This is a genomic window from Streptomyces sp. NPDC015130, assembly GCF_043080005.1.
GTDB lineage: Bacteria > Actinomycetota > Actinomycetes > Streptomycetales > Streptomycetaceae > Streptomyces.
Window position 1 is genome coordinate 168,414 of sequence record NZ_JBIBVC010000012.1, and the last position, 102,234, is coordinate 270,647.

The 102,234-nt window shown below is 73.4% G+C and carries 61 protein-coding genes and 2 pseudogenes (1 of these 63 cut by a window edge); 26 read left to right on the plus strand and 37 right to left on the minus strand.

Annotation, left to right across the window (positions count from 1 at the left end; all coding sequences use genetic code 11):
- Positions 1 to 102 carry the beginning of a uridine kinase gene (locus ACF08F_RS24960; protein WP_392300763.1) on the minus strand. Its footprint begins 594 nt before the window's first position, so 102 of the gene's 696 nt are visible here — the first part of the coding sequence; its start codon is at positions 100 to 102; its stop codon lies off the left edge, out of view.
- A 52-nt stretch (positions 103 to 154) separates the two neighbouring features.
- Here ACF08F_RS24960 and ACF08F_RS24965 point away from each other — a divergent pair, with 52 nt between their 5' ends.
- Positions 155 to 553, plus strand: coding sequence for a hypothetical protein (locus tag ACF08F_RS24965; RefSeq protein WP_392300764.1), 399 nt, complete (start codon positions 155 to 157; stop codon positions 551 to 553).
- 7 nt (positions 554 to 560) lie between these two features.
- Here ACF08F_RS24965 and ACF08F_RS24970 read toward each other — a convergent pair whose 3' ends face one another.
- The 4 genes from ACF08F_RS24970 to deoC form a co-directional block, all read right to left on the minus strand.
- A complete protein-coding gene (locus tag ACF08F_RS24970) occupies positions 561 to 1,853 on the minus strand; it encodes a TerD family protein (protein ID WP_392300765.1) in 1,293 nt (430 codons plus the stop codon).
- Positions 1,854 to 2,000: 147 nt separating this feature from the next.
- Complete coding sequence (locus ACF08F_RS24975; RefSeq protein WP_392300766.1) at positions 2,001 to 2,897, minus strand: aldehyde dehydrogenase family protein; 897 nt, start codon at positions 2,895 to 2,897, stop codon at positions 2,001 to 2,003.
- Positions 2,890 to 4,326 carry an aldehyde dehydrogenase family protein gene (locus ACF08F_RS24980; RefSeq protein ID WP_392300767.1) on the minus strand — a complete coding sequence of 479 codons (1,437 nt, stop codon included), beginning with the start codon at positions 4,324 to 4,326 and terminating at the stop codon, positions 2,890 to 2,892. Before ACF08F_RS24980 ends, ACF08F_RS24975 begins: the two co-directional genes overlap by 8 nt.
- A 5-nt stretch (positions 4,327 to 4,331) precedes the next feature.
- Positions 4,332 to 5,291, minus strand: a complete 960-nt coding sequence (gene deoC / locus ACF08F_RS24985; protein WP_024755353.1) for a deoxyribose-phosphate aldolase — start codon at positions 5,289 to 5,291, stop codon at positions 4,332 to 4,334.
- Positions 5,292 to 5,565: 274 nt separating this feature from the next.
- Between deoC and ACF08F_RS24990 the strand changes: the two genes are divergently transcribed.
- The 3 genes and pseudogenes from ACF08F_RS24990 to ACF08F_RS25000 all read left to right on the plus strand — a co-directional run.
- Positions 5,566 to 7,341, plus strand: coding sequence for a hypothetical protein (locus ACF08F_RS24990; protein WP_392300768.1), 1,776 nt, complete (start codon positions 5,566 to 5,568; stop codon positions 7,339 to 7,341).
- Positions 7,342 to 7,666: 325 nt separating this feature from the next.
- On the plus strand, positions 7,667 to 8,314 hold the full coding sequence (locus ACF08F_RS24995; RefSeq protein WP_392300769.1) for a class F sortase: 648 nt from the start codon (positions 7,667 to 7,669) through the stop codon (positions 8,312 to 8,314).
- Between the two features lie 238 nt (positions 8,315 to 8,552).
- Positions 8,553 to 9,182 (plus strand): annotated as a pseudogene (locus ACF08F_RS25000) (PH domain-containing protein); the annotation flags it as partial.
- Between the two features lie 126 nt (positions 9,183 to 9,308).
- Here the strand turns inward: ACF08F_RS25000 and ACF08F_RS25005 are convergent.
- From ACF08F_RS25005 to ACF08F_RS25015, 3 genes are all read right to left on the minus strand, one after another.
- Positions 9,309 to 10,961 carry a phospho-sugar mutase gene (locus tag ACF08F_RS25005; RefSeq protein WP_392300770.1) on the minus strand — a complete coding sequence of 551 codons (1,653 nt, stop codon included), beginning with the start codon at positions 10,959 to 10,961 and terminating at the stop codon, positions 9,309 to 9,311.
- Between the two features lie 325 nt (positions 10,962 to 11,286).
- Complete coding sequence (locus ACF08F_RS25010; RefSeq protein WP_392300771.1) at positions 11,287 to 12,090, minus strand: purine-nucleoside phosphorylase; 804 nt, start codon at positions 12,088 to 12,090, stop codon at positions 11,287 to 11,289.
- Positions 12,091 to 12,291: 201 nt separating this feature from the next.
- Positions 12,292 to 12,729: a gamma-glutamylcyclotransferase gene (locus ACF08F_RS25015; RefSeq protein WP_056641657.1), complete on the minus strand. Its 438-nt coding sequence runs from the start codon at positions 12,727 to 12,729 to the stop codon at positions 12,292 to 12,294.
- A gap of 203 nt (positions 12,730 to 12,932) precedes the next feature.
- Between ACF08F_RS25015 and ACF08F_RS25020 the strand changes: the two genes are divergently transcribed.
- A complete protein-coding gene (locus tag ACF08F_RS25020) occupies positions 12,933 to 14,372 on the plus strand; it encodes an NAD(P)H-quinone dehydrogenase (RefSeq protein ID WP_141300264.1) in 1,440 nt (479 codons plus the stop codon).
- Positions 14,373 to 14,609: 237 nt separating this feature from the next.
- Complete coding sequence (locus tag ACF08F_RS25025) at positions 14,610 to 15,539, plus strand: DeoR/GlpR family DNA-binding transcription regulator (protein WP_150274435.1); 930 nt, start codon at positions 14,610 to 14,612, stop codon at positions 15,537 to 15,539.
- A gap of 76 nt (positions 15,540 to 15,615) precedes the next feature.
- Here ACF08F_RS25025 and ACF08F_RS25030 read toward each other — a convergent pair whose 3' ends face one another.
- Both ACF08F_RS25030 and ACF08F_RS25035 read right to left on the minus strand, forming a co-directional pair.
- Positions 15,616 to 16,161, minus strand: coding sequence for a TetR/AcrR family transcriptional regulator (locus tag ACF08F_RS25030; protein ID WP_392300772.1), 546 nt, complete (start codon positions 16,159 to 16,161; stop codon positions 15,616 to 15,618).
- Between the two features lie 77 nt (positions 16,162 to 16,238).
- The gene (locus ACF08F_RS25035; RefSeq protein WP_392300773.1) at positions 16,239 to 17,993 is read right to left on the minus strand and encodes an acetyl/propionyl/methylcrotonyl-CoA carboxylase subunit alpha; all 1,755 of its coding nucleotides are present in this window, start codon (positions 17,991 to 17,993) and stop codon (positions 16,239 to 16,241) included.
- A 375-nt stretch (positions 17,994 to 18,368) separates the two neighbouring features.
- Between ACF08F_RS25035 and ACF08F_RS25040 the strand changes: the two genes are divergently transcribed.
- A complete protein-coding gene (locus ACF08F_RS25040) occupies positions 18,369 to 18,803 on the plus strand; it encodes a hypothetical protein (protein WP_392300774.1) in 435 nt (144 codons plus the stop codon).
- Between the two features lie 190 nt (positions 18,804 to 18,993).
- Here ACF08F_RS25040 and ACF08F_RS25045 read toward each other — a convergent pair whose 3' ends face one another.
- The 3 genes from ACF08F_RS25045 to ACF08F_RS25055 form a co-directional block, all read right to left on the minus strand.
- Positions 18,994 to 19,599 (minus strand): Maf family protein, encoded by a 606-nt coding sequence (locus ACF08F_RS25045; RefSeq protein ID WP_392300775.1) that lies wholly within the window; start codon positions 19,597 to 19,599, stop codon positions 18,994 to 18,996.
- A 59-nt stretch (positions 19,600 to 19,658) separates the two neighbouring features.
- Entirely contained in the window at positions 19,659 to 19,787 is a 129-nt protein-coding gene (gene mmpB / locus ACF08F_RS25050; RefSeq protein ID WP_392300776.1) for a morphogenic membrane protein MmpB, read from the minus strand.
- Between the two features lie 138 nt (positions 19,788 to 19,925).
- Positions 19,926 to 20,561, minus strand: coding sequence for a TetR/AcrR family transcriptional regulator (locus tag ACF08F_RS25055; protein ID WP_392300777.1), 636 nt, complete (start codon positions 20,559 to 20,561; stop codon positions 19,926 to 19,928).
- Between the two features lie 70 nt (positions 20,562 to 20,631).
- On the opposite strand from ACF08F_RS25055, the gene ACF08F_RS25060 reads away from it, so the two are divergent.
- A complete protein-coding gene (locus ACF08F_RS25060) occupies positions 20,632 to 22,026 on the plus strand; it encodes an MFS transporter (RefSeq protein ID WP_392300778.1) in 1,395 nt (464 codons plus the stop codon).
- A 122-nt stretch (positions 22,027 to 22,148) separates the two neighbouring features.
- Here ACF08F_RS25060 and ACF08F_RS25065 read toward each other — a convergent pair whose 3' ends face one another.
- The gene (locus tag ACF08F_RS25065; protein WP_189513575.1) at positions 22,149 to 22,361 is read right to left on the minus strand and encodes an acyl-CoA carboxylase subunit epsilon; all 213 of its coding nucleotides are present in this window, start codon (positions 22,359 to 22,361) and stop codon (positions 22,149 to 22,151) included.
- Positions 22,362 to 22,388: 27 nt separating this feature from the next.
- On the minus strand, positions 22,389 to 23,981 hold the full coding sequence (locus ACF08F_RS25070; RefSeq protein ID WP_392300779.1) for an acyl-CoA carboxylase subunit beta: 1,593 nt from the start codon (positions 23,979 to 23,981) through the stop codon (positions 22,389 to 22,391).
- A gap of 134 nt (positions 23,982 to 24,115) precedes the next feature.
- On the opposite strand from ACF08F_RS25070, the gene ACF08F_RS25075 reads away from it, so the two are divergent.
- From ACF08F_RS25075 to ACF08F_RS25090, 4 genes are all read left to right on the plus strand, one after another.
- Complete coding sequence (locus ACF08F_RS25075; RefSeq protein ID WP_392300780.1) at positions 24,116 to 24,967, plus strand: biotin--[acetyl-CoA-carboxylase] ligase; 852 nt, start codon at positions 24,116 to 24,118, stop codon at positions 24,965 to 24,967.
- 157 nt (positions 24,968 to 25,124) lie between these two features.
- On the plus strand, positions 25,125 to 26,291 hold the full coding sequence (locus ACF08F_RS25080; RefSeq protein WP_392300781.1) for an adenylate/guanylate cyclase domain-containing protein: 1,167 nt from the start codon (positions 25,125 to 25,127) through the stop codon (positions 26,289 to 26,291).
- A gap of 64 nt (positions 26,292 to 26,355) precedes the next feature.
- Positions 26,356 to 27,144, plus strand: coding sequence for an enoyl-CoA hydratase/isomerase family protein (locus tag ACF08F_RS25085; RefSeq protein WP_392300782.1), 789 nt, complete (start codon positions 26,356 to 26,358; stop codon positions 27,142 to 27,144).
- Positions 27,145 to 27,233: 89 nt separating this feature from the next.
- Positions 27,234 to 28,361: a diguanylate cyclase domain-containing protein gene (locus ACF08F_RS25090; protein WP_392300783.1), complete on the plus strand. Its 1,128-nt coding sequence runs from the start codon at positions 27,234 to 27,236 to the stop codon at positions 28,359 to 28,361.
- On the opposite strand, the gene ACF08F_RS25095 is transcribed toward ACF08F_RS25090, so the two are convergent.
- From ACF08F_RS25095 to ACF08F_RS25115, 5 genes are all read right to left on the minus strand, one after another.
- Entirely contained in the window at positions 28,349 to 29,302 is a 954-nt protein-coding gene (locus ACF08F_RS25095; RefSeq protein ID WP_392300784.1) for a hypothetical protein, read from the minus strand. The genes ACF08F_RS25090 and ACF08F_RS25095 overlap by 13 nt on opposite strands.
- 193 nt (positions 29,303 to 29,495) lie before the next feature.
- Entirely contained in the window at positions 29,496 to 30,758 is a 1,263-nt protein-coding gene (locus tag ACF08F_RS25100; RefSeq protein WP_392300785.1) for an esterase/lipase family protein, read from the minus strand.
- Positions 30,759 to 31,026: 268 nt separating this feature from the next.
- Positions 31,027 to 32,082: an SGNH/GDSL hydrolase family protein gene (locus tag ACF08F_RS25105; protein WP_392300786.1), complete on the minus strand. Its 1,056-nt coding sequence runs from the start codon at positions 32,080 to 32,082 to the stop codon at positions 31,027 to 31,029.
- Between the two features lie 477 nt (positions 32,083 to 32,559).
- Positions 32,560 to 32,790 carry a hypothetical protein gene (locus ACF08F_RS25110; protein WP_392300787.1) on the minus strand — a complete coding sequence of 77 codons (231 nt, stop codon included), beginning with the start codon at positions 32,788 to 32,790 and terminating at the stop codon, positions 32,560 to 32,562.
- Positions 32,787 to 33,044, minus strand: a complete 258-nt coding sequence (locus ACF08F_RS25115) for a hypothetical protein (RefSeq protein WP_392300788.1) — start codon at positions 33,042 to 33,044, stop codon at positions 32,787 to 32,789. The genes ACF08F_RS25110 and ACF08F_RS25115 overlap by 4 nt, the downstream gene beginning before the upstream one ends.
- A 109-nt stretch (positions 33,045 to 33,153) precedes the next feature.
- Between ACF08F_RS25115 and ACF08F_RS25120 the strand changes: the two genes are divergently transcribed.
- Positions 33,154 to 33,975: a Scr1 family TA system antitoxin-like transcriptional regulator gene (locus ACF08F_RS25120; protein WP_392300789.1), complete on the plus strand. Its 822-nt coding sequence runs from the start codon at positions 33,154 to 33,156 to the stop codon at positions 33,973 to 33,975.
- Positions 33,968 to 34,162: a DUF397 domain-containing protein gene (locus ACF08F_RS25125; RefSeq protein ID WP_392300790.1), complete on the plus strand. Its 195-nt coding sequence runs from the start codon at positions 33,968 to 33,970 to the stop codon at positions 34,160 to 34,162. The genes ACF08F_RS25120 and ACF08F_RS25125 overlap by 8 nt, the downstream gene beginning before the upstream one ends.
- A 6-nt stretch (positions 34,163 to 34,168) precedes the next feature.
- Here ACF08F_RS25125 and ACF08F_RS25130 read toward each other — a convergent pair whose 3' ends face one another.
- Positions 34,169 to 35,197, minus strand: coding sequence for a hypothetical protein (locus ACF08F_RS25130; protein ID WP_392300791.1), 1,029 nt, complete (start codon positions 35,195 to 35,197; stop codon positions 34,169 to 34,171).
- Between the two features lie 225 nt (positions 35,198 to 35,422).
- On the opposite strand from ACF08F_RS25130, the gene hutH reads away from it, so the two are divergent.
- Entirely contained in the window at positions 35,423 to 36,964 is a 1,542-nt protein-coding gene (hutH, locus tag ACF08F_RS25135) for a histidine ammonia-lyase (RefSeq protein ID WP_392300823.1), read from the plus strand.
- 87 nt (positions 36,965 to 37,051) lie between these two features.
- Here the strand turns inward: hutH and ACF08F_RS25140 are convergent, their stop codons facing one another.
- The gene (locus ACF08F_RS25140) at positions 37,052 to 37,327 is read right to left on the minus strand and encodes a hypothetical protein (RefSeq protein ID WP_392300792.1); all 276 of its coding nucleotides are present in this window, start codon (positions 37,325 to 37,327) and stop codon (positions 37,052 to 37,054) included.
- Positions 37,328 to 37,438: 111 nt separating this feature from the next.
- On the opposite strand from ACF08F_RS25140, the gene ACF08F_RS25145 reads away from it, so the two are divergent.
- Entirely contained in the window at positions 37,439 to 37,765 is a 327-nt protein-coding gene (locus tag ACF08F_RS25145) for a hypothetical protein (protein WP_392300793.1), read from the plus strand.
- Positions 37,766 to 37,962: 197 nt separating this feature from the next.
- Entirely contained in the window at positions 37,963 to 39,231 is a 1,269-nt protein-coding gene (locus ACF08F_RS25150; protein ID WP_392300794.1) for an Ig-like domain-containing protein, read from the plus strand.
- A gap of 71 nt (positions 39,232 to 39,302) precedes the next feature.
- Here the strand turns inward: ACF08F_RS25150 and ACF08F_RS25155 are convergent, their stop codons facing one another.
- On the minus strand, positions 39,303 to 40,169 hold the full coding sequence (locus ACF08F_RS25155) for a helix-turn-helix domain-containing protein (RefSeq protein ID WP_392300795.1): 867 nt from the start codon (positions 40,167 to 40,169) through the stop codon (positions 39,303 to 39,305).
- Positions 40,170 to 40,321: 152 nt separating this feature from the next.
- Between ACF08F_RS25155 and ACF08F_RS25160 the strand changes: the two genes are divergently transcribed.
- Positions 40,322 to 41,362, plus strand: a complete 1,041-nt coding sequence (locus ACF08F_RS25160) for an NAD(P)-dependent alcohol dehydrogenase (RefSeq protein ID WP_392300824.1) — start codon at positions 40,322 to 40,324, stop codon at positions 41,360 to 41,362.
- Positions 41,363 to 41,445: 83 nt separating this feature from the next.
- On the opposite strand, the gene ACF08F_RS25165 is transcribed toward ACF08F_RS25160, so the two are convergent.
- Positions 41,446 to 43,869 carry a beta-N-acetylglucosaminidase domain-containing protein gene (locus tag ACF08F_RS25165; protein ID WP_392300796.1) on the minus strand — a complete coding sequence of 808 codons (2,424 nt, stop codon included), beginning with the start codon at positions 43,867 to 43,869 and terminating at the stop codon, positions 41,446 to 41,448.
- Between the two features lie 428 nt (positions 43,870 to 44,297).
- Between ACF08F_RS25165 and metK the strand changes: the two genes are divergently transcribed.
- Both metK and ACF08F_RS25175 read left to right on the plus strand, forming a co-directional pair.
- Positions 44,298 to 45,521, plus strand: coding sequence for a methionine adenosyltransferase (metK, locus tag ACF08F_RS25170; RefSeq protein ID WP_392300797.1), 1,224 nt, complete (start codon positions 44,298 to 44,300; stop codon positions 45,519 to 45,521).
- 1 nt (position 45,522) lies between these two features.
- Positions 45,523 to 46,506, plus strand: coding sequence for a carbohydrate kinase family protein (locus ACF08F_RS25175; protein ID WP_392300798.1), 984 nt, complete (start codon positions 45,523 to 45,525; stop codon positions 46,504 to 46,506).
- A gap of 444 nt (positions 46,507 to 46,950) precedes the next feature.
- Here the strand turns inward: ACF08F_RS25175 and ACF08F_RS25180 are convergent, their stop codons facing one another.
- Complete coding sequence (locus ACF08F_RS25180; RefSeq protein ID WP_392300799.1) at positions 46,951 to 49,737, minus strand: ATP-binding protein; 2,787 nt, start codon at positions 49,735 to 49,737, stop codon at positions 46,951 to 46,953.
- A gap of 133 nt (positions 49,738 to 49,870) precedes the next feature.
- Complete coding sequence (locus tag ACF08F_RS25185) at positions 49,871 to 51,121, minus strand: cytochrome P450 (protein ID WP_392300800.1); 1,251 nt, start codon at positions 51,119 to 51,121, stop codon at positions 49,871 to 49,873.
- A 359-nt stretch (positions 51,122 to 51,480) separates the two neighbouring features.
- Between ACF08F_RS25185 and ACF08F_RS25190 the strand changes: the two genes are divergently transcribed.
- From ACF08F_RS25190 to ACF08F_RS25210, 5 genes are all read left to right on the plus strand, one after another.
- On the plus strand, positions 51,481 to 52,731 hold the full coding sequence (locus tag ACF08F_RS25190) for a dTDP-4-dehydro-6-deoxyglucose aminotransferase (RefSeq protein ID WP_392300801.1): 1,251 nt from the start codon (positions 51,481 to 51,483) through the stop codon (positions 52,729 to 52,731).
- Positions 52,731 to 54,188, plus strand: a complete 1,458-nt coding sequence (gene desII / locus ACF08F_RS25195) for a dTDP-4-amino-4,6-dideoxy-D-glucose ammonia-lyase (protein ID WP_392300802.1) — start codon at positions 52,731 to 52,733, stop codon at positions 54,186 to 54,188. Before ACF08F_RS25190 ends, desII begins: the two co-directional genes overlap by 1 nt.
- Before the next feature lie 193 nt (positions 54,189 to 54,381).
- Positions 54,382 to 55,260, plus strand: a complete 879-nt coding sequence (gene rfbA / locus ACF08F_RS25200) for a glucose-1-phosphate thymidylyltransferase RfbA (protein ID WP_392300803.1) — start codon at positions 54,382 to 54,384, stop codon at positions 55,258 to 55,260.
- Between the two features lie 59 nt (positions 55,261 to 55,319).
- Positions 55,320 to 56,333 carry a dTDP-glucose 4,6-dehydratase gene (gene rfbB / locus ACF08F_RS25205; RefSeq protein WP_392300804.1) on the plus strand — a complete coding sequence of 338 codons (1,014 nt, stop codon included), beginning with the start codon at positions 55,320 to 55,322 and terminating at the stop codon, positions 56,331 to 56,333.
- Positions 56,330 to 57,469 carry a DegT/DnrJ/EryC1/StrS family aminotransferase gene (locus ACF08F_RS25210; protein ID WP_392300805.1) on the plus strand — a complete coding sequence of 380 codons (1,140 nt, stop codon included), beginning with the start codon at positions 56,330 to 56,332 and terminating at the stop codon, positions 57,467 to 57,469. Before rfbB ends, ACF08F_RS25210 begins: the two co-directional genes overlap by 4 nt.
- A gap of 89 nt (positions 57,470 to 57,558) precedes the next feature.
- Here the strand turns inward: ACF08F_RS25210 and ACF08F_RS25215 are convergent, their stop codons facing one another.
- From ACF08F_RS25215 to ACF08F_RS25255, 9 genes are all read right to left on the minus strand, one after another.
- The gene (locus ACF08F_RS25215) at positions 57,559 to 60,045 is read right to left on the minus strand and encodes a beta-glucosidase (protein WP_392300806.1); all 2,487 of its coding nucleotides are present in this window, start codon (positions 60,043 to 60,045) and stop codon (positions 57,559 to 57,561) included.
- 64 nt (positions 60,046 to 60,109) lie between these two features.
- Positions 60,110 to 60,823, minus strand: coding sequence for a class I SAM-dependent DNA methyltransferase (locus tag ACF08F_RS25220; protein WP_392300807.1), 714 nt, complete (start codon positions 60,821 to 60,823; stop codon positions 60,110 to 60,112).
- Positions 60,824 to 60,941: 118 nt separating this feature from the next.
- Positions 60,942 to 62,222, minus strand: a complete 1,281-nt coding sequence (locus ACF08F_RS25225; RefSeq protein ID WP_392300808.1) for an activator-dependent family glycosyltransferase — start codon at positions 62,220 to 62,222, stop codon at positions 60,942 to 60,944.
- A 73-nt stretch (positions 62,223 to 62,295) separates the two neighbouring features.
- Complete coding sequence (locus ACF08F_RS25230) at positions 62,296 to 63,540, minus strand: P450-derived glycosyltransferase activator (protein WP_392300809.1); 1,245 nt, start codon at positions 63,538 to 63,540, stop codon at positions 62,296 to 62,298.
- Positions 63,522 to 64,367, minus strand: coding sequence for a thioesterase II family protein (locus tag ACF08F_RS25235; protein WP_392300810.1), 846 nt, complete (start codon positions 64,365 to 64,367; stop codon positions 63,522 to 63,524). Before ACF08F_RS25235 ends, ACF08F_RS25230 begins: the two co-directional genes overlap by 19 nt.
- Positions 64,364 to 68,374 carry a type I polyketide synthase gene (locus ACF08F_RS25240; protein WP_392300811.1) on the minus strand — a complete coding sequence of 1,337 codons (4,011 nt, stop codon included), beginning with the start codon at positions 68,372 to 68,374 and terminating at the stop codon, positions 64,364 to 64,366. Before ACF08F_RS25240 ends, ACF08F_RS25235 begins: the two co-directional genes overlap by 4 nt.
- Before the next feature lie 171 nt (positions 68,375 to 68,545).
- Complete coding sequence (locus ACF08F_RS25245; protein WP_392300812.1) at positions 68,546 to 73,234, minus strand: SDR family NAD(P)-dependent oxidoreductase; 4,689 nt, start codon at positions 73,232 to 73,234, stop codon at positions 68,546 to 68,548.
- 96 nt (positions 73,235 to 73,330) lie between these two features.
- Positions 73,331 to 84,565 (minus strand): SDR family NAD(P)-dependent oxidoreductase, encoded by an 11,235-nt coding sequence (locus ACF08F_RS25250; protein WP_392300813.1) that lies wholly within the window; start codon positions 84,563 to 84,565, stop codon positions 73,331 to 73,333.
- A gap of 107 nt (positions 84,566 to 84,672) precedes the next feature.
- Positions 84,673 to 98,178: an SDR family NAD(P)-dependent oxidoreductase gene (locus ACF08F_RS25255; protein WP_392300814.1), complete on the minus strand. Its 13,506-nt coding sequence runs from the start codon at positions 98,176 to 98,178 to the stop codon at positions 84,673 to 84,675.
- Positions 98,179 to 99,024: 846 nt separating this feature from the next.
- On the opposite strand from ACF08F_RS25255, the gene erm (ACF08F_RS25260) reads away from it, so the two are divergent.
- The gene (gene erm / locus ACF08F_RS25260) at positions 99,025 to 100,035 is read left to right on the plus strand and encodes a 23S ribosomal RNA methyltransferase Erm (RefSeq protein ID WP_392300815.1); all 1,011 of its coding nucleotides are present in this window, start codon (positions 99,025 to 99,027) and stop codon (positions 100,033 to 100,035) included.
- A 278-nt stretch (positions 100,036 to 100,313) separates the two neighbouring features.
- On the opposite strand, the pseudogene erm (ACF08F_RS25265) reads toward erm (ACF08F_RS25260), so the two are convergent.
- Both erm (ACF08F_RS25265) and msrA read right to left on the minus strand, forming a co-directional pair.
- A pseudogene (gene erm, locus ACF08F_RS25265) lies at positions 100,314 to 101,081 on the minus strand (23S ribosomal RNA methyltransferase Erm); the annotation flags it as partial.
- 309 nt (positions 101,082 to 101,390) lie between these two features.
- On the minus strand, positions 101,391 to 102,059 hold the full coding sequence (gene msrA / locus ACF08F_RS25270; protein ID WP_392300816.1) for a peptide-methionine (S)-S-oxide reductase MsrA: 669 nt from the start codon (positions 102,057 to 102,059) through the stop codon (positions 101,391 to 101,393).
- Between the last annotated feature and the right edge of the window lie 175 nt (positions 102,060 to 102,234).

Below are 102,234 nucleotides of genomic sequence, written 5' to 3' on the forward strand. Positions count from 1 at the left end.
CAGGACCACGCGGGTCGGGATCGGTAGGGAACTCACGGAACACCAGTGTGAGGCATTCCCCCGTCCAGGGGACCACCGAGGAAGGCCGTTGGTATCGAGCATCACACCTCAACTACTGTCGGTGGCCTTCCCCTCACCCCCTGGAAGGATCCTCATGGCGCGTCACGCAGAACCCCGGACCCCCCGTCGCAGCGCCCTGCTCAAGGCCGGGCTCACCGTCACGGCGGCGGGCGCCGCGGTGCTCGGCGCGGGCGCGGCGGCCCAGGCGGTCGCCCCGGTGCCGCTGCCCGTCGACTCGCTGACCCGGACGGACGCCGCCGCGGCCGGGGCGGGCGCGCTGAGCGGCGTCACCCACGGGCTGGGCCCGCTGACCCGGCTCCAGCTGGACCCGCTGGCCAAGACGGGCGTCGACCCGCTCGACAACGGTCTCGGCACCCAGGTCGCCGACTTCAAGCCGATCGGCACCGACCTGGTGACCGACCATCTGACGCAGGGCGGCGCGGTGGCCGATCTGCCGGTGGCCGGTCCGCTGACGCAGCGGCTGCTCCCGTAGGTCCGATTCAGCGCCTGGCGCGGCGCAGCCAGGCCGTCGCCGCGCTCGGCTGCTTCAGGCGGGCGCGCCAGGGGCCGTCCGCCCGCCTCAGATGGACGAGGACCGGGCCCTCGGGCAGCGTGAGGCTCTCCCGCCGCCTGCCGATCTCGTTGATGTACGGATACCTGCTGTCCGGGAGCGTGGTGGGGTCCTCGTGCCCCGCCAGGTCGTAGGAGTCGACGATGAAGTTGCTGTTGCCGCGGTAGTGGAAGGCGACGTCGATCGCCACTCCCGTGTGCAGCAGGACGTTCGGGCCCCAGGAGTCCAGCGTGTCCTCCGTGAGGAGCTGGGCCTCCGCCAGCGGCAGGACCCGCGCCTGCCAGAGGCCGTCGGTGCCCAGCTTCAGCCGCAGTCGCCCGTTCTCCGGCACGACGCAGAGCAGCCGGCCCCGGAAGTTCCGCTCCGTGGTGTTGACGAGGAGGTCCACCTCCTTGTTCGCCGGGCTGAGGGTCCACACGCTGGTGTGACCGTCGGTCTCGCCGGCGAACTCGAACACGACCGGGCCCGGCGGGAGGTCCGCGACGTCGATGACCTCGTTGTCCCGGCCGGTGAGCACGCGCGGCTCGAAGACCCCTCCGAACGTCCACGCCCCCGGGCCCTGTGCGAGGGGCGGGTAGGCGTGCGTGGCCGGGGCGGCCGGGGCCGGGGCCTGCGCGGGGGCGGGGGCCTGCGCGGGGGCCGGGACGGCGACCGGAGCCTGCGGTGCTTCCGGGACCTCCGCAGGCGTCTCCTCCGCCTCCGTGTCCTCCGGCCGGGTCTCCTCCGTCACGTCCACGCCGTGGTCCGCCGCCAGGCCGACGAGGCCGTCCAGGTAACCCTGGCCCACCGCGCGGAACTTCCAGCCGCCCGCCCGCCGGTACAGCTCCGCGAGGACCATCGCCGTCTCGCCGCCCGCCCCGGTCACCTCGTACCCGACGACCTGCGTGCCGTCCGGTGAGAGGACCCGTACGGACAGGCCGTCCACGTCCCGCAGCGCGCCGTCCTCCGTGGACGCGACCAGGAGCACGCGGTCGATCTCCGCCTCGACGCCCGCCAGATCGGTGTCCAGCCAGGTCGTGCCGTCCTCGTCGCCGCCCTCGGAGAACCGTACGGCGCCCGACGGGTGGACCGGGGCGCCGTCGAAGACGATGTCCGCGTCCCCCCGGACCCTGCCCCGCTCCGTCACGAGCAGCGCCGCGACGTCGATGCCGTTCCGGACGGCGACGCGCAGCGAGACCGTCGGGACGAAGGCGTTGTCTCCCTTGATCAATCCCCTCATCATGACCGGATCTTGCGGTCAAAGGGGGCCGCGGGGCAAGAGACGGCGGCCCCCGGGTGCGTATACCCGGGGGCCGTCGGTCGCGCTTCGGCGGGAGCCAGGGCGTGTTGCGAAAGTCCCGCCTGCCCGACGGCGCCTGGCACGCACGCCCTAGTACGAGGAGCCGCTCGCGCCCAGGGAGCCCGTCGGGTGCCAGACCGTCTTGGTCTCCAGGAAGGCGGTCATGCGGTCCGTCCCGGGGGACTCGGCGAAGTCCTCCGGGCGCGGGCGCAGGACGCGCTTGAGGTTGTCCGCCGCCGCGATCTCCAGCTCGCGGGCGAGGTCTCCCTCGGTGGCGCCCGTGAGGTCGATCGCGTTGACGTCCTGGTGGGCCGCGAGGTGCGGGCCCATCTCGGCGGCCTTGCCGGAGAGGATGTTGACCACGCCGCCCGGGAGGTCGGAGGTGGCCAGCACCTCGCCCAGGGAGAGGGCGGGCAGCGGGGACTTCTCCGAGGCGACGACCACGACCGTGTTGCCCGTCGCGATCGCCGGGGCGATCACCGAGACCAGGCCCAGGAAGGACGACTCCTGGGGGGCGATCACCGTGACGACGCCGGTCGGCTCGGGGGAGGAGAGGTTGAAGTACGGGCCGGCCACCGGGTTGGCGCCGCCGACGACCTGGGCGATCTTGTCCGTCCAGCCCGCGTACCAGACCCAGCGGTCGATCGCCGCGTCGACGACCGCGGCCGCCTTCGACTTCGACAGGCCCTCCGCGTCCGCGACCTCGCGGACGAACTGCTCGCGGCGGCCCTCCAGCATCTCGGCGACGCGGTAGAGGATCTGGCCGCGGTTGTACGCGGTCGCGCCCGCCCAGCCGCCGAAGGCCTTGCGGGCGGCGACGACCGCGTCACGCGCGTCCTTGCGGGAGGAGAGCGGCACGTTCGCCAGCCACTTGCCCTTCGAGTCCGTCACCTCGTACACCCGGCCGCTCTCGGAGCGGGGGAACTTGCCCCCGACGTACAGCTTGTAGGTCTTGAAGACGCTCAGCCGCGTCGCCGACTCAGACATCGAGGTAGGCCTCCAGACCGTGACGGCCGCCCTCGCGGCCGAAGCCCGACTCCTTGTAGCCGCCGAAGGGCGAGGTCGGGTCGAACTTGTTGAACGTGTTGGCCCAGACGACACCGGCGCGGAGCTTGGAGGCGACCGCCAGGATGCGGGAGCCCTTCTCCGTCCAGATGCCGGCGGACAGGCCGTACTGGCTGTTGTTGGCCTTCGCGACGGCCTCGTCCGGCGTACGGAAGGACAGCACCGAGAGGACCGGGCCGAAGATCTCGTCGCGGGCGATCCGGTGCGCCTGCGTGACGTTCGTGAAGAGCGTCGGGGCGAACCAGTAGCCGGCCGTCGGGATCTCGCAGGAGGCGGTCCAGCGCTCGGCGCCCTCCGCCTCGCCCTGGTCCACCAGCGACGTGATGCGGGCCAGCTGCTCCGAGGAGTTGATGGCGCCGATGTCGGTGTTCTTGTCGAGCGGGTCGCCCAGGCGCAGGGTGTTCAGGCGGCGCTTGAGCGAGTCGAGCAGCTCGTCCTGGATCGACTCCTGGACCAGCAGGCGCGAGCCCGCGCAGCAGACCTGGCCCTGGTTGAAGAAGATGCCGTTGACGATGCCCTCGACGGCCTGGTCGATGGGGGCGTCGTCGAAGACGATGTTGGCGCCCTTGCCGCCCAGCTCCAGGGTGACCTTCTTGTGCGTGCCGGCGACGGAGCGCGCGATCGACTTGCCGACCGCGGTCGAGCCGGTGAAGGCGACCTTGTTCACGTCCGGGTGCTCGACCAGTGCGGCGCCCGTGTCCCCGTAACCGGGAAGGATGTTGACGACGCCCTTCGGCAGCCCGGCCTGGCGGCAGATGTCCGCGAAGAACAGGGCGGAGAGCGGGGTCGTCTCGGCCGGCTTCAGGACGACGGTGTTGCCCGTCGCGAGGGCCGGGGCGATCTTCCACGCCAGCATGAGCAGCGGGAAGTTCCACGGGATGACCTGGCCGGCCACGCCCAGCGGGCGCGGGTTCGCGCCGTAGCCCGCGTGGTCGAGCTTGTCGGCCCAGCCCGCGTAGTAGAAGAAGTGTGCGGCGACCAGGGGGAGGTCGGCGTCGCGGGTCTCCTTGATCGGCTTGCCGTTGTCCAGGGTCTCCAGGACGGCCAGCTCGCGGCTGCGCTCCTGGATGATCCGGGCGATCCGGAAGAGGTACTTGGCGCGCTCGGAGCCGGGCAGCGCCGACCACTTCTCGAAGGCCTTCCGCGCCGCCTTCACCGCGCGGTCCACGTCCTCGGCGCCCGCCTGGGCGATCTCGGACAGGACCTCCTCGGAGGAGGGGGAGACGGTCTTGAAGACCTTGCCGTCGGCCGCGTCGACGAACTCGCCGTCGATGAACAGGCCGTAGGAGGGGGCGATGTCGACGACGGACCGGGACTCGGGCGCCGGCGCGTACTCGAATGCAGATGCCATGTTGATCAGTCCACCGTCACGTAATCGGGGCCGGAGTAACGGCCGGTCGCCAGCTTCTGGCGCTGCATCAGCAGGTCGTTGAGCAGGCTGGAGGCGCCGAAGCGGAACCAGTGGTTATCCAGCCAGTCCTCACCGACGGTCTCGTTGACGAGGACGAGGAACTTGATCGCTTCCTTGGTGTTGCGGATGCCGCCGGCGGGCTTCACGCCGATCTGCACGCCGGTCTGCGCGCGGAAGTCCCGCACGGCCTCCAGCATGAGGAGCGTGTTCGCCGGGGTGGCGTTGACCGCGACCTTGCCGGTCGAGGTCTTGATGAAGTCCGCGCCGGCCATCATGCCGAGCCAGGAGGCACGGCGGATGTTGTCGTACGTGGACAGCTCGCCGGTCTCGAAGATCACCTTGAGGCGGGCGCGGTCGCCGCACTCCGCCTTGATCGCGGCGATCTGCTCGTAGACCTTCAGGTAGTGGCCGGCGAGGAAGGCGCCACGGTCGATGACCATGTCGATCTCGTCGGCGCCCGCGGCGATGGCGTCGGCCGTGTCGGCCAGCTTCACGGGGAGCGCGGCGCGCCCGGCCGGGAAGGCGGTGGCGACCGAGGCGACCTTGACGCCGGAGCCCGCGACGGCGGCCTTGGCGGTGGCCACCATGTCGGGGTAGACGCAGACGGCGGCGGTCGTCGGGGTCGTGCGGTCGGTCGGATCGGGGTTGACGGCCTTGGCGGCGAGCGCCCGGACCTTGCCCGGGGTGTCCGCGCCTTCGAGCGTCGTCAGGTCGATCATGGAAATGGCCAGGTCGATGGCGTACGCCTTGGCCGTGGTCTTGATCGAGCGGGTGCCGAGGGACGCGGCGCGCGCCTCCAGGCCGACGGCGTCGACGCCGGGCAGCCCGTGGAGGAAGCGGCGCAGCGCACTGTCGGACGCGGTCACGTCGGCGAATGCGGATGCTGCGGATGCAGTGGTGGGCATGGTCACCAGTCGAGCATATCTACGCGCGTAGCGACCTGTACAGGGGAGGGTCTTCGCGGAGCACGAGGTCAAGGGCGCCGGTCGGCGTGGTGGCCCAGGGGTGACAGGGCCCGTGACTCCTGTCACACGGCCGTGACATGGAGCGGACAAGTCCTGAATACAAGATCAATAGATTTTCATCAGCAGCCAGCCGGACCTCACCGGAACCAGTCGGACCGAGAAAAAGCGGCATGCGGCTCTCCCATCGACCATCACCTGAATCACAGGAGTCGTTATGCGCACCGCCCTTCGCACCGCCGTCGCCACCGCCCTCGTCGCGGGTGTCGCGATCACCACCCCGGCCCTCGCGGCCGGTGCCGCTTTCGCCGCCGACGGCCCGGCGGCCGTGAAGCCCGCCGCGCCCGCCGCGCCTTCCGCTCCGACTGCTGCCGCCCAGACCGAACAGGCTGCCGACCCGGCCAAGACGCCGGCCAAGACTCCGGCCGGGACCCAGACCAAGACCCCGGCCACCGCCCCGACCAAGACCCCGGCCGGGACGGTCCAGGACGAGGCCACGACCACGACCGCCCCGGTCCGCACGGTCCAGCTCGCGGGCGGGCTGTCGGCCAAGGTGTACGCGAAGGGTGACCAGCACCCGTACTACACCGCCACCGTCATCCGGGGCGGCGTGACGCTCGGCGAGCTGAAGGCCGGCGCCGGCTACGGCGGGAAGGACACCAAGGTCTTCGTCGGGTACGCGGTGACCCTCGACTTCGAGGGCAAGGTGACCGCGGTCGCCGTCGACGCCGCGAACGGCACCCTCGTCCGCACGGTCCAGCTCGCGGGCGGGCTGTCGGCCAAGGTGTACGCGAAGGGTGACCAGCACCCGTACTACACCGCCACCGTGATCAAGGGCGGCGTGACGCTCGGCGAGCTGAAGGCCGGTGCCGGTTACGGCGGGGAGGACACCAAGGTCTTCGCCGGATACTCCGTGACCCTGACCTTCGAGGGCCAGGTGACCGCGAGCGCCGCCACGGGCGAGACCCCGCAGGGCACCCTCGTCCGCACCAAGACCCTCGCCGGCGGCACGGTCGCCAAGATCTACAAGGTCGCCGACGGCCACCACCGCGCCGAGCTCTTCCAGCAGGGCAAGCGCGTCGGCACGCTCGACGCCGACCACTGGTCGGTCGCCGCCAACAACAACGGCGCCTTCTTCGTCCTCAACTCCGACGGCTCCAGCTACGACTGGGTCGGCAACTACCTCCCGGGCGCCAAGCCCGGCCAGTACAAGCTGGCCAACGGCGTCCACGTGGAGCTCGTGAAGAAGGACGGCCGCTACGGCCTCCAGGAGATGCGCTGGGGCATCGGCACCGGCGTCTCCTACCTGAAGGGAGACCGCCAGGTCTACCAGTTCACCGGCGGCGGCCTCGTCGTCCTGGAGCGGGACGGCGGCCTCGCCGCCTACATCCCCGGCGCCGCGAAGCAGTCCGCCCCGATGCCGTACACCCGTGACGACGCCTGCACCAGCTACACCGAGGTCGGCATCGGCGCGGGCACCAAGGCCGAGCTCACCATGAGCCCGAACGGCCCGACCGCCACCCTCCGCGACATCGGCAGCGACGAGCAGGTCTACACGACGCTCGACCGCAAGCACCCCTCGCTGCCGAAGAGCGCCGGCATCGTCGCGCGCATCGACAACCCCTTCAGCGCCAAGCCGACCCTCTACACCAAGGTCGAGGGCGGCACGGCCAAGGGCGGTACGCACGCCTTCCCGACGATGCCGAAGGGCTGCAAGCTCAACCCGGTCAAGGGCACCAGCACCCCCGTCACCGGCACCACCGGCACCACCGGCACCACTGGCAACACCGGCACCACTGGCAACACCGGCACCACGGTCAACACCGGTGGTCAGACCTCCGTCGTCCCGCGCGGCGGTGTCGCGGCCGGCGCCGAACTCGGCACCGAGGGCGACTCCACGGCCCTGCTCGCCGCGGGCGCCGGGGCCTCGCTCGCCGCCGCCGGTCTGGGCTTCGTCGTCCTGCGCCGCCGGAACGCCGCGTCCCGCGCCTGATCCGTCCGGTCCGATCCGTCCGGTCCGATCCGTCCGGCGTGATCCGCCGGCCCGGTCCGCCGGCCCGGTCCGGCGGCCCGGCCCCTCGGCCCGGTCCGTCGGCCCGTCCGACAGGTGCCTCGCTCCACCGGCACCTGGCTCCACCGGTACCTCACCCCACCCCACCGGTACCTCGTCCCACCGGTTCCCGGCCCTTTGACCCGAGCGGGAACAACACCCCACCCCCGGCCGGTCGCCGCGTTCCCGCGCGGCGGCCGGCCGGACCCTTCGCCTCCCTGGCCGTCCGCCCCGCCCCGTCCGCCTGTCCGCCTGTCCGGAGTCCGCCGTGAACCGCCGCCCCCGCCGTGCCCGTACCGCACCCCTCCTCCTCGTGGCCGCCCTCACCGCCCTCGCCGGCTGCTCGGCCGGGCCGACGACGCCGCCCGCCACCCCGCCCGCGCGGATCTCCGAGGCCACGGCCGCGCCCGCGCCCACCGAGAGCGCCGCACCCGTCCGTGCGCTCGGCCGCTCCCTGCCCGTCCGGGTCCAGCTCCCCGCCGCCGGGGTCGACACCGGCGCCGACGGCGCCGTCCTGGAGCTGGGGCTCGCCGCCGACGGAACCGTCGAGGTGCCCTCGGTCGAGGACGCCGACCGCATCGGCTGGTACGACAAGGGCGTCACGCCCGGCGAGACCGGCCCCGCCGTCCTCATCGGCCACTTCGACACGGCCCGCGGCCCCGCCGTCCTGAAGAACGTCTCGCGGGTCCGCGTCGGCGACGAGATCGCCGTGACCCGGGCGGACGGCCGGGTCGCCGTCTTCCGCGTCCGGGAGCTGGAACAGGTCGACAAGAAGGCCTTCCCCACGGCCAAGGTCTACGGCGACACCACGCGCCCCGAGCTGCGCATCGTCACGTGCGGCGGCGAGCTGGTCGACGGCCACCGGCCCGACAACATCATTCTGTACGCGGATCTCGTGGCCACGCGGGCCGCCTGAGCCCCCACGGGCCCGCTGAGGCACAATCGGCGGCATGACGACCCCGGAGCCGACCCCCGAGCCGACCCCTGAGCCGACCCCCGGGTCGACGCCCGAGCCGACCCCCGAGGCGAGCGGCGAGCCGACCCCCGGGCCGACCCCTGAGCCGACCCCCGAGGCCGGTGACAGGCCGAAGCGCGCGGCGAGCGGGAAGCCGAGGCCCGAGGCGGGCCGGAAGCCGAAGCCCGCCGCACCCGCCTCCGCCGACCCGGCCGCCGAGCCGCAGTACGCCGACCGCGTCTTCCGCTCGCCCCTCGGCATCGCCAGCGGTGTGTTCCTCACGCTGCTCGCGTGCCTCTTCGCCGGCGACGCGCTGATCCGCGGCGAGGGCCGGACCCCCTGGATCGCGCTCGCCGGGATCGTCCTCGCCGTCCCGATGATCGTGGCCTTCACGATCCGGCCCGCCGTGTACGCCAACGACAACCGGCTCCGGATCCGCAACCCGTTCCGGTCGATCGTCCTGCCCTGGGCCTCGGTCGCCGACATCCGCGCCGGGTACTCCAGCGAGGTCTTCACCCAGGACGGCACCAAGTACCAGCTGTGGGCCGTCCCCGTCTCGCTGCGGCAGCGGAAGAAGGCGGCCCGGCGCGCCGCCCGCTCCTCGCAGGACGACCCCCACGGCCGTACCTCCGTCACCGCCGACGTACGGGACAGCGCGTCCCGGACCGCGCCCAGCGACCAGACCGTCGCCGATCTGCGCGAGCTCGCCGAGCGCCGGGCCGGAGCCCCCGGCTCGCAGGGCGAGCCGCAGGTGCGCTGGGCGTACGAGATCATCGCCCCCGCGGTCGCCGGGCTGCTGCTCCTCGTGATCCTGCTCGCGACGGGCTGACGGGTCGACGGGCCGACGGGCTGACGGGCCACGGGCCCGGTCAAGGTCCCGGGATCGACGAGAGGGCCGGTGCGGAATCGCTTCCGCACCGGCCCTCTCCCGTCTGCCGGACCGACGGCCCCGGGGTCAGAGCCCCGCGGCCGCGCTCAGGTCCCGCTTGATCGCGACCAGCACCTCGTGGGCCGTGGTCCGCGCCGGGGCCAGGTCGACCGCCGCGGCGACCGGGACGACGACCTCCAGGTAGCACTTGAGCTTGGGCTCGGTGCCGCTCGGACGGACGATCACCCGGGCCTTGTAGGCGCCCTCCAGGTGGTAGCGCAGCCCGTCCGTCGGCGGGAGGGACTCCGTGCCCTTCGTCAGGTCCTCCGCCGAGACGACGGTCAGACCGGCGAGGGAGACCGGCGGGCGCTCGCGCAGCGCCGTCATCGCGTTCGCGATGACGCTCAGGTCCTCGACCCGCACCGACAGCTGGTCGGTGGCGTGCAGCCCGTGGGCCACGGCCAGGTCGTCGAGCAGGTCCAGGAGGGTCCGGTCCTGCTCCTTGAGGACCGAGGCCAGCTCGGCGACGAGCAGCGCGGCCGTGATGCCGTCCTTGTCGCGGACGCCCTCCGGGTCGACGCAGTAGCCGAGGGCCTCCTCGTAGCCGTACCGCAGGCCGTCGACACGGGCGATCCACTTGAAGCCGGTCAGCGTCTCCTCGTAGCCCACCCCGGCGGCCTCGGCGATCCGGCCGAGCAGCGAGGACGACACGATCGACTCGGCGAACACGCCCGTCGCGCCCTTGTGCACCAGGTGCGCGGCGAGCAGCGCGCCCACCTCGTCGCCGCGGAGCATCCGCCAGCCGCCCTCGACGGCGGCGTCCGGCACGGCGACCGCGCAGCGGTCCGCGTCGGGGTCGTTGGCGATGACGATGTCGGGGTCCACGGCACGCGCCGCCTCGAAGGCGAGGTCCATGGCACCCGGCTCCTCCGGGTTCGGGAAGGCGACCGTCGGGAACGCCGGGTCGGGCTCCGCCTGGGCGGCGACGAGCGCGGGCGGCGGGAAGCCGGCGCGGGCGAAGGCCGCCGTCAGGACGTCCTTGCCGACGCCGTGCATGGCCGTGTAGACGGTCCGTACGCCCCGGGGGGAGCCGGGGGTCAGGACGGCGTCCGTACGGGCCAGGTAGGCCTCCAGGACCTCGTCGCCGAGGGTCTCCCAGCCGGACTCCGGGCGGGGCACGTCGTGCAGCGAGCGGACCGCGTCGATCTCGGCGGCGATCTCCGCGTCGGCTGGCGGCACGATCTGCGAGCCGTCGCCCAGGTAGACCTTGTAGCCGTTGTCGCGGGGCGGGTTGTGGCTCGCGGTCACCTCGACGCCGGCGACGGCGCCCAGATGCCTTATGGCGTACGCGAGGACGGGCGTCGGCAGCGGACGGGGGAGGACCGCGGCGCGCAGGCCGGCGCCGGTCATGACGGCGGCGGTGTCGCGGGCGAAGTCGGCCGACTTGTAGCGGGCGTCGTAGCCGACCACGACGAGGCCGCCCTCCTGGCCCTTGGCCTTGAGGTACGCCGCCAGGCCGGCGGCGGCGCGGATGACGACCGAGCGGTTCATCCGCATGGGCCCGGCGCCGAGCTCGCCGCGGAGGCCGGCGGTGCCGAACTGGAGGGTGCCGGCGAAGCGGGCGGCGAGTTCGTCGGTGGCACCGGCCTCGATGAGCTTCGCGAGCTCCTCGCGGGTCTCCGGGTCGGGGTCCTCGGCGAGCCAGGCCTGGGCCCGGGTGAGGAGGTCGTCCTGCGTCACGGTGTGCCTTTCGGGGAGTGCGGGCGGGAGGGGCGCGGTGGGGTGCGGGGCGTGGGCCGCTGCGCGGAGCCTTCCCCCACCCCGCCCCTTCCCGAAACTGGGGGCAGGCCCCCAGCCCCCCGTACGGCCTGCGGCCGTGCCCTCAAACGCCGGGCGGGCTGAGTTTCCGCCGGGCGGAGATCTCAGCCCGCTGGGGGTCCCCCGCGCCGCCAGGCGTAGGGGAGTTCGAGGCGCGGGGGTCCGGGGCGGAGCCCCGGTTTCGGGAAGGGGCGGGGTGGGGGAGAAGCCCCGCGCAGCGGCCCTCCCCTTCCCCTGAGCCGGAGGCTCAGATGCGGTCGAGCACCCGGGTGAGCAGCTCACCCATCCGCGCGGCCGAGTCGCGGCCCGCCTGGAGGACCTCCTCGTGGTTCAGCGGCTCGCCCGAGAGGCCCGCCGCCAGGTTGGTGACGAGGGAGATGCCCAGGACCTCGGCGCCGGCCTCGCGCGCGGCGATGGCCTCCAGGACCGTGGACATGCCGACGAGGTCGCCGCCCATGACGCGGACCATGTTGATCTCGGCCGGGGTCTCGTAGTGCGGGCCGGGGAACTGGACGTAGACGCCCTCCTCCAGGGTCTCGTCGACCTCCTTGCACAGCGCGCGCAGCCGCGGCGAGTACAGGTCGGTGAGGTCCACGAAGTTCGCGCCGACGATCGGGGAGGCGGCCGTCAGGTTGATGTGGTCGCTGATCAGGACCGGCTGGCCGGGGCGCATGCCCTCGCGGAGGCCGCCGCAGCCGTTGGTCAGGACGATCGTCTTGCAGCCGGCGGCGACGGCGGTGCGGACGCCGTGGGCGACGGAGGCGACGCCCCGGCCCTCGTAGAAGTGGGTGCGGCCGAGGAAGACCAGCGCGCGCTTCTCACCGATCTTGTACGAGCGGACCTTGCCGCCGTGGCCCTCGACGGCCGGCGCCGGGAAGCCGGGGAGCTCGGTCACCGGGAACTCGGCCTCGGGGGCGCCGAGCGCGTCGACGGCGGGTGCCCAGCCGGAGCCCATGACCAGGGCGACGTCGTGGTTGTCGACGCCGGTCAGCTCGCGCAGACGGGCGGCAGCGGCCTCGGCGGCCTCGTACGGGGTGGCAGTTGCGTTCACTGACTCTCTCGCCTCGGGGAGGGGAGTCCGAGGGGAGCCCCGGACGGATTTGTTACCCGCAGAAGCCTAGCCGGAGAATGCCTACGCGCGTAGATGACGATGCTGACGGACATGCGATCGTTGTCTTGTCGTTTCCGACGAAAGGGACGCGGGGGGCCTCGCCGCCGGCCGTCGGGCGTTCGCACATTCCCCGTCCGTGCCTCAGCAGGGACGCTTGCGCAACTCCATCACGTAGTCGTGCGGCGCGCCCGCCGACTCGGCCGCGTCCGCGACCTCGCCCAGGTACCGCGCGGACGGCAGCCCGCCCTCGTAGCCGTTGAGGACGTACACCCAGGCCGGCTCCTCGCCGTCGAGCGTGTCCACCCGGACCCGCATCCGCCGGTAGATGTCCAGGCCGACGCCCTCCCACCGGTCCATGGAGTCCTCGTCCATCGGAGCGATGTCGTACAGCGCCACGAAGACCTGCGAGCGGGGGGCCTCCACGATCGTGGCCAGCGCGCCCTCCCACCCCATCTGCTCGCCGCCGAAGGTGAGCCGCCAGCCGTTCAGCCAGCCGGTGCCGCGCAGCGGGGAGTGCGGTGCGCGGCGGCTCATCAGCCGCGCGTCGAGGTTGCCGGCGAAAGCGGCGTAGAGCGACATGGCACCGAGGGTACGGGAGCGGGCGGGCTGTACGGCGGACTCCGCCGTACGGGCGGGCGCGCGCGTACGGAGCCCCGGCGCGAGACCACGCCGGGCGTGCGGGAGAATGGGGTACGCACTTGAAGCGTGCGGGACAATGGCGTACGCACTGCACCCCAGCGGGGGGATCCCCCGGCAGAACGAGACGCGAGGCGTAGATCCCAGTGACCCGGATCGTGATCATCGGTGGCGGACCCGGCGGATACGAGGCGGCCCTGGTGGGCGCCCAACTCGGCGCGGAGGTGACCGTCGTCGACTGCGACGGCCTCGGCGGCGCTTCCGTCCTGACCGACTGTGTTCCCTCCAAGACGCTGATCGCCACGGCGGAGGTGATGACCACCTTCGACTCCTCCTACGAGGAGCTCGGCATCATCGTCGCGGACGACACCCCGCACGTGGAGCAGGCGGCCCGCGTCGTGGGCGTGGACCTCGGCAAGGTCAACCGGCGGGTGAAGCGCCTCGCGCTCGCCCAGTCGCACGACATCACCGCCTCCGTCACCCGGGCGGGCGCACGCGTGCTGCGCGGCCGCGGCCGGCTCTCCGGCCGGCAGGCCGTGGACGGCTCCCGCCAGGTGATCGTCACCGCCGCCGACGGCACGGAGGAGACGCTCACCGCGGACGCCGTGCTGATCGCGACCGGCGGCCACCCGCGCGAGGTCCCGGACGCCAAGCCGGACGGCGAGCGCATCCTCAACTGGACGCAGGTCTACGACCTCAAGGAGCTCCCCGAGGAGCTCATCGTGGTCGGCTCCGGCGTCACCGGCGCCGAGTTCGCCGGCGCCTACCAGGCGCTCGGCTCCCGGGTCACCCTGGTGTCCAGCCGCGACCGCGTGCTGCCCGGTGAGGACCCGGACGCCGCCGCCGTCCTGGAGGACGTCTTCCGCCGCCGCGGCATGAACGTCATGGCCCGCTCGCGCGCCGAGTCCGCCAAGCGGGTCGGCGACCGGGTGGAGGTCACCCTCGCGGACGGCCGCGTCATCTCCGGCACCCACTGCCTCATGGCCGTCGGCGCGATCCCGAACTCGGCCGGAATGGGCCTGGAGGAGGCCGGCGTCAAGCTGAAGGACTCCGGTCACATCTGGACCGACCGGGTCTCCCGTACGAGCGCCCCCGGCATCTACGCGGCCGGTGACGTCACCGGTGTCTTCGCGCTCGCCTCGGTCGCCGCCATGCAGGGCCGCATCGCGATGTACCACTTCCTCGGCGACGCGGTGACCCCGCTCAACCTGAAGACGGTCTCCTCCAACGTCTTCACCGACCCCGAGATCGCCACCGTCGGCTACACGCAGGCCGACGTGGACGCGGGCAAGATCGACGCCAAGGTCGTCAAGCTGCCGCTGCTGCGCAACCCGCGCGCGAAGATGCAGGGCATCCGGGACGGCTTCGTCAAGCTCTTCGCCCGTCCCGGCACCGGGATCGTGGTCGGCGGCTGTGTCGTCGCCCCGAGGGCGAGCGAACTGATTCACCCCATCTCGATCGCGGTCGACAACAATCTGACGGTCGAACAGATCGCAAATGCTTTCACCGTGTACCCCTCCCTGTCGGGCTCGATCGCGGAAGTGGCACGGCAGTTGCACACCCGAAAGTCGGCGGGCGAGGCGTAGCACTTCGCGCCGGTACCGCTCCCGCCTGCGGGAACGGTTCGCCGACTCGGACAACCCCCGGCAAGCCGGGGCATAGACCTGGCGCAGAGCCGAACAACGACGGGGCCTCCCATACCACTTGGAGGCCCCGTCTGTGCGCATCTTCTGCAATTCGGCGCATAGTGCTGAAAAGTATCGGCCGCTCACGTTACTGTCAGTTTCGTGTTCGCTGCAGAACGTCGCCAGTTGATCCTCGAAATGGTGCGAGCCAATGGGGCCGTGTCGCTCCGCGAGCTCGCCCGCGTCGTCCAGACCTCGGAGGTGACCGTACGGAGGGACGTACGGGCACTTGAGGCAGAAGGACTCCTCGACCGCCGTCACGGCGGTGCGGTGTTGCCGGGCGGATTCACGCGAGAATCCGGCTTCCCGCAGAAATCCCATCTCGCCACGGCCGAGAAGACGGCCATCGCCGACGTCGCCGCGAGCCTCGTCGAAGAGGGCGAGGCCATCGTCGTCGGCGCCGGGACGACCACGCAGGAGCTGGCCCGCCGGCTCGCCCGCGTGCCCGGTCTGACCGTCGTCACCAACTCCCTGCTCGTCGCCCAGGCCCTGGCCCATGCCAACCGGGTCGAGGTCGTCATGACGGGAGGCACCCTGCGCGGCTCCAACTACGCCCTCGTGGGCAGCGGGGCCGAGCAGTCGCTCCAGGGGCTGCGGGTCTCCCGGGCCTTCCTCTCCGGGAGCGGGCTCACCGCCGAGCGCGGGCTCTCCACGTCCAACATGCTCTCCGCGAGCGTGGACCGGGCCCTCGTGCAGGCGGCGGCGGAGGTCGTGGTCCTCGCCGACCACACCAAGCTCGGAGCCGACACCATGTTCCAGACGGTGCCGACGGACGTGATCACCCGCCTGGTGACCGACGAGCCGCCGGCCCACGACGAGCGGGCCGCCTCCGAGCTCCAGGCCCTCGCCGACCAGGGCGTCCAGATCGCCGTCGCGGGTACGGGCACGGGGCCCGGCGCCACCGGCGGTGAGCAGCACCACCCCCCGGGCGTCCGGCCCCGCCGTGACATGCCGCTCCCCGTCCAGCGCGGACGGATGGCGGCGGGTCAGTTCCGCGGGCCCGGCGGGGGAATGGCGGCCGAGACGCTGGAACGCACGGCCCGGGTCGCGGACATGCGCCGCCGCTGAGACCGAAGTCCACGGCACCGCAGCACAGCACCGCGTCGCGAGGGACCCTCCCCCAGGGGTCCCACGGCCACGCACCTCAGCTCTTGAGTCCCCGCAGGGTCAGTGCCAGCAGGCGGTCCGCCAGCTCCGCGTCCTCCGGGCACTGCTCCGCCGCCAGCGCGATCGCGTTGGTGAGCTGCATCAGGTCGCCGATCGACACACCGGCCCGCACCTGACCCGCCTCCTGGGCGCGCCCGAGCAGGGTCTCGCCCGCGTCGCGCAGCGGCACGCTGCACGGGGCGAGCGCCGAACTCCGGTCGTACGAGGCGGACATCAGCGCGTGCGCGAGCCCCCGGTACTCGCCCGCGTGGGCGATCAGGGCCCGCAGCCACTCCACGAGCGCCCGGCACGGCTCGTCCGCCTCCGCCAGCTCGCGCGAGCGGTCCAGGAGCGCCGCCAGGGCCTCCTGGAAGACGGCGTTCAGCAGCTCGGCCCGGGCGGGGAAGTGGCGGTAGAGGGTGCCGATCCCCACGCCCGCGCGGCGGGCGATCTCCTCCAGCGGCGCGTCCGTGCCCTGTTCGGCGAAGACGGCCCTGGCCTCGGTGAGCAGCCGCTCGCGGTTGCGGCGTGCGTCGGCTCGCATGACGTGGGTCCTCCCCTCGACGGAAGGGCCCGCAGGCTGCTGCCTGCGGGCCCTTCACACCGTACGTGCCGCGACGGTCAGTCCTTGATGTCGCAGATGGTGGCGCCGGAGGTGACCGAGGCGCCGACCTCGGCGCTCAGGCCCTTGACGGTGCCGGAGCGGTGGGCGTTGAGCGGCTGCTCCATCTTCATGGCCTCCAGGACGACGATCAGGTCGCCCTCCTTGACCTCCTGGCCCTCCTCGACCGCGACCTTGACGATCGTGCCCTGCATCGGGGAGGCGAGGGTGTCGCCCGAGGCGGTCGGGCCGGACTTCTTCGCCGCCCGGCGCTTCGGCTTCGCGCCCGCCGCGAGCCCGGTGCGGGCCAGCGTCATGCCGAGCGAGGACGGCAGGGAGACCTCAAGGCGCTTGCCGCCAACCTCGACGACGATCGTCTCGCGGCCCGACTCGTCCTCGTCCGCGTCGGCACCGGCCGGCGCGTACGGCTTGATCTCGTTGACGAACTCGGTCTCGATCCACCGGGTGTGGATGCGGAACGGGTCCGCGGTGAACGCCGGGTCGACGACGACGGCCTGGTGGAACGGGATGGCCGTGGCCATGCCCTCCACCTTGAACTCGGCCAGGGCGCGGGCGGCGCGCTGCAGCGCCTGCTCGCGGGTCGCGCCGGTGACGATCAGCTTGGCGAGGAGCGAGTCCCAGGCCGGGCCGATCACGGAGCCGGACTCGACGCCCGCGTCCAGACGGACACCGGGGCCCGTGGGGGCGTCGAAGACGGTGACGGTGCCGGGGGCCGGCAGGAAGCCGCGGCCCGGGTCCTCGCCGTTGATGCGGAACTCGAAGGAGTGACCGCGGACCGCCGGGTCGCCGTAGCCGAGCTCCTCGCCGTCGGCGATCCGGAACATCTCGCGGACCAGGTCGATGCCGGTGACCTCCTCGGTGACCGGGTGTTCGACCTGGAGGCGGGTGTTGACCTCCAGGAAGGAGATCGTGCCGTCGAGGCCGACGAGGAACTCGACCGTGCCGGCGCCGACGTAGCCGGCCTCCTTGAGGATGGCCTTCGACGCCGCGTACAGCTCGGCGTTCTGCGCCTCCGTCAGGAACGGCGCGGGGGCCTCCTCGACGAGCTTCTGGTGGCGGCGCTGGAGCGAGCAGTCACGGGTCGAGACGACGACCACGTTGCCGTGCTTGTCGGCCAGGCACTGGGTCTCGACGTGCCGCGGCTTGTCGAGGTAGCGCTCGACGAAGCACTCGCCGCGGCCGAAGGCGGCGACGGCCTCGCGGACGGCGGAGTCGTAGAGCTCCGGGACCTCTTCGAGGGTGCGGGCGACCTTGAGGCCGCGGCCGCCGCCACCGAAGGCGGCCTTGATCGCGATCGGCAGGCCGTGCTCCTCGGCGAAGGCGACGACCTCGTCGGCGCCCGACACCGGGTCGGGGGTGCCGGCCACGAGGGGGGCGCCGGCGCGCTGCGCGATGTGACGCGCCGCCACCTTGTCGCCCAGGTCGCGGATCGCCTGCGGCGGCGGGCCGATCCAGATCAGGCCCGCGTCCAGGACGGCCTGAGCGAACTCGGCGTTCTCGGAAAGGAAGCCGTAACCGGGGTGGACGGCGTCCGCGCCCGAGTCCGCCGCGGCCTGCAACACCTTGGCCATGTCCAGATAGCTGGTCGCCGGGGTGTCACCGCCCAGAGCGAACGCCTCGTCAGCCGCCCGGACGTGCAGAGCGTCCCGGTCCGGATCGGCGTACACGGCCACGCTGCCGATACCGGCGTCCCGGCACGCCCGGGCCACACGGACAGCGATTTCGCCACGGTTGGCGATGAGCACCTTGCGCACGATGGCTCCCTCTCCTTGAAACAAGCTGAGTTTAGGGACTGCCGACACGGCCTTTCGACCCGTCCCCAGTGGTGAGCTTGCCCACACGGAGCGTGACCCCGGGCCTGCTCGGGTCGTGAATTCCCTTGTCGCACCACGGTACGCAGGGTTCCTTTACGGCACAGTAGCTCCGAGGTGTGGCGCAGGTCTCTGTTCGTGCGGCCAGTCGCCATTCGGGTTTCTTTGTCGGGTCTCTACGAATGGCCCGGTGATTCTTTGCCGGAGGGTCGGGCGCTGTCGTCCGTGTGCGAACTCTTGTCCGGGGGTTTACCGGCCAGTAGCCTTCGCGCAGTCGATCGTACTGTCGGTAACAGGCGAATCCAGGGGGTGGCCGAGGTGGCCCGCAGACCGATAGCCCTCGTGACGGCGGCGGTGCTCTTCCTCGAAGCGCCCGGCATCGTCGCGATCAACGGCATCATGGCGGGCTTCGTGGAGGCCCAGTCGATGTCCCTCGACGGCATGGACCCCGACGCGATGGTCGCCGGCACCTGGGGCCTCGGCATCGGCTCGGGCGTGGCGCTCGTCCTGTGCGGCCTCGTCGCCCTCCTCGCGGGCGTCCGCGACCGCCGCCCGGGCCGCGCGGGCCGGGGCCTCCTCATCGGCTGCGCGGTGGTGCACGGCATCCTCGGCGCGGTCGCGGTCGGCCTGCTCGGCTGGGGCGCGTTCGCCTTCCTCATGGCCGTCGTCGGACTCGTCGTCCTCACCCTGGTGGCGTACGGGAAGACGGAAGAGGCCGCCGGCGCCCCCGGGGAGGCACCGGCGGCCGTCTGAGGCACTAGGGCGTGTTGCGAAAGTAGCGCCGGCCGCCCGAAGGGCGGGCCCGGCGGCGTCTGGTGCGTGCGATCGCAAGGCGGAGGGTCGCCCCGATACTGGAGGTATCGGGGTGATCCCGACAACGCGGCGAGCGTGCGTGCCAGGCGCCGTCGGGCAGGCGGGACTTTCGCAACACGCCCTAGGGAGCTCAGCTCCAGAGGTCGGTGATCTCGACGTCCAGCTTGCGCAGCAGCGTGCGCAGCAGCGGCAGCGACAGGCCGATCACATTGCCCGGGTCGCCGTCGATGCCGTCGATGAACGGCGCCGAGCGCCCGTCCAGGGTGAACGCGCCCGCCACGTGCAGTGGTTCGCCGCTCGCCACGTACGCGGCGATCTCCGCGTCCGTCGGCTCGCCGAAGCGGACCACGGTGGAGGCCGTCGCCGACTCGTAGCGCTTCGCGGCCGTGTCGTACACGCAGTGGCCGGTCTGGAGGATGCCGACCCGGCCGCGCATGGACGTCCAGCGCGCGGTGGCCTCCGCCGCGTCGGCCGGCTTGCCGAGGGCCTGCCCGTCGAGCTCCAGGACCGAGTCGCAGCCGATGACGAGCGCGCCGAACACCTCGGGCCGGGCGGCCACATGGGCGGCCTTGGCCTCCGCGAGGGCGAGCGCGAGCTCGGACGGGGTCGGTGCCTGGACCTTGTCCTCGTCGACGCCGCTCACGATCACCTCGGGGGTGATGCCGGCCTGCCGGAGCAGCCCGAGCCGGGCGGGGGAGGCGGAGGCGAGGACGACGCGGCGCGGATCAGCAGTCATGGGGCCAGCGTAGTCAGTGCGGTGCGTCCGTTCGCGCCGAACCGGCGCCGCTCACCGGCTCATCGCGTGCCGACGACGAACATCGCCACCACCATCGCCAGTGCCAGGAGCACTCCGGTGCGGCTGAGCATCGCCTGCATGTCCCGCAGGAACTTCGGCGGCTGGTTCTTCGGGTCGGACCACAGCATGCTCCGATCCTCCGGGCGGGGCGCCCGGGGCGCCTGAGTACGGATACTCAAGCGCCCCTGTGACGAAGGACTATTCGCGTCGCCGGGCCCGCCCGGGGTCGCTCGGGCGCAGGTGGGGTCACCCGGCCCGCCCGGGGGCTACGCGCGGGCGAAGACCCCCGCGCGCGCCGCCGCGAGCGCAGCCTCCGCCGCCCGCCCGGCCACGTCCCCGGTGAGCTCCTCGTGGGTGACGGCGAAGCGGTAGTAGAGCGGCGCGGAGACGGCGCGGAGCAGCTCCACCGGGTCCGTGTCCGCGGGGATCTCGCCGCGCTCCACGCCCCTGGCGACGACCGGGGCCCATTCGGCGAGCCGGGTCCGGTAGAAGCCGGCGAGGGCGCGGGCGCACTCCTCGTCGCAGGCCGCGGCCGCGATGACCGCGCGGAAGACGGCGCCCATCCGGGGGTCGGTGAGGGTGTCCCGGACGAGTTCGGCGTTGGTCCGCAGGTCGCCCGCGAGGCCGCCGGTGTCGGCGGCGGGCAGGGACTGCTCCGCCATGTCGTGCAGGAGGTCGGTGACCAGGCCGACGGGGGAGCCCCAGCGGCGGTAGACGGTCGTCTTGCCGACGCCGGCGCTCGCGGCGACGCGGTCCATGTTCAGGGCGTGGAAGCCGGTCTCGGCGAGGGCGTCCCGGGTGGCGTCGAGGACGGCCCCGCGGACCTTCGCGGTGCGGCCGCCGGGGCGCAGGGTGCCGGGCGAGGCCGGTCGGCTCTCAGTCAAACGGGTCTCCTGTTCCATTAAGTCCATCGACTCTGCTACGGTACGGGACATCTTAACGGAACCAGCTTCCCATTAAGGGGTTGTACGCATGGTCGCCCTGGATCTCCCCACCCCCACCGAACGCGCCGAGGACCGGATGACCGGCCGGATGCGGCTCGTCCTCGTCGTGCTCCTCCTCGCCCAGTTCATGCTGGCCGTCGACTTCTCGATCCTGAACGTGGCCCTGCCCGTCATCGGTCAGGGACTCGGCTTCACCCTCGGCGGCCTCCAGTGGATCGCCACCGCCTTCGCCCTCGCCGCCGCCGGATTCACCCTCCTCTTCGGGCGCGTCGCCGACCTGATCGGCCGCCGCCGCCTCTTCCTCGGCGGCATGGCCCTCCTCGGCGTCTCCTCGCTCGTCGGCGGCCTCGCCACCGGCCCCGAGATGCTCATGGCCGCCCGGGTCGCCCAGGGCCTCGCCACCGCCGCCGTCACCCCCGCCGGGCTCTCCCTGCTCACCGCCTCCTTCCCGGAGGGCCCGCTGCGCGCCAAGGCCCTCGGCCTCAACGGCGCCCTCATGTCCGCGGGCTTCACCACCGGCGCGATCCTCGGCGGCGTCCTCACCGACCTGCTCTCCTGGCGCTGGGCGTTCTTCGTCAACGTGCCGGTCGCCCTCGCCGTCCTCCTCGTCGCCCCCGCCGTCCTGAGCGAGAGCCGCCCCGCCGTCCGCCCCCGCCTCGACGTCCCCGGCGCGGTCACCGTCACCGGCGGACTCCTGGCCCTCGTCTACGGCCTCACCGTCGCCGGCGAGCACGGCTGGACCGACCCCACCGCGCTCACCGCCCTCGCCGCCGGGGCCGCCCTCCTCGTCGCCTTCGTCCTCGTCGAACGGCGCGCCGCCTCACCGCTCGTCCCCGTCCACGTCCTGAAGCGCCGCACCGTCGTCTGGGGCAACCTCGCCGGGCTCGTCGCCTTCGTCACCGAGACCTCGCTGGTCTTCCTCATGACGCTGTACCTCCAGGACGTCCTGGGCTTCTCGCCGCTCGCCGCCGGCCTGTCCTTCGGCGTCCTCGGCGCCGGCACGATCCTCGGCGGCGTCCTCGCCTCCCGCTTCATCGGCCGCTTCGGCGCCCGCTCCGCCCTGATCGCCGGCGGCCTCCTCCAGGCCGCGGCCACCCTCGCCCTGTACGGGCTCGGCGACGACCGCGGCGGCCTCGGACTGCTGCTCGCCGCGACCTTCGCCGGCGGCGTCGGCAACATGCTCGCGATCGTCGGATTCATGGTCACCGCCACCTCGGGCATCCCCGACGGCGAGCAGGGCATGGCGACCGGCCTCGCGACCATGACCCAGCAGATCGGCATCACCATGGGCACGCCGATCATGAGCGCCGTCGTCGTCACCGCGCCCGTCCTCCTCGACGGCATCGGCCTCGCGGTCCTCGTCAACGCCGCGATCGTCGCCGCCGGAGCCGTACTCGCCGGCGTCTTCCTCCGCCGTACGTGAGCGCCCCTCACGGGGAGCACGAGGAGAAGACCACCCGAACGGCCCCGGGCGCACGAAGAGCCCGGGGCACGCGAAAGGCCGGACCCCCCGCACACGGGGTCCGGCCTTCCGGCATCCGACGGCTACACGGGCCAGTACGACCTGGCCCAGGCCCTGGGGCCCGGCCGGTGCCGTACCGCACGTGCGATCCGCGAGGGATCCGACCACCCTTCCGGTACGGCCGGGCCGCCGCCCTCGGCGGACGCCGCCGCCGTGGCCGCGGCCCGGGCCTGGACCACCGCCAGTGCGGCGGCCAGCTCCTCGGGCGTCGGATTTCCTCGTACGACCTTGATCACAACGGCTCCTCTATCGCTCGTACGCGGCTACAGCGGGATGTTGCCGTGCTTCTTCGGGGGAAGGGATTCCCGCTTCGTGCGGAGCTGACGCAGCCCCTTCACGATCTGCGGGCGGGTGTCCGAAGGCATGACCACACCGTCGATGTAGCCGCGCTCGGCCGCGATGTACGGGTTCAGCAGGGCGTCCTCGTACTCCTGCATCAGCCGCGCCCGCTCGGCATCCTGGTCCTCCGCCTCGGTGATCGTCCGGCGGTGCAGGATGTTGACCGCGCCCTGCGCGCCCATCACCGCGATCTGCGCGGTCGGCCACGCCAGGTTCAGGTCGGCGCCCAGGTGCTTGGAGCCCATGACGTCGTACGCGCCGCCGAAGGCCTTCCGGGTGATGACCGTGATCAGCGGGACGGTCGCCTCGGCGTACGCGTAGATCAGCTTCGCGCCGCGCCGGATGATGCCGCCGTACTCCTGGTCCACACCCGGCAGGAAGCCGGGGACGTCGACGAAGGTCAGCACCGGGATGTTGAAGGCGTCGCACGTCCGGACGAACCGCGCCGCCTTCTCCGAGGCGTTGATGTCGAGGCAGCCGGCGAACTGCATCGGCTGGTTGGCGACGACACCGACCGGGAAGCCCTCGACCCGGCCGAAGCCCGTCACGATGTTCGGCGCGAACAGCGCCTGCGTCTCCAGGAACTCGCCGTCGTCGAGGACGTGCTCGATGACCTTGTGCATGTCGTACGGCTGGTTGGCCGAGTCCGGGATCAGCGTGTCGAGCTCGCGGTCCTCGTCCGTCACCTCGGTCTCCGCGACCTCCGGGAAGGCCGGCGCCTCGGAGAGGTTGTTCGACGGCAGGTACGACAGGAGTGACTTCACGTACTCGATGGCGTCCTTCTCGTCCCCCGCCATGTGGTGGGCCACACCCGAGGTCGAGTTGTGCGTCCGGGCGCCGCCCAGCTCCTCGAAGCCCACGTCCTCGCCGGTCACCGTCTTGATGACGTCCGGTCCGGTGATGAACATGTGCGAGGTCTGGTCCACCATCACCGTGAAGTCGGTGATCGCGGGCGAGTACACCGCGCCGCCCGCGCACGGGCCGACGATCAGGGAGATCTGCGGGATCACCCCGGACGCGTGGGTGTTGCGGCGGAAGATCTCGCCGTACATGCCGAGCGCGCTCACACCCTCCTGGATGCGCGCGCCACCGGAGTCGTTGATGCCGATGACGGGGCAGCCCGTCTTCAGCGCGAAGTCCATCACCTTGATGATCTTCTGGCCGTACGTCTCGCCGAGCGCCCCGCCGAAGACCGTGAAGTCCTGCGAGAACACGGCCACCGGACGGCCGTCGACCGTGCCGTAGCCGGTGACGACACCGTCTCCGTACGGGCGGTTCTTCTCCAGACCGAAGTTGGTCGACCGGTGTCGGGCCAGCTCGTCCAGCTCGACGAAGGACCCTTCGTCGAGGAGCAGGGCGATCCGCTCGCGCGCGGTCAGCTTGCCCTTCGCGTGCTGCTTCTCCACCGCGCGCTCCGAGCCGGCGTGCGTGGCCTCGTCGATACGGCGCTTGAGGTCCGCGATCTTGCCCGCGGTCGTGTGAATGTCGATCTCGTACTGCTCTGCCGGCTCGGACATCGGGATGCGGCTCCCTGCCTGGTCACGGGGGGTTCGTTGACTACGAATGGGCTACTGCTGGCCTACTGACCCGTAGCGTATCGACGCCGATACGGTTCGGCACTGCGGTCTTTGCCACACCTACTCTGGCTTGCATGACGACCTCTCAAGGCTCCGACCGGCCCTGGTCCGACCTCGACCGGCCCCCGCTGAACGCCCCCGCCCTGCGCCGCGCGCTCGTACAGCCCGAGGCTCTGTGGACCTCGCTCGACGTGGTCACCACCACCGGATCCACCAACAGCGACCTCGCCGCCCGCGCCGACGAGCTGCCCGAAGGCGCGGTGCTCGTCGCCGAGGAGCAGACCTCCGGCCGCGGCCGCCTCGACCGCAGCTGGACGGCCCCCGCCCGCTCCGGAATCTTCCTCTCCGTCCTGCTCAAGCCGGACGTCCCCGTGCACCGCTGGGGCTGGCTCCCGCTGCTCACCGGCGTGGCCGCCGCGACAGGCCTCGCGAAGGCCGCCGGGACCGACATGTCCCTCAAGTGGCCGAACGACCTGCTGGTTTCCGTCGGCGACGAGGAGCGCAAGACCGGCGGCATCCTCGCCGAGCGCGCCGGCGAGGACGGCATCGTCGTCGGCCTCGGCATCAACGTCACCCTCCGCGAGGACGAGCTCCCCGTCCCGACGGCCGGCTCCCTCCTCCTGGCCGGCGCCGTCTCCACCGACCGCGACCCCCTCCTGCGGGCCGTCCTGCGCTCCCTGGAGCAGTGGTACGGCGACTGGGTACGGGCCGACGGCGATCCCGCCGCCTCCGGCCTCCAGGCGGCCTACGCGGCCGGCTGCGCGACCCTCGGCCGCCGCGTCCGGGCCGACCTGCCCGGCGAGCGGATGCTGGAGGGCGAGGCCGTCGCCCTGGACGGTGACGGACGGCTCGTCGTCGCCACGGAGGGCGGCGGCACGGAGGCCGTCGGCGCGGGCGACATCGTCCACCTGCGGACACCCGCCTGACGGCGCGCGAGGTGCGGGGACGGGCCGGACACCCGGCCGCGGGACGGAATGGCTCGCCGTTCAGGCGTGAGCCATTCCACACCTGCCGTATCGTGGAGCGCGATCCAGGCGACAGATCGGCAGGACAAGTGGGCAGGGAACGGGCAGGAGGCGGCCGGTGACCGTCGACGACGCGAACACGGGCGACGGCGCCGAGCCACCCGCGAACCCCACCCCCGAACCGCCCACGTACCCCACCCCGCACCACGAGGTCGACCACACGGCCGAGCCGAGCGACGACCCGCTCGCCATCCGGCTGGAACAGCTGATCCTCGGTGCCGACCGCCGCTACACGCCCTTCCAGGCCGCCCGCACCGCCGGCGTCTCCATGGAGCTCGCCTCCCGCTTCTGGCGTGCGATGGGCTTCGCCGACATCGGCCAGGCCAAGGCCCTCACCGAGGCCGACGTCCTCGCCCTGCGCCGCCTCGCCGGCCTCGTCGAGGCCGGACTGCTCAGCGAGCCCATGGCCGTCCAGGTCGCCCGCTCCACCGGCCAGACCACCGCCCGGCTCGCCGAGTGGCAGATCGACTCCTTCCTGGAGGGCCTCACCGAGCCGCCCGAGCCCGGCATGACCCGCACCGAGGTGACATACCCCCTCGTCGAGCTGCTCCTGCCCGAGCTGGAGGAGTTCCTGATCTACGTGTGGCGGCGGCAGCTCGCCGCCGCCACCGGCCGCGTGCTCGTGCAGGCCGCCGACGACGAGGAGATGGTCGACCGTCGGCTCGCCGTCGGCTTCGCGGACCTCGTCGGCTTCACCCGGCTCACCCGCCGCCTGGAGGAGGAGGAGCTCGGCGAGCTCGTCGAGGCCTTCGAGACGACCTGCGCCGACCTCGTCGCCGCACACGGCGGCCGGCTCATCAAGACCCTCGGCGACGAGGTCCTCTACTGCGCCGACGACCCCGGCACCGCCGCCGAGATCGCCCTCCGGCTCATCGAGACCCTCGGCCACGACGAGACGATGCCCGCCCTGCGCGTCGGCATCGCCTTCGGCACGGTGACCACCCGCATGGGCGACGTCTTCGGCACGACCGTGAACCTCGCCAGCCGCCTCACGTCGATAGCTCCGAAGGACGCCGTACTGGTCGACGGCGCGCTCGCGGCGGAGCTGTCCAGGGCCGGGGACGCGCCCGCCTCCGAGACGGAGGCCGCCGAGGAGGCGGCCCGCGCCGAGAAGGAGGGCCGCGAGGCGGCGCGCTACCGCTTCGCGCTCCAGCCCATGTGGCAGAGGCCGGTACGAGGCCTCGGTGTCGTCGAGCCCTGGCTCCTGACCCGTCGGCCGAATTAGGATCTCGGGTGAACGCCCGTTAACCGTCGTTAACGGGCCCGAGCGGGTCGGGAGGGTCTGCGGCATGTCCGAGCAGCGTTTTGGTGAGTTCGTGGTGGTCCGGAAGGACGGCCACGTGGCCGAACTGGTCCTCGACCGGCCCAAGGCCATGAACGCGGTCTCCTCCGAGATGGCCCGCTCCCTCGGCGCGGCCTGCGACGCGCTCGCCGCCGACGCCTCCGTCCGCGTCACCGTCCTCACCTCCTCGAACGACCGGGCCTTCTGCGTCGGCGCCGACCTCAAGGAGCGCAACTCCTTCACCGACGCCGAGCTCGTCCGCCAGCGCCCGACCGCCCGCGCCGCCTACACCGGCGTCCTCGAACTCCCGATGCCGACCGTCGCCGCCGTGCACGGCTTCGCCCTCGGCGGCGGCTTCGAGCTGGCCCTCGCCTGCGACGTGATCGTCGCCGACGCCACCGCCGTCGTCGGCCTCCCCGAGGTCTCCGTCGGCGTCATCCCCGGCGGCGGCGGTACGCAGCTCCTCCCGCGCCGGGTCGGCGCGGCGCGCGCCGCCGAGCTGGTCTTCACTGCGCGCCGCGTCGAGGCGGAGGAGGCCCGCGAGCTGGGTCTCGTCGACCTCCTGGCGGAGGACGCGCGCACGGGCGCCCTGGAGCTGGCCGGCCGTATCGCGGTCAACTCGCCGGTCGGCCTGCGCGCCGCGAAGAAGGCCATGCGGCTCGGCCAGGGCCTGGACCTGCGGGCCGGCCTGGAGGTCGAGGACGCGGCGTGGCGCTCGGTGGCGTTCTCGGGGGACCGGGCGGAGGGCGTGGCGGCGTTCAACGAGAAGCGGAAGCCGGCGTGGCCGGGGGAGTGACCTTCCCTGTTCATCCCTGTTTGTACTAAATGTCACTTACTGTGACGTCTCGCAGGGGAAAACGGGTCAAACCTCCCTAAGCTGGAGGAATGGGTGAGGACGTACGGCTGCGGGCCGTAGTGGCGCTGGCGCAGGGGATGGCGGCGGCGCACACTCCACGCGAGTTCTGGCGGGCGGCGGCGCTCGGTTCCTGCGACGGTCTCGACGGGACCTTCGCCGCACTCTCCGTCTGGGAGCGGGACCACGGCAGACTCAAGGTCCTGGTCAACGCCGGGGAGCGGGCCGTGGGCGAGGAGGAGTTCCCGGACTCGGAGACGTACCCGGTGCACCAGTTCCCCGAGATCACCGAGTTCCTCCACGAGCGGTGGGCGGGCGGCGGCGAGCCGGACGCCTGGGTGGAGACGGCCGACGACCGCGTCCCGACCGGCCGCGTCACGGGCCTGCGCAGGCGCGGCCGGGGCTGCTGCGTGGTCGCCCCGATCGTGCTGCACGGCCGGGCCTGGGGCGAGCTGTACGTGGCACGGCCACCGGCGGCGAAACCTTTCACCCGGGCGGACGCCGACTTCGCGACCGTTCTCGCGGCGGTCGTCGCGGCCGGCGTCGCCCAGGCGGAGCGCCTGGAGGAGGTCCGCAAGCTGGCCTTCACCGACCCGCTCACCGGGCTCGCCAACCGGCGGGCCGTCGACACCCGCCTGGACGAGGCCATCGAGCGCTACCGGGCCGACGGCTCCGTCGTGAGCCTCCTGGTCTGCGACCTGAACGGCCTCAAGCGCGTCAACGACACCCACGGCCACGCCGTCGGCGACCGGCTCCTCGAACGCTTCGGCTCGGTCCTCTCCCGCTGCGGGGCCCGGCTCCCCGGCGCGCTCGCGGCCCGCCTCGGCGGCGACGAGTTCTGCCTCCTCACGGTCGGCCCGACGGCGGACGAGGTCGTCGCGGTCGCCGAGGAGCTCTGCGGACGGGCGGCGGAGCTGGAGCTGGGCGAGGGCGTGGCCTGCGGGGTCGCGTCCACGGGCGACCCCATCGGTCCGCTCAGGTCGGCGCGCCGCCTCTTCCGGCTCGCGGACGCGGCCCAGTACCAGGCGAAGGCCGCGCGCTCGGCGAAGCCGGTGGTGGCGGGCCGGGACGGCACGGTCATCCGGCTGGCCGACGCCCCGCCGGGAGCCCGCGACCGCCGCCGCTTCCGCGACGCGCCCCCGCCGCCTCAGGAGCCCTGAGGGGGCACGGGGCCGGGGTCCGGTGGCGCGCAGTCCGGGCAGAGGACCTCGTCGGCGACGGGCCGGAAGAGCATGGGCTGGGTGTGTCCCCCGGCGCACTCCACGGTGCCTTCGAGACGCGCGGAGAGGCGCGGAGGCCCGTGCGGGGCCGGTGGCGGCGGGGTGAGGTGCGGCACGTCCCGCAGCAGGTACCGCACGAGCCCCCCTGGCCGCTGTACGGGAGTGCCGGAGCCGGGCAGGCCGCGCCGGATGTGCTCGTGGATGTCGGCGGAGGTGTGTCCGGCGGAGAGCCAGCGGGCGACGAGGAGGGCGAGTTCGTCGCGCATGCCGGGCGGGATGTGCCGGAGGGCGGGGGAGAGGAGGGGGAGGGAGCCGACGAGGGCGCGGGCTTCTTCAATGGGTTGGGGGTCGGGGTCGGGGCTGGGTGCCCGTTCTTCCTCCGGTTCCGGTTCCGGTTCCGGTTTCGGTTCCGGCGGACGGTTGGAGGTCTTTCCCTCGGGTGTTCTCTCTGGATGACCGTCGGTCGACGGGCCCGCCGGACGACCGACGGCCGGAGGGCGGGCACTCGGCGCCACCTGCGGATAGACCCGCTCGATGCCGGCGTGGGCGGGCATCCGGGCGAAGAGCTTTGCGGCTTCCTCGGGGCGTAACGGCGTGCTGGAGACGAGCTGTTGGGTGGCCCAGAGCCCGCCGGCCAGCTGGACCCGGCGCTCGTGCACGTACCCCTCGGCCTTGAGCTGCCGCTTGGCCGTGGCGAACGAAGTGGCCCCGATCCGGGCACGTTTGGCGGTCTCGGAGAGGGTTTCGCGGGCGTGGGCGGGGAGGGAGAGCTGCCAGGTCAGGAGGCGTGTCGCGTGGGAGTCGAGACGCGGATGCCGGATGAGGGCGTTGGTCAGCTGGGTGAAGTCGCGCGAGGGCGCGATAAAGTTGCGGTAGATCACGGGTGGACCTCTTTTCCACTGGTGGTTCAGGCCCTCGCGGACGGTTGCAGCCGTCGGCGGGGGCCGATTTGTTGCGAACGTACCGCACGGCATATGCCCGCGACGACACGCAGAGTGAAGACCGCCCGGACGAGTGACGCGTCGGGGAGGGCGGGCCGGTGGCGGCTCGGCCCGCCCACCCCGGGGCGCAGAATCAGCTGCTGGAGACGATCTCGTTCACGATCCAGGCGCCGAGTTCCTCGGTCATGGTGGTGTGCGGTTCGTTGCGACTGGCGCACACGAAGGCGTCGAGTTCGCTGGCGTCCGGGGTGATCGGCTTGTAGAGCGCCTGCTGGTCGGCGATCTCACCGGCGGCGACGGCGCTGATGCTGGGGATGAAGCAGGACGTGGGGATGCGGTCCTTGTCCACGACGTTGCGCAGACCCAGCATGAGGAGGCCGATCAGGCCGAAGCTGCCGGGGTCGGTGCCGTCCGGCAGCGGCAGGGTGAACAGGCCGCCGGGCGCACCGTCGATCTCGGGCAGCCCGCTCGTGTGGACCGGGAACGGCTCCCCGTCCTTCTTCTGCAGGCGGGCGACGACCTGGTCGCCCTGGGCCTGGGTCTTGAGCCAGGTGTCGGTCAGGGTCAGGCCGTTGCCCCGGACCGCGGTCGCGTCGGGCTGGATGCCGTTGCCGTTGCCGGTGTCCACGCCGTTGGCGACGCCGATCCTGCGGAGATTCCGCGGCCAGCCCCCGAGCTCTTCGAGCTCCCTGAGGAAGGCCACCCGCTCCGCCGCCGGTGCCGGGGTGTCGTCGGCCTTCGCGATGTACCAGCGCGCCATCTGCTTCGCGGCGGGGCTGTTGAGCAGGCCGGAGAAGAGGCGGAGGGAATCCCCGACGACAGGGTCGTCGCTGAAGTTGTCCGCCGCGAAGTGGACGAACGCCTGGAGGGAGACGGGGAGCCAGGCGCCCTGGTGAGGCGAGTCGTACGAGAGGTGGACGGCCGTCTCGTGGTCGGGAAGGGAGGGGTCCTGCTCCATCTTGGCCAGGGCATAACGGGTGACCAGGCCGCCCATGCTGAAGCCGCCCACGACCAGCTTCGCGCGGCCCACCCGCTCGGCGAGGGCGCGGCGAATGCAGTCGATGGCGGTCTCGGCGTTGTCCTTGATCGGCGCCGTCCGGTCGTTGTAGCCGAGGATGATGACGTCCCGGCCGGTGGCGTGGAGTTCGGAGATGAAGCGGTAGTCGCCGTTCTCCTCCAGGCCGTGCCAGAGCGTGTCGAGCTCGCTCGTGCCGTTGGAGAAGCCGTCGGAGAGGATGACGGGCCGGACGAGCTGCCGGCGGTTCAGCGGGCTGTAGTAGACCCAGGCGGTTCCGCCGTTGAGAGGCCACTCATCGTGAGGATCGGGGGCGGTGGGAGTCGCGACGCGGGGCTCGGGGGAGATCGGTCCCCAGATGTCAACGACGGGTGCGGACATGATGAGTTGACTCCTTCGGTCGTGCACGGGTTCGCCGTTCGGCTGACCTCCAACCGACCCTAGGGAGTGAGTGACGGTCACCGACAGTCACGGATACGGGAGTTCACACGAAGGGGGCCACCTTGGCCCAGGTAGGTGTACACACCCGTTAACACCGGCCCGGGCCGCCCGCACGCGGGCCTGTGCGCCGGTCCGTGCGCCGGGCGTACGCGGGGAGGGCTCCCGCCTCGTAGGTGTGAGCCCTCCCGGGGCGACGGCCGTCCGGGCCCTACCGGTTGAGGGCCTCCTCGACCTTGTCGGCCACGTGCTCGGCCTGGAGGTCGCGGCCCTTCTCGTTGGGGTGGGCGTAGAAGGGCAGCTTCTGCTCACCGAGCGCGACCTGGGAGGGCTCCAGCAGGCCGCCGATGCCCCGTTCTGCGCCGGCGCAGGCCGTGTTGGCGCCGGTCTCGGCGTAGAGGTCCACGAAGTCGGCGCCCGCGTCGGCGGCGGCCTTCGCCGTGACGTCGTTCAGGCGCTTCTGGATCCGGTCCAGGAGCGGCAGGGCGTCCTGGGGGATGTCCACGAGCGGCAGTTCCGTCTGGCCGGGTGCGGCGGTCAGGCACGCGGCGGTGTCCTCGGGCACGAGCCGGGGGTAGCCGACCAGGACGCGCCCGGCGTCGGGGGCGAAGTACGCGATGCGGTCGAGCAGTTCCTCCAGGTCCCATTCGACCTGCTCGAACCGGGCGTCCAGCCACTCCTTCCCGTCCCCGGACCCGAAGAACTCGGCGCACTTCGCGGCCGGTTCGTCCTCGTCCACGGGCGTTCCGGGCAGCAGGGCGTTCTCCGGGGCCCGGAGCCTGTCGGAGCACTGCTTGAGGATGCGGGTGAAGCCCAGTGTGTTGCCGCCCAGGCTGCCCACGGCCAGCCGCGTGTCGCCCTTGAGTGCCTCCTGCTGCGCCGGGACCTTCAGGTCGGTGCCGGGGAACGTCTCCTGCTCCTCCCGGAAGTGGCGGACGGTCGCGCCTCCGCAGGAGACGTCCGACTGGAGGGTGAGCGTGACGCCCTTGTCCGCGAGGCGCCGGGTGGCGACGGCGGGGTAGTTCTCGTTCGCCCGGAAGCAGAAGAGCCTGTTGACGTCGTCCTGGTGGAAGGGGGCGATGCCGTAGTTGGAGGTGTACGAGTCGCCGAAGAAGACGGTCGGTACGGGGTCGGCGGGCGCCGCGCCCGCGTGCGCGGCCGGGCCGGCGAGCGCCAGGCAGCCGCCCAGCGCTACGGCGGCGGCGGTCAGTCGTCGTGCCAGGCGGGACTTCTTCGTGTTCCGCGTGGCCGGGGGCATGGGGGACATGGCTGTGCCCTTTCGTCTGAAGCTGGAGGGTGAGCGAGACGTCACTCTCCGCATTCAGGCAGATGTGGAAGGCGATCTTCCAGAGGGCGCGTGCCGCATCGGGGTGTTCTCGGCCAGTTCGTGGCGTGGGGGCCGTCGCGCCTGGTCAGGCGGGGGTCTCCGGGGTGCGGGCAGGGTGTGGTCGCCACTCGAACGGGGTGGGGTCCGTCCCGGGGGTGGTCCCCCGAGCCGTGGGGGCGCCCGGCGACGGGGCGGAGGCGCAGGTGCACGATCGGCCGTGTCGTACGGGTGAGCTGTCGTCGGCATCGTGTGCGGCGCTGCGCGTGGTCCGCTCCGGCCGATCGGCCGGAAGTCGGCCCGGGCCGTCGCCCCGCCGGCAGCCTCGCGCCGAACGGGTCTCCGGCGTCGGCCGGAGACCCGCCCCGCGAGGTGGAGCCGGTGCCTGTTCGGCGGTGGTGTCCCGCTCGCCGGGCCCTCCTACGCGCCGCCGCCGCGCACCGGCGCCGACGTGCTGATGACCCGCACCGCCCCCCGCGGCGTCAGGCTCGCCCGCTCCTCGGGGCTCGCGAGCCAACACTGGTCGACCGCCGCCTCCCAGAGGTAGCCGCTCGGGCGGACCAGCGTCAGCGACGTCCCCTGCACCCCCAGCACCTGCCCCGTCAGCGCCCGCTGCGCGTCGATCACCACGTCCCCCACGCGGTACCTCACGGGGTGCGCCGGGCGGTGGTGGTGGCGGTGGCGGTACGGAGGAGGGCGGTGAGCCGCTGAGCGCCGCCCAGGCCGACGGTCCCGAGCCCGTACCGGTGGACGTCCCCGCCCGGGCCGCCGTGCGTCACGTCTCGGTAGAGGCCGTCGGTGGGAAGCCCGGCGGAGTCCATCGCGGCCTTCAGCTCCCGGTAGACCCGCGCCGCCTCCGGCTCGGTGACGGGGCGGGTGGGGGGTGTGGGTGTGGGGGTGCGCATGGGCCGCTCACTTTCTGATGGATCTCCACCGGACGCCCTCCACGATGGCGTGACCGCCCCTACGCTTTCCAGGAGTTGGGTTCCCATGCACAGGTGAGGAACGGGGCATATGCCAGGAGCGCAGGATCTGGATCCCGGGGACAGCATCGAGCAGTACCTCGGGAACATGGTGCGCGAGGCGCGGCTGACGCTGGGGCGTGAGTGGACGCAGGCGTACGTGGCGAAGCAGGTCTTCAGCAGCGGCACCCGGCTGTCCGAGATCGAGCGCGGTGAGGATCCCCCGGACCGGGACCTGGCGAAGAAGCTGGAGATCGTCCTGCGCCTTCAGCCCGGCTCTCTGGTGAACCTCGTGAAGATCCTCACCGACCAGAACGTGCGCGACTACGCGAAGACGTACATGCGGCGGCAGCTCGAAGCCACCGCCATACACGAGTTCTCGATCGTCGTGCCGGGCCTGCTCCAGACCGCCGGCTACGCCCGAGCGGCGATGGAGGCGGGTCTCGCGGGCGACTCGGGGCAGATCGGCGGCTTCGTCGGCAGGCGACTGGAGCGGCAGGCCGTCCTCGACCAGCCGGACCCGCCCTGGATGATGATCGTCCTCGACGAGGCGGCCCTGCGCCGCGACATGGGTGGCGGGCAGGTGATGCGGGAGCAGATCGAGCACCTTCTCGCGATGTGCGACCGCCCCAACGTGAACATCCAGGTGCTCCCCATGAAGGGGACTCCGGTGGCCGGATCGGTCGCGCTGCTCACGCTTCCGAAGGGGGAGCGCGGGGCGTACACGGAGGGGTTCAGCACCGGCAACTACACCGAAGAACCAGCCGAGGTGATGCGTTTCCAGCGTGTCTATGATCTCTTGCAGCAGGGTGCGTTGGGCGTCCGGGCGTCCCTGGAACTGATGCGCGCGATCGCGAAGGAACACGATGACTGAGACTTCCCCGAACTGGCACAAGAGCACGTACAGCGGCAACGACAACGACGCCTGCGTCGAGGTCGCCGACAACCTCCCCCGCGTCCTCGTCCGTGACAGCAAGGACCGCGACCGGGGCGAACTCGTCGTCGGTCCCGCCGCCTGGGGCGCCTTCACCGCGTCCGTGCGCGCGGCCTCCGTCGGCTGACGTCTACTACTGCACGCTCCAGCGCGGTGCGTGGTCCGGGTTCGTCGGGCAGCCGAAGACGTTCAGCCGGCCGTGGTTGCCCACGACGACCCCGGTCGGTACGGCGTGCGGGTACGGGCGCAGGCCCCGCTCCTCGATCGGGGTCCAGCTCTCGTAGCCGCCGCCCCACTCCGACGTACCGACCGTCAGCAGCAGGCGCATCGGCGTCGCGCAGCTCCCGCAGTCCATCGCGTACGGATCCGTCACGTGCCAGGACGCGTATCCGCCGACCTGCCAGCCCGGCGGGATCGACAGGTCGAACTGGTACGAGACCGCGTCGTCCTCGTCCGCTTCCGCCGCCTCCTCCTCAAGTTCCTCCTCCCACGCCTCGATCCGCTCGCACAGGTCCTCGGGCAGCAGCCCCGCGAACGGGTACGTGACGACCTGTTCCGGGTGCAGCTCGCAGGGGGTGGGGACGTACCCCTCGTAGCCGACGAGCTGCGGTTGCGGCGGTGACGTGAGGACGTCCGCCACGTCCACCTCCGCCGACCTGCGCCACCGCACCTGGAGGTGCATGCCATGGCCCGTCGGGGCGTGCGCGTCGAAGGGGCACCAGAAGACCTGGAGCAGGTCGGCGCCGTCCGGGCCCGGCGGGAGGTCCGGGACGTCCCGCGCGTACAGCTGCGCGAGGGCGAGCAGGGGCAGCGGATCGGTGTCGGCCACCTCCGGCGCCCGGTGCTCGCGGCGCAGCTCCTCCACGCGGTGCCGTTCCTCGTCCGTCAGGCCCTCGTACGGGTTCCGCGCCCACGCCTCGGCCATCAGCTCGCGCTCCGCGCGGACGTCCGCCGGACGCCGCCCCCGTCCCCGGCCGTGCGGCTCCGTGCACACCGGCCACGCTTCGTCCGCCGGCCACAGCATCGGTCCGCCGACCGAGCTCGCCGACACGTCGGGCCGGCCCGGGCGCGGGTGGAGGCGGGTGGTCGTGCCCCGGTGGGCGGCGAGTTCCGGGAAGAGCGCCTCGACGTCGAGTGGGCGGGGCGGGGTGGTTCGCTGCATGGGGAGGACCCTAGGTCCTGTCGTGCACGCCGCCAGCCGCCCCTCCGGCGCCCCCTCCGGCGCCGCATCCTGCGCCGCTGACGGCTCCGCGCGGCAGACTGGAAGCCCACCAGTGATCACCGACTCGGCAGTCGTCGGTCGGTAAGGGGCCGTCCCCTGGCGAGCCGGTGACAAAATCACCTAGTGACAGGTCGGTCTTCAGTCCGTAGGGTGCTGAATATGGATATGCAGACAGTCGTCCTCGGCACGTCCGGCACGACCCCGCAGGATGTCATCGACGTCGCCCGCCACGGCGCCCGCGTCGAGCTGTCGACCGAGGCCGTGCGCGCCCTCTCCGCCGCCCGGGACGTGATCGACGCCCTCGCCGCCAAGCCCGAACCCGTCTACGGCGTCTCCACCGGCTTCGGCGCGCTCGCCACCCGGCACATCAGCCACGAGCTCCGTGCCCAGCTCCAGCGCAACATCGTCCGCTCGCACGCCGCCGGCATGGGCCCGCGCGTCGAGCGCGAGGTCGTGCGCGCGCTGATGTTCCTCCGGCTCAAGACCGTCGCCTCCGGTCACACCGGCGTCCGCCCCGAGGTCGCGCAGACCATGGCCGACGTCCTCAACGCCGGCATCACCCCCGTCGTCCACGAGTACGGCTCCCTCGGCTGCTCCGGCGACCTCGCGCCGCTCTCCCACTGCGCCCTCGCTCTCATGGGCGAAGGGGACGCCGAGGGCCCCGACGGTGAGCTGCGGCCCGCCGGCGAGCTGCTCGCCGCGCACGGCATCGCGCCCGTCGAGCTCAAGGAGAAGGAGGGCCTCGCCCTCCTCAACGGCACCGACGGCATGCTCGGCATGCTGGTCATGGCCCTCGCCGACCTCGACACCCTCTACAAGTCGGCCGACATCACCGCCGCGCTCTCCCTCGAAGCCCTCCTCGGCACCGAGAAGGTCCTGGAGCCGGAGCTGCACGCCATCCGCCCGCACCCCGGCCAGGCCGCCTCCGCCGCCAACATGCTGGCCGTGCTCAAGGGCTCGGGACTGACGGGGCACGCCCTCGCCGGTGAGGCGCCCCGCGTCCAGGACGCCTACTCGGTGCGCTGCGCCCCGCAGGTCGCCGGCGCCGGCCGCGACACCATGGCCCACGCCCTGCTCGTCGCCGAGCGCGAGCTCGCCGCCGCCGTCGACAACCCGGTCGTCCTCGCCGACGGCCGCGTCGCCTCCAACGGCAACTTCCACGGCGCCCCCGTCGCGTACGTCCTCGACTTCCTCGCGATCGCCGCCGCCGACCTCGGCTCGATCGCCGAGCGCCGCACCGACCGGCTCCTCGACAAGAACCGCTCGCACGGCCTGCCGCCGTTCCTCGCCGAGGACGCCGGTGTCGACTCGGGCCTGATGATCGCCCAGTACACGCAGGCCGCCCTGGTCAGCGAGATGAAGCGGCTCGCCGTCCCGGCCTCCGCCGACTCCATCCCGTCCTCCGCCATGCAGGAGGACCACGTCTCCATGGGCTGGTCCGCCGCCCGCAAGCTGCGCACCGCGATCGGCAACCTGAACCGGATCATCGCGGTCGAGCTGTACGCCGCGACCCGGGGCATCGAGCTCCGCGAGGGCCTCACCCCGGCGCCCGCCTCCCAGGCCGCCATCGAGGCGCTGCGCGCCGCCGGTGTCGAGGGCCCCGGCCCGGACCGCTTCCTCGCGCCCGACCTGGCCGCCGCCGACGCCTTCGTCGCCGAGGGGAAGCTCGTCGCCGCCGTCGAGCCCGTCACCGGGACGCTGGCCTAGGGCGGCAGTAGTCGCCCACGCACGCCGAAGGCCCGTCCGGACGTCCGGACGGGCCTTCGGCGTACGCGCTCAGTGCTGGGGGACGGATCAGTAGACCCGGCCCCCCTGTCTCATCGCCAGGGCCACGAAGGCCGCGCCGACCCCCAGGAACCCCGTCCCGCCGATCAGGTACGGCGTCGTGTCCGGGTTTCCGGTCTCCGCGAGCCGCGCGTCGTCCGCGGCCGGGTCCTCGTGGACGATCCCGATCCCGACCTGTACCCCGTCCTGCTCGTCGGTGGCGTTGGCGGACGGTACGAACCACAGGGCGCACAGCAGAGTTCCCGCCGCGGTGGCGGTGAGAAGTGGGCGTCGGGCGGCGGACACGGAAATTTCGATCCCCCTTGCGGAAACCGCGACATCGGTCGGTCCTGAGATGCTAATGAACACAGCGGGTCGCGGGAAAGCCGGGAGCCCGCTGACCCTACGCTCCGACGCATGAGTACTTCCGAGACACCGCGCTTCGTCCGCCTTCGTGTCGATCTGGTCCTGGAGATCGACGGTCCCGCCGAGCTGATCGAGGCCGCCGAGAGCCGGATCGACGGCGACGAGTTCATGCCCGAGGAGGAGCGTGTCCAGGCCCGCGCCGCCGCCCGCGAGGACGGCGCCGAGGCCCTCGCCTACCTCGTCGAGCCCCTCGACCTGATCCGGGGCGTCCCCGGGATCGAGATGGTCCAGGCCTCCTGGAGCACCGAGGAGGTCGAGTACGACCCCGACTCCCTGGAGTGGGACCTGGACGAGGAAGATGGGGAGGACACCGACTAGGGGCCACCCGGCTCGCAGGCCTCGGGACGGTGTCCCGGGGCCTTTCTCGTGGGCAAGGGGAACCGCACGTACCACTCGTGCGTGTCGAACAGTGGTGTTCCCCACAAACCGACCGGTTCCGGAACCGGACGGGGTGTCATGGGTATTTACGTAAGCGTTGGCAAGCGCTGCTGGGCGTTGGCCAGGAACCGGCGACGATGGAGATGCGTGTGATGACGGACGGCAAGCGCCGCAAGAGCCTGGCGGTCGCGGCCGCGGTGCTCGGCGGCGTGTTGGTGCTCTCGGCGTGCAACGACGACAACGGCGGCAGCGCCTCCGGGTCCGCGACGCCACCGTCCCAGTCCCAGGTCGACGAGGCGGCCGAGGCGGCCAAGACCTCCAAGGCGCAGATCACCATCGCGCCCAAGACCGGCACGCAGAACGCGTCGATCAACAACGACGCCAAGGTCACCGTCACCGAGGGCAAGCTCACGGACGTCAGCATGACCTCCGCCGAGGGCACCGAGGTCAAGGGCGAGATAGCGGCCGACGGGCTGAGCTGGAAGCCGACCGAGCAGCTGGAGCGGGCCACGGTCTACAAGATCGCCGCCACCGCCGTGGACGCGGCCGGCCTGGAGGCCCACGAGAACTCGTCCTTCACGACGGTCTCGAAGGCCAACAGCTTCATCGGCAACTTCACCCCCGAGGACGGCTCGACCGTCGGCGTCGGCATGCCCGTCTCGATCAACTTCAACAAGGCGATCACCGACAAGGCGGCCGTCCAGGGCGGCATCACCGTCACCTCCAGCACCGGCCAGGAGGTCGTCGGGCACTGGTTCAACGCCCAGCGCCTCGACTTCCGCCCCGACAAGTACTGGACCGAGGGTTCCACGGTCACGCTGAAGCTCGACCTCGACGGCGTCGAGGGTGCCGAGGGCGTCTTCGGCGTCCAGCAGAAGACCGTCACCTTCAAGATCGGCCGCAACCAGGTCTCCACCGTCGACGTCGCCACCAAGACCATGACGGTCACCCAGGACGGCAAGACGATCAAGACGATCCCGATCTCCGCCGGCTCCCCGGAGAACCCGACCTACAACGGTCAGATGGTGATCTCCGAGAAGTTCAAGGAGACCCGGATGAACGGCGCGACCGTCGGCTTCACCGACGACGACGGCAAGGGCGAGTACGACATCAAGGACGTGCCGCACGCCATGCGCCTGTCCACCTCCGGCACCTTCATCCACGGCAACTACTGGGGCCCGGACTCGATCTTCGGCTCCGCCAACACCAGCCACGGCTGTGTCGGCCTCAACGACGTCAAGGGCGCCGGCGACCCGAACCAGCAGGCCGCCTGGCTCTACGACAACTCCATCGTCGGTGACGTCGTGATCGTCAAGAACTCCAAGGACAAGACGATCGCCCCCGACAACGGCCTCAACGGCTGGAACATGAGCTGGGCCGACTGGAAGGCCGGCTCGGCCGCCTGATCCCCCTCGTGCGCACCGAAGAGGCCCCCTCCTGACGGAGGGGGCCTCTTCGTCCACCAGGGGCCTCTTCGTCACTCCCGTACGGGAGCGGGCTCGTCCACGCCCCACTGGGCGAGCAGCCGCAGCGCGTCCGCCGAGGCCGTCCCCGGCTCCGCGTGGTACGTCACGAGCACCAGGTCCGGATCGTCGCCCGCCACCTTCATCGACTCGTACAGCAGGGTCATCTCGCCCACCAGCGGATGCCGCAGCCGCTTCGTCCCGTGCCCCTTGTCGGCCACCGTGTGCGCCGCCCACAGCGAGCGGAACTCCTCGCTCTTCACCGACAGCTCGCCCACCAGCGCGAGCAGCTGCGGATCGTCCGGGTAGCAGCCCGCGTACAGCCGGAGCACGCTCACGACCTCGGTCGCCTTGCACTCCCAGTCGATGTACAGGTCGCGCGCGTTCGGGTCGAGGAAGATCAGCCGGGCCATGTTCCGCTCCTCCGGCTCCCAGGCCGCGAAGTCGCCCAGCAGTGCCCGCGCCATCCGGTTCCAGGCCAGGATGTCGAGGCGCCGGCCCACGAGGGCGGCGGGCACCCCGTCCATCGAGTCGAGGAGGTGGAGGAGCCCCGGACGGACCCGCTGCGGACGCGCGATCGCCGCCCGCTGCCGCTTCTTCACCGTGGGCTTCGCCAGGTGCGTCAGATGCGCCCGCTCCGTGTCGCTCAGCCGCAGCGCCCTCGCGATCGAGTCCAGGACCTCCATGGACACGTTGCGGCCGTTGCCCTGTTCGAGGCGCGTGTAGTACGCGACGGAGACACCGGCCAGCTGCGCGAGCTCCTCCCTGCGCAGCCCCGGCACCCGCCGATGGCGCCCGAACTCCGGCAGCCCCACGTCCTCCGGCTTCAGCCGGGCCCGGCGCGAGCGCAGGAATTCGCTGAGTTCGGCACTGAGATCCATGCGTCCCGATTATCCCAGGTCGTACGACCCGGCGGACGGATGTTCCTGTCCCTGCCAGTGGTAGGCACGCTGGTCGTAGGCAGAACAGGTGGCTGGGTGGGATCCGGGGCCTTCGGCAGGCTGGGGCCATGACCACGAACGCGACCACCAGCGTGACCACCGTCCCCGCCTACGCCGCCCCCGCCGCCGACGCCCCGCTGGAGCGCACCACCGTGCCGCGCCGGGCCGTCGGTGAGCACGACGTCCTCATCGAGATCAAGTACGCCGGCATCTGCCACTCCGACATCCACCAGGCGCGCAACGGCTGGGGCGAGGGCATCTTCCCGATGGTCCCCGGCCACGAGATCGCCGGCATCGTCGCGGAGGTCGGCCCCGGGGTCACCAGGCACAAGGTCGGCGACCGGGTCGGCGTCGGCTGCTTCGTCGACTCCTGCCGTACGTGCGCGTACTGCGAGCAGGGTCTTGAGCAGTACTGCACGGGCGGCACGACCGCCACCTACAACGGGCTCGACAAGGCAGGCGAGCCCACCTACGGCGGCTACTCCACCCACGTCGTCGTCGACGAGAACTACACCCTGCGCATCCCCGAGGGCATCGGCCTCGACGAGGCCGCGCCGCTGCTCTGCGCCGGCATCACCCTCTACTCGCCGCTCGCCCACTGGCAGGCCGGCCCCGGCAAGAAGGTCGCCATCGTCGGCCTCGGCGGCCTCGGGCACATGGGCGTCAAGATCGCCCACGCGCTCGGCGCCGAGGTGACCGTGCTCAGCCAGTCGCTGAAGAAGCAGGAGGACGGCCTCAAGCTGGGCGCCGACCACTTCTACGCGACGAGCGACCCGGCGACCTTCACGGAGCTCGCCGGCCACTTCGACCTGATCATCTCCACCGTCTCCGCGCCGCTGGACTTCGGCGCCTACCTGAGCCTGGTGAAGACGGACGGCGCCCTGGTCAACGTCGGCGCGCCCGAGGAGCCCGTCTCGCTCAACCTCTTCTCCCTCATCGGCGGCCGCAAGACCCTCGCCGGGTCGATGATCGGCGGCATCGCCGAGACGCAGGAGATGCTCGACTTCTGCGCCGCGCACGGGCTCGGCGCCGAGATCGAGGTGATCGGCGCGGACGAGATCAACGAGGCGTACGAGCGGGTCATCGCGAGCGACGTCCGCTACCGCTTCGTCATCGACACGTCGACGATCTGATCCGGGATGCAGGAGAGGGCGTAGGAGGGGGCCGGGGCGTGCCGCCGCCCCGGCCCCTTCGTCGTGACGACCGTGTGCGGTCGTCAGCTCACGCGGAACTCCCGCACGGTCAGCCACGTGTCCAGACCGATCTGCGCCTCGGTGGTCCGCAGCCTGACGTACCGCGCCGTGGTTCCGGCCGGGGCGGTCAGGGCGGTGTCGGGGCCGCCCGACAGCTCGCCGAGCGGCTGCCAGTTCGTCCCGTCGAGGGAGTGCTCCACCACGCCGCGGCGGGGGTAGCCCTGCGGCCGGTCGGTCGCGCCGAGCGCCAGCTCGACCTTGCCGACCGTCCGCTCGGCCCGCAGGTCGAGGCCGACGTACGCACCGGGCTTCGGGTCCCAGAGGCCGCGGAAGTGCGTCGAGTCGTCGCCGTCGACGGCGCGCGGGATCAGGTTCTCCTGGTCCGCCTCCAGGTTGGTGAAGGCCTTCGGGCGGGGGGTGACGCCGAGGGACACGTCGTGCTCGGCGATCGCGTCGAGCACGAAGGCGTCCAGGACGCCGTCCGCGACGATGACCGGGATCTTCAGCCCGTACAGGTGGGTGTACGTGAACGACCGGGCGTGCGCGACCTGGCCGGGGAGGAGCGCGCGCAGCCGCGCGGCCCCGGCGGTGTCGCCCTCGCGCACGGCGCCGGTCAGGGCGAGCGCGGTGCGGGCGGCGGTGCCCCAGGCCTCGGCGGAGTTCAGCCAGGGGCCGGTCTGCTCGACGAAGCGGCGGTCGGGCAGGTCGGCGCGGAGGACCGCCGGGGCCTTCTCGAACGCGGCGAACTTCGCGTCCAGGACGGCGGCGGCGGTCCGGTCGCCGGCGGCCGCCTTGCGGAAGCGGTCGACGGCGGCGGCGAGTTCGGGGGACTGGCGGCCGGTCATCCGGGAGAAGAAGCTGCCGTCGGCGAAGGTCCGCAGCGCCTGCCGGACGCGCCGGTCACCACCCGCGCGCTCCGCGAGCGCGGCGGTCCAGGCCGTGCCCGGGTCGTAGGCGCGGTCGTTCCAGAGGTACTCGGCGACCGTGTACAGCCCGATCTTGGAGGCGTCGGCCTGCGGCATCGGGTTCGCGGTGTACCCGGCGAGGTCCCCCGGGAGGCCCTTCTCGCGGCCCTCCAGCGGGCCGAGCATCAGCCGGCCGGGGACGTAGTCGTTGACCGGGAAGTTGTCCCAGAGCAGCACGTCGTGGCCGAAGAGCCGCCGGGCCTCGGCGGCCTGGGCACGGGTGACGGCCGGGGCGATGCCCGCGGTGCCGGTCCACTGGACGAGGACCCCGTCGGCCAGCTTCTCCTCAAGGACCTTCTTGTACGGGGTCGCTTCGAGGTCGTAGTACTCCGTCGGCACCGTCTGGAGCGGGGCGGCGTCCGGGTGCGCGGTGCGCAGGCCCTCGTTCACCCGGTTCACGAACAGCGCCTGGGCCTCGCCCGCGGCGGCGCCGCCGGTGCCGAACCGCTCCTTGTCGGCCTCGCAGTTCCACGTCGTGTAGTTGATGTCGTCGAGCGGCACGGAGAACGACCGGACGCCGATGTCCCAGACGCTCTCCAGCTTGGCGACCAGCGCCTGGGCCTCCTCGGGCGCGCTGTAGCAGACGGAGAGCCCGGGGGAGACGGCGTACGTGAGGTCGACGTGCCGGGCACGGGCCCGGTCGGACAGCTCCCGGATACGGGCCACCTCGGCCGCCGGGTAGGGCTCGCGCCACTTGGCCCGGAGGTACGGGTCGTCCTTCGGCGAGTAGATGTACGTGTCGAGCTTGTGCTCGCCGTAGTAGTCGAGCTGGTCGAGGCGGGTCGCGTGGGTCCACGGCGTGTCGTAGAAGCCCTCGACGACACCGCGCGCGGCGGCGGCGGGCCAGTCCCGCACGGTCACGCCCTGGAGGCGGGCCCCGGAGAGGGTCGTGCGCGGCAGCAGCTGGCGCAGCGACTGGGCGGCGTAGTAGGTGCCCCGGGCGTCGACTCCGGAGAGCACGATCCGCTCCGTGCCGTCGGCGGAGCGGCCCGCGGCGAGGACGTATCCGTCGGCGGGCAGGCCGGCCGGGCCGGGCACGCCGAGGGCTGTCAGGGCCCCGGCGGATGCCGGGTTCTCCGAGGGGCCTCCGACGTGGACGGCCAGTTGGCCGCGGACGGGGGCGGAAGCCTTCTGGAGGGTGCGGGCGCCCGCGTCGCGCAGGGCCTTCTCGACGACCTGGAGGGCGGCCGGGTCGGTCCGCGGGTCGGTCACCAGCGTCACGGTCGGGGTGACGGTGACGGCGTCGGCCCGCTGGGCGAACTGCTGCGGGGCGGGCGTGACGGCGGAGGTGGTGGTGGTGGCGTTCGCGGTGTGTGCGGTGTGTGCGGTGTGTGCGGTGTCCGTGGCGGCCGGGGCGGTGTCCGTCGGGGCCGCGCTCGCCGGCTGGGCCAGGGGCAGCCCCAGGGCCAGGGCCAGCGCGGCGGTGGCGGCGATCCGGGGCGGGGTGCGTCCGGGGTCGCCGGTGGTGCGGGTCGAGCGCATGCGGGTGCTCTCCACGGGTCGCGCGCGGCCGTGCCGCGCCGGTGTCGGTCAGGAGCGAGTAGGGCAGGAGCAGAAGCAGGAGCAGGAGCAGGAGCGGGTCGAGCCCGAGGTTTTCGGGCACGAACGGCTCGGGCAGGAGCGAGTCGGGCCCGAGCGTTTCGGGCACGAGCAACTGGGACCACATCAGCCCTATGGGCACCCGTCAACGCCCCTAGGTAGGGGGGTGGGCGCGCGGCCGTCCGTCGTGCGCTCCCCGTGCGCCAATAGGGGGTGGGGCAGGGGGATTTGCCGCCCCCTTCAGGGGGCAGGTGGACTGGCGGTGTCAGGAGCGGGCCGGTTTCAATGTGATCCGGTTCGGCCGTCTGCCGGCCGGTCCGCTTCCGGTCCGTCATATGTAGTCAGCAGCCGCTGCAACCCCAGGGAGCGTTGTGTCCCGTCGTCTGTTCACCTCGGAATCTGTCACCGAGGGTCACCCGGACAAGATCGCTGACCAGATCAGCGACACCATCCTCGACGCACTGCTGCGAGAGGACCCCACCTCGCGGGTCGCCGTCGAGACGCTGATCACCACCGGCCTGGTCCACGTGGCCGGCGAGGTGACGACCAAGGCCTGGGCGGACATCCCCGCCCTCGTCCGGGGCAAGATCCTGGAGATCGGTTACGACTCCTCGAAGAAGGGCTTCGACGGCGCCTCCTGCGGCGTGTCGGTGTCCATCGGGTCGCAGTCCCCGGACATCGCCCAGGGCGTCGACGCCGCCTACGAGTCGCGCGTCGAGGGTGCCTCCCGACGGGACGAGGGGGACGAGCTCGACAAGCAGGGCGCCGGCGACCAGGGCCTGATGTTCGGCTACGCCTCCGACGAGACGCCCGAGCTGATGCCGCTGCCGATCTTCCTCGCGCACCGCCTCTCGCGCCGCCTCACCGAGGTCCGCAAGAACGGGACCATCCCGTACCTCCGTCCCGACGGCAAGACCCAGGTCACCATCGAGTACGACGGCGACAGGGCGGTGCGTCTCGACACGGTCGTGGTGTCCTCGCAGCACGCCTCCGACATCGACCTGGACTCGCTGCTCGCCCCCGACGTGCGGAAGTTCGTCGTCGAGCACGTGCTCGCGCAGCTCGTCGAGGAGGGCATCAAGCTCGACACCGACGGCTACCGGCTCCTGGTCAACCCGACCGGCCGCTTCGAGATCGGCGGCCCGATGGGCGACGCCGGCCTCACCGGCCGGAAGATCATCATCGACACGTACGGCGGCATGGCCCGTCACGGCGGCGGTGCCTTCTCGGGCAAGGACCCGTCGAAGGTCGACCGCTCGGCCGCGTACGCGATGCGCTGGGTCGCGAAGAACGTCGTCGCCGCCGGTCTCGCCCGCCGCTGCGAGGTCCAGGTCGCGTACGCGATCGGCAAGGCCGAGCCCGTCGGCCTCTTCGTCGAGACCTTCGGCACGCACACGGTCGACACCGAGAAGATCGAGAACGCGATCGGCGAGGTCTTCGACCTCCGCCCGGCCGCGATCATCCGCGACCTCGACCTGCTCCGTCCGATCTACTCGCAGACCGCCGCCTACGGCCACTTCGGCCGCGAGCTGCCGGACTTCACCTGGGAGCGTACCGACCGCGTGGACGCCCTGAAGAAGGCCGCGGGTCTCTGAGATGCGCATAGCCGTCACCGGGTCGATCGCCACCGACCACCTGATGACCTTCCCGGGCCGCTTCGCCGAGCAGATCCTCCCGGACCAGCTCGCGCACGTGTCCCTGTCGTTCCTCGTCGACACCCTGGACATCCGGCACGGCGGCGTCGCCGCCAACATCGCGTACGGCCTCGGCCTGCTCGGCCGCCGGCCCGTCCTCGTCGGCGCAGTCGGCAAGGACTTCGACGGGTACGGTCAGCTGCTCCGCGCCGCGGGCGTCGACACCGGCTCGGTGCGGGTCTCGGAGCGCCGGCACACCGCCCGCTTCATGTGCACCACCGACGAGGACGGCAACCAGCTCGCCTCGTTCTACGCGGGCGCGATGGCCGAGGCGCGCGACATCGACCTGGGCGAGACGGTCGGCCGGCCCGGTGGGCTCGACCTCGTCCTCGTCGGCGCGGACGACCCCGAGGCGATGGTCCGGCACACGCGGGCCTGCCGCGAGCTGGGCATCCGCCGCGCCGCGGACCCCTCGCAGCAGCTCGCGCGACTGGAGGGCGACAGCGTCCGGGAGCTCGTCGACGGGGCCGAGCTGCTGTTCACGAACGCCTACGAGCGGGCGCTGCTGCTCAGCAAGACCGGCTGGACCGAGGCGGAGGTGCTCGCCCGGGTCGGGACGTGGATCACCACGCTCGGCGCGAAGGGCTGCCGCATCGACACGGCCGACGGGCCCGGGATCGAGAGCGCGGCCGTCCCCGCCACGGACGCCGCCGACCCCACCGGGGGCGGCGACGCCTTCCGCGCGGGCTTCCTCGCGGCGCTGGCCTCCGGCCTGGAGGCCGTCGACGCGGCCCGCGCCGGTGCCGTCATGGCCACCTTCGCCCTGGAGTCGGTCGGACCGCAGTCCTACGAGGTCACACGGGACGGGGTGCACGAGCGGCTCGTCGCCACGTACGGCCCCGAGGCCGCGGTGATCGCCCCCGCCCTCTTCGGCGGGGCCCTGTGACGGAGCCGACGCGGGCGGGCCGGACGACGGAGTCCGGCCCGCCCGTCGCGCCGGGTCCCGGGAGCCCGTACGACGGGTCCGGGACCGCCAGGGAGTAGAAGCTGCGGGGGCGGTGCGGGGATCGCGTCCACCGGACGCTCGCGGCCGGCACGGCCGCGGCCGGGGGCGACGACAACGTCCTCCCGCCGATGAAGGAGGCCCTGGCCGCCGGAGCCACCGCCGTCGAGGTCTGCACCGCGCTCCGCGAGGCCTGGGACACGCCCCTGCCGGCCGCACCCTGCCGGGCGCCCCGCTCGGCACGGCCTGATCCCGGCGACACCACCGGCCCGGGACGTCCCGCCCTCCCGGGACGTCCCGCCCTCCCGGGCTCCCGTCGTACGTCCTCGGGCGCCCGGCGGCCCGGGCCGCCGGGCGGCCGACCGCCGCCCGGCGGCCCGGGGTGTCCTACGCCGTGACGGACTTGTCCTGGGCCAGGCTGACCGGGAGGTCCGCTCGGCGGGTGACGTTCAGTTTGCGGTAGACGCGCGTCAGGTGCTGCTCCACCGTGCTCGCGGTGACGCAGAGCCGGCGCGCTATCTGGCGGTTCGTCAGACCCCGGGCGGCGAGGGCCGCGACACGTCGCTCGGCCTCCGAGAGCAGGCCGACGTCCGGGCCGCCCGGCAGTTCCAGCTCCGGGCTGACCGCCTTCGCCCGGCGACCGCCGCGGCCCGGCACGATCTCCTCGGCCAGCGGGTACGCGCCGCAGGCCCACGCCATGTCGCCGGCGAGCCGCGCCGTCATCCGCGCCCGGTAGTTGTCCCCCTGGGCCTGCTGGTGGCGGCTCATCCCGGCGAGCGCGCGGGCGTGTTCGAGGCGGTCCCCGCTGTCGTGCAGCATGTCGACGGCCTCGGCGTGCAGCCGCTCCGCCTGCTGCCCGTCCGCCGCGGCGGCCAGGACCCGCAGGGTGAGGCCCCGCGTGCGGGACCGCCCGGGCCGCACCAGGGCGAGCTGCGCCTCGGCCAGCGCCCGGGCCTTCTGCCGGTTGCCGAGCCGCAGGTACACCTCGGCGGCCGAGGTCCGCCAGGGCACGATCGACGGCTGGTCGAGGCCCCAGCTGCCCAGGATCTCCCCGCACAGCATGAACTCGCCCAGCGCCGCGTGCAGCCGTCCCGTCGCCAGCCAGTACCGGCCCCGGGCGTGCATGTACTCCATGCCGTGCCGCGAGTCGAACATCGCGTCCGGCACCGGCTGCCGCAGGACCCGCTCCGCCTGCTCGTACTCCCCGGCCTCCGTGCACGCCAGGAGCAGCGCGGAGAGCGGCATGCCCACGGCGAGGCCCCAGCTCTCCGGAGCCGCGTGGGAGAGCGCCAGCTCGGCCCGCTCCCGCGCCGTCGGGAGGTCCCCGCAGCGGATCGCGATCATCGCCCGGGTCGCGGCGAAGACCGCCTCCCAGCCGAGGGACCGCCGCTCCACGGCCTCGGCGAGCAGCGCGTCCGACCAGAACAGCGCCCGGTCGAGCCGGTCGGCGTGGACGAGGACCAGGAGGGCGGTCTCCAGTGCCTCGTACGTCTCCTCCGACAGCCGGCAGCCCTGCAGGATCTGCTCGGCCTGCGCCACCGACGCGTTGTCCGGGCCTCGCTGGAAGACGCCGGCCTGGGCCTGGAGGGCCGTCGTGCGGGGCGCGAGCCGCACCGGGACGGGGCCCCGCTCCGGCTCGGCCGCCGGCGGCAGGGCCTCCAGGAGCGGCGGGCACAGCGCCGCCAGCCACATGCGGGTGAGCGCCATCTCCAGGTTCTCGCTGTCGGAGCAGGGCCGCAGCCGGGACAGCGCGTCGGCGGCCTCGGGCAGCCGCCCGTACCAGACGAGGCAGCGGATCAGCGCCATGACCGGGTGGCTGGGCTGCAGTTCACCGCTGAGGAGCCGGTCGAAGAGCGCGAGTGCCCGGGTCGTCATGTGCGGGTTCATCCGCCAGGAGGCGGCGACCAGGTGCGGGGCGAGGCGGGCCAGCTGGGTGTTGTCGGTGCTGGACCGCACGGCGAACTCGAGGATCCGGAAGGCGTCGTCGAGGCGGTCGTCGAACAGGGCCTGCTGCGCGCCCCGTTCGAGCAGGGGCAGCGCCCAGGGGGCGTCGGGGGCGCCGCCGACCAGCAGGTGCCGGGCCACGGTGTCCTCGTCGGCGCCGTCCCGGTGCAGCTGCTCCGCGGCGCGCCGGTGCAGCTCGGTGCGTTCCCCGGGCGGCAGGTCCTGGAGGGCGGCCTCGCGTATCGCGGGCTGTCCGAGGGTGCCGTCCTCGTCGAGGAGGCCGATGGCGGCGAGTTCCTGGATGTGGCGCTCGACGGCGGCGACGGTCGTGCCGGTGAGCTTCTCCACGAGCAGCGGGTCGGACTGTTCGAGGACGGCGAGCCAGCGGGCGGTCTCCAGGGTGCCCTCGGCGCTGCGGTACAGGCAGTCGAGGACGGCCTGGGCGAAGGCGTCGCCGTGCACGGGATCGTCGCCGCCGGCGGCGCCGAGGGTGGTGTGGGCGGCCTGCCGGTCCTGGGTCAGCGCCCGGAGGAGCAGCGGGTTCCCGCCGGTCGTCGCGTGGTACGCCGGAGCCCGCCGCTCGGCCGCCTCGGGGCCGTAGTAGTGGGCGAGGAACTGCCGTACCCCGCTGGGAGGAAGCCCGGAGAGCCACATGTTGCGGCAGTGCGGCTGGCGGAGGAGCTCGGCCCGGAACACGCGGTACCCGGCGCGCTGCGAGGCGCGTTCGGTCATGACGAAGCCGATGCCGCCCTGCTCGTGGTGGGCGGCGCAGTACAGGAGGAACCTCAGGGACGCGGTGTCGGCGTGGGTCAGGTCGTCGACGGCGACGAGGAAGGGGGTGCGGCGGGAGACGGAGCGCAGCCAGTCGTGCAGCCGGTGCGTCTCCTCGACGCGGAGGGGTGCGTCGGCGGGGGAGGTGAGGTTGCCGGCGCGGCGCGAGGCGGCGTCCATGAGGTCGCGGACGGTGGACGTGTCGGCGCCGTGTTGTTCGGCGCTGCGGAGTAACTGACAGAGGACGCCCAGCGGGACGTCGCGGTCGCCCGGCAGTGCGCGGACCGACCAGACGGGCGTCTCCCGTTCCGCGGCCAGGCGCCGGAGCGACCGCAGCAGCTCCGTCTTCCCGCTGCCGGCCGGTCCGGAGACGAGTAACAGCGTCCCGTCACCTGCGGCGGATGCGTCAAGAACGGCCCTGAGGTGGGCTATCTCCCCGTCGCGTTCCACCAGATTCATCGCGGAAGTCCCCCCTCGTCCGGGCGCCGAACCCTTCGTCGTCCGGCAATCACTCTAACCACGTCTTGTTACGGCGAGGGGGGACCGGACCGGGGGCTGTTCGCCAAGAAGTAGTAATGGGTGATCCGCTGGTTCACCCTGTACGTCGACCGGCTTCCCGCCCTCGTCGCCAGCGGACCGGAAGCGCCCTGAGGCCGCGGATCATCGGGTTCGGGTACCAGACGAGCTCGCCGGGCGAGGCGTCCAGAGCGAGGTCAGGGCAGCGCTCCAGGAGGGCGCGGACGGCGATCCGCGCCTCCATCCGGGCCAGGGGGGCGCCGATGCAGAAGTGGATGCCGTGCCCGAAGGCCAGGTGGCCGCCGGTGTCGCGGCGGATGTCGAAGCGGTGCGGGTCCGGGAAGCGCTCCGGGGTGCGGTGGGCGTCGGCCAGCACGACGAGGACCGTCTCGCCGGCCGGGATCACGGTGCCGCCCAGGTCGACGTCCTCGACCGGGAAGCGGTAGGTCGCGGACTCCACGGGGCCCTCGTAGCGCAACATTTCCTCCACGGCGCCGTCCAAGAGCGTCATGTCGGCCCGCAGCGCGGCCAGCTGGTCGGGGTGCGAGAGCAGCGCGTGCATGCCGTTCCCGATCAGGTTGACCGTGGTCTCGTGCCCCGCGACCAGCAGGATGTGCGCCATGCCGAGCAGCTCCTCGGAGGTCAGCCGGGAGCCGTCCTCGTCGCTGGTCCGCACGAGCGCGCCGAGCAGGTCCTCGTCGTCCTGCCCGCGCTTGGAGTCGATGAGCGCGGAGAGGTAGGCGCTCATCTCGGCCATGGCGACCTGCGCCTGCGCGGGATCGTCGGGGAAGACGAAGGCGTCGGTCCAGACGCGGAACGCGGCGCGGTCCGGCTCGGGCACGCCGAGGAGTTCGGAGATCACGGTCACGGGCAGCGGCCAGGCCAGCGACTCCATCAGGTCGGCGCGGCCCTCGGGCGCCGCCAGCATGGCGTCCATGAGCCCGTCGACGATCGCCTGGACGCGCGGCCGCAGCAACTCGACCCGCCGCATGGTGAACTCACGGGCCACCAGCTTCCGCAGCCGGGTGTGACGCGGCGGGTCGGACTCCAGCATGTTGTGGCTCAGCGCCTCCTCGGCCTCGGTCGGGGGAGTCGCGGAGTTGTTCCAGTCCTTGCTGAACCGGGGGTCGGCGAGGACCGAGCGCACCATGTCGTAGCCGAGGACCAGCCACACCTCCTCCCCCTCGGGGGTGCGCACCCGGTGGGCCGGACCCTCGGCACGCAGTCTCGCGTACGTCGGATACGGATCGGCCGCGAAGTCCTGCCCCAGGGCCGCCAGGTCGAGCACGGGGCGAGAAGCGGTCGTTCCCTCAAGGGTGCGGTTCACGAAGAACTCCATACCGGGCCGGAAGCGGAACGGAAACGGGAAGAGGAACGGGACTCGCCGCACGCACTCTTCCGCGGAGCACGCCCCGGCCCTCCCGGCGGCTCCGCTGATTCCCGGATCTTGTCAAGCATCATCACATTAGGGCCGCCGATGGAATACCTCGGAGGCGGATGTGATCCGAAGCACATACACAGCGAACGGTGTGGTCTTGTCGGTCCGTTCCGCGCGGATTAGAGTCCCCCCGAAATCGACCACCACAATCGACCATCTCGTCGTACGTCACGGTGGAGCGCGGCGACCTCGTTCGGGATTCCCGGATCGGCGAAACATTTCGTGACGGTGGCCCGGAGGGAACATCCGTGAAAAGCGCCTTATCCGACCTCGCATTCTTCGGCGGCCCCGCCGCTTTCGACCAGCCGCTCCTCGTGGGACGGCCCAACCGCATCGACCGCGCCAGGCTCTACGAGCGCCTCGACCGGGCCCTCGACGGCCAGTGGCTGTCCAACGGCGGCCCCCTCGTCCGCGAGTTCGAGGAGCGCGTCGCCGGCCTCGCCGGGGTCCGGCACGCCGTGGCCACCTGCAACGCCACCGCCGGGCTCCAGCTCCTCGCCCACGCCGAAGGCCTCACCGGCGAAGTGGTCATGCCGTCGATGACCTTCGCCGCCACCCCGCACGCGATGCGCTGGATCGGCCTCACCCCGGTCTTCGCCGACATCGACCCGGACACCGGCAACCTCGACCCGGACCGGGTGGCCGCCGCCGTCACCCCCCGCACCTCGGCCGTCCTCGGCGTCCACCTCTGGGGCCGCCCCTGCGCCGCCGACCAGCTGCGGAAGGTCGCCGACGAGCACGGCCTGCGGCTCTACTTCGACGCCGCCCACGCCCTCGGCTGCGCGGTCGACGGCCGGCCCGCCGGCAGCCTCGGAGACGCCGAGGTCTTCAGCTTCCACGCCACCAAGGCCGTCAACGCCTTCGAGGGCGGCGCCGTCGTCACCGACGACGCCGCCCTCGCCGCCCGCCTCCGCGCCCTCCACAACTTCGGCTTCGACCTCCCCGGCGGCAGCCCCGCCGGCGGAACCAACGCCAAGATGAGCGAGGCCGCCGCCGCCATGGGCCTCACCTCCCTCGACGCGTTCCCCCAGGTCATCGAACGGAACCGGCACAACCACGCCACCTACCGCGCCCACCTCGCGGACATCCCCGGCCTCCTCGTCGCCGACCACGACCGCCACGGCGTCAACAACCACCAGTACGTGATCGTCGAGATCGACGAGGCCGTCACCGGCATCCACCGCGACCTCGTGATGGAGGTCCTGAAGGCCGAGGGCGTCCACACCCGCGCCTACTTCTCGCCGGGCTGCCACCAGCTGGAGCCGTACCGCGGCCGGCCGCACGCCCCGCTGCCGCACACCGAACGCCTCGCCGAACGCGTGCTGTCCCTGCCCACCGGCACCGCCGTCGGAGACGAGGACATCCGCCGCGTCGCCGGCCTGCTGCGCCTCTGCGCGACCCGCGGCCACGAACTCACCGCGCGGCACCGCGACACGGCCCCCGCGCCCCTCGCGGCCCCCCAGACATCCACGCCCACGCCCACGATTGGACGCTCCTGATGACCGCCCCTGCCCCCGCCGCCACCGCCCCGGCCGAACGCTGCGCGCACCCCGGAGCCGATCTGGGGGCGGCGGTCCACGCCGTCGGACAGACCCTCGCCGCCGGCGGTCTCGTCCCGCACGACGAGGCCGGAAGCACCGCCCGCCACCTCGTCCGGCTCGCCGTGCGCTACGGCAACAGCCCCTTCACCCCCCTCGAAGAGGCCCGCCACGAACTCGGCGTCGACCGGGACGCCTTCCGGCGCCTCCTCGCCCTGTTCCCGCAGGTCCCGGAGCTCCGCGCCGCCGTGGAGGGCGGCCCCGCGGGGGCGTACTGGAAGAACACCCTGCTCCCGCTCGAACAGCGCGGCGTCTTCGACTCCGCCCTCGCCGGCAAACCCGTCTTCCCGTACAGCGTCGGCCTCTACCCCGGCCCGACCTGCATGTTCCGCTGCCACTTCTGCGTCCGCGTCACCGGCGCCCGCTACGACCCGTCCGCCCTCGAAGCCGGCAACGAGATGTTCCGCTCGGTCATCGACGAGATACCCGCGGGCAACCCCTTCGCCCTGTACTTCTCCGGCGGCCTGGAGCCCCTGACCAACCCCGGCCTGGGCACCCTGGCCGCCCACGCCACCGCACACGGCCTGCGGCCCACCGTCTACACGAACTCCTTCGCGCTCACCGAGCGCACCCTGGAGCGCCAGCCCGGCCTGTGGGGCCTGCACGCCATCCGCACCTCGCTCTACGGCCTCAACGACGCGGAGTACGAGCAGACCACCGGGAAGAAGGCCTCCTTCGGCCGCGTCCGCGAGAACCTGCGCCGCTTCCAGCACCTCCGCGCCGAACGCGAGTCGCCGATCAACCTCGGCTTCGCCTACATCGTGCTCCCGGGCCGCGCCAACCGCCTGCTCGACCTGGTCGACTTCATCGCCGACCTCAACGAGTCCGGGCAGGGCCGCACCATCGACTTCGTCAACATCCGCGAGGACTACAGCGGCCGCGACGACGGCAAGCTGCCCGCGGAGGAGCGCGCCGAGCTCACCGAGGCCCTCGCCGCCTTCGAGGCCCGCGTCCACGAGCGCACCCCCGGCCTCCACATCGACTACGGCTACGCCCTGAACAGCCTGAAGGCCGGGGCCGACGCCGAACTGCTGCGCATCAAGCCCGCCACCATGCGGCCCACCGCGCACCCGCAGGTCTCGGTGCAGGTCGACCTCCTCGGCGACGTGTACCTGTACCGCGAGGCCGGCTTCCCCGACCTGGCCGGCGCGACCCGGTACATCGCCGGGCGCGTCACCCCCGAGACCTCCCTCACCGAGGTCGTCCGCGACTTCGTCGAGCGCGGCGGCCAGGTGTCGGCCCACGACGGCGACGAGTACTTCATGGACGGCTTCGACCAGGTCGTCACCGCCCGCCTGAACCAGCTGGAGCGGGACGTCGCCGACGGCTGGGAGGAGGTCCGCGGCTTCCTCCGCTGACCCGCACCCGCACACCCCTACGCTCCCCCCACGGGACCCCCCACCCAAGGGCCCGGCCGTCCGGCCGGGCCCTCGGTGTTTTCCCGCCCCACCCCCGAAGGGGTCTCAGCACTCCCCCTGCGCAGCCCCTAGCGCCCCCCTAACCCAGCCCCGCCGACCGTTATCACCGGCGCCCTCCTGCTAGTTTCCGGGAATGAAGGGAATAGTCCTGGCCGGCGGGAGCGGAACTCGGCTGCATCCGGCGACCTCGGTCATTTCGAAGCAGATTCTTCCGGTCTACAACAAACCGATGATCTACTATCCGCTGTCGGTTCTCATGCTCGGCGGTATTCGCGAGATACAAATCATCTCCACCCCCCAGCACATCGAACTCTTCCAGTCGCTGCTCGGAAACGGCAGCCATCTGGGAATAGAACTCGACTATGCGGTCCAGAAAGAGCCCGCGGGAATCGCGGACGCTCTTCTCGTCGGCGCCGAACACATCGGCGACGACACCTGCGCCCTGATCCTGGGCGACAACATCTTCCACGGGCCCGGCCTCTACACGCTCCTGCGGGACAGCATCGCGCGCCTCGACGGCTGCGTCCTCTTCGGCTACCCCGTCAAGGACCCCGAGCGGTACGGCGTCGCCGAGGTGGACTCCGCGGGCCGGCTGACCGGCCTCGTCGAGAAGCCGGAGAAGCCGCGCTCCAACCTCGCCGTCACCGGCCTCTACCTCTACGACAACGACGTGGTCGACATCGCCAAGAACATCCGGCCCTCACCGCGCGGCGAGCTGGAGATCACCGACGTCAACCGCGTCTACCTGGAGCGGGGCCGGGCCGAACTCGTCGACCTCGGCCGCGGCTTCGCCTGGCTGGACACCGGCACCCACGACTCGCTCCTGCGGGCCGCCCAGTACGTCCAGGTCCTGGAGGAGCGGCAGGGCGTCTGGATCGCGGGCCTGGAGGAGATCGCCTTCCGCATGGGCTTCATCGACGCCGGGGCCTGTCACAGCCTGGGGGAACGCCTCTCCCGCACCGAGTACGGCACCTATCTGATGGAGATCGCCGGCCGCGAGGGAGCCCCGTGAGGGCACCTCGCGGCCGCAGCGTTCCTCCCCCCTACAGCGCGACCGAAAGGAAGACGGCAGTGCGGCTTCTGGTGACCGGAGGTGCGGGCTTCATCGGCTCGCACTTCGTGCGGCAGCTCCTCGCCGGGGCGTACCCCGACGTGCCCGCCGAAGAGGTGATCGTCCTGGACAGCCTCACCTACGCGGGCAACCTCGCCAACCTCGCCCCGGTGGACGCGGACCCGCGCCTGCGCTTCGTCCACGGCGACATCCGCGACGCCGGCCTCCTCGCCCGGGAACTGCGCGGCGTGGACGCCGTCGTCCACTTCGCCGCCGAGAGCCACGTGGACCGCTCCATCGCGGGCGCGTCCGTGTTCACCGAGACCAACGTGCAGGGCACGCAGACGCTCCTCCAGTGCGCCGTCGACGCCGGCGTCGGCCGGGTCGTGCACGTCTCCACCGACGAGGTGTACGGCTCCATCGACTCCGGCTCCTGGACCGAGAGCAGCCCGCTGGAGCCCAACTCCCCCTACGCGGCCTCCAAGGCCGGCTCCGACCTCGTCGCCCGCGCCTACCACCGGACGTACGGCCTCGATGTGCGGATCACCCGCTGCTGCAACAACTACGGGCCGTACCAGCACCCCGAGAAGCTCATCCCGCTCTTCGTGACGAACCTCCTCGACGGCGGGACCCTCCCGCTGTACGGCGACGGCTCCCACGTCCGCGAGTGGGTGCACACCGACGACCACTGCCGCGGCATCGCGCTCGTCCTCGCGGGCGGCCGGGCCGGCGAGGTCTACCACATCGGCGGCGGCCTGGAGCTGACCAACCGCGAACTCACCGGCATCCTCCTGGACTCCCTCGGCGCCGACTGGTCCTCGGTCCGGCAGGTCGCCGACCGCCAGGGCCACGACCTGCGCTACTCCCTCGACGGCGGGAAGATCGAGCGCGAGCTCGGCTACCGCCCGCAGGTCTCCTTCGCGGACGGCCTCGCGCGCACCGTCCGCTGGTACCGGGAGAACCGCGACTGGTGGGAGCCGCTCAAGGCCACCGCCCCGCAGCGGCCCGCCGCCACCGCGGGGGTGTCCGCGTGACCGCCCCCACCGGGACCGGCCGCGTCCCCTTCCTCGACCTCAAGGCCGCCTACGAGGAGCTCCGCGCGGAGACCGACTCCGCGATAGCCCGCGTCCTCGACTCGGGCCGCTACCTCCTCGGCCCCGAACTCGAAGCCTTCGAGGGCGAGTTCGCGGCCTACTGCGAGACGGACCACGCCGTCGGCGTGAACAGCGGCATGGACGCCCTCCAGCTCGCCCTCCGCGGCCTCGGCGTCGGACCCGGCGACGAGGTGATCGTCCCCTCGCACACGTACATCGCCAGCTGGCTCGCGGTCACCGCCACCGGCGCGACCCCCGTGCCCGTCGAGCCGCACGAGGACCACCCCACCCTGGACCCGCTGCTCGTCGAGAAGGCGATCACCCCCCGCACCCGGGCGCTCCTCCCCGTCCACCTCTACGGGCACCCCGCCGACATGGACGCCCTCCGCGAGCTCGCGGACCGGCACGGCCTGCACATCGTCGAGGACGCCGCGCAGGCCCACGGCGCCCGCTACCGGGGCCGCCGGATCGGCGCCGGCTCGTCGGTGGCCGCGTTCAGCTTCTACCCCGGCAAGAACCTCGGCTGCTTCGGCGACGGCGGCGCCGTCGTCACCGGCGACCCCGAGCTCGCCGAACGCCTCCGGATGCTCCGCAACTACGGCTCCCGGCAGAAGTACAGCCACGAGACGAAGGGCACCAACTCCCGCCTGGACGAGCTCCAGGCGGCCGTCCTGCGGATCCGGCTCGCCCACCTGGACAGCTGGAACGGCCGCAGGTCGGCGCTGGCCGCCGAGTACCTCACCGGACTCGCCGGCCTCCCCGGGATCGCCCTGCCGGTGACCGCGCCCGGCACCGACCCCGTCTGGCACCTCTTCACCGTGCGCACCGACCGCCGCGACGAGCTGCGCGAGCACCTCGACTCCCGCGGCATCGACACGCTCACCCACTACCCCGTGCCGGTGCACCTCTCCTCCGCCTACGCGGGCGAGGCACCGCCGGAGGGCTCGCTCCCGCGGGCCGAGAGCTTCGCGCGGCAGGTCCTCAGCCTGCCGATCGGCCCCCACCTGGAGCGCGCTCAGGCGCTGCGGGTGATCGGCGCCGTGCGCGAATGGGCCGAGCAGGTCCACCAGGCCTAGTCAGGTGGTCCGGCGGACCGAGCAGGCCGAGAAAGGCGGTGCCCGCCACCCTTCCGGGTGGCGGGCACCGCCGCTTTCACGGTGTCACGTCACCAGACGCTCACCTGGGTGCTGCCCCGCAGGTCCGCGGAGGACGCACCGGTCTGCAGGAGCCTGCTGCCCGTACCCGTCTTCCACGTGTCCGTCGCGGCGTCCCAGTACTGCAGCTGACGACGGTCGACGTTCACCGTCACCGTCTTCGACTCGCCGGCCGCGAGCGCCACCTTCGTGTAGCCCACGAGCTTCTTCTTCGCCTGCGGAGCCGTCACGTTCGGGCTGGCACCGAGGTACGCCTGCACGACCTCCTGGCCCGCGCGCTGCCCGCTGTTGCGGACCGTGACCGTGACCTTCAGGCCGCCCGTGGACGTGCGCACGACGGTCGGGGCGCTCTGCGTGAACGAGGTGTACGACAGGCCGTGCCCGAACGGGAACAGCGGCTTGACGTTCTGCTTGTCGAACCAGCGGTACCCGACGTGGATGCCCTCGCGGTACGTCTGCTGGTTGTCGACGCCCGGGTAGCTGGTCGGGTCGCCGGCGACCGCGTGCTGGTTCTCCGCGGCCGGGAAGCTCTGGGTGAGCTTGCCGCTCGGGTTGACGTCACCGTAGAGCAGCGCGGCGGTGGCCTCGGCGCCCGCCTGGCCCGGGTACCACATGTCCAGGACCGCGCGGGTCTTGGACAGCCACGGCATCAGCACCGACGAACCGGTGTTGAGGACCACGATCGTGTTCGGGTTCGCGTCGGCGACCGCCGAGATCAGCTTGTCCTGCGTACCCGGCAGCGACAGGTTCGGACGGTCGACGCCCTCGGTGCCGTCGTCGTAGGCGAAGACGACCGCCGTACGGGCCTTCCGCGCCGACTCCACGGCCTTCGCGATCGTCGCGTCGGCCGCCTCCGGCGTCACCCAGCCCAGCTCCAGGGAGAGCGGGGTGGCGCTCATCGCGAAGCCCGAGATCGTGAGCTTGTGCGTGCCCTTGGTGAGCTTGAGGAGCGGGCTGCTCACCTTGCCGTAGACCTGACCGGCCTCGATGGTGTGGCTGCCGAGCTGCACCGTGGCGTATCCGCCGGTGGCCTTGACCGCGATGCGGTACTCGCCGTCGGCGGGCACGGTCAGCGTGCCGTCGTACAGCGCCCCCGCCTTGCCCGGCTCCAGCTGGTGGCCCTGGTTGAACGCCGGGCTGAGGTTCCCCGCCGGGATCTGCGTCCCGAAGGTCTCCTCACCCGTCTCGTACGTCACCGTCGCACCCGCGCCCGCGCGGGCCCTGATGGTGTCGAGCGGCGCCGCGGCCGAGTCCGGCACGACGTGGGCGCTGCCCAGGCCGGTGACCTTGGGGTCGACGGCCGTCGGGCCGATGACCGCGATGCTCTTGCCGGCGTCACCGGCGAGCGGCAGGGCCTGGCCCTCGTTCCGCAGGAGCACCGCGCCGTTCTCGGCGACCTTGCGGGACACCGCCTGGGCGCCCGCCCGGTCGCGCTCGGGCCGCGGCGCCGGGGTGGCCGACAACAGGCCGAACTTCTCCATCTGCCCGACGATCCGCTCCGCCGAGCGCGTCACGGCCGCCTCGGGGACCGTGCCGTTCAGGACGGCCGTCTTCAGCGCCTCGCCGAAGTACTTGGCCGGCGGGGAGGGCTCGCCCTTCGGGACGTCGCCGGGGAGCTCGACGCCCATCTCCTGGTCGAGGCCCTTGGTGATGGCGTCCGTGCCGGGGGTGGCGAGCCAGTCGGACATCACCCAGCCCTGGAAGCCCCACTGCGTGCGCAGCACGTCGTTGAGGAGCTCGTCGTTGCCGCAGGACGGCTTCCCGTTGAGGCCGTTGTAGGCACACATGAAGGAGGCCGCGCCGGCCTTGGAGGACGCCTCGAACGCCGGGAACTCGATCTCGCGGAGCGTCTGCTCGTCGACCGTGGCGTTCACGGAGAAGCGGTTGTTCTCCTGGTTGTTGGCCGCGAAGTGCTTGGCCGTCGTCATCAGACCCGCACCCTGGATGCCCTTGATCTGGGCGACCGCGGTGCGCGAGGAGACCAGCGGGTCCTCGCTGAAGGTCTCGTAGTTCCGGCCGCCGTGCGGCACCCGGATGTTGTTCATCATCGGGCCCAGGACCATGTCCTGGTTGAGCGCGCGTCCGTCGCGGCCCATGACCTTGCCGTAGCTGTCGGCCATCGAGTCGTCGAAGGTGCTGGCCAGGGCGACCGGCGCGGGCAGCGCGGTGGCGGTCTGCCCCACCAGGCGGATGCCGTTCGGGCCGTCGGCGGCACGCAGCTCCGGGATGCCGAGACGCGGCACGCCGGGCAGGTAGCCGACGTTCTGCCGGTCGGGGTCCAGGGCCCAGTGGACGAAGCTGATCTTCTCGTCGAGCGTCATCTGGGCGACGAGCTCCGCCGCCCGGCTCGTGTACTGGACGTCGGCCGTGCCGGCGGCGCCGGGAGCGGCGGCCGCCACGGTGGTGCCCGCCAGCAGGGTGCCGACGACGGCCAGGGTGAAGGCCCTGGGCGACGTGCGGCCGCGGCGGACACGCGGTATTCGGGTCTTACCTGTCACGGTGGGTTTCTCTCTCTGTGCTTGCTGCACCCGGGACGTCCCGCCCCGGGGGGTCTTGGGGGGATCAGGCGGGGACGCCGACGAAGAGGCCACGGCCCGACGGGCCGCCCTCCAGGTACTCGACGCGCAGCCCGGCGGCCGTGAAGGCCGCCTCGTACTCCGCCTGGTGGAAGAGGGTGATCAGGTGGACGTCGGAGAAGTGGCGCACGCCCTTGCCCGGGTCGGCCACGGTGAAGTGGACCTCCATGCGCGTCGCGTTCCCCTCCCGCACCGAGTGCGAGACGCGGGCCACGGTGCGCCCGTCCCGGCGGACGACGTCGGCGCTGACCCAGCCGTCGGCGAAGGTCTCCGGGAACCACCACGGCTCCACGACGACGACGCCGCCGGGCTCCAGGTGCCCCGCGAACGAGGCCACGGCCGCGTCCAGTTCCCCGGTCGTCCTCAGGTAGCCGACGGAGCTGAACATGCTGACCACGGCGGAGAACTTCCGGCCGAGCCGGAAGTCCCGCATGTCGCCCTGGTGGAGCGTGGCGTCGGGCAGCCGCTTGCGGGCGTGGAGGAGCATGTCCTCGGACAGCTCCAGGCCGGCGGTGTCGCCGAACTCCTTGGTGAAGTGCTCCAGATGCGTGCCCGTGCCGCAGGCCACGTCGAGGAGCGAGGAGGCCTCGGGGGTACGGGAGCGCACGAGGTCGGCGATGTCGGAGGCCTCGGCGGCGTAGTCCTTGCCGCGGCCCAGGTAGAAGAGGTCGTAGACGTCGGCGTGGTCGACTTCGTACACGGAACTCCTGCTTTCGGTGGGTGGCCGGGGGAGCCCCGGCGGAGATCAGGGCCGAGGCGCGGGGCCTCGGAGGAGGGGTGGTCGCGGCTCGCGGCCGGTGGGGAGGAGGAGGCGCGGCTCAGGGCCGGGCGCCGGCCGGCGGGCGGCGGTGCTGTGCGGCGAGCCGCTCCAGCTCGGGCACGATCCCGGCCGGGGTCGGGTCACCGAAGGTCTCCTCGCGCAGCCGGTGCGCGGCGGCACCGACCGAGGGGTCTTCCAGGACGCGGACGACGGCGTCCCGCACGGCCTGCGGGGTGAGCTCGGCCGGCGGCACGAAGAAACCGGCCCCCTGCTCGGCCACGGCCCGCGCCTTGACCGGCGCGTCCCACAGCTCGGCGAGCATGACCTGCGGCACCGCGTTGATCACGGCGGTCGCGTAGGTGCCCGCCCCGCCGTGGTGGATGATCGCCGAGCAGCTCGGCAGGAGCGCGTGCATCGGCACGAAGTCCGTGAACCGGGTGTGCTTCGGGTAGTTGCGGATCTCGGCGCGCTGACTCGCGTCGAGCGTCGCGACGAGCTCGATGTCGAGGTCGGCGAGCGCCTCCAGGATGTCGCCCTGCGAGACGCCGTCGCCGCCGAGGACCTCCCGCGCGGAGACGCCGAGGGTCAGACAGACCCGGGGCCGCGCGGGCGGCTCGGAGAGCCAGTCCGGCACGACCGACGTGCCGTTGTACGGAACGTAGCGCATGCCGACGGTCGGCAGACCGGTGTCGAGGCGCAGGCTCGGCGGGGTCGGGTCGATCGTGAACTGGCCGGTGATCAGCTCCTCCTCGAAGGAGGCGCCGTACTTGTCCAGCGTCCACGTCAGCCACTCCGCCGTGGGGTCCTCGCGGTGCTCGGGCGGCTGCAGGTCCCGCAGCGCGACGAACTTCCGGCGGGCGCTGCCCATCACGTCGGGCCCCCACAGGACCCGGGCGTGCGCGGCGCCGGTGACCTGGGCGGCGACGGCGCCCGCGTAGGTCGTCGGCTCCCACAGCACCAGGTCCGGCTGCCAGGACCGGGCGAGGTCGACCAGGTCGTCGATCATCGAGTCGTTGTTGGCGAGCAGGTAGAAGTACGGGGCGAGGATCGCCTCGATGCCGAGGGCGTGGTCCCAGTCCAGCGGCTCGGGACGGGCCTCGTCGAAGGCGATCGCCGGGTGGTTCGGGCGCGGCTCGCCCGCCATCCGCACCCGGTACTCGTGGATGAGGTGGTCGGTGCCGACGGGCACCGCGGCCAGTCCGGACCCGGTGATGGTGTCCGTGAGCGCGGGCTGGCTGGCGACCCGCACCTCGTGTCCGGCGGCGAGCAGCGCCCAGGCCAGGGGCACCAGGCCGTAGTAGTGCGTGTGGTGTGCGAACGAGGTCAGCAGGACGCGCATGGCGTCGTGTCCTTCCTTGCCGGTGGAGGGTGGACGGGCGGAGCGGGTGAAACGGGCGGACGGGAGGGGTCCCTCAGGAGCTGCTGACCGGGACGCTCAGCGGCCCGCGGCCGACCGGCGCGCGACGGGGGCGCAGCACGTCCCCCGCCTGCCGCAGCCCGGGGAAACGCCCGGCCAGGGTCCGCAGCGCGACCTCCGCCTGGAGCCGGACCAGGGACGCCACCGGGCCGTACGGGCTGGCCGGGTGCAGCGCGAGGTGCGCGGCGGCGTCCGGACGCGCGAGGTCGAAGCGCTCCGGGTCCGTGAAGACCTCCGGGTCCCGGCCGGTGGCGCCGGTGAGGACGACGACGTGCGCCCCGGCCGGCAGCCGCCGGCCCGCCAGCTCCGTCTCCGCGCGGACCACCCGGGCGTCCAGCTGCACCGGCGGGTCAAAGCGGAGGGTCTCCTCCACCGCGGCCGCCGCGAGACCGGGCCGCGCGCACAGCTCCCGCCACTGCTCGGGGTGCGCGAGGAGGGCCAGCACGGCGTTCCCCGTCAGCTGGACGGCGGCCGTGACACCGAGCGCCGACAGCAGAGCCCCGTCGGTCCGGCCGGAAGCACCGGCGGAGCCGGGGACGTCGGCGAGCAGCGCCGTCAGCGCGGCCAGCGCCTCGTCCGCCGCCCGTACCGTCCGCAGCGACTGCGGGGCCAGCAGGCTGTCGGACAGCGGCCGGAGCCGCTCCACCAGCTCGGCGAACTCCGCACGCCGCTCCTCGGGAACACCGAGCGCCGCGGCGGTCGAGGCCGTCACCGCCGGGCGCACGAAACCGCCCACCAGCTCGAAGGCGTACGAGGCCGCCGGGTCCGGCGCGAGGTCCTCCAGGGTCTCCCGGTGGATCCCCTCGACCACGGCACGCCGCCCGGCGTCCGGCACGTCACCGGCCGCCGACGGCGCCTGCTCGTGCTCCAGCGGACAGCCCTCCCCGTACGAGAGGACCTGCTGCGGCACCGGGACGCCGGCGGCGCCGGAGACCCCGAAGTCCGTCGAGCAGAGGACGCTCGACGCCAGCGCGTGATCGGCGGTGACCCAGCTGCCCGTCGGGCTGAAGGAGAGCGCGCCGCCGGCACGCACCCGCTCGTACGCGGGATACGGGTCGTCCGCCTGGCCGCGCAGCACGATCCCGTACGGGTCGCCGTTCGCGGCGTGGATCCAGTGGATGCCGCGGGTCTCCAGGAGGTGGGTACCGAGTTCACGGTCGTCCACCGCGCGGACGGTGCGGCCCAGCGGGGGCTGCGTGAGGGCCTCCGGCAGGTCGTCGGTCACCGTGGGTTCTGCCATCTCTTGGCCGCTCCTTCGATCAGACGGGTCGGGGGCTGCACGACGCGGGAATCGGGCGCGCCGCGGGTGACGAGCAGGTGGTCGGAGATGTCGTTGCAGATCTCGTGCCACTGGTCGTTGAGGTAGAAGTGGCCGCCGGAGTACGCCCGCAGGCAGAACGGACCGCTGGTGTGGCGGCGCCACTCGGCCACCTCGTTGAGCGGCGCCTTCGGGTCGCGGTCACCGGCCAGGGCCATCACCGGGCAGGTGAGCTTGGCGGAGGGCTTGTGCAGGTACGTCTCCGCCGCCTTGTAGTCGCTGCGCAGCGCGGGCAGCACCAGCCGCAGCAGCTCGTCGTCCTGGAGGAACCGCTCGTCGGTGCCGCTCAGGTGCCGGATCTCCGCCAGGAACGCCCGGTCGTCCAGCTGGTGGACGAGCCGGTCAGGGGCCAGCGACGGGGCGCGGCGGCCGGACACGTACAGACCCTCGGGCCGTACCCCGTGCCGCTGTTCGAGGATGCGGGCCGTCTCGAAGGCCACGGAGGCCCCGAGGCTGTGCCCGAAGAAGGCCAGCCGGCCCTCCTGCCACCAGGGTTCGGTGGCCGCGACCACATGCTCGGCGAGCTCCTCGACGCTCTCCAGGCACGGTTCGGCGCGCCGGTCCTGACGGCCCGGGTACTGCACCGACAGGGCCTCCACGGAGGGGTGGAGCTCCTCCGAGAAGCGGAAGAAGTAGCTCGCGGAACCGCCCGCGTGCGGCAGGCAGACCAGCCGCACCGCGCTGTTCGGCGAGGGGTGGAAGCGCCGGATCCACAGCGAGCTGTCGACGTTCAGGGCTCTCTCGGTCACCGGTTCGCCCCCTCGATGCCGTCGAGCCAGGAGAGGACGGCCTCGGCGACGGCGGGCGCGTGGTCCCGCATCATCGTGAAGTGGTCGCCGGGCACGTCCGCGACGGTGTGCGGAAGGTCCCAGTGGGCGCGCCAGTCGCCGCCCTCCGCCGGCCAGTCGCCCAGCGGCTCGGAGGCACGGACCAGCAGCACCGGCGCGCTGCTGCGCCCCGGCCGCGGGCCGCCCAGGAACCGGGCGTACCGGCCCATCGCGAGCAGCCGCGCATCGGACATCGGTTCCAGCTCGCCGGCGAACAGGCCCTCGCCGAGCTGCCTGCTCCACACCTCGATGGGCTCCTGGTGGCCCGGCGGATAGGGGTCGACCAGGACGATGCCGGCCGGCTTCACGCCATGCGCCCGCTCCAGACGGAAGGCCAGCTCGTGGGCGAGCAGGGCGCCGCCGGAGTGCCCGAGCAGGACGACCGGGGCGTCCCCGGCGGCCCGGAGGACCGCCTGCGCCTGGGCGTCGAGCGCGGTGTCGAGGTCGGCCGGGAGCAGGGCGGCGCTCCGGCCCGTGCCGGTCCCGTAGCCGGGCAGGGGCACGGCGAGGAAGTCCCGCCGCTCCTGGAAGGAGGTGCTGAGCCGCAGGAACTCGTGCGGGCCGCCGTTGGCCGCGGTGCCGGTGCAGCCGACGAGGACGGCACGGCCCTCGGCCCGGTCCGTCGGCCCGCCGGCCAGCAGCACCGGGTCGAGCCGGTCGGTGCAGGCCTCGGGCGAGGCGAACTGCGGGCGGAACGCGGCGGCGTCGGCGAGGACGTCGAGGAACGCTCCGTACCGGTCGTCCTCCACGGCCTGCCGGAACAGGGCCCGGAACATCCCGGCGCCGGTCTCGCCCTCGGCGGCCGCGGCCGGAGCGCCGGTCTCCTCCTCGGCCCGCTCGTGCTCGGCGGGCTCGGCGAGGGCCCAGTCCCGCTCGGCCAGCTCGTCGCTGATGCGCGCGGCGAGCGCGACCGGCGTGGGGTGCTCGAACACGACGCCGGGGGGCAGCTGCAGGCCGGTCATCCGGTTGACGCGGTTGCGGAACTCGACGGCCGTCAGCGAGTCGAAGCCGATCTCCCGCAGCGGGCGGTCGACGGGCACCGACTCGGGCGAGTCGCACCGGAGCACGGAGGCCGCCTGCCGCATCACCATCGCGAGCACGGCCTCGCGGCGCCCCTCCTCGTCGAGGTCCTCGGCACCCCACACGAGCCCCGTCTCGGCCTCGGCCGCGCGCTCGGGAGCGGTGTGCGCGGGCGCCTCACCGGGACCCGCGGGGCTAATCCAGTACGGGCGGTGCTGGAAGGCGTACGTGGGCAGGTCGGACCCGGCGGGGCCGGGGACGCCCACGGCGGGGAGGACGGCGTGCCAGTCGACGGGCAGGCCGTGGGCCCAGGCCTCGCCGAGCGAGGTGACCAGCCGCTCCCGGCCGCCGTCCTCGCGTCGGAGGGTGCCGAGGCCGGTGACGGTGCCGGGCAGGGCCATCGTGAGGACGGGGTGGGTGCTGACCTCGACGAAGTGCGTGAAGCCCTCGTCCGAGGCGAGGGTCTCGACGGCCGGAGCGAAGCCGACACGGTGCCGGAGGTTGCGGTACCAGTACGTGCCGTCGAGCACCGGCCCGGTGATCCAGGCGCCTTCGAGCGTCGAGAAGAACGGGATCCGGGGAGCCTCGGGCGTCAACCCGGCCAGGATCTCGACGAGTTCGGTCTCGATGGTCTCGACGTGGGCGCTGTGGGAGGCGTAGTCGGCGGGGATGATCCGCGCGCGGACACCCTCCGCCTCGCAGGTGCGGGCGAGCTCCTCGATCTGCGGAGGGTCACCGGCGACGACGGTCGCCGTCGCACCGTTGACGGCGGCGACCGACAGCCCGTCGAGCCCCTCGATCAGCTGCTGGGTCGCCTCCTCGCCGAGCGCGAGGGAGATCATGGCTCCCTTGCCCGCGAGGTGCCTGGCGATGGACCGGGAGCGCAGGGCCACGACCTTGGCGGCGTCGTCGAGGCTCAGCGCCCCGGCGACGCACGCGGCGGCGATCTCGCCCTGCGAGTGACCGATGACGGCCTGCGGGGTGATCCCGTGGTGCTGCCAGACCTTCGCCAGGGACACCATCACGGCGAACGTCACGGGCTGCACGACGTCGACCCGCTCCAGCGTCGGCGCGCCGGGCGCCTGCCGGATCACGGCCTCCAGGGACCAGTCGACGTAACGGGACAGTGCGGTCTCGCACGCGGCCATCGAGGCCGCGAACTCCGGCGACTGGTCAAGGAGTTCGGCGCCCATCCCGGCCCACTGGGCCCCCTGGCCCGGGAACACGAACGCCACCTTGCCCGGGTCGCCCGCCGTGCCCCGCACCAGACCCTCCGGCATCCGCAGGGCGTCCCGCAGCACCTCCCGGCCGCCGCCGACGGCGACCGCGCGGTGATCGAGCGCCGCACGCCCGTCGACCAGCGCCCGCGCCGCCACGGCCGGATCCAGGTCCGTCCGGCCGTCCGCCCAGGCGGCCAGCCGCTCGATCTGGGCGTCCAGCGCCGCCGACGTCTTCGCGGACACGATCCACGGCACCGCACCACCCGCCGGCACGCCGACCGCCGGCGGCTCCTGAGCGGCCGGGGCCTCCTCCAGCACGACGTGCGCGTTCGTCCCGCCCACACCGAACGCGGACACACCCGCCCGCCGGGGCCGGCCCGGCCGCGCCGGCCAGTCCAGCGCCTCCGTCAGCAGCTCGACCGAACCGGCCGACCAGTCCACCTGGTCCGTCGGCTCGTCCACATGCAGCGTCTTCGGCAGCACCCCGTGACGCAGCGCCTGCACCATCTTGATGACACCGGCGACACCGGAAGCGGCCTGCGTGTGCCCGATGTTCGACTTCAGCGTGCCCAGGCGCAGCGGCTCACCCGGGGCACGCCCCTGCCCGTACGTGGCGAGCAGCGCCTGCGCCTCGATCGGGTCGCCGAGCCGGGTCCCCGTGCCGTGCCCCTCCACGACGTCCACGTCGCTCGACGTGAGCCGCGCGTCGGCCAGCGCCTGCCGGATCAGCCGCTGCTGGGACGGGCCGTGCGGAGCCGTCAGCCCGTTGCTCGCGCCGTCCTGGTTGATCGCGCTGCCGCGCACGACGGCCAGGACCCGGTGGCCCTTGCGCCGGGCGTCGGAGAGCCGCTCCAGGAGGAGGACGGCGACGCCCTCGCCCCAGGCGAGACCGTCCGCCGCCGAGGCGAAGCCCTTCGTCCGGCCGTCGGCGGCCATGGCCTGCTGCCGGCTGAACTCGATGAACGCGCCCGGCGTCGCGAGGACGGCCACGCCGCCCACGAGCGCCGTCGAGCAGTCGCCGTTCCGCAGGCCCTTCAGGGCGAGGTGCAGGGCGACGAGCGACGAGGAGCACGCCGTGTCCACGGTCACCGCGGGCCCTTCGAGGCCGAGGGAGTACGCGATGCGCCCGGAGGCCACGGCGGAGGAGTTGCCCGTGACGACGTAACCGTCGGTGCCCTCGGGCGCGACCCGGATGTCCGGCGCGTAGTCCTGGTACCCGCAGCCCACGTACACGCCGACGTCGGTGCCGCGGACCGACGCGGGGTCGATCCCGGCCCGCTCGAAGACCTCCCAGGAGGCTTCGAGGAGCTGCCGCTGCTGCGGGTCCATGGCGAGGGCCTCGCGAGGCGAGATCCCGAAGAACGCGGCGTCGAAACCGGCGGCGTCGTCAAGGAACGCGGCGTTCCGGACGTACGTCGTGCCCTTCCGGCCGGGCACCGGGTCGTACAGGGAGTCGATGTCCCAGCCGCGCTCCTCCGGTACCTCGGAGACCAGGTCCTTGCCCGCCGCGACGGCGTCCCAGAGGTCCTCGGGCGACCGGATCCCGCCCGCGAACCGGCAGCTCATGCCGACGATCGCCATGGGCTCCTGCCGACGGTCGGCCCGGCGCCGGCTCTCTTTCCGGAGTTCTTCGTTCTCCTTGAGAGAGGCGCGCAGAGCGTCCACCAACTGCTCGTTGGAACTCGTCATCTGGATGTGGTCTTCCGCTCGTGGATGGGGTTGTGGCGTGTGGGGGCGGGGTGGTGCGCGGGATGCGCGAGGTGCGGCGTGCGTGGGGCGGGACCGCGGTCGGGTCAGGTGTTCCGGGGGCCGAGCGCCGTCCGGATCAGGTGTCGTTCCGGGGGCCGAGCGCCATCCGGATCAGGTGTCGTTCCGGGGGCCGAGCGCCATCCGGATCAGGGCCTCGGCGTCGAGGTCGTCGATCGACGCCTCCGGCTCCGGCTCCGCGTCGGCGGCGCCGCCGTCCGGGCCGCCCGGGAGCGGCTCCGGCTCGATGCCGGTGAGGCGCAGCACGGTTTCGAGGACGCCCGCGTCCCGCAGCCGGTCGAGGGGCAGCTCGGCCAGGGCCCGGCGCACCCGCCCCTCCCAGTCCGTCGGAGCCGGCTCGGCCGGAGCGAGGTACGCCTGCTGGAGGTGTGCGGCGAGCGCGGCCGGCGTCGGGTGGTCGAAGACCGCCGTGGCCGGGATCCTGTCGCCGACCGCCGCGGAGAGCTGGTTGCGCAGCTGCACCGCCGTCAGCGAGTCGAAGCCGAGCTCGGTGAACGCACGGCCGGGGGCCACCCGGTCGGGCGAGGAGTGGCCGAGCACCGCAGCAGCGTGCGTACGGACGAGGGTGAGGAGCGCGGGCCGACGCTCGGACTCGGGCAGCGCGGCGATCGCGGCCAGCGCCGACGACCGCCCGGCCGGCGCCGCGGCGGACTCGCCGGAGGCCGGGGCGCCCACGGGCGCGGCGAGCGCCTGCCGGGCCTCCGGGACACCGTCGATCAGCGCGCTCGGCCGGGACACCGTGAACGCGGGCGCGAACCGCTCCCAGTCCACGTCGGCCACGGCGACGAAGGTCTCGTCGTGGCACACGGCCTTCGCCAGCTCGTCCAGGGCGCGGTCGGGACTCATCGGACGGATGCCCCGCCGCTGCCAGTACGCGTCGTCGGCGCCCCGGCCCATGCCGTCGCCCGCCCAGAGCCCCCAGGCGACCGAGGTCGCCGTCTCGCCCCGCGCCCGGCGCCGGGCGGCGAGGGCGTCGAGGTGGGCGTTGGCCGCCGCGTAGACGCCCTGGCCGCCGCTGCCCCAGACCCCGGCGTTCGAGGAGTAGAGCACGAAGGCGTCCAGCGGAGTGCCGCGCAGCAGCTCGTCCAGCACCTCGGCGCCCCTCGTCTTCGCGCCCAGGATGCGGGCGACGTCCTCCGGACCCGTGGCGTCCAGCGGATCGCCGCCTGGCGCGCCGGCGGTGTGGAGGACGGCGGTGAGGGGGGTGTCGGCGGGGATGGTGCCGAGGAGGGTGCGCATCGCGTCGGGATCGGTGACGTCGCTGGCGGCGAGGGTGACGCGGGTGCCGAGTGCTTCCAGCTCGCCCACGAGCTCGGCGGCGCCGGGGGCTTGGTCGCCGCTGCGGCTGACGAGGAGGAGGTGTTCGGCGCCGTGGTGGGCGGTCCAGCGTGCGGCGTGGGCGCCGAGGGCGCCGGTGCCGCCGGTGATGAGGACGGTGCCGTGGGGCTGCCAGTCGCGGGTGGGGCGGCGGTTGTGGAGGGGCGCGCGGGCGAGGCGGCGGGCGTGGAGGCCGGTGGTGCGGATGGCGACCTGGTCCTCGCCGGTGGCGCCCGAGAGGGTGGTGACGAGGTGGGTGAGGGCGGTGGTGTCGGGCTGGACGGGCAGGTCGATGAGACCGGCCCAGCGCTCGGGGTGCTCCAGGGCGACGACGCGGCCGAGGCCCCAGAGCATGGCCCGCTCGGGGTCGGCGGGAACGTCGCCGTGCCCGATGGAGACGGCGCCGGTGGTGACGGACCACTGGGGTGCGCCGATTCCGGCGTCGCCGAGGGCCTGTACCCAGGCGATCTGCGGTACGAGCGTGTCGAGGAGCGAGACGACACCGGTGAAGGTGTCGCCGGTCGTGAGGGCGGTGAGCCTGGCGGCGAGGGTCTCGCGGTCGTCGTCCGCCCCGGCCGTCAGCACCACGGCCTCGGCCCCGGCGGCCGTCAGCGCGCCCACCAGCTCGGCGTCGGGCTCGCTCCCGGCGGCGACGAGCCACCGCCCGGACAGCTCCGCCCCGCCGGAGGCCGTCAGCGGCTTCCACTCGACGCGGTAGCGCCAGTCGTCGGCGGCGCTCGTGGGCGCGGCGCTCTGGAGCCAGAAACGCTCGGTCCGGAAGGCGTAGGTGGGGAGTTCGGGGTTCGGGCCCGCCGTGGGGAGGAGGGGGCTCCAGTCGACGGGGAGTCCGCTGGCCCAGGCTTCGGCGAGCGAGGTGGTCAGGCGGTGCTGCCCGCCCTGCTCGCGGCGGAGGGTGCCGAGGCCGGTGACGGTCTCGGGGAGGGCCATGGTGAGGACGGGGTGGGCGCTGATCTCGACGAAGTGGGTGAAGCCTTCGTCGGTGGCGAGGGTTTCGACGGCGGGGGCGAAGCCGACGGGGTGGCGGAGGTTGCGGTACCAGTAGCCGCTGTCGAGGGCGGGTGTGGTGATCCAGGCGCCTTCGAGCGTGGAGAAGAAGGGCACCTCGGGCACGCGCGGGGTGAGTCCGGCGAGGACCTCGGCGAGCTCGGTCTCGATGGTCTCGACGTGGGCGCTGTGGGAGGCGTAGTCGACGGGGATGATCCGCGCGCGGACCCCGTCGGCCTCACAGGTACGGGCGAGCTCCTCGATCTGTACGGGGTCACCGGAGACGACCGTGGCGGTGGGGCCGTTGACGGCGGCGACGGAGAGCCCGTCGAAGGCGGTCAGTCGCTCCAGGACGTCGGCCTCGGCGAGCGCGAGGGAGAGCATCCCGCCCTTGCCGGCGAGGTGGGCGCCGATGGACTTGCTGCGGAGTGCGACGACCTTGGCGGCGTTGTCGAGGCTGAGTGCCCCGGCGACGTACGCGGCGGCGATCTCGCCCTGGGAGTGGCCGACGACGGCCTGAGGGGTGATCCCGTGGTGCTGCCAGACCTTGGCGAGGGAGACCATGACGGCGAACGTCACGGGCTGGACGACGTCGACGCGGTCGAGCGTCGGTGCGCCGGGTGCCTGCCGGACGACGGCTTCGAGCGACCAGTCGACGTAGCGGGAGAGCGCGGTCTCGCACGCGGCCATCTCCGCTGCGAACTCCTTCGACACGTCGAGGAGTTCGGCGCCCATCCCGGCCCACTGCGTGCCCTGGCCCGGGAACACGAACGCCACCCGGCCCACGTCCGTGGACGTGCCGCGTATCAGCCCCTCCGGCATCCGCAGGGCGTCCCGCAGCGCCTCCCGGCCGTCGCCGACCGCGACCGCGCGGTGCTCCATCGCCGTACGGCCGCTGACCAGGCCGCGGGCCACCGCGGCCGGAGCCAGATCCGTACGGCCGTCCGCGTAGGCGGCGAGCCGCTCGATCTGGGCGTCCAGCGCGGCCGGGGTCTTCGCCGACACGAGCCACGGCACCGTACCGTCGGCCGTCGGCCCGTCGGCCGGGGTGATCTCGTCCGCCGGGGCCTCTTCGAGGACGACGTGGGCGTTGGTGCCGCTGATGCCGAAGGAGGAGACGGCGGCACGGCGCAGCCCGCCGTCCTGCTTCTGCGGCCAGTCGACGGCCTGGGTGAGCAGCTCGACCGTGCCCGCCGACCAGTCGATCTGGTCCGACGGCTCGTCCACGTGGAGCGTCTTCGGAAGCAGCCCGTGGCGCATCGCCTGGACCATCTTGATGACACCCGCGACACCGGCGGCGGCCTGGGTGTGCCCGATGTTCGACTTCAACGCGCCCAGCCTCAGCGGCTGTTCGCTGCTCTTCTCCTGGCCGTAGGTGGCGATGAGCGCCTGGGCCTCGATCGGGTCGCCGAGGCGCGTGCCCGTGCCGTGCGCCTCGACGACGTCGACGTCACCCGGGGCGAGCCGGGCGTCCGCCAGGGCGCGCCGGATGACACGCTGCTGCGAAGGTCCGTTCGGGGCGGTGAGGCCGTTGCTGGCGCCGTCCTGGTTGACGGCGCTGCCGCGGACGACCGCCAGGACGCGGTGGCCGTTGCGGCGGGCGTCCGAGAGGCGCTCGACGAGGAGGACTCCGGCACCCTCAGCCGGGCCGAAGCCGTCCGCCGAGGTGGCGAAGGCCTTCGACCGGCCGTCCGCCGCGAGCCCGCGCTGCCGGCTGAACTGCACGAACAGGTCCGCGTTGGGCATGACCGTGACACCGCCGGCGAGGGCCATGTCGCACTCGCCCTTGCGCAGGGCCTGCACGGCGAGGTGCAGGGCGACCAGCGAGGACGAGCACGCCGTGTCCACCGTCAGGGCCGGCCCGTCCGTACCGAGGACGTACGCGATGCGGCCGGACAGGAAGCCCAGCGCCGCACCGCTGACCAGGTGGCCCTCCAGCTCCGGCGACTGCGCGGCGGTGGTCTGCCCCGAGGTGTAGCCGGTGTGCCAGCCGCCGACGAAGACGCCGAGGCCGCTGCCCTTCAGGGACGTCGGGTCGATGCCCGCGCTCTCGATCGCCTCCCACGCGGTGGTGAGGGACAGCCGCTGCTGCGGGTCCATGGCGAGGGCCTCGCGCGGCGAGATCCCGAAGAAGTCGGCGTCGAACTCGCCCGCGTCGTGCAGGAATCCGCCGGAGCGGCAGTACGTCCTGCCGGAGGCGTCCGGGTCGGGGTCGTAGAGGCCCTCCACGTCCCAGCCGCGGTCCTGCGGGAACTCCGAGATCGCGTCGCCGTCCCCGGCCACCAGCTCCCACAGGTCCTCGGGCGAGGCGACGCCGCCCGGCAGACGGCAGGCCATGCCCACGATCGCCACCGGCTCGTGCGTGCGTCCCTCGATCTCGCGCAGACGCCTGGTGTTCTGCTGCAGCTCGGCGGTGACGCGCTTGAGGTAGTCGCGGAGCTTGTCTTCGTTGTTCGCCATGGCTCCCGTTCTCGCCTGTCCGTTCCGTGTCTGAGGGGCTGGTGCCGGTGGTGCTGGTGGGGTGGGTGGTGCTCTCGTGGTGCCGGTCAGGTCAGGTCAGAAGTCGGATTCGCCCAGCTCCTTGTCGATGAAGGAGAAGAGGTCGTCGTCGGAGGCCTCGTCCAGGTCGGTGGCCTCGTCGGCGTCGCCCCCCAGGGCCGCAGCCAGTGCCCTCAGCCGGGCGGCGAGCTCCGGACGGCCGTCGGCGGCCGGCGCGAGGGAGGCGAGTACGCCCTCCAGCCGGTCGAGTTCGGCCAGGGCCGCCGCGGTCTGCCGGTCCGTCGCCGAACCCGTACCGCCGTCGGAGCCGACGCCGTCCGCCCAGGCGCCGCCCGCGGCCGCGGCGAGTTCGTCGAGCAGGTGCCCGGCCAGCTCCCCCGGCGTGGGGTGGTCGAAGACCAGCGTGGCCGGGAGCCGCAGCCCGGTGGCGGCGTTGAGGCGGTTGCGGAGTTCGACGGCGGTGAGGGAGTCGAAACCGGTGTCGCGGAAGGCGCGCTCCAGGTCGACCCGGCTCGGGGTGCCGTGTCCCAGGACGGTCGCCACGTGCGTACGGACGAGGTCCCGCAGGTGCGCGACCCGGTCGTCCGCCGGCATCGCGGCGAGCCGGCCGCCGAGGTCCGTGTCCGCCTCGCCCGTGCCACCGGCGGCGGCCCTGCGCCGGCCGCCCGGCGCGCCGCCGGTCCGCGCCCCGCGGGTGAGCCCGCCGAGCAGCGGCGCCAGCATGCCGTCGCGCTCCTGGGCGCGGAGCGCGGCGACGTCCAGGGCGATCGGGACGAGCGCCGGGTCGTCGCGGCGCATGGCCGCGTCCAGGAGGGACAGGGTCAGCGCGCTGTCCATGGGCGTCGCCCCGGAACGGGCCAGCCGCGAGCGGTCGGTGTCGCTGAGCCCGCCGGTCATCCCGCTGTTCTCGGCCCAGAGGCCCCAGCCGAGGGAGACGGCGGGGAGGCCGGCTGCCCGGCGGCGCCAGGCGAGGGCGTCGAGGGTGGCGTTGGCGGCGGCGTACGCGCCCTGTCCCGCGCCACCGAAGACGGCGGCGGCGGAGGAGAACAGGACGAACGCGGCCAGGTCGTAGGCGGGGGTCGAGGTGAGCTCGTCGAGGAGGAAGGCCGCGTCGACCTTGGGCCGCAGGACGTGTTCCACGTCGTCCGTCGTCATGGAGGGGAGGGTGCCGTCGGAGAGGACGCCGGCGGTGTGGACGACCGCGGTGAGGGGGTGGTCGGTGGGGACGGAGTCGAGTACGGCGGTGAGGGCTTGGCGGTCGGCGACGTCGCAGGCGGCGACGGACACGTCGGCTCCCAGGGCCTCCAGCTCGCTCACGAGCTCGGTGGCGCCGGGGGCGTCCGGTCCGCGACGGCTCACCAGCAGCAGGCGCCGCACACCCCACTCGCTCACCACATGCCGGGCCACGATCCCGCCCAGCGCACCGGTGCCGCCGGTCAGCAGGACCGTCCCCGCCGGGTCGAGCCCCGACGGCATGGTCAGGACGACCTTGCCCGTGTGGCGCGCCTGGCTGACGTGCCGGAAGGCGTCGCGGGCCCGGCGCACGTCCCAGGTGGTGACGGGCAGGTGCCGGAGCACCCCGCTCTCGAAGAGGGCGACGATCTCGGCGAGCATCTCGCCGATCCGCTCCGGCCCGGCCTCGCCGAGGTCGAAGGCGCGGTAGCCGACGCCCGGGTGGTCGGCGGCGACCTTCTCCGCGTCGCGGACGTCGGTCTTGCCCATCTCCACGAAGCGGCCGCCCGGGCCGAGCAGGCGCAGCGAGGCGTCGACGAACTCACGGGCGAGCGAGTTCAGCACGACGTCCATGCCCGCCCCGTCGGAAGCGGTACGGAACGCGGACTCGAAGTCCAGCGTGCGGGAGGAGGCGATGTGCGCGTCGTCCAGGCCGAGGGCGCGCAGGGCGTCCCACTTCCCGTGACTCGCCGTGCCGTGGACCTCCACGCCCCAGTGCCGGGCGAGCTGCACGGCCGCCATGCCGACGCCGCCGGCGGCGGAGTGGACCAGGAGTCGCTCGCCCGCCTTGACGTCCGCCAGGTCGCGCAGGGCGTAGACGGCCGTCAGGAACACCACCGGCACGGAGGCGCCCTGGGCGAACGTCCACCCCTCGGGCATCCGCGCGACGGTCCGCGCGTCGGCCGTGACGAGCGGGGCGTACGCGCCGGAGAGCAGGCCCATGACCCGGTCGCCGGGAGCGAGGTGCGTGACGCCGGGGCCGGTCGCGGTGACCACACCGGCTCCCTCGGTGCCCATCAGCGCCGGATCGGGGTACATGCCGAGGGCGATCAGGACGTCGCGGAAGTTGAGACCGGTGGCCCGGATCGCGATGCGGACCTCACCCGGGCCGAGCGGCTCCGGAGCGAGGGCCGCGGCGTCGCCGGGCGCCGCCCTGAGGCTCTCCAGGCTGCCGTCCGTCCCCGGCTCCAGACGCCAGAGGGCCGGAGCGGCGGGCAGCGGCAGAGCGGCGAGGCCGTCCGCCGCGGCGGGCGCCGCGGCCCGCGCCAGGCGGGGTACGAGGAGCGAGCCGTCCCGGACGGCGAGCTGCGGCTCACCCGAGCCGAGCGCGGTCGCGAGGGTGCGGCCGAGGCCGGCGTCGTCGGCGGTCGCACCCGCGGCGGCGGACGCGGCGGTGTCGCCGTCGGCGAGGTCGAGCAGGACGAACCGGCCCGGGCTCTCCGTCTGCGCGGACCGCCCCAGGCCCCACACGGCGGCCTGCCCCGTCGACCGCAGGCCGTCGCCGGACCGGGCGGCGACCGCGTCCCGGGTCACGAGCACCAGACGCGCGTCGGTGAACCGCTCGTCGGCCAGCCAGGACTGCATCAGCGCCAGCGACCCGTGCAGGGCCTCCCGGACGTGCTCCGGCCCGCCCGGGCCGGCGGCGGGGCAGTCCACCAGGACGGTCGCCGGGACCGGGGTCTCGCCCCGGCCGACGGCCCCCGCCAGCGCGGCGAGGTCCGGGAACGCCAGGACCTCGGTGCCGGCGGCGCGCAGCGCCACGGCGAGCCCGTCGGTGTCACCGCCCAGCACGACCGCACCCGGCAGCACCTGCGCGGCACCGTCCCAGGCGGTCCACTCCAGCACGTGCAGCGCGTCCGGGGTCGGGTCGCCGAAGGCCGCCAGCTGCGCGGGGTCGACGGGCAGCACCGTGAGGGAGTCCGCGGCGAACACCGGCTGCCCGGAGGCGTCGGAGGCGCTCAGGGACACCGTGTCCGGCCCGGTGGACGCCAGCCGCACCCGGAGGGCGGTGGCGCCGACCGCGTACAGGGAGATCCCGCTCCAGGCGAACGGCAGCCGCGTGCCCTCGCCGAACGCCCCGCCCGCGCCGGCCGCCTGCACGGCCGCGTCGAGCAGCGCCGGGTGCAGGCCGAACCGCGCACCCTCCGCACCGGCGACCTCGGCCGGCAGGGCCACGTCGGCGAACACCTCGTCGCCGCGCCGCCACACGCCCCGGACGCCCTGGAAGAGGGGGCCGTAGCCGTACCCGCTCGCCGCGAACCGCTCGTACAGCCCGTCCACGTCCACCGGCTCCGCGCCCGAAGGCGGCCAGGCCTCCGGCTCGGCGACGGGGGCGGTGCGGTCCACGCGGACCGCCAGCACACCGGTGGCGTGCCGCGTCCACTCCGCCTCACCCGGCGCGTCCTCCGGGTGCGCGTACAGCGCGAAGGTACGGCGCCCGGACTCGTCGGCGGCGCCGACGGACAGCTGCACGCGGACCGCGCCGCGACGGGGCAGGACGAGCGGGGCGTCGAGGGTGAGCTCCTCGACCAGATCGCAACCGACCTGGTCCCCGGCCCGGAACGCCAGCTCCACGAAGGCCGTGCCCGGCAGCAGCACCGTGCCGGACACCGCGTGGTCCGCGAGCCAGGGGTGCGTACGCAGGGAGAGGCTTCCCGTGAGCAGGCAGCCGTCGGAGTCCGCGAGCGCCACGGCCGCGCCGAGCAGCGGGTGCTCGGCCGCCCCGAGACCGGCGGAGGTGACGTCACCCGTCGCGGAGAGGTCAGGCTGCGGCCAGTAGCGCTCGGTCTGGAAGGCGTACGTGGGGAGGCCGGGGCGGGTGGTCGTGACCGGGAGCAGCGAGGCCCAGTCGACGGGCAGACCGTTGACCCAGGCCTCGGCGAGCGAGGTGGTCAGGCGGTGCTGCCCGCCCTGCTCGCGGCGGAGGGTGCCGAGGCCGGTGACGGTCTCGGGGAGGGCCATGGTGAGGACGGGGTGGGCGCTGACTTCGACGAAGTGGGTGAAGCCTTCGTCGGTGGCGAGGGTTTCGACGGCGGGGGCGAAGCCGACGGGGTGGCGGAGGTTGCGGTACCAGTAGGTGCTGTCGAGGTTGGGCGTGGTGATCCAGGCGCCTTCGAGGGTCGAGAAGAACGGGATCCGGGGCGCCTGCGGGTCGAGTCCGGCGAGGACCTCGGCGAGCTCGGTCTCGATGGTCTCGACGTGGGCGCTGTGGGAGGCGTAGTCGACGGGGATGATCCGCGCGCGGATGCCGTCGGCCTCACAGATACGGGCGAGCTCTTCGATCTGGGCCGGGTCGCCGGCGACGACGGTGGCGGTGGGCCCGTTGACGGCGGCGATCGACAGGCCGTCGAGGCCGGAGATCCGCTCCTGGGTGGCGTCCTCGCTGAGCGCGAGGGAGATCATGCCGCCCTTGCCGGCGAGGTGGGCGCCGATGGACTTGCTGCGGAGTGCGACGACCTTGGCGGCGTCGTCGAGGGTGAGTGCCCCGGCGACGTACGCGGCGGCGATCTCGCCCTGGGAGTGGCCGATGACGGCCTGGGGGGTGATGCCGTGGTGCTGCCAGACCTTGGCGAGGGAGACCATGACGGCGAAGGTGACGGGCTGGACGACGTCGACGCGGTCGAGCGTCGGTGCGCCGGGCGTCTGCCGGACGACGGCTTCGAGCGACCAGTCCACGTAACGCGAGAGCGCGGTCTCGCACGCGGCCATCTCCGCCGCGAACTCCTTCGACACGTCGAGGAGTTCGGCGCCCATCCCGGCCCACTGCGTGCCCTGGCCGGGGAATACAAACGCCACACGCCCGACACCGGAGGCCACACCCCGGACCAGCCCCTCGGGGGCGGCCAGTGCGGCCGCCAGGTCGTCCCGCCCGGCGCCGACGGCGACGGCCCGGTGCTCGAACCGCGCCCGCCCGTCGGCCAGTACGCGGGCGACCGCGCCCGGGGCGACGGCGTCCGCACGCTCCTGCGCGGCGTAGGCGGCGAGGCGCCCGATCTGCGCGTCGAGCGCACCGGCGGTCTTGGCCGACACGAGCCACGGCACGACGTCACCGGCCGACGGCTCGTCGGTCGGGGTGTCCTCGTCGGCCGGGGCCTCTTCGAGGACGACGTGGGCGTTGGTGCCGCTGATGCCGAAGGAGGAGACGGCGGCGCGGCGCAGCCCGCCGTCCTGCTTCTGCGGCCAGTCGACGGCCTCGGTGAGCAGCTCGACCGTGCCCGCCGACCAGTCGATCTGGTCCGACGGCCGGTCCACGTGGAGGGTCTTCGGCAGTACGCCGTGGCGCATCGCCTGGACCATCTTGATGATGCCGGAGACGCCGGCGGCGGCCTGGGTGTGGCCGATGTTGGACTTCAACGAGCCGAGTCGCAGCGGCTGTTCGGTGTTCCGTCCCTGCCCGTAGGTGGCGATGAGGGCCTGGGCCTCGATCGGGTCGCCGAGGCGCGTGCCCGTGCCGTGCGCCTCGACCACGTCCACGTCGGCGGTCGTCAGGCGGGCGTCGGCCAGGGCGCGGCGGATGACGCGCTGCTGCGAGGGGCCGTTCGGGGCGGTGAGGCCGTTGCTGGCGCCGTCCTGGTTGACGGCGCTGCCGCGGACGACCGCCAGGACGCGGTGGCCGTTGCGGCGGGCGTCCGACAGACGCTCGACGAGGAGCATGCCGACGCCCTCGGCCGGGCCGAAGCCGTCCGCCGACGCGGCGAAGGCCTTCGACCGGCCGTCCTCCGCGAGCCCGCGCTGCCGGCTGAACTCCACGAACGTCGTAGGCGTCGACATGACCGTCACACCGCCCGCGAGCGCCAGCCCGCACTCGCCCTTGCGCAGCGCCTGCACGGCGAGGTGCAGGGCGACCAGCGACGACGAGCACGCCGTGTCGACGGTGACGGCCGGACCTTCGAGGCCCAACGTGTACGAGACGCGCCCCGACATGATGCTGGCGGCGTTGCCCGTACCGACGTAACCCTCCAGGTCCTCGGCGGTGTTGCGGAGCAGCGGCTCGTAGTGCGGGCCGTTCGTCCCCGCGAAGACGCCGACCTGCTGGCCTTGGAGAGACGTCGGGTCGATGCCCGCGTCCTCGACGGCCTCCCAGGACGTCTCCAGGAGGAGCCGCTGCTGCGGGTCCATGGCGAGGGCCTCGCGCGGCGAGATCCCGAAGAAGTCGGCGTCGAACTCGCCCGCCTCGTCCAGGAATCCACCGGCACGGCAGTACGTACGCCCGGACGCGTCCGGGTCCGGGTCGTACAGCCCCTCCACGTCCCAGCCACGGTCCTGCGGGAAGCCGGAGATCGCGTCCCCGCCGCCCGCCACCAGCCGCCACAGGTCCTCCGGCGAGGCGACGCCGCCCGGCAGACGGCACGCCATGCCCACGATCGCGACGGGCTCGTCCTCGGCCCCGCCGTCCACCGGCAGCTGCTCGGCGGCACCGGCCTGATCGCCCAGGATCTCCGCGAGCAGGAACTCCGCCAGCGTCCGCGGGGTCGGGTAGTCGAAGACGAGCGTGGCCGGGAGGGCCAGACCGGTCGCGTTCTTGAGACGGTTGCGGAGCTCGACCGCCGTCAGCGAGTCGAAACCGAGGTCACGGAAGGCCCGCCCGGTGTCGACCGACTCGGGGGAGGGGTGGTTGAGGACCACGGCGAGGTGCTCGCGCACCAACTCCTGTACGAGGCGCTGCTGTTCCGCGCCGGACAGGGCGCCGAGCCGCCGGCTCAGAGCGGTGTCGTCGGCGGCCGTCGTCGACTGCTGCTCGTCGAGCGCGCGGCGCGCCTCCGGCAGGTCGGCGAGCAGGGTGCCCGGCCGGGCCGTCGTGAAACCGGGCGCGAAGCTCGACCAGTCGACGTCGGCGATCGTGACGGCGGTGTCACCGTGGCCGAGCGCGGTGTCCAGCGCGGCGAGCGCCGTCGCGGGAGCGAGGGGGCGAAGGCCGAGGCGGCGCAGCCGCTCACCGGTCGCGCCCTCGGTGACGCGGCTGCCCTCCCACGGGCTCCAGGCCACCGAGGCCACGGTGGGGCCGTCGGCCAGGTGCCGCCCGGCGAGGGCGTCGAGGAAGGCCGTACCGGCGGCGTACGCGCCCTGCCCCGCGCCGCCCCAGATCGCAGCGACCGAGGAGAAGAGGACCAGGACGGGCGCAGGGGCCCCGGCCTTCGCGGCCTCCCGCAGGAGCGTGTCCAGGTGCAGCGCGGCGGTGGCCTTCGCGGTCACGACACGGGCGAGCGCGTCCGGGTCGGTCGCGGCGAGCGGCTCGGAGCCGACGGTGGGCGGCAGGTGGAGGACGGCGCTGAGCGGGTGCGCGTCGGGGACGCCGGCGAGCAGCCGGGCGGCCGCCTCCGGGTCCGTGAGGTCGCAGGACACGACGGTGGCCGCGGCGCCCAGGTCCGCGAGCTCGGCGACGAGGCCGGTGAGGTCGGCGGGGTCGGTGAGGTCGGCGGGGTCGGCGGGGTCGGCGAGGCCTGTGAGGTCAGCGGGGTCCGAGGGGCCTGCGGGGCCGGCGGGGTCGCCGTGCCCGGTGCCGTCCGTGCCGGAGACCTCGGTCGGGCCGGCGTGGAGGAGGAGGTGGCCGGCGCCGTCGCGGGCGAGCCGGCGGGCGGCCTCGGCGGCCGCGGGCTCCTGGGCGCCGGTGACGAGCACCGTGCCGTCGGACCGCCACCACGGCGAAGCCGTGCCGTGCACGGGGAGGGAGGCGCGGACGAGGCGCCGGGCGAGCAGCCCGGAGGCGCGCACGGCGACCTGGTCCTCACCCGTACCGCCGGCGAGAACCGTGGCCAGCCGCTCCAGGGCCGTCCCGTCGGCGTCCGAGGGCAGGTCGATCAGGCCGCCCCACCGCTCGGGGTGCTCAAGGGCGGCGACCCGGCCCATGCCCCACACCATGGCCTGGGCGGGGGAGGTGACGTGGTCGGCCCGGCCGACGGAGACCGCGCCGCGGGTGACGCACCACAGCGGGGCGGCGACCCCGGCGTCCTCCAGCGCCTGCACGACCGTGAGGGTGGCGCCGGTGCCCCGGGTGAAGGGGGCGGGGTGGCCGGGGTGCGCGCTCTCGTCCCACGCGAGCAGCGAGAGCACGCCGTCGACGGCACCGTCGGCCGCGGCCAGGGCCTCGCCCAGCACCTCCGCGAGCCGCTCCCGGCCGGCCAGGGGGGACACGTCCAGCTGTACGGGGTCGGCGCCCGCGCCGGACAGCGCGGCGAGCACCGGGGCGGCCTCGGAGGAACGGTCCTCGGATGTGACGACGAGCCAGCGGCCGGTCAGGCCGGCGCGCTCGGTCCCCTCGGCGGCCGGGAGGCGCTTCCAGTCGACGCGGTAGCGCCAGGAGTCCTGCACGGAGCCCTGGACGGCGGGGGAGTCGTGGAGCCAGTAGTGGCGGCGCTGGAAGGCGTACGTCGGGAGCTCGGGCCGCCGGCGGCCGGTGACGGCGGGCATGACGGGCGCCCAGTCGACGGGGAGTCCGTTGGCCCAGGCTTCGGCGAGTGAGGTGACGAGCCGGTTGTGGCCGCCGTTGTCGCGGCGGAGGGTGCCGAGCCCGGTGACGGCCTCGGGGAGGGCCATGGTGAGGACGGGGTGGGCGCTGACTTCGACGAAGTGGGTGAAGCCTTCGTCGGTGGCGAGGGTTTCGACGGCGGGGGCGAAGCCGACGGGGTGGCGGAGGTTGCGGTACCAGTAGGTGCTGTCGAGGGCGGGCGTGGTGATCCAGGCGCCTTCGAGTGTCGAGAAGAACGGGATCCGGGGCGCCTGCGGGTCCAGTCCGCTCAGGACCTCGGCCAGCTCGCTCTCGATGGTCTCGACCTGGGCGCTGTGGGACGCGTAGTCGACGGGGATGATCCGCGCGCGGACCCCGTCCGCCTCACACGCCTGCGCGAGTTCCTCGATCTGGTCCGGGTCGCCGGCGACGACGGTGGCGGTGGGCCCGTTGAGGGCGGCGATCGACAGGCCGTCGAGGCCGGAGATCCGCTCCTGGGTGGCGTCCTCGCTGAGCGCGAGGGAGATCATGCCGCCCTTGCCGGCGAGGTGCTTGGCGATGGACTGGGAGCGCAATGCGACGACCTTGGCGGCGTAGTCGAGGCTGAGTGCCCCGGCGACGTACGCGGCGGCGATCTCGCCCTGCGAGTGGCCGACGACGGCCTGCGGGGTCACACCGTGGTGCTGCCAGACCTTGGCGAGGGACACCATCACGGCGAAGGTGACGGGCTGGACGACGTCGACCCGCTCCAGCGAGGGTGCGCCGGGCGCCTGGCGGACGACGGCCTCCAGCGACCAGTCCACGTAACGCGAGAGCGCGGTCTCGCACGCGGCCATCGAGGCCGCGAACTCCGCCGACACGTCGAGGAGTTCGGCGCCCATCCCGGCCCACTGCGTCCCCTGGCCCGGAAACACGAACGCCACCCGGCCCACGTCCGTGGACGTGCCGCGTATCAGCCCCTCCGGGGCGGCCAGCGCCTGTACGAGGTCGTCCGTCCCGGCGCCCAGCGCGACGGCCCGGTGCTCGAACTGCGCCCGCCCGTCCGCCAGTACGCGCGCGACAGCGGCCGCGTCGACCTCGTACCCGCGGTCCCGCGAGGCGAACGCGGCGAGGCGCCCGATCTGGGCGTCCAGCGCGGCCGGGGTCTTCGCCGACACGAGCCACGGCACCAGACCGCCGCACGCCGACGGCTCGACGGGCGCAGCCTCCTCGGCCACGGCCGGGGCCTCTTCGAGGACGACGTGGGCGTTCGTGCCGCTGACGCCGAAGGAGGAGACGGCGGCCCGGCGCAGCCCGCCCTCGCCCTTGTCCGGCCAGTCCATGGCCTCGGTCAGCAGCTCGACCGCGCCGGCCGACCAGTCCACCTGGTCCGTCGGCTTCTCCACGTGCAGGGTCTTCGGCAGCACGCCGTGGCGCATCGCCTGGACCATCTTGATGACACCGGAGACGCCGGCGGCGGCCTGCGTGTGTCCGATGTTCGACTTCAACGAGCCGAGCCGCAGCGGCTGTTCGGCGTCCCGTCCCTGCCCGTAGGTGGCGATGACGGCCTGGGCCTCGATCGGGTCGCCGAGCCGTGTGCCCGTGCCGTGTGCCTCGACGACGTCCACGTCGGCCGTGGTCAGCCGGGCGTCGGCCAGGGCGCGGCGGATGACACGCTGCTGCGACGGGCCGTTCGGGGCGGTGAGGCCGCTGCTGGCGCCGTCCTGGTTGACGGCGGTGCCCCGGACCACGGCGAGGACCCGGTGGCCCTTGCGGCGGGCGTCCGACAGGCGCTCGACGAGGAGGACGCCGACGCCCTCGGACCAGCTGGTGCCGTCCGCCGTCGACGAGAAGGACTTCGAGCGGCCGTCCGGGGCCAGTCCGCGCTGGCGGCTGAACTCGACGAAGGTGCTGGGCGTCGACATGACCGTCACGCCGCCGGCGAGCGCCATGTCGACCTCGCCCTTGCGCAGCGCCTGCACGGCGAGGTGCAGGGCGACCAGCGAGGACGAGCACGCCGTGTCGACGGTGACGGCCGGACCTTCGAGGCCCAGCGTGTAGGCGACCCGGCCCGAGGCGACACTGCCCGAGTTGCCGGTGCCCAGGTACCCCTCGATGCCCTCGGGGACATCGGTGAGGCGGGTCGCGTAGTCGTGGTACATCACGCCGGTGAAGACGCCGACCGAGGTGCCGCGCGCGGAGGCCGCCGGGATCCCGGCGTGCTCGAACGCCTCCCAGGAGGCCTCCAGGAGGAGCCGCTGCTGCGGGTCCATGGCGAGGGCCTCGCGCGGCGAGATCCCGAAGAAGTCGGCGTCGAACTCGCCCGCCTCGTACAGGAATCCGGCCTCACGGGCGTAGCTCTTGCCCGTGGTTTCCGGGTTCGGGTCGTACAGGCCCTCCACGTCCCAGCCGCGGTCCTGCGGGAACTCCGAGATCGCGTCCTCGCCGCCGGCCACCAGCCGCCACAGGTCCTCGGGCGAGGCGACGCCGCCCGGCAGACGGCAGGCCATGCCGACGATCGCCACCGGCTCGCCCGCCTTCGCCTCCAGCTCGCGGAGGCGGCCACGGGCCTCGTGGAGGTCCGCCGTGGCACGACGCAGGTAGTCGAGGTACTTCTCTTCGTTCACCGTGGACACGCTGTCCCCTTGAGTTCCTGGAGGCGCCCCGAGGCGCGCATGAAGTGGTTCGAGTCGAGGTGCCCGGGACGGGGGGTCCGGGGCGGGAGGCGACCGTGCGGCAGGGATCAGTCCGTGCTGGGGTCCATGTCGAGGAGGCCGAAGAGCTCCTCGGCCGAGGCGTTCATGAAGTCCGGCGCACCCGCGCCGTCCTCACTCCCGCCGCCGGCTCCGGCCCCGGCACCGGCCGCCCAGGGCAGCCCCTCGGACCCGGACCCGGACCCGGACCCGGACGCGGACCCGGTACCGGAGCCGGACGCGGACCCGGTACCGGAGCCGTATCCGGACCCGTCCGGGACTCCGGTCCCGGCCGTCCCGCCCGTGACCATCGAGCGCAGGGACCGCAGGTGTTCCAGGACTTCTTCGCTCCCGGGGGCGTCCGAGAGGCCCGTCAACACCAGGGCGCCTTCCAGGCGGGTGAGTTGTGCCAGCAGCGCGTCCGTGTCGGCGGTGCTCCTGGCCGTGGCCCCGGCCCCGGCTCCGTCGCCGGTGCCGTCCTGGCCGGCCGCGCCGCGCGGCAGCTCGGCGTCCAGGTGGGAGGCGAGGGCCGCCGGGCTCGGGTGGTCGAAGACCAGGGTCGCCGGGAGGGCGAGGCCACCGGCGGAGTTGAGCCGGTTGCGGAGTTCGACGGCGGTCAGGGAGTCGAAGCCGAGGTCGAGGAAGCCCCGTTCGGCGTCGATCCGGTGTCCACGGGAGTGGCCGAGGACCTCGGCGACCTCGCCGACGACGAACTCCAGGAGCAGGCGCTGCCGCGCGGGCCCGTCCACGGCGGCGGCCCGGTCGGCGAGCGTGACCGCCGCTGCCGGTTCCGCCGTTCCGGCCGCCGTCCCCGGGGTACCCGCCGTGGCGGAGGCCGAGGAGGCCGCTGCCGGCCGGACGGTCCTGACGGAGACGACGTCCCGGAAGAGCGCGGGGATCCCGGCCGGGTCGTTCCCGGCCGCGTCCCGCAGTCCGGCGGCGTCGAGCCGCAGCGGCAGCAGGACCGGGTGGCGGTCGTCGCGGAGGGCGGCGTCGAGGAGCGCGATGCCCTCGGCGTCGCTGATCCCGCCGATGCCGGCCCGGCTCATCCGGCGCAGGTCCGCCTGGCCGAGTCCGCCGGTCATGCCGCTGTTCTCGGCCCAGAGGCCCCAGCCGAGGGAGACGGCGGGGAGGCCGGCTGCCCGGCGGCGCCAGGCGAGGGCGTCGAGGGTGGCGTTGGCGGCGGCGTACGCGCCCTGTCCCGCGCCACCGAACGCGGCGGCGGCGGAGGAGAACAGGACGAACGCGGCCAGGTCGTAGGCGGGGGTCGAGGTGAGCTCGTCGAGGAGGAAGGCCGCGTCGACCTTGGGCCGCAGGACGTGTTCCACGTCCCCCGCCGTCATCGACGGAAGGGTGCCGTCCGACAGGACGCCGGCGGTGTGGACGACCGCGGTGAGGGGGTGGTCGGTGGGGACGGAGTCGAGTACGGCGGTGAGGGCTTCGCGGTCGGCGACGTCGCAGGCGGCGACGGACACGTCGGCTCCCAGGGCCTCCAGCTCGCTCACGAGCTCGGTGGCGCCGGGGGCGTCCGGTCCGCGACGGCTCACCAGCAGCAGGCGCCGCACACCCCACTCGCTCACCACATGCCGGGCGACCAGCCCGCCGAGCCCGCCGGTGCCGCCGGTCAGCAGGACCGTGCCCGCCGGGTCGAGCGCCGGCGCGTCGGCGCCGGGTCCCGGCCGGACGGAGGCCAGGCGGGCCAGCCGGACGGTGCCGTCGTGCAGGGTGAGCTGGGGCTCGTCGCGCAGACCCGAATCGGCGAGCACCGACGGCAGGGCCCGGAACGAAGCGGCGTCGTCGGCCAGGTCCAGCAGGCCGAAGCGGCCGGGGTTCTCGGTCTGCGCGGTCCGCACGAGACCCCAGGCGGCCGCGTGCGACAGGTCCTCGCCGCCGTCGGCGCCGGACCCCTCGGGGTCCCGCACCGCACCACGGGTGACCAGGAGCAGGCGGGCGCCCACGAGGTGCTCGTCGGCGAGCCACGCCTGGAGCAGCCCCAGCGTCCGGGCCACCGTGCCCCGTACCCCCTCCGCGCCGCCGTCGGCGGGACCCGCGGGCAGCGGGGCCAGGACCGTACGGGGCAGCGGCGCGCCGGCCGCCACGTCCCGGGACAGCGCGGCCAGGTCGGGGTAGATCCCGGCCTCGACGCCCGCGGACTCCAGGGCGGCGGCGACCTTCAGCTCGTCCTTGCCGAGGACGGCGGTCGCTCCGTACGAGGTGACGCGCGGGTCCTGCTCGACGACGGAGGCCAGGGCGTGCGGACGCCAGGCCACCCGGTGCATCAGCCCGCCGACGCGGCCCGCCGCCGCCTGACCGGCGGTGACCGGGCGCAGCGTGAGGCGGTCCACGGAGACCAGCGGCCGTCCCTCGCCGTCCGTCAGGGACAGCGAGACGGCGTCCTTCCCGGCGGCGGAGAGCCGGACCCGGGCCGCCGCGGCACCGGCCGCGTGGACCGTGACACCGCTCCAGTGGAACGGGACGCGGACGAGCTCCGGCTCGTCGACGAGACCGCCGGCCGCGATGGCGTGCAGCGAGGCGTCGAGCAGGGCGGGGTGGACGCCGTACGGGGCCGCCGCCTCGGACGCGTCCGAGGGGAGCGCGATCTCGGCGAGGACCTCGCCCTCGTACCGCCAGACCGCCGTCAGCCCCCGGAACAGCGGACCGAAGGCGAGACCGTTCCCGTCGAGCCGCTCGTAGAGACCGTCGAGGGGCACCTCCTCGGCGCCCCGCGGCGGCCACTCGGCCGCGCGGCCGGCCTCGGCGGCCGGCTCGGTCCCGCCGGTGGCCAGCACGCCGGTCGCGTGGCAGGACCACGGGGTCCCGGCGGGCGCGTCGGTGATCCGCGAGTGGAGGGAGACGGACCGTGCGCCGTCCCCGGCCGGCTCGCCGCCGGGCTCCCCGACCGTCACGCGCAGCTCGACGCCGCCGTGCTCGGGCAGCACCAGCGGTTCGAGCAGGGTCAGCTCCCGCACGTCCCGCAGACCGGCGGACTCCGCCGCGTGCGCGGCGAGTTCGACCATCGCCGTGCCGGGGAGCAGGACGCTCCCCAGGACGGCGTGGTCCGCGAGCCACGGGTGGGTGCGCAGGGAGAGCCGGCCGGTGAGCAGCAGGCCGTCCCGGTCCGGGAGGCTGACCACGGCGCCGAGCAGCGGGTGGCCCGCGGCGCCCAGGCCGAGGCCGGCGGTGTCCACCGCGGTGTCCTCCGCCGGGGCGTCCAGCCAGTAGCGGTCGCGGCGGAAGGAGTACGTGGGCAGGTCCACGCGCCGCGCCCCGGAGCCGTCGAACCAGGCGTGCCAGTCCGGTCCGGTGCCGTGCGCGTGCGCCCTGCCGAGGGCGTCCGCGACCGTCTCGGTCTCCGGCCGCTTGCGGCGCAGCAGCGCCACGAGCAGCGGCCGGGACCGGATGCCGTCGGGGGCGGAGTCCTCCGAGGCGTCCGCGGGGGTGTCCGCGAGGCCGTCGGCGGCCATGGCGGTGAGGACCCCGTCGGGGCCCAGCTCCAGGCAGGTCCGCACGCCGAGGTCGCGCAGGACGCGGACGCCGTCGAGGAAGCGGACGGTGCCGCGGACGTGCCGCACCCAGTACTCGGGGTCGCACAGCTCGTCCGGGCCGGCCGCCAGACCGGTGACGTTCGAGACCACGGTCAGGGAGGGGCGCCGGAACTCCACCGTCTCCAGGACGGCGCGGAAGGCGTCGAGCATGCCGTCCATGTGCGCGGAGTGGAAGGCGTGGCTCACCCGCAGCGCGCGGGTCCTGCGGCCGAGACCGGACCAGTACGCCTCCGCCTCCCGCGCCGCGTCCGCGTCGCCGGACAGGACGGCCGCCTCGGGGCCGTTGACTGCGGCGACGTCCAGGCGGGCCGCGTACCGCTCCTCCGCCTCCAGCCAAGCGCGGATCTCGCCCTCGGCGGCCTGGACGGCGAGCATCGCGCCACCGGCGGGCAGCTCCTGCATGAGCCGGCCGCGCGCGGCGACCAGGCGGGCGGCGTCGGCGAGCGAGAACACCCCGGCGACGTGCGCGGCGGCGATCTCGCCGACCGAGTGGCCGAGCAGCGCGGCCGGCCGCATGCCCCAGCTCTCGACGAGCCGGAAGAGCGCGACCTCCAGCGCGAACAGCGCGCACTGCGTGTAACGCGTCTCGTCGAGCAGCGCGGCCTCCACGCTGCCCTCGGGGGCGAACATCACGTCGATCAGGGGCAGTTCGAGGTGGCCGTCGAACTGGGCGCAGATCTCGTCGAGCGCCCGGGCGAAGACGGGGTGCCGCTCGTACAGCTCACGTCCGGCGCCCGGCCGCTGGCTGCCCTGGCCGGTGAAGAGGAACGCGGTGGTGCCGTCCCGCGCGGTGTCCAGGTGGACGTGGGCCGAGGTGCCGCCCCCGGCCAGCGTGGCCAGCCCCTCCAGGAACCCGTCCAGGTCGGCGGCGGTCACGGCGGCGCGGTGCGCGAAGGCGGTACGGCTCGTGGCGAGCGCGTGGCCGACGTCCCGCAGGCGGCCGGGCGCGTCCGCGTCCGACAGGCCGGCGGCGGTCCCGGGCTCGGACAGCCAGGCGTGCAGGGCGGCGGCCTGGCCGCGCAGCGACTGCTCGTCCTTGGCGGACAGCACCCAGGGCAGGTGCCCGGGACGGTACGCCCCGGGGGCCTCGACGGCCTCGTGGGGACCGTCCGCCTCGGTGGGACCGTCCGCATCCACGGGCCGGGCCACTCCCGGCTCCTCCGGCGCCTGCTCCAGCACGACGTGCGCGTTCGTCCCGCTGATCCCGAAGGAGGAGACGGCGGCGCGGCGCGGACCGCTGCCGGCCGGCCAGTCGACCGGCTCGGTGACGAGGGCCAGACCGCTGTTCGCCCAGTCGACGTGCGGGCTCGGCTCGTCGGCGTGGAGGGTCTTCGGCAGGGTGCCGTGGCGCATCGCGAGGACCATCTTGATGATGCCGGCCGCACCGGCCGCAGCCTGGGTGTGGCCGATGTTCGACTTCACGGAGCCGATGGCGAGCGGACGCCCGGCGGGCCGCTCCCTGCCGTACGTGGCCTGGAGGCCCTGCGCCTCGATGGGGTCGCCCAGCGAGGTGCCCGTGCCGTGCGTCTCGACCGCGTCGATGTCGCCGGGCGTCAGCCGGGCGTCGGCGAGCGCCTGCCGGATCACCCGCTGCTGCGAGGGCCCGTTGGGTGCGGTCAGGCCGTTGCTGGCGCCGTCCTGGTTGACGGCGGTGCCGCGGATCACGGCGAGCACCGGGTGACCGTTGCGCCGCGCGTCCGAGAGCCGCTCCACGAGCAGCAGGCCGACGCCCTCCGCCGCACCGAACCCGTCGGCGTCCGCCGAGAAGGCCTTGCTGCGGCCGTCGGGGGCGAGCGCCCGCTGACGGCTGAACTCCACGAACATGTGCGGGGTCGCCATCATCGCCACACCGCCGGCGAGAGCCATCGAGCACTCGCCGCTCCGCAGCGCCCGTACCGCCAGGTGGAGTGCGGTCAGCGAGGACGAGCAGGCGGTGTCGACGGTCGTCGCGGGCCCTTCGAGACCGAAGGTGTACGCGATCCGGCCGGAGGCGACGCTCGGCGTGCTGCCGGTCAGCAGGTAACCCTCGACGCCACGCGGGGCGTTCGGGACGCGGGCCGCGTAGTCCTGGTAGGAGAGGCCGATGAAGACACCGGTGCTGCTGCCGCGCAGCGAGGCCGGCTCGATGCCGGCCCGCTCGAAGGCCTCCCAGGACGTCGTCAGGAGCATCCGCTGCTGCGGGTCCATCGCGAGCGCCTCGCGCGGCGAGACGCCGAAGAACTCCGCGTCGAACTCGGCCGCGTCGTGCAGGAACCCGCCCTCACGGACGTACGCCCTGCCGAGCGCGTCCGGGTCGGCGTCGTACAGCCCCTCCAGGTCCCAGCCGCGGTCGGTCGGGAACGGTGTGATGCCCTCGCCGCCCTCGGCCAGCATCCGCCACAGGTCCTCCGGGCTGCGGATGTCACCGGGGTAGCGGCAGCTCATCGCGACGATCGCGATCGGGTCGTCGTCGAGGCCCGCGTCCGCGGCGACCGCGGGCGGCGCGGCGGATCGCGCGGAGTCCGCCGGCTCCTCGTCGCCGAGGAACTCGGCACGCAGCAGGTCCACGAGGGCCAGCGGCGTCGGGTGGTCGAAGACGAGCGTCGCCGGCAGCTGGAGCCCGGTCGCCCGGGTCAGCCGGTTGCGGAGCTCGACACCGGCGAGCGAGTCGAAGCCGATGTCCTTGAAGGCCCGGTCGGCGGCGACGTCCTCCGGCGAACGCATCCGGAGCACGGCCGCGGCCTGCGCCCGTACGAGACCCAGGAGGATCTCCGTACGCTCGCCGGGAGCCGCGGCGGCCAGCCGCTCGGCCAGCGGGTTGCCGCCCGTGGCGGAGGCGGCGCCCTGCCCGGCCGTGGCGCTCTCGCGCGCGTCGATGATGCGCCGCACCTCGGGCAGCTCCTCGACGAGGGGCTGCGGGCGGCCGGAGGAGTACGCGAGGTAGAAGCGGTCCCAGTCGATGTCCGCGACGGTGATCGCGGTCTCGTCCCGGCCGAGCACGGACTCCAGTGCGGCCAGGGCGAGTTCCGGGTCCATCCCGGGCACGCCGTGGTTGCGCAGCCGCTCGGCCACACCGTCGCCGGCGGCCATGCCGCCGCCGTCCCACGGCCCCCAGGCCACCGAGACGGCGGTCAGGCCGTCGGCCCGGCGACGGGCGGCGAGGGCGTCGAGGTACGCGTTGTGCGGGGCGTAGTTGCCCTGACCGGGGATGCCCAGGGTGCTCGACACGGAGGAGAAGAGCACGAACGCGTCGAGGTCGAGGTCCCGGGTCAGCTCGTCGAGCACCGAGGCGCCCACCGCCTTCGCGCGGTGGGCCCGCCGGACCTGCTCGGCGGTCAGGGTGTCCACGATGCCGTCGTCGAGCGCGCCGGCGGTGTGGAGGACGGCGGTGAGGGGGGTGTCGGCGGGGATGGTGGCGAGGAGGGTGCGCATGGCGTCGGGGTCGGTGACGTCGCAGGAGGCAAGGGTGACGCGGGTGCCCGACGCTTCGATCTCGGCGACCAGTTCGTCGGCTCCCGGAGCCTGCTGACCGCTTCGGCTGACGAGCAGGAGATGCTCGGCGCCGTGGTGGGCGGTCCAGCGTGCGGCGTGGGCGCCGAGGGCGCCGGTGCCGCCGGTGATGAGGACGGTGCCGTGGGGCTGCCAGTCGCGGACGGGCCGGCGGCCGTGCAGGGGGGCGCGGGCGAGGCGGCGGGCGTGGAGGCCGGTGGTGCGGATGGCGACCTGGTCCTCGCCGGTGGCGCCGGAGAGGACCGTGAGCAGGTGCTTCAGAGCAGCGTGCTCCGCGTCCGCGTCCGTGTTCGTGTCCGCGGGCAGGTCGATGAGACCGGCCCAGCGCTCGGGGTGCTCCAGGGCGACGACGCGGCCGAGGCCCCAGAGCATGGCCCGCTCGGGGTCGGCGGGGGTGTCGTTGCGTCCGATGGAGACGGCGCCGGTGGTGACGGACCACTGGGGTGCGCCGATTCCGGCGTCGCCGAGGGCCTGTACCCAGGCGATCTGCGGTACGAGCGTGTCGAGGAGCGAGACGACACCGGTGAAGGTGTCGCCGGTCGTGAGGGCGGTGAGCCGGGCGGCGAGGGCCTCGCGGTCGTCGTCCGCCCCGGCCGTCAGCACCTCGACCGTCGCGCCGGCGTCGGCCAGCGCGGTGAGCACGGCGGCGGCCTGCGCGGAGTGGTCCTCGGGGGTGACGGCGAGCCAGCGGCCGGACAGGCCGGTGCGCTCGGGCTGCTCGGCGACCGGGAGGCGCTTCCAGTCGATGCGGTAGCGCCAGTCGTCGCCGGGGGCGAGGGCGGCGGGAGTGTTCTCCAGCCAGTACCGCTCGGCCTGGAAGGCGTACGTGGGCAGGCCGGGACGAGCGGCGGTCGTGGCGTTCGTGGCGGGCAGGACGGAGGCCCACGCCACGGGGAGCCCGTTGACCCACGCCTCGGCGAGTGAGGTGACCAGACGCTCCTGGCCGCCCTGCTCGCGGCGGAGGGTGCCGAGGCCGGTGACGGTCTCGGGGAGGGCCATGGTGAGGACGGGGTGGGCGCTGACTTCGACGAAGTGGGTGAAGCCTTCGTCGGTGGCGAGGGTTTCGACGGCGGGGGCGAAGCCGACGCGGTGGCGGAGGTTGCGGTACCAGTAGCCGCTGTCGAGGTTGGGCTGGGTGATCCAGGCGCCTTCGAGCGTCGAGAAGAACGGGATCCGGGGCGCCTGCGGGTCCAGTCCGCTCAGGACCTCGGCCAGCTCGCTCTCGATGGTCTCGACCTGGGCGCTGTGGGACGCGTAGTCGACGGGGATGATCCGCGCGCGGACCCCGTCCGCCTTGCACGCCTGCGCGAGCTCCTCGATCTGTACGGGGTCACCGGAGACGACCGTGGCGGTGGGGCCGTTGACGGCGGCGACGGACAGCCCGTCGAACTCTCGCAGTCGCTCCAGGACGTCGGCCTCGGCGAGCGCGAGGGAGAGCATCCCGCCCTTGCCGGCGAGATGGGTGGCGATGGACTGGGAGCGCAGGGTCACCACCTTGGCAGCGTTGTCGAGGCTGAGTGCCCCGGCGACGTACGCGGCGGCGATCTCGCCCTGGGAGTGGCCGACGACGGCCTGGGGGGTGATGCCGTGGTGCTGCCACACCTTCGCCAGCGAGACCATCACGGCGAACGTCACGGGCTGCACGACGTCGACCCGCTCCAGCGAGGGCGCACCGGGCGCCTGCCGGACGACGGCTTCGAGCGACCAGTCCACGTAACGCGAGAGCGCGGTCTCGCACGCGGCCATCGAGGCCGCGAACTCCTTCGACACGTCGAGGAGTTCGGCGCCCATCCCGGCCCACTGCGTGCCCTGGCCCGGAAACACGAACGCCACACGCCCGACGGCGGATGCCGTGCCACGTATCAGCCCGTCCGGATCGGCCAGCGCCTGTACGAGGTCGTCCGCCCCGGCGCCCAGCGCGACGGCCCGGTGCTCGAACTGCGCCCGCCCGTCCGCCAGTACGCGCGCGACCGCCGCCGCGTCGACAGCGCCCGCGTCGATGTCATCCGTACGGTCCCGCGAGGCGAACGCGGCGAGCCGCCCGATCTGCGCGTCGAGCGCGTCGGCCGACTTCGCCGACACCACCCACGGCACGACCCCGGCCGCCGACGGCTCGCCGGCCCGGGTGCCCTCGGCCACGGCCGGGGCCTCTTCGAGCACCACATGCGCGTTCGTTCCGCTGATGCCGAAGGAGGAGACGGCGGCGCGGCGCAGCCCGCCGTCCTGCTTCGCCGGCCAGTCGACGGCCTCGGTGAGCAGCTCCACGGCACCGGCGGACCAGTCGATCTGGTCCGAGGGCTCGTCCACGTGCAGGGTCTTCGGCAGTACGCCGTGGCGCATCGCCTGGACCATCTTGATGATGCCGGAGACGCCGGCGGCGGCCTGGGTGTGGCCGATGTTGGACTTCAACGAGCCGAGTCGCAGAGGCTGTTCGGTGTCCCGGCTCTGCCCGTAGGTGGCGATGAGGGCCTGGGCTTCGATCGGGTCGCCGAGGCGCGTGCCCGTGCCGTGTGCCTCGACGACGTCCACGTCGGAGGCGGTGAGGCGGGCGTCGGCGAGCGCGCGCCGGATGACGCGCTGCTGCGAGGGGCCGTTCGGGGCGGTGAGGCCGTTGCTGGCGCCGTCCTGGTTCACGGCGCTGCCGCGGACGACCGCCAGGACCTGATGGCCGTTGCGGCGGGCGTCCGACAGGCGCTCGACGAGGAGGACGCCGACGCCCTCGGACCAGCTGGTGCCGTCCGCCGAGGCGGCGAACGCCTTCGACCGGCCGTCGCCGGCGAGCCCGCGCTGTCGGCTGAACTCCACGAACATCCCCGGCGTGGGCATCACGGCCACGCCGCCGGCGAGCGCCATGTCGACCTCGCCCTTGCGTAGCGCCTGCACGGCGAGGTGCAGGGCGACCAGCGAGGAGGAGCAGGCCGTGTCGACGGTCAGGGCGGGGCCCTCAAGGCCGAGCGTGTACGAGACGCGGCCCGACATCACACTGGCCGTGTTGCCGGTCAGCAGGTAGCCGTCGAGGCCCTCCCCGCCGTCCCGCAGGCTCGGCCCGTACTCGTGCGTCATCGCCCCGGTGAAGACGCCGACCTGCTGTCCCCGCAGGGAGGTCGGGTCGATCCCGGCGTCCTCGACGGCCTCCCACGAGGTCTCCAGGAGGAGGCGCTGCTGTGGGTCCATGGCGAGCGCCTCGCGCGGCGAGATCCCGAAGAAGGCCGCGTCGAAACCGGCGACGTCCTCGATGAACCCGCCCTGGCGGACGTACGACGTCCCGGGGTGCTCGGGGTCCGGGTGGTACAGCCCCTCCACGTCCCAGCCGCGGTCCTGCGGGAACTCCGAGATCGCGTCCCCGCCGCCGGCCACCAGCCGCCACAGGTCCTCGGGCGAGGCGACACCGCCGGGCAGGCGGCAGGCCATGCCGACGATCGCCACCGGCTCGTCCACGGCACCGGCCGCCGCCGCCGGAGCGGGCTCAGCGGCGGCCAGGTCCGCGGCTTCACCGTGGACGGCGACGAGCAGCTGCTCCGCCAGCGCCTCGGGGGTGGGGAAGTCGAAGATCATGGACGGCGCCAGCCGTACGCCGAAGGCGGCGTTGATCCGGTTGCGCAGGTCCACGCCGGTCAGGGAGGTGCAGCCGGCCTCGCGGAAGGTGCGGTCGACCTCGATCTGCCCGCCCGTCGCGTACCCCAGCACCTGGGCCGTCTGCGCCCGGACCTTGTCCAGGATCACGCGCAGCTGCTCGTCCCGGTCGAGCCGTGCGAGCTCGGCGGCCTCCGTGCGGAGCACGGCGGGCCGTACCGGCTGCTCGGCCGCCGCCGGGGCGAGCGCCTCGATCTCGCCGAGCCAGTGGCGCTCGGTCTGGAACGCGTAGGTGGGCAGGTCGTGGAGGCCGGGGTGGCGGCCGGCCGAGGCGGGGAGCAGCGGGCTCCAGTCGACCGCGAGTCCGTTGGCCCAGGCTTCGGCGAGTGAGGTGACGAGCCGGTCCTGCCCGCCGTTGTCGCGACGCAGGGTCGCCAGACCGGTGACGGTTTCGGGGAGGGCCATGGTGAGGACGGGGTGGGCGCTGACTTCGACGAAGTGGGTGAAGCCTTCGTCGGTGGCGAGGGTTTCGACGGCGGGGGCGAAGCCGACGGGGTGGCGGAGGTTGCGGTACCAGTAGCCGCTGTCGAGGGCGGGCGTGGTGATCCAGGCGCCTTCGAGGGTCGAGAAGAACGGGATCCGGGGCGCCTGCGGGTCGAGTCCGGCGAGGACCTCGGCCAGCTCGCTCTCGATGGTCTCGACCTGGGCGCTGTGGGACGCGTAGTCGACGGGGATGATCCGCGCGCGGATGCCGTCGGCCTCACAGGTACGGGCGAGCTCCTCGATCTGTACGGGGTCACCGGAGACGACCGTGGCGGTGGGGCCGTTGACGGCGGCGACGGAGAGCCCGTCGAAGGCGGTCAGTCGCTCCAGGACGTCGGCCTCGGCGAGCGCGAGGGAGAGCATCCCGCCCTTGCCGGCGAGGTGCTTGGCGATCGACTGGGAGCGCAGGCTCACGACACGTGCGGCGTCGTCGAGGCTCAGGGCCCCGGCGACGTACGCGGCGGCGATCTCGCCCTGGGAGTGGCCGACGACGGCCTGAGGGGTGATCCCGTGGTGCTGCCACACCTTCGCCAGCGAGACCATCACGGCGAACGTCACGGGCTGCACGACGTCGACCCGCTCCAGCGAGGGTGCACCGGGCGCCTGCCGGACGACGGCTTCGAGCGACCAGTCCACGTAACGCGAGAGCGCGGCCTCGCACGCGGCCATCTCCGCCGCGAACTCCGCCGACACGTTCAGGAGTTCGGCGCCCATCCCGGCCCACTGCGTCCCCTGGCCGGGGAACACGAACGCCACACGACCGACACCGGAGGCCACACCCCGGACCAGCCCCTCGGGCGCAGCAAGGGCGGCAGCCAGGTCGTCCCGCCCGGCGCCGACGGCGACGGCCCGGTGCTCGAACAGGGCCCGCCCGTCGGCCAGTACGCGCGCGACCGCACCCGCCTCGACCGACCCCGCCTCGACAACACCCGCGTCGACGTCATCCCCGCGTTCCCGCGAGGCGAACGCGGCGAGCCGCCCGATCTGCGCATCCAGCGCTGCCGGGGTCTTGGCGGAGACGAGCCACGGCACCGGTCCACCGGCGGCCGACGGTTCGTCCGCCGGGGCGTCCTCGACCGGGGCGGGGGCCTCTTCCAGCACCACGTGCGCGTTCGTCCCGCCCATGCCGAACGAGGACACGCCGACGACCATCCGCTGCCCGTCGTGCTCCGGCTCCCACGGCAGGTACTCGGTGTTCACCCGGAGGTTCAGTTCCTCGAACGGGATCGCCGGGTTCGGGGTCTCGTAGTTCAGGCTGGCGGGCAGCGCGCGGCCGCGGAGCGCCAGGACGGCCTTGACGAGGCCGGCGATGCCGGCCGCGCCCTCCAGGTGGCCGATGTTCGTCTTGACCGAGCCGACGAGGAGCGGCTGTCCGGCCGGGCGGCCGGTGCCGAGGGCGGCGCCGAGGGCCGCGGCCTCGATCGGGTCGCCCACGGGGGTGCCCGTGCCGTGCAGCTCGACGTACCGGACGTCGGCAGGGGTGGTCCCGGCACGCTCGTGGGCCTCGCGGAGCACGGCCTCCTGCGCCTGCGCGTCGGGGGTCGTCATGCCCTTCGCGGCGCCGCCGTTGTTGACGGCGCTGCCGCGGATCACGGCGAGCACCCGGTCGCCGTCGGCGACGGCCCGGGAGAGGCGCTTCAGGACGACGAAGCCGCCGCCCTCGCCGCGTACGTAGCCGTTGGCGCGGGCGTCGAAGGTGTAGGCGCGGCCGTCGGGGGAGAGACCGCCGAACTTGCTCGCGCCGACGGTGCTGTCCGGCACCAGGTTCAGCGAGACGCCGCCGGCGAGCGCGAGTTCCGACTCGCCGCGCCGCAGGCTCTCGCACGCGAGGTGGACGGCGACGAGCGACGAGGACTGGCCGGAGTCGACGACCATGCTAGGGCCGCGCAGCCCCAGCGCGTAGGAGAGGCGGTTCGCGATGACGCCCCGGTGCAGGCCGGTGACGGTGTGCGGGGTGATCGCGGTGGCACCCTGTCGGTGCTTCAGGGTGGCGTAGTCGTCCCAGATGGCGCCGGCGAAGACGCCGGTACGGCTGCCGGTGAGCGAGGACGGGTCGATCCCGGCGCGCTCCAGGGCCTCCCAGCCCAGCTCCAGGGCGAGCCGCTGCTGCGGGTCCATCTCTGAGGCCTCGCGGGGCGAGATGCCGAAGAAGGCGGCGTCGAACCGGTCGACGTCCTCGATGAAGCCGCCCCACCGGGTGTTCGCGCGGCCGGGGGCGGAGCGGTCCGGGTCGTAGAAGTCGTCGGCGTTCCAGCGGTCCGCGGGGACGTCGGTGACGGCCTGGCCGCCCGCCGCCAGGAGATCCCAGAACTCTCTCGGGTCCCGGGCACCGGGCACCCGGCAGGAGATGCCGACGACGGCGACGGGTTCCGCTGTGCCGTGCGCGGAACCGGCGTCGTTCGACACGGACACGAATTCCTCGGACTCACTCTTGGACACTGTCGACATCTCTCCACGAATCATTTCGGCGCGCACATCACCGGTGGAAGCACGAGAGAAGGAGTGCTTCGCACGATCGGGTCCGGCAGGGGGCCAACCCCCGTCGGACCCGGACTTCCCCCATGTCCCACGCTGCCGCCCCACGCCCTGTCACCGGTGTTCTCGCGCCGGTCCTGGTAATTCCGGCTGAAGACATCCGGCTCCGTTTCCGGAAGCCGCCCTTTCACCCAACCCCAGGGCACCCCCCCTATGCTCCCCCTAGGTTCCCCCTATACCTGGCGTGGACCCCGGGCCACGGGTGTCGGGAGGAGCGGGGGACCCCCCTTGCCGGGGCTGCGGGAGCAGTGCTCGCCGTGTGCGTGGCCCCGATCGTGGCGCGCCGCTTCCCGCTCTATACCAATGGTCGGGAAATCCATGCCAGGTAAAGAGATGGGTAACAGCCGTTCCTGGGGGAATGGCTTGATTCCACCCCTCGACCTGACATACTCCGGCCGCGAGAGTGGTGACGGCCGGTCGGTGGGGTGCTCAACCCCTTCCTTCTGAAGCCTCGTTGGACGGGCCCCGCGCGGCAACCCACCGTGCACCCTCAATCTCGCTCCGTCGCACCTCAATTGGGGTGTGACGGATCTGTGGCGGTCCGTGGGTCCGCGCGCGCCCCCGCCCGAAGGTCCGCCATCGGCGCCTTCGGGGCGATTCGCAACTCCCGTGCGGAGGAAGGTTCGTGTGCGAACTCGATCTCGGGGTCCCCGGCGGACCGTGAGGTATGGTCCGTGCCAAGTCCATTGACCACGGCAGCCAGGGAGGGGACCGCTCATGGCAATGCGCGACTCCGCACCGGGACGGGCGGACCGGGACGTCCTCCGCCGCGAATTAGGGCAGAACTTCCTCCAGGACGACAGGGTCGTGCGCAATCTCGTCGCGCATGTCGACGGGGACGGCAGGAACGTTCTGGAGATCGGCCCCGGAAAGGGCGCGATAACCGAGGAGCTGGTGCGCCGTTTCGACACCGTGACAGTCGTGGAGATGGACCCTCACTGGGCCGCGCACGTACGGCGCAGATTCGAAGGGGAAAGGGTCACCGTATTCCAGGGTGATTTCCTCGATTTCCGCTTCCCTTACGACATAGACACGGTCGTCGGAAACGTCCCCTTCGGTATCACGACGCAGATTCTCAGAAGCCTCCTGGAATCGACGGAATGGCAGTCGGCGGCCCTGATAGTGCAGTGGGAGGTCGCCCGCAAACGTGCCGGTCGCAGCGGTGGATCGCTCCTCACGACCTCCTGGGCCCCGTGGTACGAGTTCGCCGCCCACGACCGCGTCCGCGCCTCGTCCTTCCGACCGATGCCCAGCGTCGACGGCGGCGTCCTCACGATCCGGCGACGCCCCCGGCCCCTGCTTCCGGAGAGTTCGAGCCGCGCCTTCCAGAGGTTCGCCGAAGCCGTCTTCACCGGACCCGGACGAGGCCTCGCCGAGATCCTGAGGCGCCACATCCCCAGGGAGACCTACCGCTCCGTCGCCGACCGCCACGGAATTCCGGACAACGGACTGCCGAAGGACCTGACGCTCGACCAATGGACAGCCCTCTTCCAGGCCACCCGGCAGGGACACGCGCCGGGGACGACCGGCGCGCGCCCGCCCGCCCAGCGCGGCGGCAGGGAGCGGGACCACGAACTCGTCGAGCCGAACAGGGGCGCCGTGCCCGGAGGCCGCCGCTACGGCCCCGCACGCGGCGGCGACCCCACCGCGCCCCGCGCCCAGGTCCGCCAGACGAAGGGCCGCCAGGGCGCGCGCGGCTCCTCGTACGGACGCCGCACGGGCCGATAACCGCCCGGCGGACACGCCCCTGTCCGCCTCCCGCTGGTCTGGAGCGGGAGGCGGACAGGCAACGGGACGGCTCACGCGCTCTCCGGCCGCCCCCGGCCCCACCTCTGATCGGTCCCGGAGGAGCTCCGCACGACCCGGCCCCGGCCGCGCCGCGCCTGCGACCCGCCCCGTCGGCCCGCCGGCACCCGGCCGCCCGGGTGCGCGGCCCCGCCCCGCACCGCCCCGTGGAGACCGGCCGCGCCGCCGGCCGCACCGTCGAAGGAACCGTCGGCCGTACCGCCCGTCAGCTCCCACAGCGACGCCCACTGCCCGGGCTTCAGGTCCTTGGGCAGCGCGTGCGGCGAGATCTCGTTCCGCTGCAGCCAGGTCGCCAGGTCCCGCTGCGAGATCCGCCCGGTCCGCCGCAGAATCTCCTTCAGCCCGTTCCCCTTGCCGGTGAACACCTGGCGCACGAAGTCCTGGTACGTCTTCACCTGGCCCACGAGCGGAGCGGACCGCCGACGGACGACCAGCACCCCGCCGTCCACGCCCGGCATCGGACGGAAGGCACGCGCGGGCACCCGGGAGTGCAGGTCGAACTCGTACCAGGGCGCCCAGCTCGCCGTCAGCAGCGTCGACCCGCCGACGCCGGCCCGGCGCCGGGCGACCTCCCACTGCACGAGGAGGACGGCCGTGTGCCAGTGCTGCGCGTCGAGCAGCCGCCGCATGATCGCCGTCGTCAGGTGGAAGGGGACGTTGCCGACGACCACGTGCGGGTGGCGCGGCAGCGGGAACTGCAGGAAGTCGTGGTGCACCACGGTCACATGACCGGGGGTGCGGACACCGAGGCGCTGCGCGCGCCGGCCGTCCAGCTCGACGGCGGTGATCGGCCTGCCGTGCCTGCTCAGCGGCAGGGTCAGGGCACCGTCACCCGGACCGATCTCCAGTATCGGACCCTTGGTCCTGGCCACCAGGCCGTCGATCTCGTCGATGACGGACCGGTCGACGAGGAAGTTCTGGCCGAGCTCGTGTCGGCCGCCCTGCGGGGAAAGCGGGGAAAAAGGCATGAGTCTGCTCCGCGAAACCGTTCGGAGCCGGAGCAGCACGAAGAGCCGCACCGGCGGGACCCGGAAGCGGAGGGCCTGAACGAACGCGAGAGCGCGAGTGCCGACGCAGGGAGTGCGAGGACGCGCGAGGAACGAGACGCGTGAGAAGGGCCCGCCGCTAGGAGCGGCGCAGCCTCATGTAACGGGCCTGAGAGTGGCAGAACTGCATGGCGCCAGCGTAACACCGCCGGAAACCGACCCTGTTGGGGTTTCCCGGGACTCCGATGCCCCCGCCCGCGCCGAAGCGGCCGGCGGGGGCATCGGCCGAGGTCACGCCCCCGGAGCCGCGGCGACTCCGATCGGGCAGGAGACACCGGTGCCGCCGATGCCGCAGTAGCCCGCGGGGTTCTTGTCCAGATACTGCTGGTGGTACGCCTCGGCCGGATAGAACGGACGCTGCTCGTCCGCCGGCAGGACCGTGGTGGTGATCTCGCCGTAGCCGGAGCCCGCCAGGACCTTCTGGTACGCCTCGCGGGAGGCCTCGGCCTTCGCCGCCTGGGCCGGGCTGTGGGTGTAGACCGCCGAGCGGTACTGGGTGCCCACGTCGTTGCCCTGGCGGAAGCCCTGCGTCGGGTCGTGGGACTCCCAGAAGAGCTTCAGGAGGGACTCGTACGAGACCTTCGACGGGTCGAAGACGACCCGGACGACCTCGGTGTGACCGGTCAGACCCGAGCACACCTCCTCGTACACCGGGTTCGGCGTGTGACCGCCCTGGTATCCGACGAGGGTCGTCCAGACGCCCTCGGTCTGCCAGAACTTGCGCTCGGCGCCCCAGAAACAGCCCAGGGCGAAGTCGGCGACCTCCAGGCCCTCCGGGTACGGGCCGAGAAGCGCGTTGCCGAGGACCGTGTGGCGCTCCGGGACGGAGAACTCCGGCTCCGGCCGGCCGCGCAGGGCCTGCTCGGGGGTGGGGAGGACGGGGGTGCGGGACAGGAACATGCTGCATCTCTCCTCGACGGTCGGCAGTCCTCACAACAAGGGAGGGGGGGGGGGGGGTGGCCCCCCCCCCCCCCCCCCCCGGGCCCGCCCCCCCCCCCCCCGCCGCCGCCCCCCCCGCCCCCCCCGCCCCCCCGCCCCCCCCCCCCCCCCCCGCCCGCACCCCCCCCCCCCCCCC

Excerpts from the sequence above, each read along its gene's own strand:
- ACF08F_RS25150 (WP_392300794.1), top strand. The coding sequence starts at position 37,963 with ATGGAGATGCGTGTGATGACGGACGGCAAGCGCCGCAAGAGCCTGGCG.
- hutH (WP_392300823.1), top strand. The coding sequence starts at position 35,423 with ATGCAGACAGTCGTCCTCGGCACGTCCGGCACGACCCCGCAGGATGTC.
- ACF08F_RS25015 (WP_056641657.1), bottom strand. The coding sequence starts at position 12,729 with ATGTCGCTCTACGCCGCTTTCGCCGGCAACCTCGACGCGCGGCTGATG.
- ACF08F_RS24965 (WP_392300764.1), top strand. The coding sequence starts at position 155 with ATGGCGCGTCACGCAGAACCCCGGACCCCCCGTCGCAGCGCCCTGCTC.
- ACF08F_RS25025 (WP_150274435.1), top strand. The coding sequence starts at position 14,610 with ATGGTGCGAGCCAATGGGGCCGTGTCGCTCCGCGAGCTCGCCCGCGTC.
- erm (WP_392300815.1), top strand. The coding sequence starts at position 99,025 with ATGGCAATGCGCGACTCCGCACCGGGACGGGCGGACCGGGACGTCCTC.
- ACF08F_RS25115 (WP_392300788.1), bottom strand. The coding sequence starts at position 33,044 with ATGCGCACCCCCACACCCACACCCCCCACCCGCCCCGTCACCGAGCCG.
- ACF08F_RS25230 (WP_392300809.1), bottom strand. The coding sequence starts at position 63,540 with ATGGCAGAACCCACGGTGACCGACGACCTGCCGGAGGCCCTCACGCAG.
- rfbA (WP_392300803.1), top strand. The coding sequence starts at position 54,382 with ATGAAGGGAATAGTCCTGGCCGGCGGGAGCGGAACTCGGCTGCATCCG.
- ACF08F_RS25060 (WP_392300778.1), top strand. The coding sequence starts at position 20,632 with ATGGTCGCCCTGGATCTCCCCACCCCCACCGAACGCGCCGAGGACCGG.
- ACF08F_RS25105 (WP_392300786.1), bottom strand. The coding sequence starts at position 32,082 with ATGTCCCCCATGCCCCCGGCCACGCGGAACACGAAGAAGTCCCGCCTG.
- ACF08F_RS24970 (WP_392300765.1), bottom strand. The coding sequence starts at position 1,853 with ATGATGAGGGGATTGATCAAGGGAGACAACGCCTTCGTCCCGACGGTC.
- msrA (WP_392300816.1), bottom strand. The coding sequence starts at position 102,059 with ATGTTCCTGTCCCGCACCCCCGTCCTCCCCACCCCCGAGCAGGCCCTG.
- ACF08F_RS25165 (WP_392300796.1), bottom strand. The coding sequence starts at position 43,869 with ATGCGCTCGACCCGCACCACCGGCGACCCCGGACGCACCCCGCCCCGG.
- ACF08F_RS24990 (WP_392300768.1), top strand. The coding sequence starts at position 5,566 with ATGCGCACCGCCCTTCGCACCGCCGTCGCCACCGCCCTCGTCGCGGGT.
- ACF08F_RS25130 (WP_392300791.1), bottom strand. The coding sequence starts at position 35,197 with ATGCAGCGAACCACCCCGCCCCGCCCACTCGACGTCGAGGCGCTCTTC.
- ACF08F_RS25145 (WP_392300793.1), top strand. The coding sequence starts at position 37,439 with ATGAGTACTTCCGAGACACCGCGCTTCGTCCGCCTTCGTGTCGATCTG.
- ACF08F_RS25240 (WP_392300811.1), bottom strand. The coding sequence starts at position 68,374 with ATGACGAGTTCCAACGAGCAGTTGGTGGACGCTCTGCGCGCCTCTCTC.
- desII (WP_392300802.1), top strand. The coding sequence starts at position 52,731 with ATGACCGCCCCTGCCCCCGCCGCCACCGCCCCGGCCGAACGCTGCGCG.
- ACF08F_RS24975 (WP_392300766.1), bottom strand. The coding sequence starts at position 2,897 with ATGTCTGAGTCGGCGACGCGGCTGAGCGTCTTCAAGACCTACAAGCTG.
- ACF08F_RS25125 (WP_392300790.1), top strand. The coding sequence starts at position 33,968 with ATGACTGAGACTTCCCCGAACTGGCACAAGAGCACGTACAGCGGCAAC.
- ACF08F_RS25180 (WP_392300799.1), bottom strand. The coding sequence starts at position 49,737 with ATGAATCTGGTGGAACGCGACGGGGAGATAGCCCACCTCAGGGCCGTT.
- ACF08F_RS25155 (WP_392300795.1), bottom strand. The coding sequence starts at position 40,169 with ATGGATCTCAGTGCCGAACTCAGCGAATTCCTGCGCTCGCGCCGGGCC.
- ACF08F_RS25225 (WP_392300808.1), bottom strand. The coding sequence starts at position 62,222 with ATGCGCGTCCTGCTGACCTCGTTCGCACACCACACGCACTACTACGGC.
- ACF08F_RS25090 (WP_392300783.1), top strand. The coding sequence starts at position 27,234 with ATGGGTGAGGACGTACGGCTGCGGGCCGTAGTGGCGCTGGCGCAGGGG.
- ACF08F_RS25055 (WP_392300777.1), bottom strand. The coding sequence starts at position 20,561 with ATGGAACAGGAGACCCGTTTGACTGAGAGCCGACCGGCCTCGCCCGGC.
- ACF08F_RS24980 (WP_392300767.1), bottom strand. The coding sequence starts at position 4,326 with ATGGCATCTGCATTCGAGTACGCGCCGGCGCCCGAGTCCCGGTCCGTC.
- ACF08F_RS25100 (WP_392300785.1), bottom strand. The coding sequence starts at position 30,758 with ATGTCCGCACCCGTCGTTGACATCTGGGGACCGATCTCCCCCGAGCCC.
- mmpB (WP_392300776.1), bottom strand. The coding sequence starts at position 19,787 with ATGCTGTGGTCCGACCCGAAGAACCAGCCGCCGAAGTTCCTGCGGGAC.
- ACF08F_RS25070 (WP_392300779.1), bottom strand. The coding sequence starts at position 23,981 with ATGTCCGAGCCGGCAGAGCAGTACGAGATCGACATTCACACGACCGCG.
- ACF08F_RS25245 (WP_392300812.1), bottom strand. The coding sequence starts at position 73,234 with ATGGCGAACAACGAAGACAAGCTCCGCGACTACCTCAAGCGCGTCACC.
- ACF08F_RS25045 (WP_392300775.1), bottom strand. The coding sequence starts at position 19,599 with ATGACTGCTGATCCGCGCCGCGTCGTCCTCGCCTCCGCCTCCCCCGCC.
- ACF08F_RS25085 (WP_392300782.1), top strand. The coding sequence starts at position 26,356 with ATGTCCGAGCAGCGTTTTGGTGAGTTCGTGGTGGTCCGGAAGGACGGC.
- ACF08F_RS25030 (WP_392300772.1), bottom strand. The coding sequence starts at position 16,161 with ATGCGAGCCGACGCACGCCGCAACCGCGAGCGGCTGCTCACCGAGGCC.
- ACF08F_RS25120 (WP_392300789.1), top strand. The coding sequence starts at position 33,154 with ATGCCAGGAGCGCAGGATCTGGATCCCGGGGACAGCATCGAGCAGTAC.
- deoC (WP_024755353.1), bottom strand. The coding sequence starts at position 5,291 with ATGCCCACCACTGCATCCGCAGCATCCGCATTCGCCGACGTGACCGCG.
- ACF08F_RS25175 (WP_392300798.1), top strand. The coding sequence starts at position 45,523 with ATGCGCATAGCCGTCACCGGGTCGATCGCCACCGACCACCTGATGACC.
- ACF08F_RS25075 (WP_392300780.1), top strand. The coding sequence starts at position 24,116 with ATGACGACCTCTCAAGGCTCCGACCGGCCCTGGTCCGACCTCGACCGG.